General features: G+C 40.2%; 100 protein-coding genes (2 of these 100 cut by a window edge). 66 read left to right on the top strand and 34 right to left on the bottom strand.

Annotated elements, in window-relative coordinates:
• The 8 genes from MTN96_RS06210 to MTN96_RS06175 form a co-directional block, all read left to right on the top strand.
• Positions 1-159, top strand: partial view of a polysaccharide pyruvyl transferase family protein gene (locus MTN96_RS06210; protein ID WP_096739747.1) — the end only. It extends 723 nt beyond the left edge of the window; only the last 159 of its 882 coding nucleotides appear in the window; the start codon falls outside the window, past its left edge; the stop codon is at positions 157-159.
• Positions 160-210: 51 nt separating this feature from the next.
• Positions 211-1203, top strand: a complete 993-nt coding sequence (locus tag MTN96_RS06205) for a glycosyltransferase family A protein (RefSeq protein ID WP_157774079.1) — start codon at positions 211-213, stop codon at positions 1201-1203.
• A gap of 294 nt (positions 1204-1497) precedes the next feature.
• Positions 1498-2901 (top strand): undecaprenyl-phosphate glucose phosphotransferase, encoded by a 1404-nt coding sequence (locus MTN96_RS06200; RefSeq protein ID WP_096739745.1) that lies wholly within the window; start codon positions 1498-1500, stop codon positions 2899-2901.
• Entirely contained in the window at positions 2885-4102 is a 1218-nt protein-coding gene (locus tag MTN96_RS06195) for an outer membrane beta-barrel protein (protein WP_096739744.1), read from the top strand. The genes MTN96_RS06200 and MTN96_RS06195 overlap by 17 nt, the downstream gene beginning before the upstream one ends.
• Positions 4099-4617, top strand: coding sequence for a polysaccharide biosynthesis/export family protein (locus MTN96_RS06190; protein WP_096739743.1), 519 nt, complete (start codon positions 4099-4101; stop codon positions 4615-4617). Before MTN96_RS06195 ends, MTN96_RS06190 begins: the two co-directional genes overlap by 4 nt.
• A 23-nt stretch (positions 4618-4640) precedes the next feature.
• A complete protein-coding gene (locus MTN96_RS06185) occupies positions 4641-6854 on the top strand; it encodes a polysaccharide biosynthesis tyrosine autokinase (protein WP_096739742.1) in 2214 nt (737 codons plus the stop codon).
• A gap of 13 nt (positions 6855-6867) precedes the next feature.
• Positions 6868-7596: a tyrosine-protein phosphatase gene (locus MTN96_RS06180; RefSeq protein ID WP_096739741.1), complete on the top strand. Its 729-nt coding sequence runs from the start codon at positions 6868-6870 to the stop codon at positions 7594-7596.
• On the top strand, positions 7589-8284 hold the full coding sequence (locus tag MTN96_RS06175) for a VpsP family polysaccharide biosynthesis protein (RefSeq protein WP_096739740.1): 696 nt from the start codon (positions 7589-7591) through the stop codon (positions 8282-8284). The genes MTN96_RS06180 and MTN96_RS06175 overlap by 8 nt, the downstream gene beginning before the upstream one ends.
• 101 nt (positions 8285-8385) lie before the next feature.
• On the opposite strand, the gene MTN96_RS06170 is transcribed toward MTN96_RS06175, so the two are convergent.
• Positions 8386-9474 (bottom strand): acyltransferase, encoded by a 1089-nt coding sequence (locus tag MTN96_RS06170; RefSeq protein WP_096739739.1) that lies wholly within the window; start codon positions 9472-9474, stop codon positions 8386-8388.
• A gap of 463 nt (positions 9475-9937) precedes the next feature.
• A complete protein-coding gene (gene rsmF / locus MTN96_RS06165; RefSeq protein WP_248530975.1) occupies positions 9938-11389 on the bottom strand; it encodes a 16S rRNA (cytosine(1407)-C(5))-methyltransferase RsmF in 1452 nt (483 codons plus the stop codon).
• 265 nt (positions 11390-11654) lie between these two features.
• On the opposite strand from rsmF, the gene MTN96_RS06160 reads away from it, so the two are divergent.
• From MTN96_RS06160 to MTN96_RS06135, 6 genes are all read left to right on the top strand, one after another.
• Positions 11655-12341 (top strand): GntR family transcriptional regulator, encoded by a 687-nt coding sequence (locus tag MTN96_RS06160; RefSeq protein WP_024032638.1) that lies wholly within the window; start codon positions 11655-11657, stop codon positions 12339-12341.
• Positions 12342-12601: 260 nt separating this feature from the next.
• A complete protein-coding gene (gene prpB / locus MTN96_RS06155) occupies positions 12602-13480 on the top strand; it encodes a methylisocitrate lyase (RefSeq protein ID WP_055253209.1) in 879 nt (292 codons plus the stop codon).
• A 47-nt stretch (positions 13481-13527) separates the two neighbouring features.
• A complete protein-coding gene (prpC, locus tag MTN96_RS06150) occupies positions 13528-14655 on the top strand; it encodes a 2-methylcitrate synthase (RefSeq protein WP_248530974.1) in 1128 nt (375 codons plus the stop codon).
• A gap of 116 nt (positions 14656-14771) precedes the next feature.
• Positions 14772-17381: a Fe/S-dependent 2-methylisocitrate dehydratase AcnD gene (gene acnD, locus MTN96_RS06145; protein WP_248530972.1), complete on the top strand. Its 2610-nt coding sequence runs from the start codon at positions 14772-14774 to the stop codon at positions 17379-17381.
• Positions 17382-17393: 12 nt separating this feature from the next.
• Entirely contained in the window at positions 17394-18560 is a 1167-nt protein-coding gene (prpF, locus tag MTN96_RS06140; protein ID WP_096041877.1) for a 2-methylaconitate cis-trans isomerase PrpF, read from the top strand.
• Positions 18561-18838: 278 nt separating this feature from the next.
• Complete coding sequence (locus MTN96_RS06135) at positions 18839-19291, top strand: DUF1311 domain-containing protein (protein ID WP_096041876.1); 453 nt, start codon at positions 18839-18841, stop codon at positions 19289-19291.
• A gap of 54 nt (positions 19292-19345) precedes the next feature.
• Here the strand turns inward: MTN96_RS06135 and glp are convergent, their stop codons facing one another.
• Entirely contained in the window at positions 19346-20560 is a 1215-nt protein-coding gene (gene glp / locus MTN96_RS06130; protein WP_248530971.1) for a gephyrin-like molybdotransferase Glp, read from the bottom strand.
• 47 nt (positions 20561-20607) lie between these two features.
• Here glp and modA point away from each other — a divergent pair, with 47 nt between their 5' ends.
• From modA to MTN96_RS06115, 3 genes are read left to right on the top strand one after another with little or no spacing between them, the layout of a single operon-like run.
• The gene (gene modA, locus MTN96_RS06125) at positions 20608-21360 is read left to right on the top strand and encodes a molybdate ABC transporter substrate-binding protein (protein ID WP_248530969.1); all 753 of its coding nucleotides are present in this window, start codon (positions 20608-20610) and stop codon (positions 21358-21360) included.
• Entirely contained in the window at positions 21347-22033 is a 687-nt protein-coding gene (gene modB / locus MTN96_RS06120; protein ID WP_004587743.1) for a molybdate ABC transporter permease subunit, read from the top strand. The genes modA and modB overlap by 14 nt, the downstream gene beginning before the upstream one ends.
• A complete protein-coding gene (locus MTN96_RS06115; RefSeq protein WP_248530967.1) occupies positions 22026-23063 on the top strand; it encodes an ATP-binding cassette domain-containing protein in 1038 nt (345 codons plus the stop codon). The genes modB and MTN96_RS06115 overlap by 8 nt, the downstream gene beginning before the upstream one ends.
• 37 nt (positions 23064-23100) lie before the next feature.
• Here the strand turns inward: MTN96_RS06115 and MTN96_RS06110 are convergent, their stop codons facing one another.
• A complete protein-coding gene (locus MTN96_RS06110; protein WP_248530966.1) occupies positions 23101-23859 on the bottom strand; it encodes a molybdopterin-synthase adenylyltransferase MoeB in 759 nt (252 codons plus the stop codon).
• 286 nt (positions 23860-24145) lie between these two features.
• On the opposite strand from MTN96_RS06110, the gene MTN96_RS06105 reads away from it, so the two are divergent.
• From MTN96_RS06105 to MTN96_RS06045, 13 genes are all read left to right on the top strand, one after another.
• Positions 24146-25615 carry a NarK family nitrate/nitrite MFS transporter gene (locus MTN96_RS06105; protein WP_248530964.1) on the top strand — a complete coding sequence of 490 codons (1470 nt, stop codon included), beginning with the start codon at positions 24146-24148 and terminating at the stop codon, positions 25613-25615.
• A gap of 13 nt (positions 25616-25628) precedes the next feature.
• The gene (locus MTN96_RS06100) at positions 25629-27368 is read left to right on the top strand and encodes a bifunctional protein-serine/threonine kinase/phosphatase (protein WP_248530963.1); all 1740 of its coding nucleotides are present in this window, start codon (positions 25629-25631) and stop codon (positions 27366-27368) included.
• Between the two features lie 9 nt (positions 27369-27377).
• Complete coding sequence (locus MTN96_RS06095) at positions 27378-28571, top strand: alginate export family protein (protein WP_248530962.1); 1194 nt, start codon at positions 27378-27380, stop codon at positions 28569-28571.
• A 228-nt stretch (positions 28572-28799) separates the two neighbouring features.
• Positions 28800-30326: an FAD-dependent oxidoreductase gene (locus MTN96_RS06090; RefSeq protein WP_248530960.1), complete on the top strand. Its 1527-nt coding sequence runs from the start codon at positions 28800-28802 to the stop codon at positions 30324-30326.
• Between the two features lie 21 nt (positions 30327-30347).
• Positions 30348-33038, top strand: coding sequence for a nitrate reductase (locus MTN96_RS06085; protein WP_248530959.1), 2691 nt, complete (start codon positions 30348-30350; stop codon positions 33036-33038).
• Between the two features lie 16 nt (positions 33039-33054).
• Positions 33055-34026: a GTP 3',8-cyclase MoaA gene (gene moaA / locus MTN96_RS06080; RefSeq protein WP_121637369.1), complete on the top strand. Its 972-nt coding sequence runs from the start codon at positions 33055-33057 to the stop codon at positions 34024-34026.
• Position 34027: 1 nt separating this feature from the next.
• A complete protein-coding gene (locus MTN96_RS06075; RefSeq protein ID WP_121637370.1) occupies positions 34028-34654 on the top strand; it encodes a molybdenum cofactor guanylyltransferase in 627 nt (208 codons plus the stop codon).
• Positions 34651-35190 carry a molybdenum cofactor biosynthesis protein B gene (gene moaB / locus MTN96_RS06070; RefSeq protein WP_055253239.1) on the top strand — a complete coding sequence of 180 codons (540 nt, stop codon included), beginning with the start codon at positions 34651-34653 and terminating at the stop codon, positions 35188-35190. The genes MTN96_RS06075 and moaB overlap by 4 nt, the downstream gene beginning before the upstream one ends.
• A gap of 1 nt (position 35191) precedes the next feature.
• Positions 35192-35662, top strand: a complete 471-nt coding sequence (gene moaC / locus MTN96_RS06065; protein ID WP_248530958.1) for a cyclic pyranopterin monophosphate synthase MoaC — start codon at positions 35192-35194, stop codon at positions 35660-35662.
• On the top strand, positions 35640-35939 hold the full coding sequence (locus tag MTN96_RS06060) for a MoaD/ThiS family protein (protein WP_055253241.1): 300 nt from the start codon (positions 35640-35642) through the stop codon (positions 35937-35939). The genes moaC and MTN96_RS06060 overlap by 23 nt, the downstream gene beginning before the upstream one ends.
• Positions 35939-36397, top strand: coding sequence for a molybdopterin synthase catalytic subunit MoaE (gene moaE, locus MTN96_RS06055; protein WP_248530957.1), 459 nt, complete (start codon positions 35939-35941; stop codon positions 36395-36397). Before MTN96_RS06060 ends, moaE begins: the two co-directional genes overlap by 1 nt.
• A 39-nt stretch (positions 36398-36436) precedes the next feature.
• Entirely contained in the window at positions 36437-36802 is a 366-nt protein-coding gene (locus MTN96_RS06050) for a hypothetical protein (protein WP_055253245.1), read from the top strand.
• A gap of 76 nt (positions 36803-36878) precedes the next feature.
• Positions 36879-37523: an MOSC domain-containing protein gene (locus MTN96_RS06045; RefSeq protein ID WP_248530956.1), complete on the top strand. Its 645-nt coding sequence runs from the start codon at positions 36879-36881 to the stop codon at positions 37521-37523.
• A gap of 57 nt (positions 37524-37580) precedes the next feature.
• On the opposite strand, the gene MTN96_RS06040 is transcribed toward MTN96_RS06045, so the two are convergent.
• Entirely contained in the window at positions 37581-38237 is a 657-nt protein-coding gene (locus tag MTN96_RS06040) for a bifunctional 4-hydroxy-2-oxoglutarate aldolase/2-dehydro-3-deoxy-phosphogluconate aldolase (protein ID WP_248530955.1), read from the bottom strand.
• A gap of 256 nt (positions 38238-38493) precedes the next feature.
• The gene (metG, locus tag MTN96_RS06035; protein WP_064385641.1) at positions 38494-40515 is read right to left on the bottom strand and encodes a methionine--tRNA ligase; all 2022 of its coding nucleotides are present in this window, start codon (positions 40513-40515) and stop codon (positions 38494-38496) included.
• 187 nt (positions 40516-40702) lie between these two features.
• Here metG and apbC point away from each other — a divergent pair, with 187 nt between their 5' ends.
• Both apbC and dcd read left to right on the top strand, forming a co-directional pair.
• On the top strand, positions 40703-41779 hold the full coding sequence (gene apbC / locus MTN96_RS06030) for an iron-sulfur cluster carrier protein ApbC (protein ID WP_248530954.1): 1077 nt from the start codon (positions 40703-40705) through the stop codon (positions 41777-41779).
• Between the two features lie 6 nt (positions 41780-41785).
• Positions 41786-42373 (top strand): dCTP deaminase, encoded by a 588-nt coding sequence (gene dcd, locus MTN96_RS06025; RefSeq protein ID WP_004587761.1) that lies wholly within the window; start codon positions 41786-41788, stop codon positions 42371-42373.
• A 95-nt stretch (positions 42374-42468) separates the two neighbouring features.
• Here the strand turns inward: dcd and MTN96_RS06020 are convergent, their stop codons facing one another.
• The 3 genes from MTN96_RS06020 to MTN96_RS06010 all read right to left on the bottom strand — a co-directional run bounded on the left by MTN96_RS06020 (position 42469) and on the right by MTN96_RS06010 (position 44622).
• Positions 42469-43128: a type IV pili methyl-accepting chemotaxis transducer N-terminal domain-containing protein gene (locus MTN96_RS06020; RefSeq protein ID WP_248530953.1), complete on the bottom strand. Its 660-nt coding sequence runs from the start codon at positions 43126-43128 to the stop codon at positions 42469-42471.
• A gap of 98 nt (positions 43129-43226) precedes the next feature.
• On the bottom strand, positions 43227-44009 hold the full coding sequence (locus MTN96_RS06015) for a CLCA_X family protein (RefSeq protein ID WP_248530952.1): 783 nt from the start codon (positions 44007-44009) through the stop codon (positions 43227-43229).
• A 16-nt stretch (positions 44010-44025) separates the two neighbouring features.
• The gene (locus tag MTN96_RS06010; protein WP_248461377.1) at positions 44026-44622 is read right to left on the bottom strand and encodes a tRNA-uridine aminocarboxypropyltransferase; all 597 of its coding nucleotides are present in this window, start codon (positions 44620-44622) and stop codon (positions 44026-44028) included.
• A 137-nt stretch (positions 44623-44759) separates the two neighbouring features.
• Between MTN96_RS06010 and MTN96_RS06005 the strand changes: the two genes are divergently transcribed.
• Together MTN96_RS06005 and MTN96_RS06000 are read left to right on the top strand one after the other, a co-directional pair.
• Positions 44760-45104: an Hpt domain-containing protein gene (locus MTN96_RS06005; protein ID WP_004587765.1), complete on the top strand. Its 345-nt coding sequence runs from the start codon at positions 44760-44762 to the stop codon at positions 45102-45104.
• Positions 45105-45367: 263 nt separating this feature from the next.
• Positions 45368-46585 carry a pyridoxal phosphate-dependent aminotransferase gene (locus MTN96_RS06000; protein ID WP_004587766.1) on the top strand — a complete coding sequence of 406 codons (1218 nt, stop codon included), beginning with the start codon at positions 45368-45370 and terminating at the stop codon, positions 46583-46585.
• Positions 46586-46669: 84 nt separating this feature from the next.
• Here MTN96_RS06000 and MTN96_RS05995 read toward each other — a convergent pair whose 3' ends face one another.
• The 4 genes from MTN96_RS05995 to MTN96_RS05980 form a co-directional block, all read right to left on the bottom strand.
• On the bottom strand, positions 46670-47137 hold the full coding sequence (locus MTN96_RS05995) for a glycine zipper 2TM domain-containing protein (protein WP_004587767.1): 468 nt from the start codon (positions 47135-47137) through the stop codon (positions 46670-46672).
• A gap of 214 nt (positions 47138-47351) precedes the next feature.
• The gene (gene lpoB / locus MTN96_RS05990) at positions 47352-47969 is read right to left on the bottom strand and encodes a penicillin-binding protein activator LpoB (protein WP_024032666.1); all 618 of its coding nucleotides are present in this window, start codon (positions 47967-47969) and stop codon (positions 47352-47354) included.
• 11 nt (positions 47970-47980) lie between these two features.
• Positions 47981-48406 (bottom strand): YcfL family protein, encoded by a 426-nt coding sequence (locus MTN96_RS05985; RefSeq protein WP_024032667.1) that lies wholly within the window; start codon positions 48404-48406, stop codon positions 47981-47983.
• A gap of 8 nt (positions 48407-48414) precedes the next feature.
• Complete coding sequence (locus MTN96_RS05980) at positions 48415-49779, bottom strand: adenine DNA methylase (RefSeq protein ID WP_248442546.1); 1365 nt, start codon at positions 49777-49779, stop codon at positions 48415-48417.
• Between the two features lie 383 nt (positions 49780-50162).
• On the opposite strand from MTN96_RS05980, the gene MTN96_RS05975 reads away from it, so the two are divergent.
• Entirely contained in the window at positions 50163-51035 is an 873-nt protein-coding gene (locus tag MTN96_RS05975; protein WP_054982394.1) for a DMT family transporter, read from the top strand.
• A 64-nt stretch (positions 51036-51099) separates the two neighbouring features.
• On the opposite strand, the gene MTN96_RS05970 is transcribed toward MTN96_RS05975, so the two are convergent.
• The 7 genes from MTN96_RS05970 to MTN96_RS05940 form a co-directional block, all read right to left on the bottom strand.
• On the bottom strand, positions 51100-51786 hold the full coding sequence (locus tag MTN96_RS05970) for a M15 family metallopeptidase (protein ID WP_248442544.1): 687 nt from the start codon (positions 51784-51786) through the stop codon (positions 51100-51102).
• A complete protein-coding gene (gene dapE, locus MTN96_RS05965; protein ID WP_055253265.1) occupies positions 51786-52916 on the bottom strand; it encodes a succinyl-diaminopimelate desuccinylase in 1131 nt (376 codons plus the stop codon). Before dapE ends, MTN96_RS05970 begins: the two co-directional genes overlap by 1 nt.
• Positions 52916-53260: an ArsC family reductase gene (locus tag MTN96_RS05960; protein ID WP_248530951.1), complete on the bottom strand. Its 345-nt coding sequence runs from the start codon at positions 53258-53260 to the stop codon at positions 52916-52918. Before MTN96_RS05960 ends, dapE begins: the two co-directional genes overlap by 1 nt.
• A 4-nt stretch (positions 53261-53264) precedes the next feature.
• Positions 53265-53762 carry a PTS glucose transporter subunit IIA gene (locus tag MTN96_RS05955; protein ID WP_248442542.1) on the bottom strand — a complete coding sequence of 166 codons (498 nt, stop codon included), beginning with the start codon at positions 53760-53762 and terminating at the stop codon, positions 53265-53267.
• Positions 53763-54152: an ACT domain-containing protein gene (locus tag MTN96_RS05950; RefSeq protein WP_004587776.1), complete on the bottom strand. Its 390-nt coding sequence runs from the start codon at positions 54150-54152 to the stop codon at positions 53763-53765.
• 226 nt (positions 54153-54378) lie between these two features.
• Positions 54379-56538, bottom strand: coding sequence for a phosphate acetyltransferase (pta, locus tag MTN96_RS05945; protein ID WP_004587777.1), 2160 nt, complete (start codon positions 56536-56538; stop codon positions 54379-54381).
• Between the two features lie 2 nt (positions 56539-56540).
• Entirely contained in the window at positions 56541-57755 is a 1215-nt protein-coding gene (locus tag MTN96_RS05940) for an acetate kinase (RefSeq protein ID WP_126008737.1), read from the bottom strand.
• A 300-nt stretch (positions 57756-58055) separates the two neighbouring features.
• On the opposite strand from MTN96_RS05940, the gene yfbV reads away from it, so the two are divergent.
• Complete coding sequence (gene yfbV / locus MTN96_RS05935; protein WP_024034026.1) at positions 58056-58502, top strand: terminus macrodomain insulation protein YfbV; 447 nt, start codon at positions 58056-58058, stop codon at positions 58500-58502.
• 132 nt (positions 58503-58634) lie between these two features.
• Here yfbV and MTN96_RS05930 read toward each other — a convergent pair whose 3' ends face one another.
• Genes MTN96_RS05930 through xthA form a run of 3 tightly spaced genes read right to left on the bottom strand, consistent with a single transcriptional unit; the run spans position 58635 to position 60891 of the window.
• Positions 58635-59435: a putative RNA methyltransferase gene (locus MTN96_RS05930; RefSeq protein WP_248530950.1), complete on the bottom strand. Its 801-nt coding sequence runs from the start codon at positions 59433-59435 to the stop codon at positions 58635-58637.
• Positions 59432-60079 carry an energy-coupling factor ABC transporter permease gene (locus MTN96_RS05925; protein ID WP_248442539.1) on the bottom strand — a complete coding sequence of 216 codons (648 nt, stop codon included), beginning with the start codon at positions 60077-60079 and terminating at the stop codon, positions 59432-59434. Before MTN96_RS05925 ends, MTN96_RS05930 begins: the two co-directional genes overlap by 4 nt.
• A 5-nt stretch (positions 60080-60084) precedes the next feature.
• Entirely contained in the window at positions 60085-60891 is an 807-nt protein-coding gene (gene xthA / locus MTN96_RS05920; RefSeq protein WP_248530949.1) for an exodeoxyribonuclease III, read from the bottom strand.
• Positions 60892-61132: 241 nt separating this feature from the next.
• Here xthA and MTN96_RS05915 point away from each other — a divergent pair, with 241 nt between their 5' ends.
• The 4 genes from MTN96_RS05915 (at position 61133) to rluB (ending at position 63915) form a co-directional block, all read left to right on the top strand.
• Positions 61133-61564 (top strand): exonuclease III, encoded by a 432-nt coding sequence (locus MTN96_RS05915; RefSeq protein WP_126006751.1) that lies wholly within the window; start codon positions 61133-61135, stop codon positions 61562-61564.
• Between the two features lie 221 nt (positions 61565-61785).
• The gene (locus MTN96_RS05910; protein WP_004587784.1) at positions 61786-62307 is read left to right on the top strand and encodes an EF-hand domain-containing protein; all 522 of its coding nucleotides are present in this window, start codon (positions 61786-61788) and stop codon (positions 62305-62307) included.
• Between the two features lie 151 nt (positions 62308-62458).
• Entirely contained in the window at positions 62459-63049 is a 591-nt protein-coding gene (scpB, locus tag MTN96_RS05905) for an SMC-Scp complex subunit ScpB (RefSeq protein WP_248442535.1), read from the top strand.
• Positions 63046-63915, top strand: coding sequence for a 23S rRNA pseudouridine(2605) synthase RluB (rluB, locus tag MTN96_RS05900; RefSeq protein ID WP_004587786.1), 870 nt, complete (start codon positions 63046-63048; stop codon positions 63913-63915). The genes scpB and rluB overlap by 4 nt, the downstream gene beginning before the upstream one ends.
• Positions 63916-64143: 228 nt before the next feature.
• Here rluB and MTN96_RS05895 read toward each other — a convergent pair whose 3' ends face one another.
• Positions 64144-64890 (bottom strand): YciK family oxidoreductase, encoded by a 747-nt coding sequence (locus tag MTN96_RS05895; protein ID WP_004587787.1) that lies wholly within the window; start codon positions 64888-64890, stop codon positions 64144-64146.
• A gap of 227 nt (positions 64891-65117) precedes the next feature.
• On the opposite strand from MTN96_RS05895, the gene MTN96_RS05890 reads away from it, so the two are divergent.
• Both MTN96_RS05890 and sohB read left to right on the top strand, forming a co-directional pair.
• Positions 65118-67547 (top strand): VolA/Pla-1 family phospholipase, encoded by a 2430-nt coding sequence (locus tag MTN96_RS05890; RefSeq protein WP_248530948.1) that lies wholly within the window; start codon positions 65118-65120, stop codon positions 67545-67547.
• A 100-nt stretch (positions 67548-67647) separates the two neighbouring features.
• Entirely contained in the window at positions 67648-68664 is a 1017-nt protein-coding gene (gene sohB / locus MTN96_RS05885; protein ID WP_248530947.1) for a protease SohB, read from the top strand.
• A 62-nt stretch (positions 68665-68726) separates the two neighbouring features.
• On the opposite strand, the gene MTN96_RS05880 is transcribed toward sohB, so the two are convergent.
• The gene (locus tag MTN96_RS05880) at positions 68727-70058 is read right to left on the bottom strand and encodes a dicarboxylate/amino acid:cation symporter (RefSeq protein ID WP_004587790.1); all 1332 of its coding nucleotides are present in this window, start codon (positions 70056-70058) and stop codon (positions 68727-68729) included.
• Between the two features lie 188 nt (positions 70059-70246).
• On the opposite strand from MTN96_RS05880, the gene MTN96_RS05875 reads away from it, so the two are divergent.
• Together MTN96_RS05875 and topA are read left to right on the top strand one after the other, a co-directional pair.
• Entirely contained in the window at positions 70247-73552 is a 3306-nt protein-coding gene (locus MTN96_RS05875) for an Ig-like domain-containing protein (protein WP_248530946.1), read from the top strand.
• Positions 73553-73801: 249 nt separating this feature from the next.
• Entirely contained in the window at positions 73802-76498 is a 2697-nt protein-coding gene (gene topA, locus MTN96_RS05870) for a type I DNA topoisomerase (RefSeq protein ID WP_248451501.1), read from the top strand.
• Between the two features lie 118 nt (positions 76499-76616).
• Here topA and MTN96_RS05865 read toward each other — a convergent pair whose 3' ends face one another.
• On the bottom strand, positions 76617-76859 hold the full coding sequence (locus tag MTN96_RS05865; protein WP_004587793.1) for a hypothetical protein: 243 nt from the start codon (positions 76857-76859) through the stop codon (positions 76617-76619).
• Positions 76860-77094: 235 nt separating this feature from the next.
• Here MTN96_RS05865 and MTN96_RS05860 point away from each other — a divergent pair, with 235 nt between their 5' ends.
• Positions 77095-77646: a TIGR00645 family protein gene (locus MTN96_RS05860; protein WP_248451500.1), complete on the top strand. Its 552-nt coding sequence runs from the start codon at positions 77095-77097 to the stop codon at positions 77644-77646.
• Positions 77647-77772: 126 nt separating this feature from the next.
• Here the strand turns inward: MTN96_RS05860 and MTN96_RS05855 are convergent, their stop codons facing one another.
• A complete protein-coding gene (locus MTN96_RS05855; RefSeq protein WP_248451499.1) occupies positions 77773-79398 on the bottom strand; it encodes an alpha-glucosidase in 1626 nt (541 codons plus the stop codon).
• A 653-nt stretch (positions 79399-80051) separates the two neighbouring features.
• On the opposite strand from MTN96_RS05855, the gene MTN96_RS05850 reads away from it, so the two are divergent.
• The 6 genes from MTN96_RS05850 to MTN96_RS05825 all read left to right on the top strand — a co-directional run bounded on the left by MTN96_RS05850 (position 80052) and on the right by MTN96_RS05825 (position 92179).
• A complete protein-coding gene (locus MTN96_RS05850) occupies positions 80052-82853 on the top strand; it encodes a TonB-dependent receptor (RefSeq protein ID WP_248530945.1) in 2802 nt (933 codons plus the stop codon).
• A gap of 115 nt (positions 82854-82968) precedes the next feature.
• The gene (locus MTN96_RS05845; protein ID WP_248530944.1) at positions 82969-84462 is read left to right on the top strand and encodes a tryptophan halogenase family protein; all 1494 of its coding nucleotides are present in this window, start codon (positions 82969-82971) and stop codon (positions 84460-84462) included.
• Positions 84462-86318: a glycoside hydrolase family 13 protein gene (locus MTN96_RS05840; protein ID WP_248530943.1), complete on the top strand. Its 1857-nt coding sequence runs from the start codon at positions 84462-84464 to the stop codon at positions 86316-86318. The genes MTN96_RS05845 and MTN96_RS05840 overlap by 1 nt, the downstream gene beginning before the upstream one ends.
• An 88-nt stretch (positions 86319-86406) precedes the next feature.
• The gene (locus MTN96_RS05835) at positions 86407-88266 is read left to right on the top strand and encodes an alpha-amylase family protein (RefSeq protein ID WP_248442522.1); all 1860 of its coding nucleotides are present in this window, start codon (positions 86407-86409) and stop codon (positions 88264-88266) included.
• A complete protein-coding gene (locus tag MTN96_RS05830; protein WP_138685148.1) occupies positions 88259-89758 on the top strand; it encodes an MFS transporter in 1500 nt (499 codons plus the stop codon). The genes MTN96_RS05835 and MTN96_RS05830 overlap by 8 nt, the downstream gene beginning before the upstream one ends.
• Positions 89759-89767: 9 nt before the next feature.
• Entirely contained in the window at positions 89768-92179 is a 2412-nt protein-coding gene (locus MTN96_RS05825; RefSeq protein WP_248442519.1) for a glycoside hydrolase family 15 protein, read from the top strand.
• 108 nt (positions 92180-92287) lie between these two features.
• Here MTN96_RS05825 and MTN96_RS05820 read toward each other — a convergent pair whose 3' ends face one another.
• On the bottom strand, positions 92288-93304 hold the full coding sequence (locus tag MTN96_RS05820) for a LacI family DNA-binding transcriptional regulator (protein ID WP_248442517.1): 1017 nt from the start codon (positions 93302-93304) through the stop codon (positions 92288-92290).
• Positions 93305-93583: 279 nt separating this feature from the next.
• Here MTN96_RS05820 and glk point away from each other — a divergent pair, with 279 nt between their 5' ends.
• The 5 genes from glk to gap all read left to right on the top strand — a co-directional run bounded on the left by glk (position 93584) and on the right by gap (position 99470).
• Positions 93584-94576 carry a glucokinase gene (gene glk, locus MTN96_RS05815; protein ID WP_024034046.1) on the top strand — a complete coding sequence of 331 codons (993 nt, stop codon included), beginning with the start codon at positions 93584-93586 and terminating at the stop codon, positions 94574-94576.
• Positions 94577-94610: 34 nt separating this feature from the next.
• Positions 94611-95624 (top strand): LacI family DNA-binding transcriptional regulator, encoded by a 1014-nt coding sequence (locus MTN96_RS05810; protein WP_024034047.1) that lies wholly within the window; start codon positions 94611-94613, stop codon positions 95622-95624.
• 325 nt (positions 95625-95949) lie between these two features.
• Positions 95950-97800: a phosphogluconate dehydratase gene (gene edd, locus MTN96_RS05805; protein WP_029773525.1), complete on the top strand. Its 1851-nt coding sequence runs from the start codon at positions 95950-95952 to the stop codon at positions 97798-97800.
• Positions 97801-97834: 34 nt separating this feature from the next.
• Positions 97835-98455 carry a bifunctional 4-hydroxy-2-oxoglutarate aldolase/2-dehydro-3-deoxy-phosphogluconate aldolase gene (gene eda, locus MTN96_RS05800; protein ID WP_004587806.1) on the top strand — a complete coding sequence of 207 codons (621 nt, stop codon included), beginning with the start codon at positions 97835-97837 and terminating at the stop codon, positions 98453-98455.
• 10 nt (positions 98456-98465) lie between these two features.
• Complete coding sequence (gap, locus tag MTN96_RS05795) at positions 98466-99470, top strand: type I glyceraldehyde-3-phosphate dehydrogenase (protein ID WP_029773117.1); 1005 nt, start codon at positions 98466-98468, stop codon at positions 99468-99470.
• Between the two features lie 69 nt (positions 99471-99539).
• Here the strand turns inward: gap and MTN96_RS05790 are convergent, their stop codons facing one another.
• The 3 genes from MTN96_RS05790 to MTN96_RS05780 all read right to left on the bottom strand — a co-directional run bounded on the left by MTN96_RS05790 (position 99540) and on the right by MTN96_RS05780 (position 103498).
• Positions 99540-100835 carry a leucine-rich repeat-containing protein kinase family protein gene (locus MTN96_RS05790; RefSeq protein WP_248530942.1) on the bottom strand — a complete coding sequence of 432 codons (1296 nt, stop codon included), beginning with the start codon at positions 100833-100835 and terminating at the stop codon, positions 99540-99542.
• Between the two features lie 73 nt (positions 100836-100908).
• Positions 100909-101622 carry a YebC/PmpR family DNA-binding transcriptional regulator gene (locus MTN96_RS05785; RefSeq protein ID WP_004587809.1) on the bottom strand — a complete coding sequence of 238 codons (714 nt, stop codon included), beginning with the start codon at positions 101620-101622 and terminating at the stop codon, positions 100909-100911.
• A gap of 94 nt (positions 101623-101716) precedes the next feature.
• Positions 101717-103498 (bottom strand): ABC transporter ATP-binding protein/permease, encoded by a 1782-nt coding sequence (locus MTN96_RS05780; RefSeq protein ID WP_248530941.1) that lies wholly within the window; start codon positions 103496-103498, stop codon positions 101717-101719.
• A gap of 98 nt (positions 103499-103596) precedes the next feature.
• On the opposite strand from MTN96_RS05780, the gene MTN96_RS05775 reads away from it, so the two are divergent.
• The 7 genes from MTN96_RS05775 (at position 103597) to MTN96_RS05750 (ending at position 109506) form a co-directional block, all read left to right on the top strand.
• Positions 103597-104058: a hypothetical protein gene (locus MTN96_RS05775; protein WP_248530940.1), complete on the top strand. Its 462-nt coding sequence runs from the start codon at positions 103597-103599 to the stop codon at positions 104056-104058.
• A 105-nt stretch (positions 104059-104163) separates the two neighbouring features.
• Entirely contained in the window at positions 104164-106002 is a 1839-nt protein-coding gene (gene secD, locus MTN96_RS05770; protein ID WP_248530939.1) for a protein translocase subunit SecD, read from the top strand.
• Positions 105995-106927, top strand: a complete 933-nt coding sequence (gene secF, locus MTN96_RS05765; RefSeq protein ID WP_248530938.1) for a protein translocase subunit SecF — start codon at positions 105995-105997, stop codon at positions 106925-106927. Before secD ends, secF begins: the two co-directional genes overlap by 8 nt.
• Positions 106928-107044: 117 nt before the next feature.
• Positions 107045-107521, top strand: coding sequence for a GreA/GreB family elongation factor (locus tag MTN96_RS05760; protein WP_248530937.1), 477 nt, complete (start codon positions 107045-107047; stop codon positions 107519-107521).
• A gap of 245 nt (positions 107522-107766) precedes the next feature.
• A complete protein-coding gene (locus tag MTN96_RS05755; RefSeq protein WP_248530936.1) occupies positions 107767-108636 on the top strand; it encodes a DUF2971 domain-containing protein in 870 nt (289 codons plus the stop codon).
• Between the two features lie 117 nt (positions 108637-108753).
• Positions 108754-108960, top strand: a complete 207-nt coding sequence (locus MTN96_RS37270; RefSeq protein ID WP_369128000.1) for a KTSC domain-containing protein — start codon at positions 108754-108756, stop codon at positions 108958-108960.
• 102 nt (positions 108961-109062) lie between these two features.
• Complete coding sequence (locus tag MTN96_RS05750) at positions 109063-109506, top strand: HEPN domain-containing protein (RefSeq protein ID WP_248530935.1); 444 nt, start codon at positions 109063-109065, stop codon at positions 109504-109506.
• Between the two features lie 101 nt (positions 109507-109607).
• Here the strand turns inward: MTN96_RS05750 and MTN96_RS05745 are convergent, their stop codons facing one another.
• A complete protein-coding gene (locus tag MTN96_RS05745; RefSeq protein ID WP_248530934.1) occupies positions 109608-109949 on the bottom strand; it encodes a zinc ribbon domain-containing protein YjdM in 342 nt (113 codons plus the stop codon).
• Positions 109950-110254: 305 nt separating this feature from the next.
• Between MTN96_RS05745 and MTN96_RS05740 the strand changes: the two genes are divergently transcribed.
• From MTN96_RS05740 to MTN96_RS05730, 3 genes are read left to right on the top strand one after another with little or no spacing between them, the layout of a single operon-like run.
• A complete protein-coding gene (locus MTN96_RS05740) occupies positions 110255-111649 on the top strand; it encodes a RimK family protein (RefSeq protein ID WP_055253303.1) in 1395 nt (464 codons plus the stop codon).
• A gap of 4 nt (positions 111650-111653) precedes the next feature.
• Complete coding sequence (locus MTN96_RS05735; RefSeq protein WP_008131593.1) at positions 111654-112763, top strand: GNAT family N-acetyltransferase/peptidase C39 family protein; 1110 nt, start codon at positions 111654-111656, stop codon at positions 112761-112763.
• A gap of 17 nt (positions 112764-112780) precedes the next feature.
• Positions 112781-113293, top strand: coding sequence for an MgtC/SapB family protein (locus MTN96_RS05730; protein ID WP_248530933.1), 513 nt, complete (start codon positions 112781-112783; stop codon positions 113291-113293).
• 44 nt (positions 113294-113337) lie between these two features.
• Here the strand turns inward: MTN96_RS05730 and MTN96_RS05725 are convergent, their stop codons facing one another.
• Positions 113338-114564 (bottom strand): EAL domain-containing protein, encoded by a 1227-nt coding sequence (locus MTN96_RS05725; RefSeq protein WP_004587820.1) that lies wholly within the window; start codon positions 114562-114564, stop codon positions 113338-113340.
• 75 nt (positions 114565-114639) lie between these two features.
• Positions 114640-115343: the 3' portion of a GlxA family transcriptional regulator gene (locus MTN96_RS05720; protein WP_008131596.1), read on the bottom strand. Its footprint extends 307 nt past the window's final position; only the last 704 of its 1011 coding nucleotides appear in the window; its start codon lies off the right edge, out of view — the gene reads right to left on this strand; its stop codon occupies positions 114640-114642.

The following is a 115343-nucleotide window of genomic DNA, read 5'->3' as shown; positions in this document are numbered from 1 at the left end:
GTTTTGAGTTTTACAGACAAATATTACATTGATAATGCCAGCGATAAATTGTTGAAGTTAGCTAAAACGGGTGGCCAGTTGAGTGATGATAAAATATTTGAGTTAAAAGCTGATATGGCTTTGAGTAAGTTATCACAGTATTGTGATTTAATAATATAAAATTAGTATTAAAATAGAATTCATATGAGCTGTAATATAAAGGAATATATAATGGATATAGTAAATGTAGGAGTTGTTATTCCTTTTTATCAAAAAGAAAATGGACTTTTATTCAATGCGCTGAATTCAATTTTTAAGCAAAAAGTTGTCGGTGTAAAATTCATAATTACTATCGTAGATGATGGTTCACCTATTAAAGCACTAAGTGAAGTTAATGAGTTAATATTGCCTCAAAACTGTACTCTAAAGGTTATCGAGCAACATAACCAAGGTCCTGCTGCGGCTAGGAACCGAGCCCTTGATTATCTAAGTGAACAGAATATATCAGTGGTTTCATTTTTAGATTCAGATGATTGTTGGTTAGACTTTCATATAGAGACTGCAATCAAAGCATTGTGTGCAGACAATGCTGATTTTTATTTTTCAGATCATAGTCGCTTTGACTCTGAGCATTCTTTATTTAAAGAAGTTGGCTGTTTTAATGATTTTGATAGAGCTTGCAAAGAATACAATATCCATATAGAAAAAGAGCTTGCAATACTCAGTGGTGAGGATTGTTTTAGCTTGTTTCTAAAATATTATATAAGCCAAACTTCAAGTGTAGTGTATAAATTTGATAACCTCAAAGATCACCGTTTTGATGAGTCATTACTTAGTGCAGGAGAGGATTATTTTCTTTGGTTACAGCTGGTAAATAGCTCTAATAAGGTTGTATTTTCTTTTAAAAAAGGTGTTTATTGTGGTAGAGGAGTGAACATATTTTTTGATTCATTTGACTGGTCAAAGAAAGAAGCTGCAAGCAGGATCGGGTACGAAGCTTTATTTTATAGAAAAATCTATACGCACTTTAATTTAAATTGTAACCAGAAAAAAATTGTTAAATCTAATGTTTCTCGACTTGAAGAACAATATTCATATTTATTAGTAAAGCATGTAATTACTGGTAAAGGTTTAAATAAAGGGTTGTTGATTAAAATATTTAGGACGAGTCCAGCTACCTTAATTTTATTACCCCTAAGGTTATTTAACTTTATATTAAAATGAAAATGTGATTTTTAATATAATATGGTGGCAGGCTCTGGGTAAGGTGAAGAAGTTTTGTTTGTACAACGTTTATAAATATTAGTTTATTTCAAGCTAAATAGAATTTTGAATGAAAGATTTGTTTAACTTTGTTTAGCTTAGTTTATATTTATTTTTATTTTGTATGTTTGCTGATTTATTTTTTTAATTCACGTATAACTGGATTGTATTATTGAATCTTTGAATATACTCATATAACATAATTTACGCTTTTGTAAGCATTCTCACTTCAAGATATCTATAAGGATTAATAGTATGACATCTTCAAGGACATTTAAACCAACTGGCTCTTCAGATGCTAATTTTTATCGATTATTCGACATTTTTGCATTATTTATTGCTTTTCAATTCTCTGTTTTATTCTACGGAATTGACCTTACTCCTATATACATGGTTACTGCATTAACAGTAGCATTGAGTTTTTTATATTTCGCTGAAATTTTATCTGCATACAGGTCATGGCGTGCAGGGAAGTTTAGAACCATGGTAATGTGTGCTTGTGGGGCTTTATTTATCTCATTCTCATTTCTACTTTTAGTTTCTTTTATATTTAAATTCTCCGACTCGCTTTCTAGAATAGGCCTCGGGTTATGGTTTCTTCTAAGTGTAACATTTATGTATGGTTGGCGGCTGGCAGCATATTTATTTAAAAGAAATAGGAGAAAGTTAGGGATCAATTTACGTAACGTTGCAATTGTTGGGGCTACTGAGTCAGCCGTTCACCTATATAATGAGATCAACAAAAATGATGAATTAGGATTCAGGTTCTTAGGCTTTTACGACGACCGAAAACCAGAGCGTTTATTTGAGAACTCGATCAAATACGAAGTGTCAGGGAAAGTGCAAGATGCTGTAAGTGCTGCCCGCAATGGGGATATAGGTGTTTTATATATTGCACTACCAATGAAAGCAGATAAGCGAATTGCTGATATATTGTTACAGTTGGGCGACACTACGGTTGATGTACATATTATTCCAGATTTTTTAGTTTCTAACTTGATACACGCGCGAATTGAACATGTTGGAGAGCTTGATACACTAAGTGTGTTTGAATCTCCCTTTATAGGAGCACGAGAGTTTATCAAGCGCACTGAAGACATAGTAGTTGCGGTGTTGATTTTGATGCTTATTTCTCCTTTGCTAATTGCTCTAGCACTAGCAGTAAAACTAACATCTCAAGGACCTGTTATTTTTAAACAAGATCGCTATGGCCTCGATGGCAGAAAGATAAAGGTATGGAAGTTTCGCTCTATGAGTGTTACAGAAAACAGTGATGTGGTTACTCAAGCTAAAAGAAATGATGCTCGTATCACGCCACTGGGCAGCTTTTTACGTCGTACTAGTTTAGATGAGCTTCCCCAATTTATAAATGTATTAAAAGGCGATATGTCTATCGTAGGGCCTCGGCCTCACGCTGTTGCGCATAATGAGGAATATCGTAAAAAAGTAGAGTTTTATATGTTACGTCACAAAGCTAAGCCTGGTATTACAGGTTGGGCACAAATAAATGGCTGGCGAGGCGAAACTGATACCCTAAATAAAATGGAAAAACGTGTTGAATTTGACCTCCACTATATTAAACATTGGTCGCTTTGGTTAGATATAAAAATTATTTTTATGACAATTTTTAAAGGGTTCAAAAATGCAAATGCATATTAAAACACTTTTATTTGTAGTTACCTTTTTCAACCTGTTCTTAGCTTTGCCTGCAATTGCTAGCTTTTCACATGGTAGTATTATAACTGAAAGTGGAGTCAAAATAACACCGACCATTCAGACCGGCTTCAGCAGTGATAATAACTTTTTCAGTACGCCAGAAGATGAAAAGTCACGCTTAATTTGGACTTTTGAGCCAAATTTAAAAGCTGCAATTGAAGACGGGCCTGATAGCTATAAATTAGATATCGGCACGTATAGCGCATTACATAATAAAGATTCGCTCGATAATTATACCCAAGTAAATATTGGAACAGCTATTCATAAAGAGTTTACCAGTAAACAGCGTCTTGATATGAAAGGTAATATAGATTGGCTATATGAAAAGAGGGGTCGTGGTTTAACAGAAGGTCTTGGTGATGATATTGATGAGTTAGTTAAGTATCAATTGAAAAATGCTTCTGCTCGTTACGAATATGGTGCGCAAAGCGCCAAAGCGTTAATTGCATTTGAGGGGGGGTATTTTAGTAAAGAATATCAAAATTTTAGAGAGCTCTCACAATATCGCGACTACGATAAATATTTAGTTGGTATTACTGGTTATTATAATACTCAAGCAGCTACTCGAATGTTTATAGAGGCTAAACAAGAAAACTATCGTTATGACGTATTAGCCAGTAGTGGTGTAACGAGAGATAGCAACGACCTGAAAATTCTTGGAGGCATACAGTGGGACGCTTCAGCAATAACTTCAGGAACATTCAAGTTAGGCTATCAGAATAAAGACTTTGAAGCTAATGAGCGTGAGAGTTTTAGTGGTTTAAGCTGGGAGGCTTCTGTCAGTTGGAAACCGCTTAGTTATTCTACGCTGCAATTAAGAACCAGTCGTTCAGCAAAGGATCCTCTTGTGCAAGGGGATTATATTAAAGAAAGTCTATATGGTGTGGACTGGAGTCATGATTGGAGCAATAAACTAAGCTCACTTGCTAGAGTTAGTTATATGAATGAACAGTATACAGGAAACATTGGCCGAGAAGATAAAACTAAAAATCTTCGCTTGGGTATAAGTTATATGGCAAATAAATTTGGTATGGTTTCCACATACGTAGACTTTGTTGATAAAAACTCTAGTCAATATTTAATTGAATATGACAGAGTAACTGTAGGAATTAATTTTACATTTGCATTAAAGGCTAATAAATGAAGTTTGTTTTTTTTTTAGTACTATCTCTAGTTTGTAATGTTTGCTTTGCCCAAAGTGACAAAAATTATGTCTTAGGTGCTGGTGATAAAGTAGAAATTAAGGTATTCGGCGAACCTGACTTAACGGTGACAGCACTCCTTGGCAATAGCGGGGAGGTTAATTATCCGTTTTTAGGAAAAGTAACGCTTTCAGGACTTAATACCTCAGAGGTTGAACATGTAATTGCTAAAGGTTTACGCCCAGATTATCTAGTTAACCCCAATGTTTATGTACAAGTAATTCAGTACAGACCCTTCTATATTCATGGTGAAGTTAAAAATCCTGGTGCTTACCCTTATCAACCTGCTATGACTGTGAATCAAGCTATAGCGCTTGCTGGCGGCTTAACTGAGCGAGCATCTGTCGATAAAATTTTTATATTTAAAGAGCAAACAAAACAGCAGCAACAAAAGGGAAATTTAAACAGCCAAATTGCAGCGGGCGATACAATTAAAATAGAACAACGCTTGTTTTAAAGCAGTTTACAAGGCAGTAATGAATGAACGAAATAAATGAAAAAAATAATAATGAAGATATTATTGATTTAGGCTCCTATTTAAAAGTCGTTATGCGTGCAAAATGGCGCATTATGAGTTTTGCTAGTGTGATTACTTTGCTCACGATCATGATAACTTTCACTTTAGTACCAAAATATATTGCAACAGCTACGCTACTTATTGAGGCTGAACAAGCTAAGGCAGTTAGCTTTGAAGAAATATATGGACTCGACTCTAATCAAAAAGAATACTACCTCACACAATTTGAAGTAATAAAGTCAGATAGTATCGCTCGCGAAGTTATCCGCAAGCTTGAGTTAAAAAGCCATCCAGACTTTATAGCTAAGCCTAGCGCTTTCAATCAATTAAAGACACTAATAAAACAAGAGTTAAAACCATATTTACCCATTAATAAAAAAGAAGCCACTATTTACTCGTCTGATGAGCAAGCCGAACGTGAAATGCTAAGCTTATTAGGGGCTTTTAAATCACGCTTGTCAGTATCTCCAATTCGAAATACACAGTTGGTACGTGTCAGCTTTGAATCGAGCGACCCTAAGTTAGCAGCACTGGTGGCCAATACTGTTGGGCAAGTGTATATAGATAGTCAAATGCGAGCTAAAATGGGAATCACACAGCAGGCTTCCAGTTGGTTGAACACCCGATTATCTCAATTACGTATTCAGTTAGATGACTCTGAAGTACGTCTGCAAGCTTACCGTGAGCAGCAAGAGCTAGTGGATATTGAAGGTATAGCTGGGCTTGCAACACAAGAGCTAGAACAAATATCACAGCAATTAATAGTTGCTCGTAATGAAAAAAATAATTTACAAAGTATCAATCGAGTAATTAGTGAATATGGCAATAATAATTTAGAGTTATTAGGAAGTATGCCTGAAATTACTTCGCACCAAGTCATACAAAATGTAAAACGAGACGTTGTTATTGTTGAGAGAAAGCTAAGTGAATTAGGTGAAGTGTATGGGCCAAAGCACCCTAAAATAATCTCCGCAAAAGCAGAACTTGCTACCGTTAAGAGTAACCTCAATAAGCAAATTAAAGGGCTTGTTACTGGTATTGAAAAGGAACTCAATCGTATAACGCGTACAGTAAGCGCACTTGAGCGTGATTTGATAAAAATACGCGCTGAATACCAAGACATCACTCGTAAAGAAACAAAATATAATCAATTAAAACGTGAGGTAGAGACTAACCGCAATATATTTAACACGTTTTTATCTCGTTCGAAAGAAACTGAAGTTACAAGCGATTTTAGCTCGGCTGCCGCTCGCTTTACAGATAAAGCATACGCTCCGAACAGTCCATCAAAACCGAATAAAAAATTAATTATTATTTTATCTTTTGTTGGTAGCTTTTGTTTTGCTGCTGTAATGAGTTTTGTATTTGATGCGTTAAACGATACTGTAAAAACAAAAAGTGATGTAGAAGATAAAATTGCTCAGCGCATGTTAGGCTTACTACCTCATGTGAAAACACCTAGGAAAAGTACTTTTCCTATTCATGCATATTTAGATGAAAAATACAGACTTTTTGCTGAATCAGTTCGTACTTTTCGTACAAGCTTACTGTTAACTCAGCTTGATCGTGAACTTAAAGTAATTGCAATCACGTCAAGCACTCCCGGTGAAGGTAAAACCACGACCTCAGCTAATTTAGCAATGTCATTAGCGCAGATGGGTAAAGTGTTATTGATTGATGCGGATTTACGTAAACCAAGTATCGCGAAGCGCTTTGATATCCCTGTATTCCACCCCGGCTTGAGTAACTTAATAGTAGGTACAGAGCATTTTAGCGAGTGTGTACATGTAGATGGGCAGTCTGGTGTGGCTATTATGCCGAGCGGACAAATTCCAGCTAATCCGCTTGAGCTTTTATCTAGCCAACGTTTTAATGAAGTGCTTGAGGTATTAAAAACAAAATATGACCACATAATAATTGATACTCCACCAACACAAGCGGTAAGTGATGCTTTAGTAATTGCTAAAAGTTCTGACTCCGTTATTTACGTTGTTAAATCTGATGTTACACGCATCAAACCAATTAAGGCTGGGGTTGAGCGTTTATTTGAAGCTAAGGCCCATGTTGCTGGAATAGTATTAAACCAAGTTGATATTAGTAAAAGAAAAGATGAGCACAGCCATGGGTATTACGATTATTACGATTATTCGCAAAAGCCAGCTCAATCAAGTTCTTAGTAGGTGATCGCGTATGTTTGATATTCATTCACATATTTTGCCTGGTCTAGATGACGGCGCTAAAGATTTACAAGAGTCTTTAGCTCTTTTGAAAGTGGCTCAAGATGACGGCATAACGCACATGGTGGCCACACCGCATATTCATATTGGGCGTTTTGATAATTCGGTTTCCCACCTTTATACTGATATTGCAAAATTAAAGGCAGGGGCTTTGGCAGCAGGTATCAAAATGCAGCTGGCAGTTGCTGCAGAGGTTAGGCTTGATATTGAGCTAATGGCATTGGTTTTATCAAATAAGCTACCGTTTATTGGCTCTCTTGGTTCTGATAATTATATATTATTGGAACTACCTCATTCACATGTACCGCAAGGTTATGATAAGTTTATTAATTGGCTTGCAAAGCAAGGTATTAAAGTCATTATTCCTCACCCAGAGCGCAATAGAGAGATTCAAGCAAACCCATTTTATATTGAGCGATTAAATCAATTAGGATGCGACTTTCAATTAACCGCTTCAAGTTTAGAGGGGGCCTGGGGCGAAAGTGCAAAAGCGATTAGTATTAATATGCTCGAAAATAACTTAGTACGTTATATAGCATCCGATGCACACTCAATCAAAAGACGTCCACCCTTATTAAGCAATGCAAAAAAAATAGTGAAACACTTATTGAGTGAGGAGAAAGCGGAAGATTTATTCGTAAATAATCCAAAACACTTAACGAGCACGTTGTTTAATGGCTAAGACCAAGCAGTTAGTTAATATTTTTCTCCTTGGTATTATAATACTTGTTATTAGCATTGAGAGCGTAAATAGCATGCGTGCTAATGTGTGGTATTTTAAGGCTGTCAATACTCTAAAGCAGTCTAAAGCATTAATGACTCCTGCAGAGCTAAAGTTTGCTGATGATGCAATTACTTTAGCTTTAAAGCTTGAGCCTACTCAGGCACATTATTGGCACCTCAGCGCTTATGTAAAAATGCTTGGATTGACTTTAAAGGATATGAAAAGTGAGGATATGTCATATTCTTTCAATGATATTGAACACGCGCTTTTAACTTCACTTCAAAATAGACAAGCTTGGTCTGAAACGTGGATTGAACTTGCAAAAGTAGTCAGTAGTCAAGAAGGGCTTTCTCAGCGAGTATTAAGGTATATAGATCAAGCTAAAAAAACGGGCCCTTATAAGTTTGAAGTAAGATCAGGCATCATTCAAATAGCATTAATTAATTGGCCTCAACTTCCTCCTAATTTCAAAGCTCAATATATAAATGAGCTAAATTTAGCTGCGCAATATGATGAGAAGCTCGATAAAGTTTTTGATATTGCGAACCAAATTAATAAAGTAACATTATTGTGTATGTCACTACAGTTTGGAAGTGAATTGAAATCTGTGAGAAAAAGTTCCACATTTGAAATGTATTGTAAATGAGTACTAATAATTTCAAGATAAGTTTTTCAATTTTAACAATAGTTATTAATTTCTAAAATCATATAGAACTGTGTCTAAGATATTATTTTGTATTATAAAAATTACTTTTTATTTAAAGCTAGGCCTTTTTTTTCTATGGTATTGTAAGTTATTTTTGAAATATAAATAATTACAGTCAATGTAAGTAAAATAAATACATTGTTAATTTCAGCCCCTCCAAAATCTAAGTACCGTTGTGAGCTTATAGTTGGCGCTACATTTATCCCTGTTATTTTTTGAATAATTATACCTATCGAAGTCAAAATGAATAATATTGCCGCATGGGTCATATATATTGAGTAAGATAGCTTGCCTATAGTTTGAAAAGCATTAAGTTTTAAAAACTTTGATAGTAAGCCTGCTTCATATGCAAAAAATAATACAGTTAATAAGAATAGTATTGGAGCAATTAAGGATTTATATTTAAAGTTAACAATCACGACTTGGACTATCAGAAATAAGAGTAATAGTTCTATTACTGTAGCTAATGCAGGGGGGAATTTAAAATGTGAAGATTTTTTGAAAAGTAAATAAATTACAGTACCACCAAAAAAGCAAGATAACCCTTTCAAAACACTCTCTACTAATATATCCGATTTAAAATATATAAGGCTGAAAGCGATAGCTGATATACAGAACCAAACAATGGACTTACTGGTTTTAAAAAAGGCTATAGTAAAAAAGAGCAAAACATAACTATAGAATTCTATACTTATACTCCATGATGGGTAGTTAAAGCTTAGAGGGTCACTAAAAGGAGTCCAAGAGTGTATCAGTAGTAGGTTAGGGAGAATTTGTTCAACTGATGTGTCATTTGTAAAAGGTAAATTATTAAATGAAATTCCTCCTAGTTTATAGGCAAATAACTTCCCAAGCTCTAGAAGGATAAATATAGCTAACATAAATATATGTAGTGGATATATGCGAAAAAAACGGGCTTTAATGAATGCGTTAAAATTTAGATCTTTCTTTTCGCCGTACCCATGTGCCAAAACAAAGCCACTTAAAATAAAAAAGAACTCTACAAATATTGCACTACCTCTAAAAAAATCCAATTCAGTTATTGAGTTAACAAAGTGCATGTGAAAAATCACGACTGAGATTGCACAAATGCCCCTAAATGAATCAAGTGCTTCAAATCTTTTTTTCAAAACTTAGTCCTTTAAAGTGATCCGCCTACGGAATAAAACACTATTTAAAGTTACTATATAACTAATTTTAAAAAGATTATATAAAACTTATCTCTAAGCATATTGAAAATATTTCTAAATTATAAGTCAATACTTAACAATGATTAATTAAGGTCGGGTTAACTTCTTGAAGGGAGTAGGTTAGGTTGAATCAATCAAGAGGGCCTATGATTAATATTAAACTAAGTAAGCCACTCTTGAGAAAACGCCCAGAGCCATTGTCATCAGCTCTGGGCTACAAATGGCTCTTAGTTGAGCCTTGCGCTAACTAAATACACTTTCGCAATTCTTAGGGAGAAGAAGAAAGTACCTTTAAGTGTAGTTAACTAATTTTCAAAACTCTAAATTTTGTTTGTTTATTAACCATAAATGATAACAAAGACTTAATAATATTGTGCACAGGTTACCCTTTGTATTGAGTGCTTTATGCCCAGCTTATTAACTGGGTATTTTGCACAAGATCGCGTGGCAAAGAATTTTTGATCTTATTCTTTTGCCATTTACCTAGTCCTATCGGGCAGCCACATAAGGTTAGTACTACTTCGCCGCTGGCTTTTGTAACGTCTTCTAGGCGTATATCTTTACCATTAAAGTAGTCGTTTGCTTGCTCGTTTGTTAAAGCATACGTATTGCTTTTGCATTCATTACCAAATACGGTAGCAAACTCGTGAGTTAGTCTTACGCCGTTTTTATGAATAATTCCTAGTTGAATACCTAAACGTGCGTATTTTATTTTGTTTTGAACGGCTTCAAACCCATCAGGAAATAACCACAGTTCTTTATCGCGCTGCATTAACTTACCTGGCAGCGTTTTTAAGCCAAACTGTTTTTTAAGCTCGCTCATAAAAGAACTGGTTTGTTTTTTATCAAACTCGTTAAATGGAAACGCGCCTTTTTTTACTGTTTGGGTTGGGTTATTGCAGCTTGCGAGTTTTTTAAACTTAGCGATAAAAAAGCCTTCACTGTCGAATGTTTGCGGCCACACATGTAAATAGCCCTCGGCGGTTGTGGCTTTTTCTGCCCCTTTAAATAAATCACTTAGCGATTGCGGCTCAATGTAGTCGCCAAATTCATTCAGTAGGTAGTTGCATACTTGTTGGTTTTCGAGCGGGGTAAGCGTACAGGTTGAATACACCAGCGTACCGCCTGGTTTTAATGCGTAAAAAGCGCTTTTAATTAAATCTTTTTGAACTTGAGCAATTTCTATATTTGATTCTATTGACCAGTTTTTAAGTGCATCGGCGTCTTTACGCACTGTACCTTCGCCAGAGCAGGGTGCATCAAGCAAAATGCTATCAAAGCATTCAAACATATAGTTACCAAATATGACGCCATCAAAATGCGAAAGCGCACAGTTACCAATGCCCATACGTTTAAGCGTAGCGCTAAGGACTTTTAAGCGTGATGACGAAAGTTCGTTGGCAACAAGTACGCCTTGGTTATTCATTATTGCGGCAAGTTGCGAAGTTTTAGAGCCAGGCGCTGATGCCATATCAAGCACATAGTTATCTTGTAAATCTAAGTTTTCAATACTTTGTTTTAGTGCCATAGGCGGCAGCATTGAGCTTGCCTCTTGCACGTACATAGCGCCGCTTAAATGTAAGTCGGTATTGCCTAATGCTAAGTTTTGCTCTTCATCGCTTGGGCGTTCTAGCCAAAAACCCTCACTACACCAAGGTATGGGTGTAAGTTGCCAGTTTTTTTGCTCTGCACGGTGTTTAAATTCAGCAACGCTAATTTTTAATGTATTTACACGAATAGATTTTCTGAGAGGGCGACGGCACGCGTTTATAAAGTCGTCTAAATTGAGGTGCGCAGGTAAATAGGTTTTTACGTCGTCAATAAAATGCTCAGGAATAAAAGTGTTGGCGTTCACGCGTTGGCTCGTACATTAAAAAATAAAGCGCGATATTAGCACTTTTAACGCACTATTTCAGTGTTAAATAGCGGCTTTATAATTTATTAGTGTGTCGACACATTGTGTTTTTAGTTTAATCTTAAAGCAATTTTATACGACTTTAGATTAAAAGTGTCGACAATGAGTGTGTTTTTTACTCATTTTTACCTTAGGTGGGGTTGACATGTTTTTTTATTAAGCACATAGTTAACCCATCAATTGTCGACAATTTATTTATAAAGCCATGACGCAACCTTTTTTAAACGATACACCTATTACTACAGCATCTGATCAAGTGTTTGTTGATATGCGCCGTGAAATAGTAGAAGGCAGCATACAGCAGGGTAGCAAAATATCGGAGCCTGAGCTTGCAAAGCGCTACGGTGTAAGCCGTGCGACGCTTAGAGAAGCGCTTAATCGCTTAGAAAGCTGTTACTTAGTGGAGCGTAAAGCCAATGTAGGTTGCCGAGTAGTGGCGCTAACCGCAGAGCGTTTAATTGAAGTATACCAAGTACGCAGCTCGCTTGAAGGCTTAGCATGTAGGCTTGCTGCCGACAATATGGCAGCTGACGAAGTTAAAGGCTTAAAGCAATTACTTAATCAGCATTTGCAAACGCAGCGTGTTAAAGAGGGGGAGTCGTACTATCAAGAAGCGGGCGATTTAGACTTTCACTATCGCATTATTAAAGGCAGTAAAAACGCCCATTTAATCCATTTGTTATGTAACGAGCTTTACCAATTAATACGTATGTACCGTGTACAAATGGGCATGGTAGGTCCGCGCGTATCAAAAGCGTTTGACGAGCACTTAGCTATTATTAACGCGATAGAAAACCACGATGGTGAACTTGCCGAAATGCTGATGAAACGACACATCAGTGCATCGCAAGCAAATATTCAAACCAAATTTGATGTGTACCAATCAATATGAGTATTCGAAAAATTTAACTGATTAAATCGCTCTATAACGTCGTTAAGAATTTTTTATTTAGAACCACTAAACATAAAAATTATTGCCTAGTTACAGAACGATTTTCTTAGCGTTAAATAGACCTTATACACATACAGATTGGTATTTGTCATAAACAAAAACTTCTAAAAGCTAAAGCTAATAACAGTTAAACAGTCACAATGTAAGATTAAAAATATAAGTTACTCCATGTAGCAACCGTTCAAAGTGAGGAGAAAATAATGTCAGCAGGATTGAAATTTAAACAGGCCATTGCGAATAACCGCCCATTACAAGTGGTGGGTACTATTAATGCCTACACAGCCATGATGGCTGAAAAAATGGGCCACCAAGCTATTTATCTCTCAGGTGCAGGTGTTGCGAACGCCTCTTACGGTATGCCCGATTTAGGCATGACCAGCCTTGATAATGTACTTGAAGATATTCGGCGTATTACTGGTGCCAGCGATTTACCACTACTGGTAGATGCCGATACAGGCTGGGGCGGGGCGTTTAATATTGCGCGTACCGTTAAAGAAATGACCAAAGCAGGCGCGGCGGGTTTTCATATTGAAGACCAAGTAGCGCAAAAGCGTTGCGGTCATCGTCCTAATAAAGAAATTGTAAGCCAAGGTGAAATGGTTGACCGTATTAAAGCCGCGGTTGATGCAAAAACCGATAGTGATTTTTACATTATGGCGCGTACCGATGCGTTTCAAAAAGAAGGTTTAAGCGCCGCGATTGACCGCGCAGCTGCCTGTGTAGAAGCGGGCGCTGACGCTATTTTTGCAGAAGCCGTGCACGACCTTGCCGATTACCAAGCATTTGCAAAGGCGATTAATGTACCAATTTTAGCTAATATTACAGAGTTTGGCCAAACGCCTATTTACACCAAAGAGCAGTTAAGTGAAGTAGGTGTAGAAATGGTGCTTTATCCACTTAGTGCGTTTAGAGCAATGAATAAAGCCGCGCTTAATGTGTACTCTGCCATTTTAAATGAAGGTTCGCAGCAAAGCGAAATTGAGAACATGCAAACACGCGCTGAGCTTTACGAATTTTTAGATTACCACACATACGAAAACACACTCGATAACCTTTTTTCATCAAAATCTGACAAATAATAATTATTAAAATAGATAACACACACAAATTTAGATAGGAGAAAATCATGGTAGATAAAGCATTAGGCGGAGCAGGTTTACGCGGGCATGTTGCAGGGCAAACCGCATTATGTACAGTAGGGCAAACAGGCTCAGGTTTAACGTATTGTGGGTACGATATTAGCGAACTTGCCGAAAAAGCACAGTTTGAAGAAGTGTCTTTTTTACTTTCACGCGGCGAACTACCAACAGCCAATGAACTAGCCGAGTATAAAGCTAAATTAAAAAGCTTACGCGGCCTGCCAGATGCACTAAAAACCGTACTTGAAAATATTCCTAAAGACGCGCACCCAATGGATGTTATGCGTACCGGTTGCTCTATGCTGGGTAACCTAGAAATGGAACTTGATTTTAGCCAAGCAAACGATGCGATTGACCGCATGGTTGCGCTCTTCCCAAGCATTATTTGTTATTGGTACCGCTTTACACACGATGGCGTTCGCATTGAAACCCAAACTGATGACGACTCAGTAGGCGCGCACTTTTTAACCCTCTTACACGACAAAGCACCGAGCGAGCTTTTTGCGCAAGTAATGAATGTGTCGCTAATTTTGTACGCAGAGCATGAATTTAATGCCTCTACCTTTACGGGGCGTGTGTGTGCATCAACGCTTTCTGATATTCATTCTTGTGTAACGGGCGCTATTGGTACGCTACGTGGGCCACTGCATGGTGGTGCAAACGAAGCCGCTATGGATATGATTCAGGGCTTTACAAGTGCAGATCACGCCGAACAAGAAATCATGGGTATGCTAGAGCGCAAAGATAAAATAATGGGCTTTGGACACGCTATTTACCGTGAGTCAGACCCACGTAACGTTATCATTAAAAAGTTCTCTGAAAAACTAGCTAAAGAGGTGGGCGATGATGTGCTTTACCCTGTGTCGGTTAGGTGTGAAGAAGTTATGTGGCGCGAGAAAAAACTGTTTTGTAATGCTGATTTTTTCCATGCATCGGCGTACCACTTTATGGGGATCCCAACTAAGTTATTTACGCCAATATTTGTGATGAGCCGTGTTACAGGTTGGACGGCACATGTTAAAGAGCAGCGTGCTAATAACCGTATTATTCGCCCAAGTGCAGATTACACAGGACCAGAGGCGCGCAGCTACACGCCAATTGAATCAAGAGGCTAATTAGTTACACATAATACCAATCCGTAATAATACTTAATTAAGCGGATTGGTATAGGGTGAGCAATATGCTCACCTCTTGCCTTTTATTTCCCGTCACCTATTAGCGAATAGATATTATGACCATAATTAATAACACCCAATACCGAAAACCATTGCCCGGCTCAAATGTGGATTACTACGACACGCAAGAAGCCGTTGATGCAATAAAGCCTGGTGCTTATGCCACATTGCCTTACACATCACGCGTACTGGCCGAAAACTTAGTGCGCCGCTGTGAGCCAGATATGCTAACCGATGCGCTTAATCAGCTTATTGAGTGTAAGCAAGATTTAGACTTTCCGTGGTACCCGGCGCGCGTAGTGTGCCACGATATTTTAGGCCAAACTGCTTTAGTTGATTTAGCAGGCCTGCGCGACGCAATAGCCGCAAAAGGTGGTGATCCGGCAAAAGTAAACCCGGTTGTGCCTACCCAGCTAATTGTTGATCACTCTTTAGCGGTAGAGCATGCAGGCTTTGATCCTGACGCATTTGAAAAAAACCGTGCAATAGAAGATAGACGTAACGATGACCGTTTTCATTTTATAAACTGGACTAAAACCGCTTTTAAAAATATTGATGTTATTCCGCCTGGTAACGGCATTATGCATCAAATTAACCTTGAAAAAATGTCGCCTGTTATTCAAAACCGCGATGGCATTGCATTCCCCGATACCTTAGTTGGTACCGACAGCCACACCCCGCATGTGGATGCACTTGGCGTAATTGCTGTAGGTGTTGGTGGGCTTGAAGCCGAAAGCGTAATGCTTGGCCGCGCCTCGTACATGCGCCTGCCTGATATAGTAGGTGTTGAGCTTACAGGCACTCGCCAGCCTGGCATTACTGCAACCGACATAGTGCTGGCTATTACCGAATTTTTACGCGCTCAGCGTGTTGTATCGACCTATTTAGAATTTTACGGCGAAGGCGCTGATGCACTAACCCTTGGCGACAGAGCAACTATTTCAAACATGACGCCTGAATTTGGTGCCACTGCAGCTATGTTTTATATAGACGATAAAACAATCGATTATTTGCGTTTAACAGGGCGTGATGAAGAGCAAATAGCGCTTGTAGAAAACTACGCTAAAACGGCAGGCCTTTGGAGTGATAGTTTAAAAACCGCAAAATATGAGCGGGTGCTTAAATTTGATTTATCAAGCGTTGGACGCAATATTGCTGGGCCTTCAAACCCACATCGTCGTGTATCCACGAGCGATTTAGCAAAAGAAGGTATATCTGGCGTTGTTGAAAACGAAGAAGGCTTAATGCCAGATGGCGCGTGTATTATTGCTGCTATTACCAGTTGTACTAACACCAGTAATCCGCGCAACGTAATTGCTGCCGGCTTACTTGCGCGTAATGCAAATGCCAAAGGTTTAATGCGTAAACCCTGGGTTAAAACGTCATTAGCACCGGGTTCAAAAGCGGTGCAATCATACCTAGAAGAAGCAAAATTACTCCCTGAACTTGAAAAACTTGGCTTTGGTATTGTGGGTTTTGCTTGCACTACCTGTAACGGCATGAGTGGCGCGCTTGACCCTGTAATTCAACAAGAAGTGATAGATCGCGACTTATACGCAACAGCGGTACTTTCGGGCAACCGTAACTTTGATGGGCGTATACATCCGTATGCTAAGCAAGCGTTTTTAGCGTCACCGCCATTAGTGGTGGCTTACGCTATTGCCGGTACTATTCGATTTGATATTGAAAAAGGTGTACTAGGGAAAGATCAAAATGGTAACGACATAACGCTAAAAGACTTATGGCCAAGTGATGAAGAAATAGATGAAGTAATAAAACAAAGCGTAAAGCCAGAGCAATTTAAAAAAGTGTACGAACCTATGTTCGATTTAACCGTAGATTACGGTGAAGACAACGACCCGCTATACAATTGGCGCGAGCAAAGTACCTATATTCGCCGCCCGCCATACTGGGAAGGCGCCCTTGCAGGTGAGCGCACCATGACCGGCATGCGCGCCCTTGCTGTACTTGGCGATAACATTACAACGGATCATTTATCGCCTTCAAACGCTATTATGGCAAGCAGTGCCGCGGGTGAATACTTAACTAAAATGAATGTTCCTGAAGAGGATTTTAACTCGTACGCAACGCACCGAGGCGATCACTTAACAGCGCAGCGCGCTACATTTGCAAACCCTAAATTGTTAAACGAAATGGTGCGTGATGAAAACGGCGAAGTTAAACAAGGTTCATACGCACGATTAGAGCCACAAGGTACCAATACCCGTATGTGGGAAGCAATCGAAGCTTATATGCAGCGTAAACAACCACTCATTATTGTAGCCGGTGCCGATTATGGGCAAGGCTCATCGCGTGATTGGGCTGCAAAAGGGGTAAGGCTTGCAGGCGTTGAGGTTATAGCTGCAGAGGGCTTTGAGCGTATTCACCGTACTAACTTAATTGGCATGGGTGTATTACCGCTTGAGTTTAAACCAGGCACTACCCGCAAAACGCTTAACATTGATGGCAGCGAAAGCTTTGATGTAAAAGGCGAGCCAACACCAGGTGCAACGCTTGATTTAGTGATTACACGTAAAAACGGTGAGATACTAACAGTACCTATGAAATGCAGATTGGATACCCAAGAAGAACTTTCTATTTATGCCGCTGGTGGTGTATTACAGCGCTTTGCGCAAGACTTTTTAGAAGCTACGCAATCAGCATAAGGGGCGTGCATTATGTTTAAACCACAAATTAAAGTGCCAGCAACTTATATGCGCGGCGGCACCAGTAAAGGTGTATTTTTTAAGTTAACCGACTTACCCAAACCTGCCCAAGTGGCAGGTGAGGCGCGCGACAATTTACTGTTACGCATAATTGGTAGCCCCGACCCATATGGCAAACAAACCGATGGTATGGGCGGAGCAACATCAAGTACTAGTAAAACGGTTATTTTAAGTAAAAGCGAGCAACCTAACCACGATGTGGATTATTTATTTGGCCAAGTGGCAATAGATAAACCTTTTATAGATTGGAGCGGCAATTGCGGTAATTTAACCAGCGCAGTAGGTGCGTTTGCTATAACGAACGGCTTAGTTGATAAAAGCACAGTACCCGATAACGGTGTAGCCGTGGTGCGTGTATGGCAGGCTAATATTAAAAAAAGCATTTTAGTTCATGTGCCTATCACCAATGGCGAAGTGCAAGAAACTGGCGATTTTGAACTTGATGGCGTGACCTTTGCTGCTGCCGAGGTAAAGCTAGAGTTTTTAAGCCCCGCCGATGGTGAAGGGGCGTTATTCCCTACAGGCAATGTAGTAGATGACTTAGAAGTACCAGGTGTTGGTACTTTAAAAGCCACCATGATAAACGCGGGTATTCCTACTGTATTTATTAATGCTGCGGAGATTGGCTATAGTGGCACTGAGCTGCAAAGCGATATTAATAACGATACTGACGCACTTAAAAAGCTTGAAACTATTCGTGCCTATGGCGCAGTCAAAATGGGGTTAATAGCTAATATTAACGAGGCGCAAACACGCCAACATACACCTAAAGTAGCCTTTGTGGCAGCGCCATTAGATTATAACGCGTCAAGTGGTAAGTTTATTGAAGCTACAACAATTGATTTATTAGTACGTGCTATGTCTATGGGCAAGCTTCATCACGCTATGATGGGCACAGCCGCAGTCGCTATTGGCGCAGCCGCCGCTATTGAAGGTACGCTTGTTAATGTGGCCGCAGGTGGCGGGACATTGAACGAAGTTAACTTTGGCCACCCCTCTGGCACGCTAAAGGTAGGCGCAGAAGCTAAAAAAATAGCTGGAGATTGGCAAGTTACCAAAGCAAGTATGAGCCGCAGTGCTCGTGTGCTTATGGAGGGCGTTGTAAGAGTACCTCAATAGTATTTAACAAAATTAACCTGAATTCTGGATAATAAACCTATCTCTATCAGCCATTTTAAGCGCTAACTGCGTTGGATTTACTTAAAATTTCTGGTTAGAGAAAATAAATTTAAATATCACCATGATTCAATATGTTAGTAAATATCTTAGCCAGAGTTCAAATTAATTAGCAAAGCTAAAACATAATGTTTTTAATCTATTTATTATTTTTGTAAAATATGAATAAGCTCTTATTTTTAATTTAAGGACTTAGTTTCAAAAAAATAAAGGGATTTAAAATGAATAAAATGGTTATTGGGTTAGCTTTTACAGTTTCATCGTTTGGTGCACTTGGAGAAAGCGCAGATGGCTGGCCAGAAGGCGGTGCAATGCACACAGGCAATATTTATAATTTAGAGGGCAACAGATACAAAATTAAAATCAGTAAAATGATGAATGAAATCTACCCGCAACTAAATGACGACTACCAAGTAGATGCAGTTAAAGCGCAAATAAAAGCATGGGAGCACTATATAGATGCAACATGTAATGTTGTTGGCATAGCAACTGGTGCCGGTGGGAGTTGGCCTTCAACGTATAGCGTAAAATGCGAGCGAAGCCTCAGTTATGATAGATACTTTGCGACTAAAAATGCGCTAAAGTGTGTTAAAAAACTTAGCGAAGCAGATTTTGTAGGACGTAGCGAAAAGCTAAATTGTTTAATTCAAACACTCAATATTAAAATATTTTAAGAGTAACAGCAGTGCTACAGCTATATTATAAAGTTAGCTGTAGCATTTTTAGCTTTACAAAAACTCTATTTCTACGGTTTCGTCTTTTGCAATATTGCCACTTTCGGCGGGCACCACAATAAGGCAGTTAGCGTGGCTAAGCGATGAGAGTACCCCCGAACCTTGCTTATTTATAGGCGTTACCAGTAGGTTATTGTTTTCGTCGGTACTGGCAATACCACGTTGAAAGTCGGTACGGCCGGGGCGCTTTTTAATCAGCGCTGTGGTGGTTGCTTTTAAACGTAACTTAGCAGTATGTTCATTTCCTGAAAGCTTTGTAAGGGCTGGCTTTACAAGTCGCTCAAGCGTAACGGCTGCCGATACGGGGTTACCTGGTAAACCAAAAAAGTAGCTGTTAGGTAATTTACCAAAAGCAAAGGGTTTGCCCGGCTTCATGGCAATTTTCCAAAAATGAATATCGCCAATTTCATTTAATACTTCTTTAGTAAAATCGGCTTCGCCAACCGATACACCACCAGAGCTTATTACGGCATCGGCTTGCTCGTTTGCTTTTAAAAACGTGTTTTTAATGAGCGTTTTATCATCGGGAATTATTCCAAAATCAATCACTTCTATATTGTTATCATTAAGCTCGCTTAATATAACAGCGCGATTACTTTCATAAATAGTACCTGCAGGAAGTGCATTGCCAGGCTCTATAAGTTCATCCCCTGTAGAAAATACCGCGACCTTAAGTGTTTCATATACACTTACTTGGTTAATACCAATAGAGGCAAGTAAGCCTACATCTACCGCTTTTAGTTTTCTGCCCGCTTTAAAAACAACACTATTTTTTGCAATGTCTTCACCTGCAAAGCGCACATTATTATTGAGCTCAATATGACCTGTAAATGTTATTTTATCGTTATCTACGCTGGCGTTTTCTTGCATAACTACCGCATTAGCGCCAGGGGGCAGGGCAGCGCCGGTCATAATTCTAACGCATTGCCCAGGTGTTAAGATATTTTTAAAGGTTTGCCCAGCAAATACACTGCCTACTTGCTGATAAGTTGTTAGCCCTTCGCTTAGGCAAAGTGCATAGCCATCCATTGCCGAATTATCGTGAGTAGGCACATTTATATTGGATTTAATATCGTTTGCTAAAACACGGCCAACACTGTGCATTATTGAAATAGTTTCTGCTGCTTTATTAAAGTTAATAGCGCTTAGCATGTTACTAATTGCGGTTTCTACTGGTAATAAACCAGGTGCATTGCATACATCGTTCATATATATTGTTTTTTATAATGTGTCTGATTTTTAAAACAATACTTATAATGTTAAAGCTTTACAATACATGGTGTGGTTATTTGTTATTACTGTTAGTGGTATTTAGCAATCCTCTTAACGCAAAAGAAACGCTGCACATAGCCGTTGCGAGCAATTTTAAACCTGTGCTGCAAACGCTGGTAACTAACCCAGCCTTGAAAAATATTAATATTAAAATATCAGCTGCTTCTAGCGGCGTATTACACTCACAAATTATGCACGGTGCACCGTACGATATTTTTTTATCAGCCGACGCTGCACGCCCACACGCACTGATCAAAGACGGCTTTGCCCTTAAAAATAGCTTAACCACCTATGCGATAGGTTTATTAGCGCTGTGGCAGCCAAGCAACTCAGTTATTAATAATAAATTAGCCATTGCTAATCCAAGGTTTTCGCCATATGGGCAATCATCGGCGCATTATGCTAAAAATTATATAAAAACACCGTATGAATTTGTGTATGCAAATAATATTACCCATGCGTTTCAATTTGTAGAAACAGGCAATGCCTCTAAAGGCTTGGTCGCGCTATCTACGTTAAAGTCGGCGTATCGCAAAACTAAAAATAAAAAATATTTAAATTACACGCTTATCGAACCTGAAAAATACCCTGAAATAACGCAGCAAGGCGTTATCTTAAGCGCTACTAAGCATTTAACGGCAGCTAAAAAGTTTATGGTTTTTTTAAATGACCCCTCAACCGCAAAAACATTATTAGAGCTTGGCTATAAAGCAAAGGAAAGTGATGTTAGCAAGTGATGTAACAGCGCTGTGGCTTACAATTAAACTTGCCTTTATAACGGCTGCTATTTTGTTGATTATATGCATTCCGCTTGCATGGCAGCTAGCCAGTTATAAAGGTAAGTTAAAGCCTATATTAGAAGCACTTATAGCAATGCCTTTGGTGCTGCCGCCTACGCTAATGGGCTTTTATTTATTGGTATTGTTTTCACCTACTCATGCATTTGGCCAGTTTTGGTTTTGGCTCACGGGTACGCAGCTCGCGTTTAGTTTTCAAGGGGTGGTTATTGGTTCGTTATTTTACTCTCTCCCTTTTGTGATGCAGCCGTTACTAGCGGGCTTTAAACAAATAAATACTACTTATAATCAAGCTGCTATTGCCTTAGGAATAAGTCCATTTAAGCGTTTTATGTATTTAACGTTACCGCTATTAAAGCCAAGCATAGGCAGTGCCTTTGCACTGGGCTTTGCCCATACATTGGGAGAATTTGGTTTAGTGCTAATGATTGGTGGCAATATACAAGGCGAAACTCAAGTGGTGTCTATTGCGTTGTACGACCATGTAGAGTCGCTTAATTATGGGGCAGCGCACCAATTGTCGTTGGTATTACTAGCAATCTCGTTTGCGTGTTTAGTGTTGTTGTTTAAATTTAATAAAACCGTGATAAACGGAGCTGCTAATCGTGCTTAAAATACAATGCCATCAACGTTTGGACGATTTTGAATTACATGTTGATTTAGCTATAAATCAATTTAATATTTTAGGGGTGTTTGGCCCTTCGGGCTCGGGTAAATCGAGCTTATTACAGGCGATAGCAGGGCTTACTACGGCGCAAAATGTGTGTATAAATAATCATAATATTACCCATTTAAAGCCCGATAAACGCCTACTTACCTTACAGCTGCAGTCGTGCCCGTTATTTCCACATTTAAATGTGATGGGTAATTTACTGTTTACTCACAAGCATTGTAAAAATAAAAGTAATAACCTAACGCCTGATCAGGTAATTGATTTATTAGCACTAAACCCATTACTAAATCGTGATGTGTCGGGGCTTTCGGGTGGGGAGAGCCAGCGCGTAATTTTTGCAAGAACACTACTAAGTGGGCAATCTGTTGTTTTACTTGATGAGCCATTTAGCGCCTTAGATTGGTCAACGCGTTTTACTATGTTGGGGGCTGTTCAACAACTTAATAAATCCCATGGCATTAAATTTATTATTGTTAGCCACTCTTTAAAAGAGCTACTTTATTGCAGCGATACATTACTTCATATAGCGAAAGGCAACGTGCTCCAGTGCGGTGCAACACAAGAAGTGGTGCAAAGTATTTATACAAATAAGAGCCAAACGCCACTCAGTATACTTAGTTATAGTAAGCCTGAATTTAATGATGCTTTTGGTCTTTACCAGCTTACTCTTAGTAATAGCCAACAGCATTTATATGCAGTGCCTTCGTTGGTAAAGCAAAACCATAAGTTAATTATAGAAAGCAGCCAAATAACCTACAACAAAGTAAAACCAATTAACGAGAGCAGTGCAAACGTGCTAAAAGGTATGCTTGAAAATGCCCAGCAGCTTGATGAGCAATGGCTGCTAACTGTTAACGTAGATACGCAATTACTGTATTGCGTGGTGTCTAAAAGGCAATGGCAGCAAAGTGCTGTAAGCCTAGGCGAGCAGATTTACTTGACAATAAATAACCTAGAAACGCTAAATTAGGCTTTTAAAAGCAGTCATGTATTTACAGTGTACTAAATTAAGCACTGCAAACAGGGCAGTGCTTATTTTTAACAATGTTAAAACGGTTAAACTCCATACTCAAACCATCTACAAGTAATAGCTGCTCGGTGAGTTTACTAGGCAGTCCTGCAATAATTTTAAGTGCTTCAGTCGCTTGAATACTGCCAATAAGCCCTACAATAGGAGAGAGCACGCCTGACTCTGAACAGCTTTGAGTTTGTTCGCCAAAGAGCTGTGACACACACCCGTAGCAATGGCTATTAGGCGCCATTGTAAAGCAGGCTACTTGTCCCTCTAACCTTATGGCAGAGCCCGAAACCAAGGGCGTACGGGTGTTATAGCAGGCGCTGTTGAGCAAATTACGTGTTGCTAAGTTATCAGTGCAGTCAATAACTACATCTACTTTGCTAAGTAATTGTTCAAGGCGCGAATTTTCATTTAAAAATTCATCAATAGTGTGGATCTCTATTTCATCATTTAACTGAGTTAACTGTTTTTTTGCACTGTGGGTTTTTAAGCACCCAACATCACTTTGTTTATAGAGCACCTGCCTTTGCAAGTTAGTTGCATCAACCACATCGCTATCTACAAGCGTTAAAGTACCTACGCCCGATGCCGCTAAGTACTGCGCAACTGGGCAACCTAATCCACCTAACCCCACAATAAGAGCATGACTTTGCCATATTTTTTCTTGTCCATCTATATCTAGCTGAGGAAGCATAATATGGCGAGAATAGCGTAATTGCTGCTGATACGTTAAAGGGGGTTTTTGCATTAATGAGTTCTCATAATTTTTTTTAACAATACCAATTAGTTAAAACCTAGAGCAAGTAAAGCTTAAAAATTCTTTGCACTGTTTACGCCCAACAAAGCTGCTTAAATAGTGCAAAGCGAAATAAATATTAATTCCCAAAAATATAAGTAACTGAAAAACCTACCTATTAATTGTTGGCTTAGTAATTGCTGAAAGCGGTTAACGTTAATTTAACAATCATCGCAGTGTTATTACTACCAAAGTCGTACTCACTGCTTAAAATAATAATCGTTACAAGGAAAAAAACATGCAACCGAGTTCTGGGTTTAATCTCATATCGTTTAGCGGAAAAATGAAAATACTACATTTAAGCTGGATGGTGTTTTTTATCTCTTTTTTTGTATGGTTTAACCATGCTCCATTATTAGGGGCAATAGCGGGCTCGCTAGGTATAACTATGGCACAGGTAAAAACGCTTCTCATTTTAAATGTGGCCTTAACCATTCCCGCGCGTGTTGTTGTTGGCATGCTGACAGATAAGTTTGGCCCGCGTATTGTTTATGCCGCTTTACTTATTTTATGTAGCATACCGTGTTTTATGTTTGCTATGGCCACCACGTTTGAGCAAGCCGCTATCGCGCGTTTTGCACTAGGCTTTATTGGTGCAGGCTTTGTAGTGGGCATTCGTATGGTGAGCGAGTGGTTCCCAGCTAATGAGCTTGGTACAGCAGAAGGTATTTATGGTGGCTGGGGTAATTTTGGCTCGGCTGCCGCTGCCATGTTACTACCTGTATTAGCGCTTATGTTTGGCGGTGACGATGGCTGGCGCTATGCCGTTGGTTTAACGGGCGTACTTAGCGTTATTTTTGGTGTTATTTGGTACATAAACGTAACCGATACACCAAAAGGGGGGACGTACTTTAAGCCTAAAAAAGTAGGCGCAATGGAAGTAACCAGCAAAAGTGACTTTGTATTATTGCTTATTATGAAATTACCTATGTATGGCGCACTGGCTTTACTTACGTGGAAGTTGTCTCCTACAGGCGCTAATTTAATTTCTGCCAATTTTGTTTTAGCCGTTTATGCATTTTTAGTGCTGTTATACGCCTACGAGGTATATAAAACCTTTGATATAAACGGACATATCTTTAAACAACCCGTGCCAGAATCACACCGCTACGAATTTAAACAAGTAGCTGTACTTAATATTTTATATTTTACCACCTTTGGCTCAGAGCTGGCCGTTGTATCTATGCTGCCATTATTTTTCATGGAAGTATTTGGCCTCGATATGGTGTACGCAGGTTTACTGGCCTCTGCTTATGCGTTTATGAATTTAGCCTCGCGCCCAGGTGGTGGTTGGATCTCAGATAGAATGGGTCGTCGTAAAACACTTATTGTCCTTACCTCAGGGTTAGCTGTTGGCTACTTTGTTATGGGCTTAGTTGACGCTAGCTGGCCACTTTGGCTTGCTGTAGCAGCTGCCATGGCGTGTTCGTTCTTTGTGCAAGCTGGTGAGGGAGCGGTTTTTGCTGCTGTGCCACTTATTAAACGCCGCTTAACAGGGCAAATTGCAGGTATGACAGGCGCTTACGGTAACGTTGGCGCGGTGGTGTATTTAACGGCGCTCTCATTAGTGGATTACCAAACTTTCTTTATGATCATTGCTGCCAGTGCATTGTTAGGTTTAGGGGCGTTATTTTTCATGAAAGAGCCAGATGGGCACATGACAGAAGTAAACGAAGATGGCTCTGTTGAACTTATTTCAGTGACTTAAGGCAGCGTTAACCATGTTTGATGAAACCCAACACGCTCAAGTTCGTAATAATACGCTAGATGTTTCTTTTGGTGGGCACAGTGCCGCGGGCATAAAAGATGAAAATCAAGATGCGTTTGCTGCTTTAAATACTGAGCACGAACAACAAGAAACAAAAGGCGCTATTGCGTGCTTAGCAGATGGGTGTTCATCGGCTAAAAATGCCAAACAAGCATCGCAGCTCAGTGTTACTCATTTTATAAATGAGTATTTAAATACACCCGACAGCTGGGCGGTCAAAAAATCGGTTTCTAAGGTTTTAGCTAGCTTAAATCAGTGGTTATATTCGCAATCAGTCAACTATAACCACTTAGGGCAACGCCAAGCAGATTGGATGACCACCTTTACGGCGCTTATATTAAAATCAGCTACGGGGTATATATTTCATTTAGGCGATACTCGCATTACGCGTTTACGCGATAATCAAATGGAAGCGATAACGCGGGATCATAAAGTAAATGATACGCTCACTCGTGCTTTAGGCGCGCAGTCACATCAAGAAATTGATGTTTACGAAGTTGACCTAAAAGCCGGTGATATTTACATACTGACTTGCGATGGTGTGCATGATGTATTGCCCTATAGTGAAATTGCCAACGAAATAAACGCCCATAACAACTTAGAGCAGGCAGCAAAGGCCATTACCTCACGCGCTATAGCACAAGGCAGTGATGATAATGTGAGTTGTTTATTAGTGAAGGTAAATAGCATTGCGCAGCAAAATCTAGATGAGCTTTATCAATCGTTAACGCAGCGCAAAATACCACCCGCATTAGAAGTTGGCCAAATAATTGATGGTTATACGGTTATTCGTAAAATCAACGAAAGCAGCCGATCGCACATTTATTTGGTACAGCAAGCACCTGATGCACCTCCCGTTGTTTTAAAGGCACCTTCGGTTAATTTTGAAGACGATATACACTACCTTCAAGGCTTTATACGCGAAGGGTGGGTAGGGCAACGTATTAATCATCCTAATGTAATGAAGGTTTTAAATACACAATCGCAAAGCCGTTTTTTATATCATATTTGCGAGTACATGGACGGACAAACCCTCAGTGACTATAAGCACGACGTCCCTTATTTAGAAATAGCTCAAGTGCGCAGTATTGTAGAGCAAATAGTGCATGCGCTAAGGGCATTTCAGCGATTAGATATGGTACATCGTGATTTAAAGCTCGATAACGTGATGATAGATGCTCACGGTAAAGTTACGTTAATTGATTACGGTACTGTAAGTGTTGCGGCTATGGATGAGTCGGTTAAGCAAATAGCCGATGACTGCCCACAAGGGACTATAGATTATACGGCTCCTGAAACACTTATTTCGCTGCACGCCGATTTTAAAAGCGATATGTTTTCGCTTGGGGTGATTGCTTATGAGTTATTGTGCTCGAAGCTGCCTTATAAAACATTACCGGCAAGTCATACCCCTATTGATTACAGCCACTGGCAATACACAAGTATTCGCAAGTACCGAGCCGATATACCCTTTTGGTTAGATCAGGCTTTAATGAAAGCACTTGCGCCAAAACCAGCGCTCAGATACCACGCATTTTCTGAGTTTTTAACAGATATTAGTAAACCTAATCCACATTTACAGAGCTCAGCCAACAAAATTTCAATAATGAAACGCGATCCAGTATTACTCTGGAAGAGCATTTCGCTGTGTTTATTTATCATTTTATTGTGCGTGCTCATAATTAAAAACTAAGAGACCAACATGTTAAATTATAAAAATAACTTACCTATTATTTTAATGATAGGGAGCATTGCTGCGCCTTCAATTAGTGTTGCAGCGCAAACCGACCTTAATTTTAGGCTGCGTTATGAAAGTGCAGAGCAAGATAACGCACTAAAAGATGCCAGTAGCTTAACGCTGCGTACACGCCTTACTCATAAAACCGATGAAGTGAATGGCTTTTCTGCTTTATTAGAGGTCGAAGATAGCCGAAGCCTATTAGGTGTAGACGATTACAACAATACGCTGGGTAAAAATACAAATTACTCAGTAATAGCCGACCCTGAAACCACAGAGGTAGATCAGGCTTTTGTTAAATACGCAAAAGATGCTTTATCAATTAAAGTAGGTAGGCAAGTAATAGCGCTTGATGGACAGCGTTTTGTAGGCCACGTTGGATTTAGGCAAGACAGGCAAACCTTTGATGCTGCAACAGTAAATTACACCTTTAATGATATTAACTTGGACTATAGCTACATAAGTAAGCGCAACCGTATATTTGCCGATAGCAAAGATATTGATGCATCCGATCATCTTATCAATGCAAGCTTTAAAACAAGCCTAGGTAAGGTGGTTTTATACAGCTATTTATTAAGTGACGATGCAATAGATAATGACAGCTTAGATACTTATGGTGTTTCTTTTAATGGTAATAAAACGCTCAGCGAGATTAAATTTTACTATAAAGCACAGTACGCCATGCAATCAGCATCAACGAGCATGAGTGATTTTAACGCTGATTACTATGCATTTGAAGGGGGGATAGATTTAGGCGGTTTAGGTATTGAAGCCGTTACATTAAAAGCTGGTATTGAGTCACTGGGTTCTGATAACGGCGATTATGGTTTTGCCACGCCGCTTGCCACAATGCATAAATTTAATGGCTGGGCCGATACGTTTTTAGCAACCCCAGCACAAGGGCTTGATGACACTTATGTAAATTTAAATGGTAAAGCTTACGGCGGTAAATGGCTGTTGGCGTATCACAGCTTTGATGCCAACGATAGCGCCAATGGCGTTGATGATTTAGGCACAGAGCTAAACGTACAATACGTAAAGCCTATTAATAAAACCTATGCTGTAGGCGCAAAATATGCCGATTATTCAGCAGGCGATAGCGCTGCAGGCAAAGTTGATACCCAAAAACTGTGGGTATGGGTAAGCGCTAAATTTTAAGTATTTAACCTAAACCCTCGTTATTTAATTTAAAGCGTTACAAGTTGGTGCAATAGCGCCAGCTTGTGGTGCTTTCACTTCTTTTTTACTGTATTAAATTAGTTAAGCTGTTGAAATATATTGTTTATATATCTGGCTTGCATATTGCTATAACCAACACATAATAAATTATACATTTAAAGTACCCATCTAAAGTTAAGTGTATTTTAAATCAAACAGGTGATTTTAATGCCAAGCAAGCAGCGTGTTGTAGTTGTCGGAAATGGAATGGTTGGCCATCATTTTGTACAACAGCTAGTATCACAACAAGGTGATACTCAAAATATGGAGATTACCGTACTCAGCGGTGAAGACCGACTCGCTTATGACCGCGTACAGCTTTCGTCTTTTTTTAAAGGTAAAACCGAAGACGATTTAGCACTTACCTGCAGTAAAACCTATCAAGATTGGCAAGTGTGCTTTCATACTCATTCTAAAGTGGTTGATATAAACCGCGATGCAAAAACAGTCACTACTGCAAAAGGCAAAACATTTGAATACGACAAGTTAATATTGGCTACCGGTTCATTTGCATTTGTACCACCCATTCCAGGTAAAGACCGTGAGCATTGCCTAGTTTACAGAACCATTAACGATTTACACGCCATAAAAAAATCTGCACATGCCAGCAAAGTTGGCGTAGTAATTGGCGGCGGTTTATTAGGGCTTGAAGCAGCCAACGCATTAAAGCAGCTTGGCTTGCAAACCCATGTAATAGAATTTGCACCACAACTTATGGGCGTACAAATAGATAGTGCTGGTGGTCGATTACTTAAAAATAAAATTACTGAACTTGGCGTTAAAGTGCATACCTCAGTGGCTACAGAGCAAATTATAGAAGGTGAAAACAGCCGTTATAAAATGTGCTTTAAGGGTGGTCAAACCCTAGAAACCGACATGATAGTATTTTCGGCCGGTATTCGCCCATACGATAACCTAGCTCGCGAGTTTAATTTAGAATTAGGTGAGCGCGGCGGCATTGTAATAAACAACCATTGCCAAACGAGTGATAAAAACATATACGCAATAGGCGAATGCGCCCTTTGGAATAACTTTATTTTTGGCCTTGTAGCACCGGGCTACGCGATGGCAAAAGTAGCGGCGGGGCATGTTTTACAACAGCTTTCTTCAAGTACAGCTTCAAACACACCTTTAAGCAACTATTCAAACAAAACTGATGAATTTAGCGGCGCCGATATGAGCACCAAGCTTAAATTAATGGGCGTTGAAGTGGGCTCAATTGGTGATGCCCATGCACGCAGTGAAGGCGCAATTAGCTATTACTTTGAAGATCAACTAAACGGTATTTACAAAAAAGTAGTCACTAATGAGCAAGGCAATAAGCTCATAGGTGCTGTACTGGTTGGCGATACCAGTGATTACGATAATTTATTGCAGTATCACTTAAATGGCATTGAGCTTAGTGTGCCCGCAGAGTCATTAATAATGCCGCTTGCAGGTGACGCGGGCGAGCTAAACGCTGATGATTTGCCACAAGATGCCATTATTTGTGCGTGCCACAAAGTGACAAAACACACTATTGAACAAGCGGTTATACAAGGTTGTAGCGATTTAAATAAAGTGCAGCAAGCTACTAAAGCAAGTACGGGTTGTGGAGGCTGTGAAAAACTAGTGCAAAGCGTTATTAGCAGTGCACTTAATAATAAAATAGCCACGCTAATCCCAGTAGATGAGCCTGTATCACAGAGCGCTTAACGCAAATAATAAGAGAGCAGTATGGAAACATTAAACACATGTTCAAACACACCTTTGCTTAAACAAACCACCTGCGCTTATTGTGGTGTAGGCTGTGGGGTTGATATTTCATTATTAAATAATACCCCAACAAAACTTGAAGGCACGCGCGAGCACCCCGCTAATTTTGGCCGCTTGTGTGTTAAAGGCACGCATTTGCTTGACACCACAGGCACTGATAATCGCTTAACATCGCCTCTTATTGACAACGAACCCGCCAGCTGGGATACGGCAACTGATTACGTTGCCAACAAATTTAACGCCATTATTAAAGAGCATGGACCGGAGTCGGTTGCGTTTTATGTATCGGGGCAGTTACTGACCGAAGATTACTACGTTGCCAATAAATTAATGAAAGGCTACATAGGCTCAGGCAATATAGATACAAACTCAAGGCTGTGTATGTCATCGGCGGTTGCCGGTTATAAACGTGCGTTTGGTGAGGACGTAGTACCATGTAGCTACGACGATTTAGAGCAAACGGAGCTACTTATTTTAATTGGCTCAAATGCAGCTTGGACTCACCCGGTACTATACCAGCGTATGGAGCGCGCAAAAAAGCTTAATCCAAACATGAAAGTAGTGGTTATCGACCCGCGAAAAACAGATACAGCCGAACTTGCCGATACCTTTTTAAATATAAAACCAGGCAGCGACGGGGCTCTTTATAACGGCTTGCTTACTTATTTAAGTGAACATAACTATTTAGATACGCAATTTATAAACGCGCATACAAACGGCTTTGAAACAGCGCTTGCAGAGGCTAAAAAGTGGAGTATTAAAGCGGTCAGTGATTTTTGTGATATTGACGCGCAGCTAGTCAGTGACTTTTACGCCTTATTTGCACAAAGCCCAACCGCTATTAGTTTTTATTCAATGGGTATTAACCAATCAAGCTCAGGGGTTGATAAGTGTAATGCCATTATAAATGCGCATTTAGCGTCGGGCAAATTGTTAAAACCTGGATGTGGCCCGTTTTCAATAACGGGGCAGCCTAATGCTATGGGTGGGCGTGAAGTAGGGGGTTTGGCAAATCAATTAGCAGCACATTTAGACATTGAAAACGACGCGCATCAACAGTTAGTGCAGCGTTTTTGGCAATCGCCAACAATAGCTAAAAAAGCAGGGTGTAATGCGATTGATATGTTTGATGAAATCGCCAAAGGGAAAATAAAAGCTATTTGGGTAATGGCAACCAACCCGATGGTGAGCCTTCCTAATAACGCAGCCATACAACATGCACTTGAGCAATGTGAGCTGGTGGTTGTGTCTGACTGTATTGCTAAAAGTGATACGCTAAAATTTGCTAATGTGGCGTTCCCATCAACCGGATGGGGCGAAAAAAACGGCACAGTGACTAATTCAGAGCGAAGAATATCGAGGCAGCGCCCGCTAGTTGAGCCATTTTCGGGGGCTAAAAACGATTGGCAAATAATGTGTTTAGTTGCCCAAAAAATGGGTTTTGAAGGATTTGATTTTACAGACCCAAGTGGCATTTTTGAAGAATGGGCACAGCTGACAGATTTTGAAAATAACGGAGATAGGCTATTAAATTTATCAGCCTTAGTGGGGCTTTCGCAGGAGCAGTACGATAACTTAAAACCCGTTATGTGGCCGGTACTAAAAAATGAGCAATATAAAAACGGGCAGGTTTTTGTTAATAATCAATTTAGCACCGCAGATAAAAAAGCCCGCTTTATTCCTATAACGCCCAAACTTCCTGTGCAACAAACCTCAAGCGATTACCCGTTTGTAATGAATTCAGGGCGAATACGCGACCAATGGCATACAATGAGTCGCACCGGAAAAAGTACAGCACTTTCTACTCATATAACGCGCCCATATATTGAAATAAACCCCATAGATGCCAGCAAATTAAACATAAAAGCAAACGATTTAATAACAGCCAATGCTAAAACAGGGCAAGTGACGGCTCATGCAAAAGTGACGAAGGCTGTGCGTAAAGGCGAATGTTTTATGCCTATTCACTGGAACAAGCAATTTGCCTCATCCGCTACGGTAAGTGGGCTCTATCAATCGGTTGTTGACCCTATTTCGGGCCAGGCTGAGTGTAAGCATGGTGCTGTTAATTTAGTTAAAGCGCAATTTGCTCAATACATGCAAATTTTTAGCAAAACAGAGCTTAAAATAACCAGTGATTTTTGGCTTAAAGTTAACGCAAGCAAATGTATTAACTACCAGTTAGCGCTCAATGAGCCGCAAAATGATTTGCTTTATTATTGCCAAACACTGACAGGGTTACAAGGGCAGTGGTCGGCAATGGGCAGTGCAAAAGCAATGCATATTCAATGTATTCAAAACGAGCAGTTAGTGTTTGTTGCAGTTATTTCGCCAGCTCAAAAAGACATATCACTTGAGTGGATAAATCATTTATTTGCAGAGCCTTTAATAACCTTTAGCCAATTACAGTCATTGTTGTATGCCACGCCTGATGAAGAATTTACTCAAGGCGCACAAGTATGTAGTTGCTTTAAAGTACGTGAACAACCCATTATAAACGCCATTAAAAGTGGTGAAAATACAGTAGAACAATTGGGGTCTAAACTAAAATGCGGCACTAACTGTGGGTCGTGTAAAACCCAGTTAAGCCAATTAATAAAGCAGCATACTACGCAAAACGCTAACAGTATTAATGTTGCAGTTGAAATGTAAATAAACAAGGAAGCATATGCTTAATGATCAATTTGGTCGGCAGTTTAACTATTTGCGCCTCTCAATTACCGATGTGTGTAATTTTAGTTGCACCTATTGTTTACCAAACGGGTATCAGTGCGATACCCCGCGTAACTTTTTAAATAAAAACGAAATAAACACCTTAGTAAATGCTTTTGCTTCACTTGGCACAAAAAAAGTGCGTATTACGGGCGGTGAGCCGTGTTTACGCAGTGACGTAACCGAGATTATAAAGCAGTGTAAAAACACCCCAGGCATAGAAAAAGTCGCCATAACAACGAATGGTTTTAACTTATTTAATAAAATTGATGAGTTTTACAGCGCTGGCCTAGATGCCCTAAACATTAGTATAGATAGCTTAAACCCGAGTATGTTTAAATTAATTACAGGACACGACAAGCTAACCCATATTTTAAAAGGGATAGACCGGGCAATTGAGCTGGGTATAAAAGATATAAAAATAAATGCAGTGCTGGCTAAGCAGTTTAATAAAAACCAATTAAATGATTTTTTAGACTGGGTAAAACATAAAAAAGTAACGGTACGCTTTATCGAATTAATGGAAACAGGTAATGGTGCCACCTTTTTTGAACAAAATCATTTAAGCGGGCAAAGTGTTAAAACGCAGCTTTTAGCACAAGGTTGGTTACAGGTAGTAAGAGGTAAATTAAACGGCCCTGCAGAAGAGTTTTGTCATCACGATTTTAAGGGGCGCATTGGCTTAATTATGCCCTACAGTAAAGACTTTTGTAAAAGCTGTAACCGATTAAGAGTATCGTCATTAGGCAAACTACATTTGTGCCTGTTTGCCGAGCAGGGAATAGACTTACGCCCGCATTTAAATGAGCAAGATACACCAGCCGCTGTAAACGCGATTCAAGCGGCAATGGGCAATAAAACCATTAGCCATGAGCTTGATAATCGCTTAACGGGCGCCACAACCCATTTAGCTATGTTGGGCGGCTAAAATGAGCAATAAAGCCGTGTTCACAGGAGTTGTACTCGCTGGTGGGCAATCATCCAGAATGGGCAGCGATAAAGCCAATCTCATTTTAAAAAATAAAACCTTACTGCAAAATGCATGTGAGTTATTAACAGCAGCAGGGGCAAGTGATGTACTTATAAGCCGTAATGTACAAAGTACTACTGCGCAATACATAGCTGATATATACCCAGGTTCTGGCCCGCTTGGCGGGATTTATTCAACCTTAATGGCGACAGAGCAAGATATACTTGTAACCGCTGTTGATATGCCATTGCTTACTTGCACTTTATTATCGCAAATTGTATCTGCAGCAAGCGATAATTCCCACTTTCAAACAAATCAGCCACAAATACATGCGTGGCACTTTGAAAATGAACCGTTACCCCTGTATATTCGTAACACCCAAAGCGTTAAACGTCATTTAAAACAATTACTCATAAACGCAAATAGTCATAAATCAGTTAAACAGTTTACCCGTAGTATTGGTGTGCAAACGCTAAAATGTAATAAAGCTCATGCACTTGTTAATACCAATACACCGGCGCAATTTAAAGCTGTTAACGAGCAATTTGACCAACACAAACCTAATTTATTGAGAAGAACCCTATGAGCCATACCACAGAGTCACAAATTGCATTAAACATTGCCGTAATGACAGTAAGCGATACACGCGATGAAATTACAGATACTTCAGGCCATTATTTAATTAAAGCCCTTACTGAAGCAGGCCATCACTTAGCGGATAAAGACATAGTTAAAGATGATGTTTACCAAATGCGAGCAGTTGCATCGCAGTGGATTGCCGATGACACCATTCACGCCATTTTAGTAACCGGTGGTACGGGCTTTACCGAGCGCGACTCAACACCAGAGGCATTTACACCGCTGTTTGATAAAAGCGTAGATGGATTTGGAGAGCTATTTAGACATATTTCGTACGGCGAAATTGGTAACTCAACTATTCAATCACGTGCGTTGGCGGGCCTTGCCAATAACACCGTTATTTTTTGTATGCCTGGCTCTACAGGCGCATGTAAAACAGCCTGGACAGGTATTATAAAAGATCAGTTAGACTCAATGCACAAGCCATGTAACTTTGCCCCGCATATTACTATTGGTAAAAAATGCGAATCGCGAGAGCAATAATATGCTGAGCCACGTAGATGAAAACGGCCAAGCAAACATGGTTGATGTATCGCTAAAAGAGGTCACTCTGCGCGATGCATCTGCCGAGGCCTACATTAAAATGAGCAAACAGGCTTTTGAGCAAGTGTTGCTTAATCAAAATAAAAAAGGTGACGTGTTAGGCGTAGCCCGTATTGCGGGTATTCAGGGCGCTAAAAAGTGCGCTGATTTAATTCCGCTTTGTCACCCGCTGGCACTGAGTAAAATAGCCGTTGATTTTGAACTTGATGAAGCAAATAGCCAAATTAAAGTTACTAGCTACTGTAAATTAGCAGGTAAAACGGGCGTTGAAATGGAAGCACTCACCGCTGTATCTGTGGCGACCCTTACATTATTTGATATGTGTAAAGCCGCCGACCCGCTTATGGAAATACACGGTATGCGTGTAACGCAAAAAGCAGGAGGCAAGCATGGTAGCTGGCAGCGAGACTAATTTAAATGATACTGATGCAGCTGCAGGGCATGTAAACGTACTGTTTTTTGGCCAACTAAAAGAGCGCCTAAAGTGCGATAAGTTAACCGTTGATATAGCGCATACCCTTAGCATTAAAGCGTTTAAACACATGCTGGTTGAGCAAAACCCACATTGGCAGGCATGGCTTGAAGAGCGTGATGTATTGTGTGCGCTTAATCAAACTATGTCATCAAGCGATGAGCTTGTAAAAGCAGGGGATGAACTTGCTTTTTTCCCACCCGTTACAGGTGGCTAATGAGTATAAGCATTAAAGTACAAACGCAGGATTTTTCAGTAGGCGAGCAACATGACGCACTTTGCAGTAATAACAAAAGTGATGGTGCCGTAGTGACGTTTACAGGGCTGGTGCGAGAATTTAGTAGCGGCGATAACGTAATCGCGCTTGAGCTTGAACACTACCCAGGTATGACTGAGCAACTACTGCAATCGATAGCCGATCAAGCGCAAACACGCTGGCAACTTGCCCGTATAAGCATTATTCATCGAGTCGGCTATTTAGCCCTTGGTGAGCAAATTGTATTTGTAGGGGTCACCTCCCGCCACCGCCAAGCCGCGTTTGAAGGCGCACAATTTATAATGGATTACTTAAAAAACCACGCCACGTTTTGGAAAAAAGAGCATTTTAAAGACTCCTCAAACTGGGTTGAGTTTAAACAAAGCGACAAGCAAGCGTTAAACAAGTGGGAAAAGTAGGTCTGTGTAAGCCTATATAAATGCGTTTATATAATATTAATGAAAAAATTTATCTCAAAAAGAGAATCAATAGAGTCAGCTTACCTTTGGATAGCGGCTCTACTTATTTTTATAATTATGTTAGAGCTATTAACTGGCTGGTCAATTGGGTCCAAAAGCTCTCCGAGTCAATCTTTAAATATTAATCCAGAGCAGTTTTGGCTGGAAATAAAACTTCAATGCGGTTTTGTTTCATGGGCAATTTTTAGAGCTTTTATTACATTCCCACTTTTTAGAGCGACTTACAATGGTATGCTTCGCTTTAGAGAAAAACACAAAACCATAGCAAATATCCTTTTCTATGTACTTACCCCTGTATTTGTAGTGTTTCTTATTTTAACTTTGTTATATATTTTTGACTTATAATCTTACTTTGTTGATCATCAAGGATGAATGATGAAACTTACGCACTCTTACTTTTAGCTATAATCAAAGGTTTAAGATGAAAATAATCTCTACCAACATCTCTAAAATAAAAACGGTTGTTCATAACGGCAAAGAGATCAAAACCGGTATTTTTAAAACGCCAACCAATGAGCCGGTTGTTATTGAAAAGCTAAATATAATAGGTGATGAACAAGCCGATTTAGTCAATCATGGCGGGGTGGATAAAGCGGTTTATGCGTTTTCGCACAATCATTACGATTATTGGAAGCGGACCCTTAAAAATGATGATTTAGCAGTCGGTGCCTTTGGCGAAAACTTCACAATTTCAGACCTTGATGAGCAAAATATTCATATAGGCGATCGTATTCGTATAGGTACTGCACTACTTGAAGTAAGCCAGCCCCGTGTGCCGTGCTTTAAATTGGCTATTGCACTTAATAATAAACAAAGCCTAAAACTGTTTACTCAGTATTACCACACGGGTGTTTATTTTAGAGTGCTTGAGCAAGGTGTTGCTAAAACGGGCGATGCTGTGACTTTTGAACATAAAGCTGAGCATAACATTTCGGTTAAAACGTTGTTTCAAGCCTTTTTTGATAAACACTACCCAGATTATGAAAGCGTATTATTAGCAGCACTTGAACTACCCGAGCTTGCACTTGAGTGGCAGACTAAAATCAAAAAGAAATTGGGGAGTTAAAAGAGCGTTATTAAAGCTATATTACCCTTAATAAAAGCTCACTTTTAGCTGTATTATTTAGTTTGTTAAGTGAGCGACCGCTGATATGTATTTGCACACCAATTGGCTTAATGTGTCGTATTGCTGTTTGTTATTTATCGGCTTACTAAAATCACTACTTACCGCCACTGCGCATGCCCCCGCTGTAAACCAATGTGTTAGGTTGTCTAAATTAATGCCGCCTACGGGCATTAATGGCACATCAGAAAAAGGCCCCGTTAGCGCTTTAAAGTAATTAATCCCCATACTGCCTGCCGGAAAAACTTTAATAATATCGGCGTTATACTCTATGGCATTGGCAATATCGGTAGGGGTGAGTGCGCCCATTAACACAGGTAAACCATGGCGGTGAGCAAGCTCTACCACGGCTTGATTAGTATTTGGTGTAACTATAAATTGCGCACCGGCATCAATCGCTTGTTGCGCAAGGGCGGTGTTAATTATTGTGCCTGCGCCAATGAGTGTATTTTTATAAGCAGCGCGTGCTTTTGCTATTTCTTGCTCAAAGCCAGGTGTATTTGAGGTGATTTCTAGCGCGTTAATGCCTGTATTAACTAAGCAATTAATTAAAGGGGCTACATCGCTTTGTTGCTTTAAGCGAAGTATAGCAACTAACTTATGTTGCTTAATTTGGTTGCTTATTTTTATTCTGTTGGCATTTAAAATTTGGCTCATAATGTCACTTCACTTTATTTAATACAGAGTCACACGTGTAACAGCAATCGGCAATAATACTTAATCATTTTGGGGCTAAACGCGTTAAAAAGCACTCACTTTGATCATTTTGAATAACTAAATAGCGAGTTTTTGTCTAGTTATCAACACGCTTTTGCACCCTCAAAATAGCACACTTAATTAAATGGATTGGTATAAACGTTTTTTTCTCATAAAAAAACCGCTGAAATATCAGCGGTTTTTTATAAGTAATAAATTACATTACACGCATGCCTGGCTCTGAGCCATCGTCTGGGTTAAGAATGTAAATTTCTTTACCGCCAGGGCCTGCAGCTAATACCATACCCTCTGACATACCAAAGCGCATTTTACGAGGTTTAAGGTTTGCAACCATTACAGTCAGTTTGCCTTCAATGTCTTCTGGTGCGTAAGCCGATTTAATACCAGCAAACACTTGGCGTGTTTCGCCGCCTAAATCCAGCGTAAGTTTAAGTAGCTTATCGGCGCCTTCAACATGCTCTGCTTTTGCAATTTTAGCAACGCGTAAGTCAACTTTTGCAAAGTCATCAAATTCAATTTCATCCGCAATTGGCTCTTTTGCAAGTGGGCTATTAGGGTCAATTGTTACTTTTGATTCTAGGCTTTCTTTTGATTCTTCAACCATTTTGTTCACTTTATCCATTTCTACACGTTGCATGAGCGGCTTAAATTTATTGATAGGATGTGCAACAAGTGCATTTTGAACGCCATCCCATGCTAAGTCGTCATTTAAAAAGGCTTCTACGTTTGCAGCCATACCTGGTAATACAGGTTTTAAATAGGTAATTAAAACACGGAACAAGTTAAGGCCAAGCGAGCACACTTCGTGCGCTTCTTGCTGTTTTGCTTCATCTTTAATGAGTACCCATGGCGCTGCGGCATCAATAAATTGGTTTGCTTTGTCGGCTAGGGCCATAATTTCACGAATTGCGCGGCTGTATTCACGGTTTTCATAGTGGGCAGTAATGCTTGGTGCAGCAGCTTGAAATTCTTCAAGTAGTTCTGGCTGCATAATTGTGCTACTTAATTTACCGTCAAACTTTTTAGTAATAAAGCCTGCACAGCGGCTTGCTATGTTTACTACTTTACCTACTAGGTCTGAATTTACACGTTGTGCAAAGTCTTCTAGGTTTAAATCAAGGTCAATAATACCGCTGTTTAATTTAGCTGCGTAGTAATAACGTAAGTACTCTGGGTCTAGGTTATCAAGGTAAGTACGTGCTTTTATAAACGTACCCTTTGATTTAGACATTTTCTCGCCATTGACGGTTACAAAGCCATGTGCAAACACGTTAGTTGGCTTTCTAAAATTAGCGCCCTCTAGCATGGCTGGCCAAAATAAGCTGTGGAAGTAAATAATGTCTTTACCAATAAAGTGATAAAGCTCAGCATCAGAACCTTCAGCCCAAAATGCATCAAAGTCGAGGCCTTTTTCGTCACATAGATTTTTAAAGCTTGCCATGTAGCCAATTGGCGCATCTAGCCATACGTAAAAGTATTTGCCCGGTGCATTTGGAATTTCAAAACCAAAGTAAGGCGCATCGCGGCTAATATCCCACTGTTGCAGGCCATCGGTAAACCACTCATCTAACTTATTCGCCATTTCTTGCTGAATAGAGCCAGAGTGTAGCCACTCTTTAAGCATGCCTTCAAATGCTGGCAGGTCAAAAAAGTAATGCTCTGAATCTTTTAAAATTGGCTCTGCACCTGACATTACCGAGCGCGGGTTTATTAATTCGGTTGGGCTGTAAGTTGCGCCACACGAGTCACAGCTATCGCCATTTTGGTTTTCAGACTTACACGTTGGGCAAGTGCCTGTTACAAAGCGATCTGGTAAAAATATGCCTTTTTCAGGGTCGAATAACTGTGAAATAGTGTGCTTTTTAATATGACCCGCATCATTAAGGCGGTTATAAATAAGCTCACTCAGCTCTTTATTTTCTGAGCTGTGGGTGCTGTGGTATTTATCAAACTTAATGTTAAAGTCGGCAAAGTCGCGCTGGCGTTCAATGCTTACATTTTTAACCATTTCTTCAGGCGTGATCCCTTGCTTTTGCGCATTAAGCATAATTGGCGTGCCGTGAGCATCGTCGGCGCAAACATAATAAGCTTCGTGGCCTTGTAGCTTTTGAAAACGTGACCAAATATCAGTTTGAATATATTCCAATAAATGGCCTAAGTGAGTAGGGCCATTTGCATAAGGTAATGCGCTGGTAATGAGGATCTTTCGCTGCGTCATAATCATTCCGAATTGAGGATAAATCACCATTTTTACTACAAAAAAGGCGGTTATCATTAATTTATCCATAAGCTTTGGACTAACGGTACGCGCAGCTTATGGATTTTTGTTAATTGACTGGTGTTAATGCCCTGAATGTTACATAATTCTGTGGCACTTTTCATCAAAGAAACGCTATTTAATTGCTATGTTTGGACTGTCGAAACTATTCTCCTCTAAATCGGTGCAAAAACAACCGATTATTACTGCCTTAGCGGCGTATCGAAGCGCGGCATTTGCCGTAGGTATTGATGAAAGTTTTATTGATACCATTTCGCAAAATGACGATAAATCAATACACATTAAAATAACGCTGCCATTTGCGGCTCAATCAGAAATGCCGTTAGTTGAGCAGCACGTAAGTGAAAGTATAAATACACCGGTTATCATAGACTCTGCGGTGACTATAAAAGAGCCTGCGAAATTTAAAGCCATTAAACACATTGTGCTGATTGCCTCAGGTAAAGGGGGGGTAGGAAAATCAACTACTGCTGTAAATTTAGCCGGGGCGCTTAAAAGCGAAGGCGCAAAAGTAGGGATTTTAGATGCTGATATTTATGGGCCATCTATTCCTATGTTATTGGGGCTTGTAGGTGCAGAGCCACAAACCAAAGATAACAAACTACTACAGCCATTTGATGCCAACGGCATTAAAGCGCAATCAATCGGCTTTTTAGTGCCAAGTGATGACGCAACGGTATGGCGAGGGCCAATGGCATCGGGAGCGCTCAACCAATTATTAAACGAGACAGATTGGGGCGAACTTGACTACTTAATTGTTGATATGCCACCGGGTACGGGCGATATACAGCTAACAATGAGCCAAAAAGTGCCTGCCAGCGGCACTGTTATTGTGACGACACCGCAAGATTTAGCCCTTGCCGATGCGCAAAAAGGCATTGCAATGTTTAATAAAGTAAACGTACCTGTGCTTGGGCTTATAGAAAATATGAGTCACTACATTTGTAGCCACTGCGGAGAAGCCAACCATGTGTTTGGCAAAGATGGCGCAGAAAAACTTGCTCATAAACACGGCGTACCGGTGTTAAGCCATATTCCACTTGCCATAGATATTCGTGAATACTCAGAGCAAGGTAAATTAATCGCCAGCGATATCAGCGCGGCTATTAGCAACACATACAGCGCAGCGGCAAGACTGATTGCCAGCACGCTTTTTTATCAGCAGCACCAACACAGTGTTGAGATAGTGATAACGCAGGACTAAGAAAAAATGAGACTCTCAGATACCCATATTAAAGAATATTTAAGCGATGGCCGCATAGTGATTGAGCCTGCGCCGACTAACGAAATGATTTCGGGTGTGACAGCCGATTTGCGTTTAGGGAACAAATTTAGAACCTTTAACGCACATAACGCAGCGTACGTAGATTTAAGTGGCCCTAAAGATCAGTTAAATAAGGCTATGGAATCAATAATGAGTGAAGAGATTGAGCTTGCCGACGGCGAAGCTTTCTTTTTACACCCAGGTGAACTGGCATTAGCCATTACCCATGAAAAAGTAACACTTCCTGCCGACATAGTAGGCTGGTTAGATGGTCGTTCGTCACTTGCCCGCTTAGGTTTAATGGTGCATGTAACAGCTCACAGAATCGACCCAGGTTGGAGTGGTAATATTGTTTTAGAATTTTACAATTCAGGTAAGTTGCCACTAGCGCTGCGCCCAATGATGAAAATTGGTGCAATGAGCTTTGAAATGCTTTCAGGACCCTGCGAAAACCCTTACAACATTCGTAAAGATGCAAAATATAAAGATCAAAGTAGTGCGGTAGCAAGCCGCATTAGCGACGATAACCTATAACAATATAAAACTATTAAGCGTTTAAATAGCAGATTTGTTTGCTAGCTTAAACGCTTAATAACATATATCAATGTGCATTATTGCTTACACTGATATTAAATGTGTTTTTTATTTCTGGCTTTATAAACGAGTAAAAACTCGACTAATATAGATAATAAAATAACTATAATTACAATGCCTTGAATAGTGTGCAGCCTTTTAACCCTGTCAACACTCTCTTTTTCGTACTGCATAACTACCGTATTAAACGCTTTTAAAAGCGGCTCTTTTGCTAAAGAAAAAAAACTTTCTTGCGCTGTATCTAAATTAAGTGTTTGTGTTTTTAACTTGAGTACTTCTTCAACTCTATCCGAAAACATACTTAATTTTTTATCGACATTAATAGGCTCTTTAAAATACATTGCTAACAATTCCTTAGATAGCGGGCTTTCATCGCCTAATACTTGCGCCCCATAATGCTCACTTAATAAGTATTTATGATTATTTTTTAAAGAGTTTAAAGCATTAATGGCCAGTAATTTAGAATCCTGCGAGCCATACATTAAGTACTCTAAAGTAAACATACTCACTCGTTGCGAAAGCATTCTTTGTTGACCACTTACATTTACGAGTTTTCCAGTATCGGTTTGCGCTTCAATGACTTCATCAAGCATAAAGTGAATACAGATAGATAAAATTGCAATTACAGTTAAGGGAACAATATAAACAAAAGAGATAGCGCCATGCTTTTTATTTGTAAAATCAGTATTTACCATTTAATTGCTACTTAATTTAAAATTATTAATGCTTTAGGATAGGATAGATTAAATATAAGATTTTTCACGTAATTAAAGTTTACAAGGTAGTTTGTGGCTTATTGAGATTTATGAAGTGCATAACCTAGTAGTTCAAAATACTTATTAAGGGCTTTATTTGCTTTATTAATATGCTCATTATCAGGGTAAATTAAATTACTGCTTTTTAAGCCACTAACCAAAAAGCTATTTTGAATAGTGCTGTGAGCTTCTATACAGGCTTCAAAGCAGCGCGCTGCTAATTCCTCAGGCATACTCATGTAATTCATGTTGTGCGCTTGGTCGTGTTTTATGCACGTTTGTACAAATTCATTCGCATCTTCCCCATCAAAATCTAAAAACACGTTTTTGTAAAAATCGTTTAGCGCACTATTAAGTGGGTGAGATAAATTTGGCGTATTTGAAAGCCATAAATTTGATGCAAAACCAAAGCGAGGTTTTGCATTAAATAAATGCTCGCTTATATGGTGATCGAACGCATGAAACCATTCGTGAGCCAATGCGCCACCGCCGGCGTTTTTTGCTAAAGCAAGGGTTTGTGAAGCTGCGTTATAATGCGCTTGGACGCCTTTTTGACCGCCATGCCCAAAGGCAAAATTTAGTTTGCCGCGCAGGCCAATAGCTTTGGGCGGTAAATGTAATATTTGAGCAAGGTCGGCGAGGGCATCGTAAATTAAGTTTGCACTAATAAAATGCTCTTCTTTGGTCACCCATTTTCCTACAACCATAGATCTAAAGCCAAAGGTGTCTCTAATATCGCTAAAGTCAACTTGGTCGTCAAAGCGGTAGTCTGGCCCTTTACGAGTGAATCCGCGTTTTAATCTGTTTGGGTAATTACGCATTTACATTTAATGGTGGCTAATTTAAGTAACGTGCTTTTACGTGTTCGGGCATGTGTTGGGTTTGTTTTTGTATTAGTTCGTCTAATAAATTGTAAAGCGGGGCAGGGTTTAGCTGCTCTATTAACAACAAACTATGTGCAACGGCCTCAAGCGTAGAAAGACTGTCGGCTCTGGGGGCTTTTCTAATAGCGTAACGGTTTTGCGGTAACTGCTTAAAGCTCACTGTTTTAAATTTAGTGAGTAGCGGGGTCAGCTGCAAAATTTTATAGGCTTTTTTCCAGGTGCCATCAATCACGATTAAGTGCGTAATTTTACTTAAGGCTGGCTTTGGGTTTGTATCATCTAAGTTGGTGGCGTGCTCATTAGGGTAGAGCAGTACCGTGGACTCCACAGGTAAAGAGTTGAGCATGGCAAAGTCTGTGTTATTTTCCCCTTTGATTATTTTGCAGTCAGTTAGGCTCAAATTAAGCAATTTTGCCGTGTTTTTCGCTATTTTTTCTTCACTGGGGTGTTGTAGAATAACCACGCTAACTTTATTTGTTAAACGTTTAATGGCCCCGCATATACAGGTAGAGGGCGTAAACAAACAGCGTTCACAAACTTGGCGAGTCATTAATTAAACTTTTTATTGCGAGTGTATTTTGATAATTATACATTTATAAAGTAATAAAGTTGGATTTTTTTACGCATAGATATACAGTAATACTATTAATTATAAAATGACACGGAATGTTTAAAAGGGCTTAAAATATGACAGAAGTACAAATAGATGAGGCTGCTCTAGAAAGTATGCAGTCGTTACTTGGTGAGCAGTTTAAAGATACACTTGAATTTTGCTGCAGTGAATTTGAGCGCCTTGGTAATGAAGTAATTGCAACCATTGGTAACGATAAAGAAGCGGCGATTCGTCATGCCCATAGTTTAAAATCGAACGCGGCTCAGTTTGGTGCCACGAGTTTATCTGATGTAGCCCGTGATATTGAACTTAATCTAAATCAAGATAACTTAGCGCAAGCTGTTACGGCATCTACAGATTTATTGGCGCAAGTAAGTGGTTCGCAGGCCCAATTAAGAGCGTGGGTAGAGTCTAATTAACTTTATTTGTTAACGTGAATTTATTTCAGTATTAAGCAACTAATTACGCTGGCATTTTACGCCTTTACTAGGGTAGTCTTAGACTTTACTAGGGCGTGTTTGGCCTCTCGATAATAAATTTGATCACGCATTGCCCAAGGGCCACCCTTGGGCTAGTAACACAATTTTACCGAGCCCATTAGGTTATAACCCTCGCATTGAACAAACCCACTCCTAGTTCATTATTTTTTTCCATAAAGCCAGTTCGCCCCAAAGAGGTAAAAATGTCAGATATTAAAAAGAGTCACAAATTAGAAGGTGTATGTTATGACATTCGTGGACCGGTTTTAGCGCAAGCCAAAAAAATGGAAGACGAAGGTCAAAAGGTACTAAAGCTTAATATTGGCAACCCTGCGGCGTTTGGTTTTGATATGCCAGAGGACATGCATCGCGATATTATTCGTAATTTGTATTCGGCCCAAGGCTACTGCGACTCTAAGGGGTTATATTCAGCCCGTGTAGCGGTTTATCAGCATTACCAGCAACGAGGTTTACATAACCTAGATGTAGATAATATTTATATTGGTAATGGGGTGAGCGAGCTTATCCAAATGATCACTCAAGCGTTATTAAATAACGATGATGAAGTGCTTATTCCTGCGCCTGATTACCCACTGTGGACCGCGTCAGTTAAATTAGCAGGCGGCAACCCTGTTCATTATTTATGTGATGAAGAGCAAGACTGGTTTCCAGATATTGCTGATATAAAAAGTAAAATTACGTCTAAAACAAAAGCGCTTGTACTAATTAACCCTAATAACCCAACCGGGGCGGTTTATAGTGACGATTTACTTTTAGAGTTAATTAATGTGGCGCGCGAGCATAAGCTGTTACTGCTTAGCGATGAAATTTACGAAAAGATTTTATACGATGGCATCACTCACACCTCAATTGGTGCGCTATGCGACGATGTGCCCATTATTACCTTTAATGGCTTAGCTAAAACTTACCGTGCAGCGGGTATTCGTATGGGCTGGATGGTACTAAGCGGGCGTACTTCTGCAATGGAAGATTTACGTAAAGGGCTAGATATTTTATCGTCTATGCGTTTGTGTGCCAATGTACCCGCGCAATATGCGATACAACAAGCGCTAGGGGGTGTGCAATCAATAGATAGCTTAATCGACCCAGGCGGGCGATTATATGTTCAGCGCGATATTGCTTGGCGTGGGCTTAATGCTATTGAAGGGATAAGCTGTAAAAAGCCAAAAGGGGCGCTTTACGCCTTTGCTAAAGTAGACACGGCTCATTTTAATGTCACTGATGATGAAAAAATGATGTTTGATTTACTAAAAGCAGAAAAAATATTATTAGTGCATGGGCGTGCATTTAATTGGCCAGAGCCAGATCACTTTAGGTTAGTGTTTTTACCTAACAAAGACGATTTATCGAGTGCGATGCTTAAAATGCAGCGCTTTTTTAAAGACTATCGCCAAGTTTAGTTAATTCCAACTAATGCGCTGTAAAATAAAAAACGAGCTTAAATAGCTCGTTTTTTATTTACGCGATAATGCTGATAGGGCTTATTAGTACGCGCGGTCAACTCTTACGGTATTATCACTTAAATAGACCAACCGTACGTTATCACCTTTACTAAAGCGCATTGACTGGTCTTGGTCTTGTACCACCATGTATTGATCGCCGTTTTCTACCTGAATCAATAACTCTACGAGGTGTGTTTGCTTATAATAGCTTTTTTGCTGATTATTATGCGCCACGCTTCCGCCAATGACTGAGCCTAAAATAGTGGCGACGGTACGACCGCTCCCACCACCAAATTGATTACCGACAACACCCCCGAGTAGGGCGCCGCCAAAGGTTTTCCAGCCATTATTTTTGTCTTGCACAAGCTCTTGTTCGGTAATTTTACGTACAGATTTTACATCGCCAAATAAAACCTGTTGTACAGGCACGGCTTTGTTTCGCTCATAGTTAGCAAAACTTGGTGCACTGAGTGTAAGCAATGCACACATTGCTATGGTTAAGGCTTTCATAGATGTCTCCTGTTGGTGTTACGCAAAGGCGATATTTTGCCTTTGCGTGGATATGTATACCAATGCGCAAAAATACTTAATCATTTTGCGGCTAATCGTGTCGCTAACTAAGTTAAAAATTCTCATTTAAAACAAATAAATAGCAATTTTTCCTAGCTATCAACGCGTTTATCCAGCCTCAAAATAGATCAGTTAATTAAGCTAATTGGTACTATTACCAACCAAATGTCGATTTTTCTTTCGTTTTACGAATTTCAGTTTCGTCTGCCCATTCTACTAGGCCGCTTTGCATATCCATTAAGCGCATTGTAAATTTGTAATACACATCTGATTTATCAGCATTTGATTTAACAATGCTCGATAAGTTGCCGTACAACATGTATTGCGCACCAATTTGTTTACCAAAGGCAACTGCGGTGGCTGGATTTACAAGGGCATCTTCGTTTTGAAAGTTAAGCTGCTCACGTACTGATTCAACACGGGTCATGTCAACAAAACGAAACTTACCGCTGCGCAACAGTTGCGTAGAGATTGAGTCGGTAATAGATTCAGTGTCTATGTGTTCACTGGTTTTATTTTTAATGCGCTCAACAAATACCACAGGGCGTTTGTTTTGGGTCATTGTACCAATAACCGGCGAGCTGAGTAGTGAGTCGGTCATTTGGCTGGCTACTTTTTGTAAATCGGTAGAGCCAAAGTTTATATCGGTGGTTTCTACTGCTTGCGCGTCGCCATAACTAACTACGGCTTTATTGGCACAACCGCTTAAAATGAGTGCGCTAAGGCCAATAACTGCATAACTCGATAACGTTTTAAATTGTGTAGTGATCATCTTTATAACCCTTATTCTTTAAATTCTTGTGCGTCGGTAGACACTTCTCTTACAGCGAGCGAAAATGTAACCGCATCCGGTGTTGGCGCTAAGCCGGGTAATTGTGTTTTAGAAAAACCAAACAGTGTTAAGGCTTGCCAAGGTGAGTGGTTTCCTTTAATTACAAACCCGTCTTTGTCGTACCAATTAAACTGATACTGTAAATATTGCGACTTTTTATATTGGCTGCTTAGTGTTACTACCACGTCGGTTAACTGGTTTGTTTGGCGTGTTTTAACATCGGTAATGGCAAGCTTTTCACCTAGAGCAGGATTATCAACATGTAACTGCTCGTTAAATGTATTTTTGCTTTGCTCAACCGAAATGCCTGATGTATCAGGTTGGCTTGCACATGCCCCAAGCATTAATGCAGCCACTAATGGCAAAGTATATTTCATGATGACTCCTAGAGTTGAACCACATGGTAGTTAAAATAGTTATTAATAGAGGTTAGGTAAATTAAGGTTAACCCTTGCTTACTAACGGTAAAATTAATAGGCGCATGGTTGCCTATTAAAAGTGTATGCGACCCTGCATTTAAACTGCTACGTGCCATGCTTATTTGATTAGGTAAAGTAAGCCAGCTGCGTGTATCGGCCTGCTCAGACGCCAAATTATAAATATTAGCAATGATATTGCCTACATCACCTGTGCTACGTGCAAGCTCTGCGCGCACTTTTTCTTTGGCTACTAAGCGTAATACTTGCCTAGATACGCGAGCCGGTATTTGTTGCTCTAATGTTTTAGCCGCTAATGCTTCTATATGCACTAATGGGTTGAGCTCTAAATTTTGCGAACCTATATTTACGCCATTAATGTTAGCTATAAACGCATTATCTTTATAAACCGGCATTGCTAAACTGTAAAAACGCGCATCGCCACCTGAGGTATAAATAGGCAAGCGTAATTTAAATTCATCTTGTTTAGGCACTAAGCCTTGTTCAACCAATATAACCACTTCACCGTGATTAGCACGAAGGGGCTTTAATGGGCTAAAGCGGCGCTCAAACTCTTCTAAATCTTGGTTAAAACCTTGCTTTTTAGCTAATCGCATTACATCTTGCTGTAAGTAGTGATTGTCAGGTTGAATCTCTAATGCTTTTTTATAATCAATGTAGGCATCATCGTATTGTTTATCACTTTGGTACAACAGCGCAGACAAATAAAACGTAAAGGCATTTTGAAAACCATTTTTAATACCGCGTGTCACATTACTCATACTTGGGTAATGCTGTTGTGCTTGCTCAATTGTGTCGTTTATTTGTGTTTTATTATCTGCAAGTGCATCGACTTGTACTTTGTTAGCGCGACGTATTTCAACCAAGGCGCCTTCTAAATCACTGTTGTATACATAATTAAGTGCTTTGTAGCTATGTAGCATGCTCATTTCATATGCCGGTGGTACATAGGTAATGGCAGAGTCGTTAGTAAATAAGGCGTTACTTTGTTCAAGCCCTGCACTTAATTGAATTTTTGCTGCTTCTCGTTTTGTTTGTACCTGGGCGTATACATTTTCAAATTGTTGCTGTGAAAGACTTTGCTCGTTAGCAAGGTCTTTTAAACGGGCTTGCTCTAATTGGTTAAGTAAATAGCTACTGTGTAACTTACTATTGTTGGCAATAAGTGATTGAGCCTGTTCAATATTGTTATTTTTAATTGCGTTTCTTACAGGCGTCATTTGGCTTGCATAGTCGTTAAATAAATCATTAAAGCCTATGGTGCTGCATCCACTTAATATAAAACAAACACTTAAAATTATACTTTGGCGCACTGAGCACTCCTATATAGTTAGGTTTTAAAGATTAACATACTCTGGTTTTGGATTTGTGTGAAATAGTGTAAAAAAGCGTAGCCTAATTTAGGGCATATAGACCTGTGAGGATTTAAAAATTATTCTCCCTAAGGTCAGCGCGAGTTAGTTAAATTACGTGTATTTAAGGTAGGCATATCATCATGAATAGCTTGTGAATACCAGAGGATAGACGCTTAATTACAGCAATTTAGCAGTATATAAAGTTATAATGCTGCGAATAAGATTAGAGTAATTACAACAATGCCGCTTTACAGCTAAATGGCTCAGCTGTTTAAATACAGAGCTGGCTGAGCAAGCCAATTTAAAGCATCTCATTATAAGGTTTTAGTTAAGGAGCGATTTTGAAAGCCACTTTATACACCCTCGTTGCATTAATAGCCTTTGCGGCAAATTCTTTACTTTGCCGTATGGCGTTAGCGCAAGGTTATATTGATGCGTGGAATTTTACAATTATCAGGCTCGTAAGTGGTGCCGTGTGTTTAGGCTTAATTATGGCTGTATATACGTATAACCTTAAGCGTAAGGGGGCGCTTAATGACGCTATTTTAAGTGATACCGGAAGTTGGCGAAGCAGTATTAGTTTATTGGTATATGCACTTTGTTTTTCTATTGCTTATATAGAGCTAGATACAGGCACCGGTGCGCTTATTTTATTTTCAGCGGTGCAACTTACCATGATTGGTTGGGGCATATATAAAAAAGAGCAGCTAAGTAAATTGCAGTGGGGGGCTTTTTTTGTCGCGTTAGCTGGGTTTGTGTATTTAATGTTGCCCTCTGCCGCTGTGCCTTCTTTGTTAGGGGCATCGCTTATGGCGTTAAGTGGCGTTGCATGGGGCGTTTACAGTATACGCGGTAAAGCGTGTGTATCGCCGCTGCGGACCACCGCCTTTAACTTTATTAGAAGCTTAGTGGCTATTCCTGTTTTATTACTTGTAGCAATAGGCTATTTAAAAACAGTAAGTATGCAAGGGGTGTTACTAGCGTGCGCCTCGGGCGCCATTGCATCAGGCATTGGTTACAGTATTTGGTATGTGGCCATGCCGCTACTAAAAAGCACGCAAGCGGCGGTCGTACAGTTATGTGTGCCTGTACTGGCTGCTATCGCTGGTATGTTGTTTTTATCTGAGCAGGTAACAGTGGAGTTTATTATTGCAAGCTCACTAATACTTGGCTCGGTATTGGTGTTTATATTAAATAAGCATACAGCGCGGTAATGCCAATAAAAGTTGCCACGTTTTATCAGTACTGATGGCTTTTTAAATGACTAAAAGCCCGTTATTAAGGCGGGCTTACATTTGTTATAAAACGTTTATATAGCGCGGGTAAATTATCTAAAATAGCTGACTTACCCTCTAAATCGCTGTTGCTTATACATTCGTAAAGCATCGCTTCACTCAATGTGTTTACTAACCGCTGAGATTGCTTAATATGGCTAATATGCCAAAGTTCAGGTGCTACGCCGCCTAAATCCAGTTTGTAGGGGCGATAAAAACCATATTTAGCTAGATTTTTATCAAGCCACTGGCTGAGTGGCGCAAATGGCCCCCCATGTTGGTATTCATCAGGGGTAAGTTGCAGCTTATAGTCATCGCTAATTGCAGCGGTATCATACACATCAAGGTCGGTTCCTAAATGATGCCGACTAGCTCCTGGCAAGGCAGAGTAGAGCATAATAGCCGTGCATTTTTCCAGCTCATTTAGCTTGCTTAAATCCACTATCTGTTGCTGTTTATTAAAAACAGGGCGTATACCTAAAAACTTGTTATTCCAAATCATAGCTTGGCGATTAAAATCGCGAAAACTTGAGGCAATAGTCAACTCAAAGCCAGCATTTTTAGCGCCATTTTGCAGGGCTAAAAAGTCATCAATAATATCAGTATGTAACCGATGCGATTGAATCTCAGTGAGGTGTGTATCACTTTGTCCAGTGATACACATTGCTAATGTATTGGTATCGAGTGCCATTAGGTTAACAGTTGCTCTAAAATTTGCTCGTAAATATCAGCTAAAGCGATTAAATCATCGGTGCTTACACATTCATCTACTTTATGAATAGTGGCGTTGCGCGGGCCTAGTTCAATCACTTTTGCGCCTGTTTGCGCTATAAAGCGCCCATCTGACGTACCCCCGGTGGTTTCGAGGTTAGTGGTTAAGCCCGTGACAGATTTAATCGCATTTACGGTGGCATCAACTAACGGGCCATGCTCGGTTATAAACGGCAAGCCGTTTACTATCCAGCTTAATTCGTAGTTTAAGTCATGCGTTTGTAAAATAGCATTAACCCGTTCTTGCAGTTGCTGATGAGTTACTTCGGTACTAAATCTAAAATTAAATTGCACCTCAAGCTCGCCTGGTATGACATTACCGGCTCCCGTGCCACCATTTATATTTGATACCTGGAAGCTGGTTGCGGGGAAAAATTCATTGCCGTTGTCCCACACGGTTTGGCTAAGTTCAGTAATGGCGGGGGCAGCCAAATGAATTGGGTTTTGTGCTAAGTGGGGGTAGGCTACATGGCCTTGCACACCTTTTACTTTTAAAAAGCCAGTAAGGGAGCCACGACGGCCATTTTTTACTACATCACCGAGTACATCTCGCGATGAAGGCTCACCCACTAAGCACATATCAATTTTTTCGCCGCGTGCTTCAAGCGTATCTATTACTTTGGTTGTACCGTTGATAAAGGGGCCTTCTTCATCAGAGGTAATTAAAAATGAGATAGAGCCTTTATGATCAGGATTTTTAGCCACAAAGCGCTCAGTAGCAACAAGCATTGCCGCCAGAGAGCCCTTCATATCAGCTGCGCCTCGGCCATGCAGCAAACCATCTTCAATTAAGCCTGAAAATGGCGGGTGCTGCCAGTTTTGTGCAGGTCCTGTAGGGACTACATCGGTATGGCCTGCAAAACAAAAGTGTGGCGACTGGTTTCCTTTTCGGGCCCATGTGTTGAGTGTATCGGTAAAAAATAACGACTCAATATTAAAGCCTAGGGCTTTTAAACGCTCGTTCATCATTGATTGGCAACCCGCATCTTCAGGGGTTACCGACTCGCGCTGAATAAGCGCTTGTGCAAGTGCAATTACTTCATGTGTCATTATTTAAATATCTCATCGTATTGCGCAGCTTTAAAGCCTAAGTGGTAGCTGTTGTTATTTACAAGCACTGGGCGCTTGATCATAGCTGGTTGCTCTACAAGTAATGTTATAGCAGTGTCTTTGCTTAGGTTTTGCTTTTGCTCATCACAGAGTGCGCGATAGGTTATGCCACGCTTATTAACTAATTGCTCCCAGTCAATATGCTCAGCAAATTCATTTACAAGCTGCTCGTTTACACCGTCTTTTCGGTAATCGTGAAAGGTAAAATCTATGTTGTTGTCGGCGAGGTATTTTTTGGCTTTTTTAATGGTGTCGCAATTACTAATGCCGTAAAGAGTGATCATAGGTTTAGTTCTTCTTAATAATAGTTAAAAGGGGGTCTACACCCGCATTTACGTGCGTGTGTGAATAATGAAAAGTGCCTAAGTTATGGCCATTTAATAGCACCAAGCTGGCCAGTAAGGGCGATTTAAGTTCGCGTAAATCAAAGTAGGCTAAGCGCTGCCCTTTGCTTATTTTGCTGCCATTTAGCTGTGCAATATGTGTGTGTGTAATAGGCTGCAGCGCCGGTAGTGACAAGTTAATGAGAACCTTTAGACCGTTATTTGCTTGGAGAATAAATTCACATCCTGCATTTTTAACCTGCACTAAAGTGCCATCAAAGGGCGCTAAAATTTTATGATTACTTAATGCAACCAACATAGTTGGCCCAAGGGTAGAAAATTTAAAAAAGGGCTCAGGGTGTTGGTTTAAATCAATGACTTTGCCGCTAAAGGGGCTGGTAATTTTTAATGCGCTGGCGGGGAGCTTATTTTGCGCTAAAAACTCGATAGAGGCTGCTCTCATTTATTGATCTACTACTAAATTGTAGCCGTCGTTTTTAAGTGCAGTGATGGCTTGCTGCGCAGTGTGTTTTTTTACCAAAATATAATCTGTGTCGTAGGTTGAGATAGAAAAAATAGAAATATTAGCCTTTGCAAGCACGCCAGATATATTGGCCATAATCCCCGTTAAAGAAAACCCCAACGGGCCAACCACTTCAAGTGCTTGCCAATCAGGCTCTGTATCTAAACACTCAATAGCAAAATGACTAGGGCAAACAATAGAAAGCTCATCGTGAGTTTTAGAAATAAAAAATAGGGGTAATTTTAATAGCGCTACAGGAATGTCTGCATCCACTTCTAAACTATGAATTGACAACAGTGTGCTGTGTAATTGTAATGTTTGTTTTGACATTAATAACCTGCAAACAGCGTATAGAGTCAGTTAATAGTATAGATTATTGGCTTTAAATTAAAGGTGTAACAGCCACTAAAATAAAGGCTGTGTGGCTGTGGGAAATAAGGATTTAAAACTTACCCACAATTTCTGTGGATAAGTATGGGAATTGGTAGGTATAAATAGCCTAACTAATTAATTAATAAGAAAATATTAGCTAGGCTATAAAAAGCACTAGTTTGATTTAGGCGTTTTCGAGCGCTTCAACTTGAGCTGCTTGAATAGCCGTAAGTGCAATGGTGTACACTATGTCATCGACTAATGCGCCACGGCTTAAATCGTTAACGGGCTTTCGCATACCTTGTAGCATAGGCCCTATGCTGATTAGATCGGCACTACGCTGTACGGCTTTGTAGGTAGTGTTACCGGTATTAAGGTCTGGGAAAATAAATACCGTAGCTTTACCGGCTACTGGGCTATTTGGTGCTTTTTTAAGAGCAACATTTTCCATAATCGCAGCGTCGTATTGCAATGGCCCATCAATAATTAAATCTGGACGTTTTTGTTGAGCAATTTGCGTGGCTTCACGCACTTTTTCAACATCGGCGCCAGAGCCAGAAGTACCTGTGCTGTAGCTTATCATGGCAACACGTGGCTCTATGCCAAACGCAGCTGCAGAATCGGCTGACTGAATAGCGATATCTGCTAATTGTTCTGCATTAGGGTCAGGGTTAATTGCACAGTCGCCGTATACCAGTACTTGGTCAGGCAGCAGCATAAAAAACACAGACGATACAAGTGATGACCCTGGAGCGGTTTTAATTAACTGCAGCGGTGGGCGAATTGTATTAGCTGTTGTGTTAACAGCGCCAGATACTAAGCCATCGACTTTACCTTGCTCAAGCATCATAGTGCCCAGTACAACATTATCTTGTAATTGCTCTTGTGCTACGACTTCTGTTAAGCCTTTGCTTTTACGAATTTCGACCATAGGTGCAACATAGTCGTTAATCACCGATTTTGGCTCAACAATACTTACATGTTCGTTAAGCTCAATACCTTGTTGCTCGGCAATACGCATTATTTCATCGCGATCGCCAAGTAATACTGTTTTTGCAATACCACGTTGTCCACAAATAGCCGCGGCTTTAATAGTACGCGGCTCATTTCCTTCAGGAAGTACCACTGTTTTAGCCGCTTTACGGGCTTTATCTGTAAGTAAGTAACGAAACGCAGGAGGAGAGAGCTTACGTGTTTTGCCAACATTTTTTGCAAGCGTATCAAGCCAATCAGAATCGATATATTCTGCGTTGTGATCTTTTACTTTTTCAATACGTTGGTCATCATCGCTTGGTACTTCCATATTAAAATTATGCAGTAGTAATGATGTACGCCAAGTATCGGCCTCTGTGGCTAAAATAGGCAAGCCTGTTTGCATTGCTTGTTCACACAGCGCCATTATACGCGGCTCTGGTTCAAAACCACCGGTAAGTAAAATAGCACCAATTTTAGTGCCGTTCATGGCCGACAAACACGCAGCGACTAAAATATCTGAACGATCGCCTGGGGTGACTAATAATGCGCCCGGTGTAAAGTGGTTCAATATGTTTGATACAGTACGCGCACAAAATGTAATACGGCGTAAGCGACGGTGTAGCATGTCGCCTTCGTTAATAATGGTGGCTTTTAAATACGCGCTTAAATCTTTAACGCGCGGCGCAACTAAATCAAAGTCCCACGGGATGGCGCCTAACAGCATAAATGGGTTTTTTCTAAAAATAGGTAAAGAGGCTAAACGGTTTAATTCGTTATCGAGCTCTTCTGCTTTGTATGAATCGACCAAATCAGCGCGGGCGCGGCCTTCTTCATCAAGCGGGGCATTCACTTTGTTAAAAATACAGCCTAAAACACGCGGGTGATCAATGCCACCATAATACCCAGCAGCAATTTCTAAACGGTCTTCAATTTGCGTAATGGTGTAATTACCAGGGGTTAATACAAATACAATATCGGCACCCAGAGTTTGGGCTATTTCGCGGTTTACACGCCCTGCATAAGGTTGGCGGCGAGTAGGCACCATACCTTCAATGATAGCCACTTCGTCATCGTTAATTTTACTTTCAAAGCGCTCTACTATTTCTTCAAGTAAATCATCGCCTTTACCATCGCCAATCATTTGCTCTGCATAGCTTAATGCAAAAGGAGTTGGTGGGGTAATTGATGAGCCTTGCATAATAATTTGAGTTGATTTTTCAGGGCCTGTTTCACCCGTACGTGGCTGGGCAATTGGCTTGAAAAAGTTAACTTTCACGGTTTTTTGCTCAAGCGCACGCACTAACCCGACAGAAACAGATGTTAAACCAACACCCGTAGAAACCGGAATTAACATAATACGACGTGCCATAATTAAAGCTCCTTCACAATGTTAGCGGCATCAAGGGCAATTACCCATTCTTCATTAGTTGGCATTACAACCGCTTTCGTGGTCGCGTTGTCAGAGCTAATAATGCCTTCATTACCAAATCGCGCATCTAAGTTGGCTTGTTTATCGCAATCTAAGCCTAAAAACGCCAGTTGTGTGATTACTTTTTCGCGGATAATATCTGAGTTTTCGCCTATACCACCGGTAAAAATAAGCGCATCTAACTGCTGTAATGGCACCATGTAGGCGGCAATTTGTTTAGCAAGGCGGTAGCAAAAAATGTCAAGTGCAAGGGCGGCTTTTTCATGGCCAGCTACAGCGGCTTCTTCTATGGTTCTGCAGTCGTTAGACAGTTCACTAATACCTAACAAACCACTTTCTTTATTAAGTAAGTTGTCGATTTGTTTTGCATCGTAATTTAGTTGTGTTGTTAAAAAGTTAAATAAACCAGGGTCGATATCACCACTGCGGGTGCCCATTACTAACCCAGCAAGCGGGGTTAAGCCCATGCTAGTATCTACACTTTTACCGCCTTTAATTGCACACACAGAACAACCATTACCTAAATGCGCACTAATAAAATTGCTTTGCTCAACAGGCTTATTAATTAATTTAGCGGTTTGGCCTGCTACATAATAGTGGCTTGTGCCGTGCATACCGTAACGGCGAACACCGTGCTCTGTGTATAGCTTGTAAGGGAGTGCATATAAGTAGGCTACTTTATCCATGGTTTGATGAAATGCAGTGTCAAAAACAGCAACCTGTGGCAAACCAGCAAACGAAGCCTGCGCTGATGAAATACCCAGTAAATTTGCATGACCATGTAAAGGGGCAAGGCTTGAAGCATCTGAAATACCCGCAATGACTTTTTCATCTACTAATGCAGATTGAGTAAAGTGCTCACCACCGTGTACAACACGATGGCCTACGGCAATTAAATGCTCATCTAAGTGGTGATCTTTAATTAGGCTTACAAGCGTATTAATGGCTTCACCATGCGCTTGATTAGCAGCTAAGGTGATAACGGTTTTATCACCTTGGTATTTATATTTAATAGATGGATTTTCTGAACCTAGGCGTTCAGCTAAGCCCGAAATAATTTCATGCCCGTTATCAGCATCAATAATGGCAAATTTTAAACTCGAACTACCACAGTTTAATACTAAAACGTGTTGTGATTTAGAGGGCGTAGTTGGCATAGATACAGTTTCCATAAACAATAAATTTAGTAAGTGTAAGTTAAGATATGAACAATACACTTAAGGTGCAAATTAAAGGTAAACTTAGCCACCATATAGGTGATAAAAAAGCGACTAAAGTCTAATTTATAAGATGAGTATTTTAACCCAGTTAATAAATTTAGTTTAGTGTTTAGTTGCTTATATATACAAAAACAATAACTTTTACTGCTAAAGTGTGAAGCTATTTATTTGTGTTACACTTACAGGCAGTGGCAAGTAGGCGCTACGGGTTTAAAAGTTTAGATGTGAGGAGTCATGATGCAAAAAAGTGTGATGTCACAATTACAAACGGGTAGGGCATATGCAAAAAAATGGCCTATGCGTAAAGAGTTAGCACCGTTGTTTAACGAATTTAAAGTAATTAAGGCAACCGAGCTGGCAATTACTGTAATGCCAATATTAGCCATGCTTACGTTATTTTTTCAGCTTAACTATTTAGGCCCCGATTTTTTACCGCAAGCGATTGCCAGTGCATTGTTTTTTTTATCGTTGCCGTTACAAGGCTTGTTTTGGTTAGGTAAGCGAGCCGAAACACCATTAGAACCGAGCATGCAAAAATGGTACAACGAGTTATATACCAAAATGGTGGCAAATGGCTATCAAGCCCAAATAAGCGAAAACAAGCCCCGTTATATGGAGCTTGCACACTTATTAAAAGACATGTTTGATAAAATGGATAAAGCGTTTACTAAAGAGCAATTTTAGAGCGCGTTTATCTGTAAGTGTATGAGCAGAGCGCACGCTTTGCTCTATTTATTTATAACACTCCCTCTGGCATATGAGCTGACTCAATATAGCCGGGCAGTAACTTCCTCACTAACACTCGTTATTAAAACATCAATCGGCTTTACTAAACTCGGTAATGTAAAACGATAGGGTGACGCTTTGGGCGCCTTTTTCTTCAAGAGTTTGCCAATGTTCAGGTCTAAATTTCCACGCAAATGGTGTCATCATTATTAAATTTTTAATATCTGAAAAATTAAGCGTAACCTGCTCTGTAATGAGCTTTTGATCTGCTTTTATAAAGCCGCTTGGCGTGTCAATTTCAGTGTGTTTTGCTACATCTGCATAAATATATTCTTTAAGCTCTTTTAAATGCCACGGCCCTGGGCTTGCAACTACTAATGTGGCATTTGGCGCTGCTAAACGCGCCAGCTCTTGCTCAAACAAAGGCGCAAAAACACTCAGTAATACGTCAGCAGTGCCTGACTTAAAAGGCGCCTGGCTAATTGATGCAACGCTAAAATGACATTGTGGGTATCGCTTTGCTGCATATTTTACGGCTGATTTAGAAATATCGACGCCGTATACCTGCGCCTCTATTTTATCGGCAATGGCATGAGTATAAAATCCTTCGCCGCAGCCTAAATCTATTAGCACGTTTGGTTTGCGCTCACTAATTATATTACTTAATGCGCGCTGTAAAAATGCGTAAAAGCCTTGCTCTAAAAAAGCACGTCTTGCTTGTACCATTTCAAGCGAATCACCCGGTTGTTTTGAGTTTTTGTTTTGCACCGGTAATAAATTTACATAGCCTTCTTTGGCAAAGTCGAAGGTGTGATTATTGTCACATCTAAGTGATGAATTATGTTTTAAAAGTGCGTGGTTACATAAAGGGCATTGGTATTGCAGACTCATGAGTCTAGGTAGTCCTTATCATAAAAAGTTTTGACCCAGTGTGGCCGATAAGTGATCAAAAGCGTAATGGCCATACCGTTGAGCATTGCCTCAGGAAACCAAATGATAGCACTTAGGTATACGTAATTATCTGCCAATTCCTGCCAATTATATTGCCCTATAAGCAAATAAAACAAAGCCCCTAAGCTTATTTTTAGACATGCAATAAAGCCTGCTAATATAAAAGAGCATACAAAAATATAAACAAAAAAGTGACGCGGTAAATACTGATAACTCATTATAAAGCCAAGGTAGCTTAATAATGTAGGAATAAATGCACCAAACAGTATTTGCATGGGCAAAAGATTAAGATCAATGTTTGCAAAAGCTGCCAATAGGGCACTGGCCAGCAGGCTACTTAAAATAGCAAGGCGCCACCCTAAAATTAGCGTTGCGGCAGTTACACCTAAAATGTGTAAATCAAGACCGCTTAAAATACCCGCTTTAATTTGCCATAACATGGCAAACACTAAAGCACACGCAAGTACCCCTATTTGCCGTGCAGGCGTTTTATAAAGTGCTTTATAGGTATTTTTTTCTACGCTTATAAAGGTAATAATTAAAACAAAGGCCCAAAGTAGCCCTTGCATTTTAAGCGTTAACATAGCAATTATTTAAAGGTTGACCAAATTGGCGCATGGTCAGAGGGCTTTTCTATGCCGCGTAATTCGTAATCTATGCCGGTATCAATACATCGCTCGGCAAGGGCATGGGTAGCAAGTACAACATCAATGCGTAGGCCACGATTATCTACAAACCCTTTAGAGCGATAATCAAACCACGAGTATTTGTCGCTTGTTTCAGGGTTTTGCTCTCTGAAGGTATCTTTAAAGCCCCAATTTAATAATTTAGCAAGCCATTCGCGCTCCTCTGGTTGAAACGAGCACTTACCTGTTTTAAGCCAGCGTTTAGCGTTTACTTCACCAATACCAATATCTAAATCGGTAGGCGAAATATTGATATCGCCCATAACTATAACATCTTCATCTGGCGTGTGGTTTGTTTCTAAATGGGTCATTAAATCTTTGTAAAACTGGCGCTTATAAGGGAATTTTGTTTCGTGATTTATATTATCGCCTTGTGGGAAATAACCATTCATTACCGTTAGGTCGCGGCCATTTTCTTGCTCAACTGTCACACTTATCATGCGTTTTTGTGCTTCTTCAGTGTCGCTGGCAAAACCTTTTAAGACCGATTTAGGCTCATTTTTGCATAACATTGCCACACCGTAGTGCGCTTTTTGACCATGAAAATAAACGTGGTAACCCATTTTTTGTACGTCCTCGAGAGGGAACGCCTCATCATGAACTTTAATTTCTTGCAAACCAATAATGTCTGGCTGGTGTTTATCTATAATTGCTTGTAACTGGTGTAAGCGAGCTCGCAGACCATTGATATTGAAAGAAATAACCTTCATAAAATTTACCTTTAATTAGACTCTGTTTTTATAACTAAATTGTATCAGCAAATAAGCCTACATAACATGCTCGAAATGAGAAAATAGCTGCGCAAATGTTGATCAATTGGTGCGTAAAGTTTAAACATTGTAAATGCTTTATTAATTATTTAAATAAATAAAAAATTCAATTGATCTCGTGATTATTGAATATATAATGCGCAAAAATTACTTGTTTAGTCGTTCAAATAGGATCTCTCTCATGAAAACACAATTACTTTTAGCTACTGCTTTATTAGCCTCTGCGTCTGTATCAGCAAAAAGCAACACTTACTTTAGCCAAGATAATAAACTTGAATCTAAATTATGTGTATTAAGTGCAAATGAAGGCTTTAGCGCAGCGCGTAAAGAAGCAGCACAACACGGTGTATACTTATCGCGTTTTTCTAAAAGTGTTTTATGTAATGGTCAAGATATTCGCGACATTGCTAAAAAAGTAACGTCTAACCAAGCTGCTGAATTAAAAGTTGAAGTGTTTGCAAAAGATGCACACCAAGAAACACAGTTATGTATCACAGCGTTAAAGCAAGGCCTTGCGCCTGTTCGCCAAAAAATTGGTAACTTAAACTCATTAAAGTGTAACGGACAAAACGTAACTGAATTTGTAAAGCGTTACCAAAACGCAGCAATCTAATTGCGCGGTAACATGTAGATTAAAATAATGCCCAGTTTGTACTGGGTATTTTTTTGCAAAAATTACAAGGTATGCAGCAATCATTGCAAAGCTAAGTAATTGATAAATGTATATAAAATAAGCTAAATACACGTAACTTATTGATTGTTGGCGGCTTGTGCACTTTGGCATTGGACTTGTATTAGTTAAAGTGACATTTACTAACTACAAGGATACGTCTTATGAAAAAGTTAACACTCGCAACAACTATATTAGCTTCGTTAAGTTTAGCCGCTTGTGCCTCAAACCAAGGCCTTGAAAAAATCGATAGCGATTTTGCAAGTTTAGATAACGACAGTGATGGTTATATTTCAAAAGTAGAAGCAGATGACGATAGCATCTGGGGCCACTTTTCAAATATTGATACCAATATGGATAACGAGATCAGTCGTAAAGAATTTAACACTTACATGCAGTTAAATACCGGTAAGGTAGCGACTGACAGCGAAGTAAGTGAGTCGGCGTTTAAAGCTAAAATAGCTAAATTTGATAAAATCGAAAATGATTTTAGAAGTTTAGATAACGACAAAAATGGTTACATCTCAGTAGAAGAAGCTGACGATGATGATATTTCAAACCATTTTGGTTACATGGATGGCAACAATGATAAACGCATCAGTAAAGGTGAGTTTAAAGGCTACATTAGCAAATACGGTAAAGCCGTTGCTGAAGATGATGCACTAAAGCATTATAAAAACAGCTAATATTAGCTAAATACGCTACACATAAGAGCCAGCATTAATTGCTGGCTTTTTTGTGCATTTAATTTGTTTTAAAAGCAGATATATTTTCCCCCTTTTGCGATGTTCTGTCATAATAGATGGCTACGTATTTTAAAGGGCAAAGCAAAATATTATGGCGGGTCGTCGAATTAGTGATGAACAATTAATTGAGATCATTGAAGCGGCTATATTTGTCGCAGACAAACCTGTTAGCAAACGCCACTTAAAAGATACTGTATTGGCTGATTTAGCTATTTCTATGTCACGAATTAACACTGCAATAGACGCTATACATACCCACTACCAAACACGTGGCATCAAGCTAGTTGAAGTAGGCAGTGGCTATCGCTTTCAAGCGTGTAGTAGTTTAAGCCCTTGGCTTAGTAATTTATGGCAAGAACGGGCACCTAAGTACTCTCGCGCACTACTAGAAACTTTGTCGTTAATTGCCTATAGGCAACCAATAACGCGTGGTGAAATAGAGCAAGTACGAGGCGTAACAACCGGAACAGCAATTATTAAAACCCTCCTTGAGCGAGAGTGGGTTAAAGTAGTAGGGCATAAAGAAGTACCTGGTAAACCAGCGCTTTATGCAACAACAAAATTATTTTTAGATTATTTTTCGTTAACCGGTTTAGATGAACTCCCTGCATTGCCAGCGCAACAGGAAAGTAAAATAAACCAGTTATTAAGTGATCCTTCTGTGAGAGAACCATCCGAATGAGTATTCAAGGTGAAAAGTTACAAAAAGTCCTAGCCCGTGCAGGGGTAGGCTCACGACGTGAAATGGAAAAATACATTGATGCAAACCGCGTAAGTGTTAATGGTAAAGTGGCTAAATTAGGTGACCGTGTTGAGGAAACAGACTTAATACGTGTTGATGGCCACAGCGTAAAAATTGAAGAAAAAGCCGACCGTATTTGTCGTGTAATTATGTACAACAAGCCAGAAGGGGAGTTAAGTACACGTAAAGACCCAGAAGGACGTCGTACTGTTTTTGACCGTTTACCACGCATAGACGGTGAGCGTTGGATTGCTGTTGGTCGACTAGATATTAACACAGCTGGTTTAATGTTATTTACCAATGATGGTGAGTTAGCGAACCGCTTAATGCACCCAAGTTATGAAGTTGAGCGTGAATATTCAGCCCGTGTATTTGGTGAAGTGACCAATGAAACCATTAAAAACCTAACGCGTGGCGTAGAGCTTGAAGATGGTCCTGCTAAATTTTTAACGGTTAAATCTTTGGGTGGTGAAGGCATTAACCGCTGGTACAATGTAACGCTAAACGAAGGACGTAACCGCGAAGTTCGCCGCTTATGGCAATCTCAGGATGTAGAAGTATCGCGCCTTATTCGTATTCGTTACGGAAAATTAGAGCTAGATAAGCGCCTTCCTCAAGGTGGTTGGGCTGAACTTGATTTAGAAACCGTTAACTATTTACGCAAAACCGTTAAATTAGGCCGCGAAACACAAACTAAACTGTCGGTTATGCCTGAAAAACGCAAAGACAAGCGTGCTAAAATTAACCAAATTCGTAAAGCGGTTAAAAAGCATAACCAACGTGTTAAGCAAACTAAGCGTAAGTAATACCAATCCGTAGTAATACTTAATCATTTTGCGGGGCTAAACGTGTCGCTACCTAGGTAAAAAAATGCTTATTTAGCACAGCTAAATAGCGAATTTTTTGCCAAGCGAACAACACGTTTTTCTAGCCTTAAAATAGATAATTTAATTAAGCGAATTGGTATAATTACCAAAAATTACCGACAAAAAAGCCGCAATGTATGCGGCTTTTTTTATAATTAAAAATGTAGTTTACTTTTTTTGTTGCGCATCGAGAGATTCACCGTTTACATCGCTCGAGTCATCACTCATTAAATATAAATACGTTGGCATTAAATCTTCTGGGGTAGCAAGCTTATCGCGATCCTCCCCTGGATACGCTGATGCGCGCATAGAGGTACGCGTTGCGCCAGGGTTTATACAATTTACACGGATATTGGTTTTACCTACTTCGCAGGCCCATGTTTGCATCATGCCTTCAACTGCAAATTTAGATATTGCATAAGGCCCCCAAAATTCGCGCCCTTTACGGCCAACGCTTGATGAAGTGAAAACAATAGAGGCATTTTCTGATTTACGCAGCACAGGGAATAGCGCTTTGGTGATCATTGCTTGCGCAGTAACATTCACTTTCATGATGTTTTCAAACGTAGAAGAGCAAAAGTGCTCAAGTGGCCCTAGCGAACCTAAAATACCGGCATTATTCAATAAGCCGTCTAATCGGCCAAATTGACTTTCGATTGTAGCTGCTAAATCGCGGTAGTTTTGTTTTGTCGCGCCTTTTAAGTCCATTGGCACAATAGCAGGCTGAGGGTAACCAGCATTGACAATCTCATCGTAAACGCATTCGAGCTTATTAGTTGTTTTACCAAGTAAAATAACTGTCGCGCCATGCTTTGCGTAGGTAATTGCTGCTACGCGGCCAATACCATCGCCGGCACCTGTAATTAAAATTACTTTATTTTGAAGTGCATTTGGAGTTGCTTGATAAGTTTGCATATAAATACCAATTTATAAAATTTTTTTGATTTTAACATAGCAAATCGTCAAGTAATCGAATTTATTGAAAATTTAGGTGGCGGAATTATAAACTTTACGTTAAGTTTAACTGGTCTAATGTCTCATTAATAAACTGATTACATTGTTTTAACTTTACTACACTGATTAAACACACTTACTTTGAACGAACACACTATAAAAATAAAGATATGTGCGGAGCCAACAATATGAAAAAAATGCTACTCTCACTCTCGGTTACAGCTGCGTTAGCAGGTTGTGGCGGCGGAGAAACATTAGAAGATGTTAAAAACGATACTGCAACCATAATACCTAATGCCACGGTGACCTTTGACCCTGCGAATGGGGTTTTATCTGTCCCTAACGATTTATTAATGAGCGGCACTCAAGACGGCACAATTAATATTCCAGGTGAATTAGACGATGATAACGTCTCTGTGCCTCGCACTGCTTATGCAGATCCGCAATTAGCGCTAGGTGCGTTAGATGGCTGGTCATCGCAAGTGCCTTACAAAATTGATTTAACTTTCCCTACAGGTGTATCGCTTGATGAAACCTCTGCAGCGTCGCCTGGTACAGTAAGAATTTTTGAAGTGGTTATGGGCGCAAGCTTAACTGATGCAGAATGTGCTGTTGTTACAGCTGGTTCAGCGTGTAAATTGGTAGGTGAATTAACCTACGGCGTAGACTTCATTTCTCAAGCCTCTGGCGATGCAGTTGCTATTATCCCATTAAAACCTTTCACACCAGGAAGTTCTTACATAAATGTATTAACCACTGGATTAAAAGACTCTCAAGGGCGTTCTATTCAGCCTTCTTCTACTTACGCTTCTGTAAGTGAAGAAGCGCCATTGATTACTGATGCTCAGCTTGGTCTTCAAGCGGCAGTAAATAGCTATGAGAATGTGGTTGTAAGCTCAGGTGATATTACAAAAGATGATATTATATTTTCTGCTGCTATGACCATTCAATCAGCAGGTCCTGTGCTTGGCACAATTAAAAACTTACTGGCAGCTAGCTTACAAAATGATGCTTTGCCAACACCAATGGTAAGTGTACCTGAACAAGCAATGGTAAATGTGCAGCAAGTATTTGCAGCTGCGGGTGTTAGCGTATCGGATGCGTTCTCTGGTGTGCAATATTTAAAAGGTAGCGTTATGTTACCTATGTATTTAGGCACCCCAACAGGCACTGAAATAAGTGATTTAAATGATACATATTGGCAAGGTATGTGTGACAACGCGGTAGCTGTTTTAGGTTACAAAGCTGCAGCAGGCGAAGCTTTCCCTGCAGAGCCAATTAGCGATAATGATGGGCTTTGTGCTGCGTTAAGTGACGGACAGTTGCGTGATTTAGGTTTAGACACTACGCGCCATTTAACTAAGTATAACTCTATTCCTAAAGTGCAAAGCATGGCGAATGTGCCAGTGCAAATAACCAAACCTATTTTACCGGTTATTAATTTTATTCGTGATTCACAAGGTCTTGAGCCAATTGAAATGCCAGAAACTGGCTGGCCTGTTGTTATTATGCAACACGGTATAACAACCGACAAAGAAAGCATGTTGGCATTAACTGCACAACTTTCAATTCAAGGTTTTGCCACAGCGGCGATTGACCATCCTCGCCATGGTGAGCGTGGTGTAGATGTTGATGCTGATGGGACAGATGACTTTAATGCAACGACGGGTTCAGTACTAAGTTACATGAACTTAAACTCATTATTAGTGGCTCGTGATAGCTTGCGTCAATCATCAGCAGATTTATTAGGCTTACGCTTAGGTTTAAACTTTATTAATGATGAGACAATTAATGCACAAGATGTAACCTATGTAGGGCATTCTTTAGGCTCTATTGTTGCACCTGCATTTATAGCTCAGGCTAATACTCCGCTTGCAGATACAGTTGACCCATTATTTAAGGTAAACACGGTAGCACTTGCCAGTGGCGGTGGCGGTATAGCAAGCTTTTTACTTGAATCGGCTGCGTTTGGGCCATTTATTCAAGGTTCTGTATTATCGCAAGCTGGTACAGCAGAATCACAAGAGTTTAACGAGTTTCTACAAGCAGATGCTATTTCAAACTGTGGTACATTATTACCAGATATGGAAGCGTTTTTAACTTGTGGCTATCAGGCGTATGTAACCTCACTTACTACGGCAGGGGAAACTACAAAACTTGCTAACATTCAAGCGGTAATGACCGAGTTTGCTTTTGCAGCGCAAACCGCACTTGATAGCGGAGACCCAACAAATTACGCAGCAGCGGTAAATGCATTAGGTACCCCTGTATACACTAATGTAGTTGTAGGCGATGGCGCAGATAACAAACCAGACCAAGTAATTCCGCCAGCGGCAGCAAATAACCCTATATCGGGCACAATTCCGTTAGCAACATTAATGGGGCTTGAAACAGTAAGCACTTCACAAGCACTAAGTGAAACCCCGGCGAGTTATTTGGTGAAATTTACAAAAGGGCACCATGGCTCAATTTTAACGCCAGCACAAGACGATGCCCAAGCGGCAACTGTTGAGGGCAGTGCAGCAGCAAACGCTGAAATGCAGCTCCAAGTAGCTACTTATTTAGCTGCACGCGGGCGTATGTTATTAGTCAGTAACCCAGAGGTTGTGACTGATTAATCAGCAAATACCTTATTAACCTTGAAAAGCCACTGTTTAGTGGCTTTTTTTTGTTATAAAGCATGATAAATTAGCTTAAATTTATAAATGGAGAGACCAGTTGGAATTTTTATACGAATACGGTTTGTTTTTTGCTAAAACGGTTACCTTTGTTATTGCTATTGCAATTATTTTAACCCTTATTGTGGGTTCAGCAGTAAAGCCTAAAGCTAAAAAAGGAGCCATAGAAATAGACGATTTGTCTGAGCAACTAGATGACTTAAAACACGGCTTTTTAGAAAATACTTTAACTAAAAAAGAGTTAAAAGCGCATCATAAAGCGCAAAAAGTCGAGTCTAAAAAAGCGGCAAATGATGAGCCGAAGCCACGCCTATATGTTATTGACTTTATAGGTAGTATGGACGCTCATGAAGTTGAAAGCCTACGCGAAGAAGTGACCGCAATTATTGCCATTGCTAATCCTGAGAAAGATAAAGTATTAGTTCGCTTAGAAAGTGGGGGCGGCGTGGTGCATGGCTATGGTTTAGCTGCATCGCAATTACAGCGTTTTAAAACTGCAGGTATTAAGCTTTCGGTTTCTATTGATAAAGTAGCAGCGAGTGGCGGTTACATGATGGCCTGTGTGGCCGATGAAATATTAGCGGCTCCTTTTGCTATTGTTGGCTCTATTGGTGTTATTGCACAAATACCTAACTTTAATAAAATTTTAAAGAAAAACGATGTAGAGTTTGAGCAAATTACAGCAGGCGAATTTAAACGTACGTTAACCTTGTTCGGCGAAAACACAGATAAAGCCCGCGAAAAGTTTCGTGATGAAATAGAGCAAACACATGGTTTGTTTAAAGAGTTTGTAAGCAGCCAACGGCCAACACTTAATATTGATAATGTGGCAACGGGTGAGCATTGGTTTGCAACACAAGCAATTGAAAAGGGCTTAGTTGATGTCATTAAAACCAGTGATGATGCGTTATTAGAGCAACAAGCTGAGCGTCAAATATACAAAGTAAAATACAAAATTAAGAAAGGGTTAAGTGATAAGTTAGCAATTGGCCTAAGTACCTCTGTAAATAAAGCAGGCGTTAATTTAATGTCGCGTTTTAAAGCAATGAACCCATAAAACGTTATTAAAGGTAATAAAAAACCCTTGCATAGCAAGGGTTTTTTGATGGGCTTTAATAATTACTCAGTAGATTTGTGGTAATCTTCTAAGTCTTTAGCTGCGTTCGGGTCGTTAAATATTGTTTCATCTAATTGACCTTCTGATTTAGCAACCACACAAGTTACCATACAGTCACCCGTTATATTAACGGCTGTGCGCGTCATATCGAGTAACCTGTCAACACCAATAATAATTGCAATCCCTTCTACCGGTAAACCTACTTGGTTAAGTACCATTGCAAGCATAATTAAACCCACACCAGGCACACCCGCCGTGCCTACCGAGGCAAGCGTTGCGGTTAGAATAACCATTAAGTAATCAGAAATCGTTAAATCAACAGCAAACACTTGTGCAATAAATACTGTTGCCACGCCCTGCATAATGGCTGTGCCATCCATGTTAATGGTAGCGCCTAGCGGAATAGTAAAAGAGGCAACCGAGTTATTAGCGCCGAGTTTTTTGGTCGCAGTTTCAAGTGTAATAGGCATAGTCGCGCTTGAGCTTGAAGTGCTAAAACCAAATAAACACGCGTGTTTCATTTTAGCTAAAAAGGTAAGCGGGTTAAGACCTGTTAATACTTTTAAAATAATACTGTAATTAATAAATGCGTGAATTAATAACGCCGCCACTACAACAAGGAAGTACTTAGCCAGGCTGAGTATTAACCCCATTTCGATAGTGGTAAAAAGTTTAGCCATTAAAAAGAACACACCGTAAGGTGCAATGTTCATTAGTAGCGTTACTAGTTTTAAAATAACCGTGTTTAAATCTTCAAATACTGCGGCTACACGTTTACCTGCTTTGCCACTTAGCGCCATTGAAACACCAAATAAAAGCGCAAACACAATAACTTGCAGCATGTTCCCTTTAGCCATTGCTTCGAATGGGTTAGTAGGGAACATATCGATAATCACTCGCGCTAAGGTAGGGGCTTCTTTAGCATTGAAGCTTGCATCTGATGGCAGTGCAATGCCTTGACCTGGATTAAATAATAACGCCAGTGAAATAGCTACGGTAATTGCCACGGCAGTTGTAACTAAATATAAGCCAATCGATTTACCACCTAAACGGCCTAATTTTTTAGGATCGCTCAAGCTACAAGTACCACATACAAGCGATACAAATACCAGCGGCACAACCAACATTTTTAAGCTGGCAATAAAAATTTGTCCGCCAACATGGAAAAGGCCATCTACAAAAAAAGCTTTAATTGGCAAAGAGAATAACCCAAGAGGAATTAGATAATCGTCTTCACCAGCTAATATAGCCTGAAATAAAAAGCCTACTGCAATACCCAGTGCCATGCCAATCATGATACGGGTAGTTAAACTCATTGAACGTATTTTAGACATATTCCCTAATCTATTTTTTCAAATTTGCCATAGACTACCAGCAAGGAAATATTTACTACAGAAAAAAATAGCCTTTGCGGAATTATTTACATAAAAAAGTGACAAAAAACTGTGATATTAGACTAAGTTATAGGTTAATATTAGGTAAACAATTATTAGTAAATAACAACAACGCTAGGGAGAGGTCCATGCCTTTAACGCGACTACTCAGCATTACACTATTTAGCATTTTGCTTTGCGCTTGTGGTGGTGGTGGAACAATCGAAAAAGACGGCACCATCGGAGATGATGACGATTCTACTACAGAAACATCCACTTACACGGTAACTTTAAAAGGTTACTTACAATCTAGTGACACTGAGTCAAACACGGTCACAGCGGCTGCTCCTTTAGAGCTTAGAGCTACTTTAGAAGATGAAGATGGCGATGCAGTATCAGGTGAGCGTATTACTTTTACCCTTGCTGACTCAATCGGTGAACTAAACCCTACAGCAGGTACAGCGTTAACCCAATCAGATGGTATAGCGATACTGGAACTTACCGCGGGTGAAAATGCAGGAGCTGGTGAAGTAACAGCAACCTATACAGTAGATGGCGAAAGTTACACCGATACGTTTGCGTTTGAGTCGGATGGCGCACAATCAACAGATCCACAATTGAGTGTAACGCTTGTTGATTCATCTGGGGCTACGACTCGAAGTGTTGATTATTTAAACCCTGTTACCGCGCAGGTTGAACTATTAATAGATAATGAACCCGCCGCTTACCAATTAATTGAGTTTGTACTTACTGGTTTAGGTAGTATAAATCCTACAAATGGTACAGCTTTAACAAACGAACAAGGCATTGCAACAATTAGCTTGCTTGCAGGGACTGAAGCTGGTGCTGGCTCTATTGTGGCCACCTACACCGATAATGAAAATACTGTTTATAGCTCTGAAGGTTATACATTTACAACTGAAGGGGATGCGCCCATTCAAGGTGAATCATTAGACTTTTCTATTGGTTTAAGCCTTACCTCTTCAACGACGTTATCAGAAATTAGCACAATCAGCGCCGCAGATAGCGCAGTTGTTAAAGCAACTATTCTTGACGGAGATGGCGTTGAAGTTGAAGGGGCAGTTGTAAACTTCTCATCAACTTTAGGTAACTTAATCCCAAGTATTGGTACTGCACTAACGAATGAGAGTGGTGTTGCATCAATTAACTTAACTTCGGGTACTGTAGAAGGTGCAGGCGTTATAACAGCCCAGTACGAAGGTGTTGAGCAAACGCTGGGTTTTTATACAAAAGGTGATGCTGTAAATCCAGACCAAAGTACTGCAGATATTAGTTTTTCAATCCTAGAAAATTGTCCAGCAGACTTTAAATCTCAAAGAGATGCAAGCCAGTGTGATCTTGTAACTAGTATCTCAGGTGATTCAACGGCGATTCTTTATATCGAAGTGACTAACGAGAATTCGACAACTCCTCTTACGCAGACCCTAGTAACAGCGAGTACAACAATTGGCTCAATTACACCTTCAACTGGCACGGCTATTACCGATGCAAATGGTATCGCACTTTTAGATATAGTTCCTGGTCAAGATGTAGGCGCCGGTGAAATTACTGTGTCAGTGCTCGATAGCGATTTAACTAAGGCATTTCAAATTGCTGCTGTAGATGTTGAAATTGCTATTAGCAGCTCGGTTGCAGGCGATGAGCTATTAGCTGCAGGTGCAACAGCACTTATCTCAATTGAAATTTCAAAAGATGGTGAGCTATATACCACACCACTTACTGTTGAATTTTCATCTGGTTGTGTTGGCTCTGGCCAAGCACTTATAGATGAAACAGTAACCAGTATTGGCGGCTTTGCACGCTCTACATACCGTCCGCTTACTTGTGTGGGTGGGGATATAATTACGGCTACCGTGATCACCGGTGGCGATACGGTTTCTGCTAGTACTACTATAAATGTATCACCTGCCAATATTGGCTTTTTACAATTTGTAGAAGTGACTGAGCCAGTAATTGCATTAAAAGGTACGGGTGGTGCTGACAGAACTGAAATCTCTGAAGTAACATTTAAACTTGTGGATTCAAATGGCAATGATTTAGCTTCAAGAACGGTTAACTTTGAGCTGTCAACGGCAGTCGGTGGTATAACGTTAGGCACAGCCAGTGCAATTACTAATGCCAGCGGTGAAGTTACTACCTCAGTTCAATCGGGCTCAATTGCTACGCCTGTGCGTGTTATCGCATCTAGCGAAGAAGACGTAGATGGCGATACGGTTATTGTAACCGCCCCTTCAGATATTCTTGTAATTAGTACAGGTATTGTTGATCAAAATAGCTTTTCGCTATCGCGTTCTATATTTAACCCTCATGCGTTAAATGTTGATGGTAATACCGTATCGGTTAATGCTCGCCTAGCTGATCACTTTAACAACCCTGTGCCAGATGGAACAGCTGTTAGCTTTATCACAGAAGGGGGCGTAATAGAGCCAAGTTGTACAACAACCAATGGTACGTGTAGCGTAACGTGGACCAGCAGTAACCCACGCCCGTTTACTGACTCTATGTATGAAAATACCATTACGCAAAAGTGTGATGGTGGCTTACCATGCCCATTAGGAATTTTAAATAATGACTTAACGGTAGATTTACCGTTAGGTGGACGTGCCACTGTACATGCCTATGCAATTGGTGAAGAAACGTTCTCTGATTTAAATGGCAACGGCTACTTTGACAGTGAAGATTTTTTTGATGATTTATTTGATATTCCAGAAGCCTTTATCGATAACAATGAAGATGGCACCTATGGCGGTAAAGACTGTAATGATGGAACCGACCCATGTTCACGCGCTAACTCAACCGGTGATGAGTTTGAAGAATTTGTCGATTTTGATGGCAATGGTACATGGACCACAGAAAACGGCCTATACAACGGCTTACTGTGTCGTGAAGAAGACGAAGCCGCAGGTATTTGTAGTCGTCAAATGGTTAATGTATTTCAAAACCAAGAAATCGTAATGTCGGGTGATACTGCATTCTTTAGGCTAGTTACATACGCGGATGATTGTTCTGCTATCGCGGGTGCAACCGCTTCAGAGGTACGTGTAAACAGCGACCCTGCAAGTCCACTTGTTCGCCGTGTGCAAAACGACCCCACTAGCGCAATAATGTGTCAGGTTGATGCAATAGATTTAACACAAACTGCATCAGGCACTGCTAGCCTAGGGCTTACGGTATTTATAGCAGATATATATAACAACCCAATGCCTGCTGAAACAACCATCTCTATTGACACAGACAACGGTATTTTAACAGGTAGTGATAATTACACTTACCCTAATACAACAAGTATTGTGCCTGTTGGTTTATCGTTTGGTATTACGCGTGAAGACTTAGATGGAGGAAATGAGCAGTTTAGTGGTATTTTAACCGTTACTGCCGAAGCGCCTTCAGGGTTAGAAAGTACGCTTTCTGTTAGCGTAACCGACGATTTATAATCGGTAGAATGTAAAAAAAGCCAACCTTAAGGTTGGCTTTTTTATTTGTGTTCTATATATTCCACAGCAATTATTTTAAAAACACCGGTTTGTATAATTTAACAACAAAAATTGTTTGTTTATTCAGTAAATACTGAAAAGTTTGTATTAAAAGCTTGTAACAATAGGTGTTTGTAGATATACCTATAAATATTCGCGCCGTTTATGTCGGCAAAACACATTTAAATATTTGGTTAGAAATAGGCAACTATGGGCAAATCGCTAGTAATTGTAGAGTCACCTGCTAAGGCTAAAACAATTAATAAATACTTAGGTAAAGACTTCATCGTAAAGTCCAGTATTGGACATGTGCGTGATTTACCTACTTCAGGTTCGAACAAAGCTAAAGTACCGGCGACTAAAACGCCAGCTGAAGTTCGTAAAATGGAGCCTGAAGAAAAGGCAGCGTATAAACAGCAACGAGATTACACTAACTTAGTTGCACGTATGGGTATTGATCCTGAAAAAGGGTGGGAGCCACATTACGAAATTTTGCCAGGTAAAGAGAAAGTAGTTCAAGAGTTAAAAAAGCTGGCCGAAAATGCAGACCAAGTTTATCTCGCAACGGATTTGGATAGAGAAGGGGAAGCAATTGCTTGGCACCTTCAAGAAATTATTGGTGGTGAGCCTGAAAAATATAAACGCGTTGTATTTAACGAAATTACAAAAAATGCGATTCAACAAGCGTTTGAAACACCTGGTGAACTAAATACCGACATGGTATATGCACAACAAACACGCCGCTTTTTAGACCGTGTAGTTGGCTTTATGGTATCGCCGTTATTATGGGCTAAAGTAGCGCGCGGGCTTTCTGCTGGGCGTGTGCAATCGGTTGCGGTACGTTTATTAGTAGAGCGCGAACGTGAAATTAAAGCGTTTATACCTGAAGAGTTTTGGGATATACACGCCGATGTTAAAAATACTGAGTCACAATTACGCTTAGAAGTCACCAAACAAGCAGATAAGCCATTTAAGCCGGTAAATGAGGCTCAGGCTACAGCCGCAGTTAAAAGCCTTGAGACAGCCGAATATAAAGTAATAAGTGTTGAAGAAAAACCCAGCAAAAGCCGCCCAAGTGCGCCTTTTATTACTTCAACCATGCAACAAGCCGCCAGTACACGTTTAGGCTATGGCGTTAAAAAAACAATGATGCTTGCACAGCGCCTCTACGAAGGCGGTTACATTACTTATATGCGTACCGATTCAACTAATCTGTCAAAAGATGCAGTTGAAATGTGTCGTGATTATGTAACGCAAGAGTTTGGCGCAAAGTACTTACCTAAAGACCCAATTAGCTACAGCTCTAAAGGCAATGCACAAGAAGCGCACGAAGCGATCCGTCCTTCAAGTGTCACTGTACTTTCTGGGCATGTTGAAGGTGTTGATGCCGATGCCAAAAAACTGTACGAATTAATTTGGCGTCAGTTTGTTGCCTGTCAAATGGTGCCTGCAGAGTACGACTTAACAACACTTACTGTGGCCGCTGATGAGTTTCAATTAAAAGCAAAAGGGCGAGTACTTCGCTTTGATGGTTGGACAAAAGTGCAACCTGCGGTACGCAAAAAGAATGAAGAAGATCAATCTCTGCCAGCAGTAAAAGAAGGCGAAGTACTTAGTTTAATTGAGCTTGACCCTAAGCAGCACTTTACTAAACCGCCAGCGCGCTTTAGTGAAGCAAGTTTAGTAAAAGAGCTTGAGAAACGTGGTATTGGTCGTCCATCTACGTACGCATCAATTATTTCAACAATTCAAGACCGTGGTTATGTACGGGTAGAAAACCGTCGTTTCTTCGCTGAAAAAATGGGCGAAATTGTTACCGACCGTTTGGTTGAAAACTTCACTGATTTAATGAACTTTGATTTTACCGCAAAAATGGAAGGTCGTTTAGATGATATCGCCGAAGGCGAGCGTGAATGGACCCAAGTGCTTGATAAGTTTTATGCTGATTTTTCTACGCAATTAAACATAGCCAAAGATGAGCCAGAGCAAGGCGGAATGCGCCTTAATCAAATGGTCGAAACCGACATTGACTGCCCTACGTGTGGCAGAAAAATGGGTATTCGCACGGCATCTACAGGGGTGTTTTTAGGGTGTACAGGTTATAACTTACCGCCTAAAGAGCGTTGTACAACCACTATGAACCTAGTATCAGGGGATGAAGCGGTTGCGGCAGATGTTGAAGACATTGAAACTGAAACATTAATGCAAATGAAGCGCTGTCCAATCTGTGAAACGGCTATGGACTCTTACCTAATAGACGAAACCCGTAAATTACATGTTTGTGGTAATAACCCTGCATGTGAAGGGTATATCGTTGAGCAAGGTACCTTTAAAATTAAAGGATACGATGGGCCTATTATCGAATGTGATAAATGTGGCTCAGACATGGAGCTTAAATCGGGCCGTTTTGGTAAGTATTTTGGCTGTAACAACGAAGAGTGTAAAAATACGCGTAAGTTACTTAAAAACGGCGAAGCTGCGCCACCAAAAGAAGATCCTGTGCACATACCTGAACTTGAATGTGAAAAGTCAGAAGCTTATTTTGTTTTACGTGACGGGGCTGCAGGTATTTTCTTGGCGGCTAACACCTTCCCTAAGTCACGCGAGACGCGAGCGCCTAAAGTGGCTGAGCTAAAGCGTTTTAGAGAGCGTATTTCACCTAAGTTTTATTACTTAGCTGATGCGCCAGAAAAAGATCCTGATGGCAATTTAGCCGTAGTACGTTATAGCCGTAAAAATAAAGCGCAATACGTGATGACTGAAGTTGACGGAAAAGCCACAGGCTGGACTGCTCACTACGAAGCGGGTAAATGGGTAGAAGAAGCGAAGAAAAAAGCAGCGCCTAAAAAGAAAGCGGCTGCAAAAAAATCGCCAGCTAAACCTAAAGCAAAAAAAGAAGCTGAATAAACGTTAAAATTTATTTAGCCTAAGACAAACAAAAACCGGAATACACAGCCTGTGTCATTCCGGTTTTTTATGATTATATGCGTCGCAATGGCTTTATTAGCCGCATATTTTTTATTGTTTAGATTTGTACAGTAGATACTTTTTTGTAGCCTTCAGACTCTAATTCATCATTAACGCATTGAAGAACATAGCCAAATAGATCGTCGTTACTTACATCATCATCTTTAGCCCAATTTACACACATATCTGTGTATTCTTTAATTGTTTGTGCAGAAGCTACTGGTGCATCGTCTGCGATTGCAACCGTTGCAGATACAGCAAAAAGTGGTGCAACTATTAATGCTAGCAATGCTTTATTCATTTGTTGATTCCTAAATAAATGGTTTTACGATTTAAATACATTTTAAAGCTGTATTTAAATAGTGCCCAATGCAGAACAACTCTGTTGGTGTAGTGATTTTTAATCGAAATTAAAATAAAAGATAACGAAAAATTTTTATCGTCAAGATGAGTAAATTACGCTTAAATAATTATATAAGTAATTGTGTTGTAATAAATTATAAGCTAAGGTCGCTTTTTTATAAAAAGATAAGTTAATGTCAGAACACCAATCAATACCAACCAGTACGCCTCGTAAAATACACAAAGTAGAGCAGGGCTTAGAGTCGTTTATATTTAAAGGGCGCTGGTTATTAGCCCCGTTTTTTGTAGGCCTACTATTTGCTGTAATATTGCTATTAATAAAGTTTTTTAAGCAACTTTATTTAATGGGTATTGCCACTTTTAGTGCAACAAACCAAGAGTTATTAGTGGGCATACTTACCCTCGTTGATACCGCTTTACTGGCTGGTTTATTACTTATTATTATTTTTAGTGGTTATGAGAACTTTGTTTCAAAGCTTAATATTGAGGGCCACGAAGATAGGCCGTCATGGATGGGAAAAGTAGGTTTCTCAGGCTTAAAAATGAAGCTTATTAGCGCAATTGTTGCTATATCTGCGGTTGAGCTTTTAAAGGTATTTATTAATTCTAATATTCATTCAAGTGAGGAGCTATTTTGGAAAGTGATTATCCATGTCACCTTTGTAAGCTCTGGCGTGTTATTTGCGCTCACTGATTATTTAAATAGTAAAACACAATCACATTAGAAAGGTTAAGTTAGTGGTTTGGTGGCCTGTATTTCGTCTTAAAACCGGCTATAGCAGTCCCACTATTTGAGCGCACAAAAAAGCCCGATAAAATCGGGCTTTTGAGCATCATACGTCAGGGCATTCTCATTTTACAAAAGCAAAGTAACAGCCAAAACCACTCATGTTTAGCTTGTTACCATCTAAACTAGCATTACAATGAGATAGTGAGTCATGCGCCTCAGTCACTGTTTTAGTCAACTCAAATGTTTGATTGGTATCAGCTAAGTTAAACACACATAACATAGTTTGCTCGTTTAGCGTTCTGTAAAAAGCGAGGATAGGCTCAGCAGTATCAATAAAATTAATATCGCCTGCTAATAACACAGTATGCTGTTTACGCCATGCCATAAACTCACGGTAGGCATTAAGTATAGAGTTTGCATCTTTATCTTGTACAGACACAGCCTGCTGCGTATGCGCGCTATCAACCGGTAACCAGGGTTTAGCAGCACTAAATCCTGCGTTTTGTGTGTTGTTACCTTCCCATGGCATTGGCGTTCTACAGCCGTCGCGACCTTTAAAGTTTGGCCAAAAGGTAATGCCGTATGGGTCTTGTAGGTCTTCAAATGCTACAGAGGCTTCACCTAGCCCCAGCTCTTCACCTTGGTACATACATACGCTACCACGTAATGAAGCAAGTAGGGCTGTAAGCATTTTGCATTGTGCTGGGTTTATTTCACCATTTTGGCTCCAGCGGCTCGCAACACGCTCTACATCGTGGTTGCTAAACGCCCAGCACGGCCAACCTTCAGTCATGCGTTGCTCAAGAGTCTGTACGGTTTCTCTTATGTATTCACTTGAATAATCATCAGTGAGTAGCTCAAAACTATAGCCCATATGCAGCTTATCACCGCCTTGGGTATATTCTGCCATTGTTGCCAATGAATCTTCCGATGAAATTTCGCCAAGTGATACAGTACCCGGGTATTTATTAAGTAATGCACGTATGTCTTGCATAAACTCAATGTTTTCTGGCTGGGTATTATTATAATAATGGTACTGAAAAGCATATGGGTTATCTTCACTAAAGCCACGGCCTTGGCGTTTATCTTTAGGCTTTGCTGGGTTGTCACGTAATTGTGCATCGTGGTAGCAAAAGTTAATAGCGTCTAATCTAAAACCATCTACACCTTTTTTAAGCCAAAACTCTACGTTTTCTAAAACAGCTTTTCTTACATCTGGGTTATGAAAGTTTAAATCAGGCTGTTCGGTTAAAAAGTTATGTAAATAGTATTGACCGCGACGAGGCTCCCATTGCCAAGCACCGCCACCAAAAATAGATAACCAGTTATTAGGCGCTGTGCCATCTTCTTTAGCATCTGCCCATACGTACCAGTCAGCTTTATCATTGTTTTGGTTTTCGCGGCTATCTAAAAACCATTGATGTTGATCTGATGTATGGCTTAACACTTGGTCAATAATAATTTTAATGTCGCGTTTATGTGCTTGATCTATTAACTCATCAAAGTCGTTTAGGTCACCAAATATGGGGTCTATATCGCGATAGTCACTTATGTCGTAGCCAAAATCTTTCATTGGAGATTTGAAAAAAGGAGAAATCCAAATAGCGTCAACGCCTAAGCTTTTAATGTAATCAATGCGATTAATTATCCCTTTAAGATCACCAATACCATCGTTATTGCTGTCTTGAAAGCTTCGCGGGTAAACCTGATAAATAACCGCACCTTTATACCACTGCTGTTGGGCCATGCTTTTCTCCGTCGTTCCACACAGTATTTATATTGTTATTAGTTTGATTGAAACAATCACTAAATTTTCAAAAAGCATACGTGAAGGGTGCTGCTCTGTAAAAAGTCTGCATACGTATGCAGCTAATTTACTTACATAAAAGCGGTTTTAGCTAAGCGGAAAGTTACGCATAAAAACCGCTGCAGCACTTTTACCAATCATGTTTATTTATGTGTAACTAAAACAACTGGCTATTTTGGTGCTTATTTTTAAAGGGCTGCACAGGTTTGGTGATTCCACTCTTTGGTCAGACCAATTTAATCTGATAATCTTTACAAAAGATAAGCGTGTAAATTTATAAAAAACCTTTAATTAACGCTATTTACAAACGATGACACAGGAATTTCAGTTAAATAATTGATGTATTTTTATAATGATAATAAATCACTAGGTTGCACCAAAATAAAACTACTTAAAACAGTAGGTTAAAGTCTTATTTGTGAACTCGTTGTTAACTTTTAGCGTTTTGCATAGTACTGAATACGTATGCATAAAGTTGTTAATAAAATAATTCGAGCGTTAATATTGATGCTGACAACAAAATTAGCTCGCCTGTTTGACTATCACTCAAATAAAGAAGCGGGTATCACAATATGGGTAACGGGAAAAACATCATGTCTATGTTCAAACCAAGTATATTAACTTTGGCATTAGCAACTGCAGGTTTAGCAAGCTTTACCTCTGTAGCAGCGCAAGAAGATACAGTTAAAAATGATGACGTTGAGGTTATCGAAGTAAAAGGCTTTCGTGGCAGTGTTGTTGAATCTATCAACACAAAACGCTTTTCTACACAGGTTGTAGAATCTATCTCTGCAGAAGATATAGGTAAACTACCTGACTCATCAATTGCTGAGTCTATTGCACGCTTACCTGGTTTAACAGCGCAGCGTTTAGATGGTCGCGCAAGCAGAGTATCAATTCGTGGTTTTGGTGAAAACGAAAGTGGTACTACATTTAACGGCCGTGAACAGGTATCTATTGGTGATAACCGCGGCGTAGAGTTTGACCTTTACCCATCAGAAATTATGAGCGGTGTAACCGTATATAAAACACCAAACGCAAGTATCGAAGCAGAAGGTATTGCCGGTGTTATTAACATGCAAACCGTGCGTTCTTTAAGTAAAGGCGAGCGTGTATTTCAAGTTAATGGCCAATACGAGCAAACCAGCTTTGATAAACTAAACCCAGACGGTAACGACGATGGTTACCGCGGTACTATTTCATACATCGATCAGTTTGCTGATGACACCATAGGTGTTGCATTTGCCTTAACTTCAATGAGCTCACCAAACCAAGAAAAACGTTGGAACGCTTGGGGCTACCCCGAAAGAGAAGTAGGTGGCCAAACATATTCAATTTTAGGTGGTGCAAAACCATTTGTACGTTCATCGACACTTGAACGTGATTCAGCCATGCTCGTACTAGAAGCTGCACCGACTGACAAACTAAATATGACGTTTGATGCATTATATGTAGATTTTACAGATGAAAAAATCTTACGTGGTATCGAAATTCCATTTGCATGGGGGCAAGGTGCACGGGACGAAGACTCATTCGTAATAGATCAGGAATCTGGTTTTATTACGAGTGCCGTTACCGAAGGTCAACGAGTTGTTGTTCGTAATGACTACGAAGAGCGTGAAGCAGAATTAACCGCGTTTGGTTTTAATACTAAATACGATATTGACGATTCATGGTCAGTTGAATTTGATGCAAGTTACTCGCATGTAGATCGTAAAGTGTGGAGCCTTGAAAGTTACTCAGGTACAGGGCGCGGTGATTCACGTGGTGTTGCAGATAATTTAGGTTACACCTTTAATGGTAGTAATACAGGTGCTACGTTTACTCATGACTTAGATTATAGTGATTACAGCCTTATTCAATTAGGTGGTCCTTTATCGTGGGGCGCAAGTAAGGCCTTAAATAATCAATATGGTTTAATTGATGCTGATGGAAATGACATTTCCGGTTATAAAGATCAGGCACAGGATGGATTCATAAATGCACCAACGATTGAAGATGAGCTGTCTACGTTAAAGCTAGCTGCATCAAAAGTATTAGAAAACGAATACTTCAGCTCAATTGAGTTTGGTATGTCTTATAAAGAGCGTGAAAAAACAAAAGATTCGCAAGGTTTCTTTATGACGTTATCTGGCTTTTCGCTTGATAATCCTGGCATGCTAGCTGTGCCAGAGCAATATCGCATGGGTAGCGTTGATCTAGGCTTTATTGGCATGGGTGACATGATTGCTTACGATGTTAATGGGTTAGTAAATGACGGTTACTACAGCTTGTTAGATGAAAGCTTAACGAATACGAGCCATTTAACAAAATCGTGGACGGTAAAAGAAGAAATTACCTCAGTATTTGCACAGGCTAATATTAATGCCGAAGTAAGCGGCTTAGCACTTACAGGTAATGTGGGTGTACGTTATGTTCATACCGACCAGTCATCGCAGGGTAATGCATTTAACACTGTTGATGATATTGTGGTGGCATCACCTACCAATATTAGCCACGATTACTCACACGTATTACCAAGCTTAAACTTATCACTTGCGATTGATGAGCAACAAACAGTTCGCTTTGGTGCGGCTAAAACAATCTCTCGTGCACGTTTAGACGAAATGAATGCATCTATTGACGCATCTTACAATACTACACAGGATGAAAATGGTAACTACTGGTCTGTATCCGGTGGTAATCCTAATTTAGAGCCAAAAGAAGCAACTGGTTACGATTTAACGTACGAAAACTACTTTAGTGATGAAGGTTACTTCTCTGCTGCATTTTTCTATAAAGACTTAACGCAGTGGATTTTTGATGGTAAATACGAAATTGATATGTCGGGCGTTGCTGACCCATCAACAGGTGAAATTCCTGCAACATCAGAGGGCACAGGTAGTGGTAAAGTAAATGGCGGCGGCGGTGACCTATACGGTTACGAGCTATCTCTAGCGTTACCATTTAAAATTTTCCACCCGTCACTTGAAGGCTTTGGTTTAATTGCAAGCCATACCGGTATTGAATCAGACATTGAAGATCAAAACGGTAATGAGTACGAGCTACCGGGTCTTTCAGATAAAATTCAAAGCTTAACGGTTTACTACGAGATGAATGGTGTGCAATTACGTACTAGTATGCGTAAGCGTAGTGCCTTTAAAGGTGATGTATACGGTTTAGGTTTTAACACCGAGCAAGTAGATATCCTAGGTGAAACAATTTGGGATGTTCAAGCGGGTTATGACTTTTCTGAAGCCGGTATTGAAAGCCTTGAAGGTTTATCAATTCAGTTCCAAGTACAAAACTTAACAGAAGAGCCGTTTACATCGCTTTCTGGCGATAACGCGCTACAAGTTCGTGACTACCAAGATTACGGTCGTACTTACTTGTTAGGCTTTAGCTACAAGCTATAATAAAGGTTGTGTGTAGGAGCCCTTGTAATTTGTTTTACAAGGGCTTTTTTATAGCTACTTTATCTAAATTTTATCAAACTTAACAAAGCTTTAAACTGTAAACGTGGACAATAATATGAAACCAATAAAACACGTCGTAATCGCAGGCGGGGGCACGGCAGGGTGGATAACAGCCGCCTTGCTTAATAAAGTGTTAGGTAAAGTAATTAAAATAACCCTTATTGAGTCAAGTACTATTGGCACTATAGGCGTGGGTGAAGCAACAATTCCGCCTATTATTCAACTTAACAATGCACTGGGTATAAACGAGCAAGACTTTATAAACGCTACAAATGCATCTATAAAATTAGGAATTGAGTTCGAAAATTGGAAAACCCCCTCTCATAGCTATATGCATGCTTTTGGCTCATTTGGGAAAGACTTCCCCTTTTGCGATTTTTACAATTTTTGGGTAAAAGGACATATTAGCGGTGCAGAAGAAAGCTTATGGGACTTTTCTCTAAACTACCAAGCGGCTAAACAGCATAAATTTGCACCCTTAAATACCCTACCTAATACACAATTGCCTGGCTTGAGTTATGCGTATCACTTTGACGCAACGTTATATGCTGAGTTTTTAAAAAAACTCGCAACATCACGCGGTGTTGAGCATATTGATGCCAAAATAGAGCAGGTTGAACAATGCCCTCTATCAGGAAATATAAAATCATTAACCCTTGATAACACACAACAGATAAATGGTGACCTTTTTATAGACGCTACTGGGCAGCGCGCCTTACTCATAGAGCAAACCCTTAACACCGGTTTTGTCGATTGGTCTCATTATTTACCGTGTGATAGCGCCGTTGCGGTGCAGTCTCAAGGTACTAGCGAGCTAAAACCTTATACGCGTTCAATTGCACACAGCGCAGGCTGGCAGTGGCAAATACCGCTGCAAAGCCGAATAGGTAATGGCTTGGTGTACTGTAGTCGTTATTTATCTGACGATGCGGCAACGCAGTTATTATTAAATAATTTACCCACTGAGCCAATGACTGAGCCGAGGGTGATTAAATTTAAAACAGGGCGGCGGTTAAAACAATGGCATAAAAATGTGGTATCGGTTGGCCTTGCCAGTGGCTTTTTAGAGCCGCTAGAGTCTACCAGTATTCATTTAATACAAAGTGCCGTAACCCGTTTAATAAAGCTGTTTCCACACAATGGCATAAGCGAAGCTTTAGTTACTGAATTTAATAAGCAAAGCGTGATAGAAATTGAGCACATTCGTGATTTTATAATATTGCATTACACACTAACAGCACGAGAAGACTCTCCATTTTGGCGACAATGTAAGCAAATGGACATTCCTGACTCATTGGCCCATAAGCTCAAATTATTCAAGCAAACCGGCAAAGTAGTGCGCGAAAACGACGAATTATTTGCCGAAGTTGCCTGGCAACAGGTGTTTATTGGCCAAGGTCTTATCCCCGAAGATTACAACAGCATTGTTGACTCACTCAGTAGTGAACAACTAAACGATTTATTCTCAACACTAAAAACGCTTATTACCTCAACGGTAGATCAATTACCCACTCATAAAGATTTTTTAGCAAAAATTAAAAAGGCCTGATGATGCAACTTTTAAAAAAACTTTTACTTGTAAGTGCCTGTACTTTACCAACCATTAGCTACGCACTTGACGTCGAGCCAGCTAATTGGTGGGTTGGCATGAACAAAAACACGATTACCATCATGGTTCATGAGCAAAACATTGCAAACGAGCAAATTAAATTAGCGAAATACAACGGCGTTAAGTTAAATAAAGTAACCCGTACCGACAATCCAAATTATGTATTTTTAAATATTACCATTACCGACGCCGCTAAAGCCGGAACGCTTGAATTTAATAGCAGCGAAACAAGCAATAACTTTGAGTTTCCACTTCTTGAGCGAGATAAAAACAGCGCTCAGCGTCAAGGGTTTACATCAGCTGATACGCTTTATTTAATTAACCCAGATCGCTTTGCTAATGGTGATAAACAAAACGATACTGTCGCAAGCATGTTAGAAGCGGCAAACCCGAGTATAAAAGGTGGGCGCCACGGTGGTGATATTCAAGGCGTTATAAACGCGCTACCCTATTTAAACGATTTAGGCGTAACACAGCTTTGGTTAACCCCAGTGCTTGAAAACAACATGCCTAATTATTCTTATCATGGTTATGCAATTACAGACTTTTATAAGGTTGACCCACGAATGGGCTCAAACCAGCTATACAAAACGTTATCAGTAAAAGCAAAAGAGCAGGGTATAGGCCTTGTAATGGATATGGTTCTTAACCATTTTGGCTCTGAGCATACTTGGGTTAACGATAAGCCAACTAAAGATTGGATTAACTTTAATGGTGAGTTTAATAAAGGCAAAAATGCCACCAGCCATGCGCGCCAAACCATACAAGACCCACACGCCAGTGAATACGACAAGCGCCAGTTTAACGATGGCTGGTTTGTAGAAACCATGCCTGATTTAAATCAGCGCCAACCACTGTTAAGTGAATACTTAATTCAAAATGCGATTTGGTGGATAGAATACGCCGATTTAAGCGGCATACGTGTTGATACCTACTCGTATTCAGATAAAGCATTTTTGAGTGATTGGACAAAAGCCATAATGCAAGAGTACCCAGACTTTAATATTGTTGGAGAAGAGTGGACGTCTAACCCTGCTATTGCCTCTTACTGGCAACGTGGAAAGCATAACCAAGATGGCTATACATCAAGCTTACCAAGCGTGATGGACTTTTCGTTGCAAGAGTCGGTAATTCAAGCGCTAAATGAAGATGAAAGCTGGAACACGGGTTGGGTTAAAGTATATGAATCGTTAGCTAATGACTTTTTATACCCTGATACCAATAACATTATGGTATTTGCCGATAACCACGATATGAGCCGTGTTTACACAGAGCTTGGCCAAGATGTAGCCAAAACAAAAATGGCGATGACCTTGTTTTTAACCACACGTGGCATAGCGCAAATGTATTACGGTACGGAAGTACTATTAGATAACACCCCAAGTAAAGACCATGGTGATATTAGAATCGACTTCCCCGGCGGGTTTGAAGGCCAAACTCGTAATGCCTTTACCAAAGAGGGCTTAACAAAACAGCAAAAAGAGATGCATAACACCATCAGTACGCTGCTTAACTTTAGAAAAAACAGCTCAGCATTAGATAAAGGAAAGCTTGTACACTTTACGCCTCAACAAGGGGTTTATAGTTATGCGCGTATTAGCGATGAGCAAACAGTGTTGGTATTTATGAATAAAAACACACAAACGCTACAAAAAAATATTGAGTATATGCAAGAGGTAATGCCTAACAGCACAACAGCATTTAATTTATTTACTCAAAAAACACAAAAGCTTGGCAAAACCATTGAATTACCAGCGATGAGCGCAACGGTACTCGTTATAAATACGCCACAATAGTGACCTGAATACGTATGCAGCAACTGTATGGTTGCTGCAGTAATCTTTAGTATAAAGTTAATAACAATACTGACAAAAAAGACACACAATGAAAAAATCAGTTTATGTACCCGCAGTACTGTGTAGTGCACTTATTGCTACAGGGTGTTCAGAAAATAACAAACCTGAACAACAGCAAGCACCTGCCCACACGCAAAATGAGCTTACCAAGCCGGTTGTATATCAAGTATTTACCCGTTTGTTTGGTAATACCGAAACAGCCAATGTGCCATGGGGCACTAAAGAGCAAAACGGCGTAGGTAAATTTGCCGACTTTAACGATGCAGCCCTCAAAGGTATTAAAGAGCTAGGTACCACGCACGTTTGGTATACCGGTGTATTACACCACGCGCTAGTGGGCGATTATACCGACTACGGCATTTCACAAGATGACCCCGATGTAGTAAAAGGTCGCGCAGGGTCACCGTACGCAATTAAAGATTACTACGATGTTAACCCCGATTTAGCCGTTAATGTAACAAACCGCATGGGAGAGTTTAGCCAGCTTATTGAACGTACACATAGCCACGGTATGAAAGTCATTATTGATATAGTGCCTAACCATGTTGCCCGAAATTATCAATCACTTGGAAAGCCTAAAGGCGTAGAGGATTTCGGCGCACAAGACGACACCAGTAAAACGTACGATAAAAATAACAACTTTTATTATGTGCCTGGGCAGTCATTTCAAGTGCCTACTTCTACAACTTATACCGTGTTAGGTGGAAAGGATCACCCACTTGCGGATGGCTTTTTTGATGAAACACCTGCTAAATGGACAGGTAACGGTGCCCGTGCACCAAAACCCGATATTAACGATTGGTACGAAACAGTAAAAGTAAATTATGGCGTAAAGCCAGATGGTAGCTACGATTTTGCTCAGCTGCCAAACGACTATAAAGACAAAGATTACCGTGATCATTATGCGTTTTGGCAAGATAAAGAGCTACCAGATAGCTGGTACAAATTTAGAGACATTGCGCTTTTTTGGTTAGACAAAGGCGTTGATGGCTTTAGATACGACATGGCCGAAATGGTACCGGTTGAATTTTGGAGCTTTTTAAATTCGTCAATAAAAATGAAAAAAAGCGATGCCTTTTTATTGGCCGAAGTATATAACCCGTTAATGTACCGTGCCTATATTCAGCAAGGTAAAATGGATTACCTTTACGATAAAGTCGGCTTTTACGATACCTTAAAAGCGATAATGCAACTTAAACAACCTGCCAATAGTATTTTTGATGCGCATCAAAGTGTGCTCGATATAGAGCAACACATGCTGCATTTTTTAGAAAATCACGACGAGCAACGAATCGCAAGCCCGGATTTTGCGGGTAATGCCCAGTGGGGTAAACCTGCTTTAGTTGTTTCTAATTTAATTAGCCGCGCGCCAACACTTTTATATTTTGCTCAAGATGTGGGAGAAGATGGCTCTGAAAACGCGGGGTTTGGAGCGCCGACACGTACCAGTATTTTTGACTACATTGGCGTTCCAGCGCACCAAGCATGGATGAATAACGGAAAATTTGATGGCGCTAATTTAACCGCAGAGCAAGTAGCACTTCGTGATTACTACAAAGCGGTTATGTCACTGAATAGTTTACCTGCTGTAGTAGGCGGAGAAATGTCGGCACTTAACCTTGTAGGAAGTGAACGTGTTGTTGGTTTTACCCGCTCTTTAGGCCAGCAAAGTGTGTATGTGTTAAGTAACTTTAGCGAGCAGCCACAAACAGTTACGGTTAATTTATCAAAGGCACAATTAGGTGCAATGAGTGAAAATACGCTATTAAATGATTTACTTGAAAATCACACCACCGAGCTTAAAGCTCACCCGCAATGCGCTACATTTAACCTCACACTTGATGCATTTAGCAGCGCAGTATTAACAAATAAGGCTAATAATGAATAATCAAAATAATAATACCGATAAGCCAAATTTAAGTTTTTGGCAAATATGGAACATGTGCTTTGGCTTTTTAGGCATACAATTTGGTTTTGCCCTGCAAAACGGCAATGTGAGCCGAATATTTCAAACATTAGGCGCACAAGTTGATGATATTCCCATTTTATGGGTTGCAGCCCCACTTACAGGCTTAATTGTTCAGCCTATTATAGGCTATTGGAGCGATAAAACGTGGGGGCGCTTTGGCCGTCGTCGTCCGTTCTTTTTTATAGGTGCAGTGTTAACAACGCTTTCACTATTTATTATGCCGCATTCACCAACGCTTTGGATTGCCGCGGGTATGTTATGGATCATGGATGCGTCAATCAACGTAACCATGGAACCGTTTAGAGCACTTGTTGGTGATAACTTGCCAGAAAAACAACGCGCTACCGGTTACGGTTTACAAAGCTTTTTTATTGGTATTGGTGCGGTACTAGCCTCAGCATTACCATGGATGATGACTAATTGGTTTGATGTAAGCAATACCGCAGCGCCAGGGCAAATTCCTGAGTCTGTTAAATACTCATTTTATTGGGGTGGGGTTGTGTTACTCGTTGCTGTGCTTTGGACCGTAGCACGTACTAAAGAATACAGCCCTGAGCAATTAGCGGCTTTTGAAAAGCAAAGCGCTCAACCTACTACAAGCAAAGTGGTTGATATTAACTTTAATAAAGGTGCCATTATTTTTGTGGTACTGGGTTTAGCAACTCTTGCATTAGTCATGGGCTTATCCCTTGAAAAAGAATTATACCTACTTGCTGGTGGTTTATTAGCGTTTGGTATTGTGCAGTGGATTGCAGCGGCGCTTAAAAGTGCGAATAAAACCCAAGGTGGTTTTTACCAAGTAGTACAAGATGTATTTACTATGCCGGAGGCTATGAAGCAGCTTGCTTGGGTGCAGTTTTTTAGCTGGTTTACTTTATTTGCTATGTGGATTTATACCACCGCTGCAGTAACAAGCTTTCATTATGGTAGTAGTGATGCAACTTCTAAAGCATTTAACGATGGCGCAGACTGGGTGGGTATTTTATTTGCCGCTTACAATGGATTTGCCGCAATTGCCGCTATGTGTATTCCGTTTTTAGTTAAAAAAATGGGATTAAAAGGCGCGCATTGCTTTAATTTATTGCTGGGCGCGTTAGGTCTTGCAAGCTTTATGTTTATTCAAGACCCTAAAATGTTACTTATACCTATGATTGGAGTAGGGTTTGCTTGGGCGTCTATTTTATCACTCCCGTATGCCATGTTAAGTAACGCACTACCGAGTAACAAAATGGGCGTTTATATGGGGATTTTTAACTTTTTTATAGTTATACCTCAGTTACTTGCCGCCAGTGTTTTAGGGCTTATTTTACGCCACGTATTTTCTAATCAGCCTATTTACGCATTATTAATTGGTGCAGCTTCGTTTGTTGTTGCTGCTGTTGCAGTAATGCGCGTTAAAAATTCTCATTAAGGACACACAATGAAAAAATATAACCTTATAACCGCCTCTCTTTTAACGTTAGGTTTAACGGCTTGCGGCGCTCAAAACACAAGCACGACTAACGAAAGTACCACAGCACAGGTTACATCAGCACCAGGCGCCCCAGGCGCAGAGCCTTTTTGGGCTTATGCGGGTAAAACAGGTATTGGTACATCATACGAGCAATACCAAAACGGCCAATACACTGATGCAGCTGCAACGGGGGATGTGTCTAAAGTATGGTTTTCAATAGCTAAAGGTATGATCACCGAAACCATGTTTGGGCTTATTCACCAAGCACAAATAAAAGACATGCAATTTATAGTAACAGGTAAAGATTTTACCGTTAGTGAAGCGGATGATTTAAATGTCACCATTGATTACTTACATAAAGATGCACAAGGTCGCCCGTTATCGCTGGCTTATAAAGTAACAAGCACTGATAAACAAGGCCGTTTTAGCCTAGAAAAACACATCTTTACTGACCCAGATGGGCAAACCCTATTTGTACGCAGCGTATTTAATACTGAGCTTGAAGGGCTAAAAGCGTATGTGTCTGTTAATCCGTACATTAATAATAACGGCTTAGGTGACTTTGCTAAAACAACAGAGCAAGGCCTAGTAGCATGGGAAAACGATAACTATCTATCACTTCAATCCGCGTCACCATTTAAAGCAAAAACGGTAGGGTTTACAGGAAAAAGTGACGGTATTAACACCCTTAAAACTACGCAATCTATAACTACCCAATACACAAATACCGGCGAAACTGCTGGTAATGTAAGCATGCTTGCAGAGCTTGGCGAGATAAGTGCAAATACCACTTTTGATTTAGCCCTGAGCTTTGGTAAAACGCAGCAGCAAAGTATAAAGCAAGGCGAAAAAAGCTTAGCTAAAGGGTACCAAACGGTGCTCGATCACTACAACGGCAAAGGTGAAGCGCTAGGCTGGGAAGATTACCTACAAAGCCTAAAACCGCTTAATACCATGGTTGAACAAACAGCCGATAACGGTAAGCTTTTATACACCAGCGCCATGGTATTAAAAGCACAAGAAGATAAAACACACGCAGGGGCATTAATTGCTTCTTTATCTAACCCATGGGGCGAAACGGTTTCAGCCAAAGAGGGTTCTACGGGTTATAAAGCGGTATGGGTGCGCGATTTTTATCAAGTAGCCATGGCATTTATGGCGCTTGGTGATACTGCCACAGCAAAAACAGCGTTTGAATACCTTGAAAAAGTGCAAGTAAATAGCAAAACACCAGGTAATAAAGGCGATACAGGCTGGTTTTTACAAAAAACACACGTAGATGGTGAATTAGAATGGGTAGGCGTACAGCTTGACCAAACCGCTATGCCTATCATGCTGGCATGGAAGTTACATAAAGCCAACGTACTTAGCGATGAAGAGCTAAAAAACTGGTACGGCAAAATGTTAAAACCAGCGGCAGATTTTTTAGTAGAGGGCGGACTTGCTAAAATTTTGTGGAACGACACACAAATTACACCACCGGCAACACAACAAGAGCGCTGGGAAGAGCAAAGCGGTTATTCGCCATCTACAACTGCGGCAATAGTGGCAGGCCTTATTACCGCAAGCGATATCGCAACGCTTAGTGGTGATGATAAAAACGCGCAGCGCTACCTTGCCACGGCTAAAAAATACAGCAGCGATATTGAATCGCAAATGTTTACTACCGAAGGTAACTTAAAAGGCGAGAATAGCGATGGCGAATACTTTATTCGTATAGGCCAAGATACCGATGCAAACTCAAACACTAAAATTAACGCTAATAATGGCCGCGAAGGGTTTAATAAAAAGCAAATTTTAGATGGCGGCTTTTTAGAGCTAGTACGCTATGGCGTACGCGGTGCAAATGATGAAAGCATCGTTAAAACACTACCTGAGTATGACGACGAAACGCTTGAAGATAACCTACAAGTTAAATACAGCTTTAGCTTTGACGATGGCAGCGGCACTTTTGCAGGCTACCGCCGCTATGGCAATGATGGCTACGGTGAAGATGAAGTTAAAGGCACAAACTATGCTGAGGGTGGCAGTAATACACCAGGCCAACGTGGGCGTGTATGGCCATTTTTCACCGGTGAGCGCGGGCATTACGAAATCGCAGCGGCTAATGCAAACAACGCTCTGGATGATGCTAAACAAGCGCAAATTAAAAACAGCTATGTGAAAGGCTTAGAGCAATTTGCTAATAACGGCCTTATGTTACCAGAGCAAGTATGGGATGGTGTAGGGGTTAACAAAGCAGGTTATGAGCTAGGCGAGGGAACTAATTCAGCAACACCATTGGCATGGACTCATGCCGAGTATATTAAATTAGTCCGTTCACTGAGCGACAAACAAGTTTGGGATCATTATCCCGTTGTTGAGAAAGCTTTAAAATAAGGCTAGTACAAAATGTAAAATTAAAGCCACGGTTAACAGCCGTGGCTTTTTTGTATCTAAGTGGGGGTTTAATGTTTAATAAGCACAATGAAGTTGAGTGATAAATTCTTAACTAGACCCTCTGGCAATTAATACCGGCGGTAAAAGGGTGCTTTGTACTTTTTCTTCACGTATTAATTTAAGCAGGTTCTCTACTAACATTTGCCCTGCGACGGTGGTGTCTTGCGCTATGGTGGTGAGCGGTGGGTTTATGTAGCTTGCAATGGCTATGTTATCAAAACCGACCACGGCCACTTCGTTAGGGACATTAATATTGGCTTCTTTTAAAGCGCGAATTGCACCAATGGCAATTAAATCACTAGCGGCAAATAAGGCGTTAAATTTAATGTTATTAGCAATAAGTGAGCGCGTAGCATGATAACCAGACTCTTCAGTAGAAATAGCATTGGCCATTTTTCGCTCATTAATGGTTATACCATTATTAAGTAGCTCATCTTTAAACCCCTGAAAGCGGGCAAAAAATTCTGGGCTGTGATCAGATGCATCACCGATAAACGCGCAATCGGTGCGGCTATGGGCAATTAAATGGCCAGCGGCTAGTTTGCCCCCGCCGTAGTTGTCGCAGCATACAGTAAGGTCTGGGCGGTTATCTACTGTGGCGCCCCAGCATACAAACTTAGTGTTTTGGTCAAGCAAGGTTTTAAATTTTGGCTGAAAGTCTATGTAATCACCATAGCCGAGCAAAATAATACCATCGGCTCTGTGGCTGTCTTCGTAGTCGGCTTGCCAATCGGCGCTAGCTGATTGAAACGACACCAATAAGTCGTAACCTTCTTTTGCACACGCACGGGTAATACTGCCCAGCATTGATAAAAAGAATGGGTTTATTTGTGATTCATCTGATGTTGGGTCTTCAAACAACAATAGCGCAAGGGTACTACTTTGCTGAGTACGTAAGTTGCTGGCATTTTTATCAACTTTATAGTTAAGTTGTTTTGCTATGTCGTGGACGCGTTTGCGTGTTTCTTCATTAACAAGGGGGCTGTTACGTAAAGCGCGAGATACAGTTGATTGTGAAACCCCTGCATAATGGGCAATGTCAAATGAGGTGGCTTTACCTTTCATTGTTACAACTTAATTAAATGCTAAATAATTGTGTCATTTTCGACTATTAGTGAATTATTTCAAGCTTTTTGCGATTTATTATTGATCTAATCCTGACACCGGTGTCATAATGTCAATGTTTTATCATTTTGTTGTCAAAACGTATTAGCTGCTATTTTATATAGCAGCCTTTTTTACTGTGATAGCTACTTTGAGGTGATAGCTCAAAGTGTATAAATAACAACGCATAGTCGTTGTAAAATAATAAGCATAAGCCGCTTACACAAAAGAGATAATACCATGAGCCAAAATTCTTCTGCCCAGTTTAACCCTATCTTAGTTGCCGATATTGGTGGCACCAATGCGCGCTTTGCATTAATTACCGACTTTAATGAGCAAACTAACCAATTTGTTATTGAGCATATTAACATATTTCCCAGTGCTAATTTTGGCTCTTTAGAAAGCGCACTTGAACAATACCTAACAACGATTCCTCATGTTACGCCAACTCAGGCATGTTTAGCTGTTGCAGGCCCTATAAAAGCAGGCCAAGTGCATTTAACCAATTTAGGTTGGCACTTTAGTGTTAGTGAATTTAAAGCACATTTTAATTTAACACAATTAGAAGTAATTAATGACTTTGCTGCATTTGCTTATGCAGCGCCTTATTTAGACTCAACGCAAAATATTACTATTAAGCCTGGTCAAGCCGATGCAAATGCAAATATTGGTGTTATGGGACCAGGTACTGGCTTTGGTGCTGCGTGTTTAGTGCGTACAGCGCAGTCAACTGCAGTATTAAGCTCTGAGGGCGGGCATATGTCGCTTGCTCCTGTAAACGAGCTAGACGCTTTATTAATTAACGAGCTTCGAAAAGAGCACCCTCATGTATCTATAGAGACTGTTTTTTCAGGCCCTGGTATTGCCCATTTATACAAAGCAATGGCAGCCGTGAAAGGGGTTACAGCTAAAAATTTAGATGCGGCACAAATTAGTAGCCTTGCAAACAGTGGCGAGTGTGAAGTGTGCGATGCAACGCTTAATCAGTTTTGTGACTGGATAGGCAGTGTGGCAGGCGATTTAGCGGTAGTATACGGCGCATTAGGTGGCCTATTTATAGGCGGCGGTATTTTACCGCGTATGCAAACGCGATTACTTGAAAGCCGTTTTGTAGAGCGTTTTTCGCAAAAAGGTGTTATGTCGCAATATGCAGGGCAAATTCCAGTTACTTTAGTAACACAAGATAACATACCGCTAATTGGGGCGGGTGCGTGTTTATATAACAGCAAGTAAATTTGCTTAATGGTTGTATTTGGATAATGAACAAATGAAAAAAGTAACCATAAATAGCGTAGCAAGCCATGCAGGCGTTTCTAAAAAAACCGTGTCGCGGGTTTTAAATAATGAGCCTAACGTGAGTGCAGCTACGCGCGAAAAAGTACTTAAAGTATTTAAAGAGCTTGATTACACGCCTAACCCAATAGCACGCGGGCTTGCGCAAAATCGCAGCTTTATTATTGGCTGCTTATATGACAACCCCAGTAAAAGTTATATAACTCGCGTACAAACGGGTGCGCTTGCTGCCTGTAAAGAAAATAACTACAACTTACTAATACACCCGTGCGAATTACGTGGCGATGATTTAATTAACGATATAGAGCAGTTATTACAAACCTCGCGTTTAGATGGCGTAGTACTTACCCCGCCATTTGGTGATTTTGAAAAGCTCGCTAATTTTTTAAAAGCTAAAAAAATACCCTATGCACGGGTTGCATCGGCCCTGCTAGAAGATGATTCAATTTCAGTGCGCAGCAACGACGAGCAGGGCGCTTATGAAATAACCGAGCACTTAATTTCGCTTGGTCATAAGTCGATTGCTTTTATTAAAGGCCACCCTGATCACAGTGCTACACAACAGCGCTTTAAAGGTTACAGACGAGCGTTGGCAAGCCACGGTATAGAATTTGACGAGCGCCTAGTAGAAGAGGGTAACTTTAGTTATCACTCAGGTGTAGACAGTGCGCGCAGCATTTTAGATTTATCGCCACGCCCTACCGCGGTATTTGCATCAAACGATTACATGGCGGCGGCGGTATTAAAGCTTGCTACACAGCGCCAATTACGCGTACCCGATGATATTTCTATTGCAGGGTTTGATAATGCACCAATTGCACGCCATATATGGCCGGGCTTAACGACTATTGCACAACCTGTAGAAGAAATGACTAAACAAGCTGTTACGCAGCTTATATCGCATATTTCGCAGCCACAAGAGCAGCCGTATCAGGTAACGCTAGAATCACGCTTAATTACCCGCGAGTCTACTGCTGCAATAAAATAACCCCCTTTTTTGTTTTTCACAGTAACCCGAATTTGAGTGACGCTTATTCGGGTTTTTTTTGTGCGGATTTTAGCAAATAAACTAAAATTAGCATGGTCATTAATTGGTCACGTTAAAATTTTACACTATTTTTGTTACTCAGGGTTGACACCGGTGTCAATGCTATGCGTTAATACAGTGACACCGGTGTCAGGGTTGTTGTGAGAGGCTCCCTGGTAGCGTACCTTTGAACGGGTAAATCAAAGATGCTCAGTGCAGTTATTTACGTGGAGTCTGTAATTGCTACTGAGCCTTTTTCCTCTAACTAATAGAGATGAGCTAAATTATGTTGCACCCTCGCATTGAAGAAGTCACCCAACGCGTTATTGAACGCAGTAAACAAACCCGTCAAGATTATTTAGATCGTATTTCGCACGCAAAAAAACAAACAAGAGTCCGTGCCGGGCTAGGCTGCGGAAACATCGCTCACGTTATGGCTGCGTGTAGCAGCGACGACAAAGCGCGCTTAAAGGCTGATGAGCAGCCAAATCTTGCTATTATCAACTCATATAATGATATGCTTTCGGCCCATGTGCCATACAAAGATTTCCCTGATTTAATTAAAGACCTTGCTACTAAGTACGACGCCACTGCCCAAGTTGCAGGCGGTGTACCAGCAATGTGTGATGGCGTTACGCAAGGGCGTGACGGCATGGAATTATCGCTTTTTTCTCGCGACGTAATTGCTATGTCTACTGCGGTATCACTATCGCATGACGTATTTGACGGCGTTTTTTGTTTAGGCGTATGTGACAAAATTGTCCCAGGTCTATTAATTGGTGCCTTATCTTTTGGTCACTTACCGGTATTCTTTTTACCTGCTGGGCCAATGCAATCTGGTATTCCTAACAAAGAAAAAGCACGTATTCGCCAAAAATTTGCACAAGGCTTAGTAAGCCGTGAAGACTTACTTGAAGCTGAAAGCGCCTCGTACCACAGTGCAGGTACATGTACGTTTTACGGTACCGCTAACTCAAACCAAATGTTAATGGAAATAATGGGCTTACACCTTCCAGGTAGCTCGTTTATTAACCCTTACACTGAGCTTCGTGATGGTTTAACAGGTAATGCTGTAGAAACCATGCTTAAGCAGCTTACAGATGATAAAGAAAGCCCGTGTTTAGCAGATGTAATCAGCGAAAAAACCATTATTAATGGTTTAGTTGGCTTGCTATCTACAGGTGGCTCTACTAACCACGCTATTCATATTGTTGCTATCGCAAAAGCGGCGGGTATTCAAGTAACGTGGAAAGACATGTCTGACTTATCAGAAGTTGTACCACTACTCACGCGTATTTACCCTAACGGCTCAGCAGATGTAAACCATTTTCAAGCCGCAGGCGGTATGGGCTTCTTAATGCGTGAATTAGCCGGCGCAGGTTACTTGCATACTGATGTTAAAACAATGCTTGGTGAAGGCTTAGCGCCTTACATGATGGAGCCGCGTTTAGATAAAGACGACAGCTTAATTATGAGCAACTCAACAGGCCCTTCAAAAGTTAAATGGGTAGATTGCCCAGAAAACTCACTCGATGAAGAAGTACTGCGTCCAATTAGCAATCCATTTAGCAAGCAAGGCGGCCTACAACTACTTACGGGTAACCTAGGTAAAGCAGTCATTAAAGTCTCTGCTGTAGCCACTGAGCACCAAGTAGTAACAGCCCCAGCTAAAGTATTTAGCTCACAAGGCGAACTGCAAGAGGCATACAGCCGTGGCGAGTTAAACCAGGACTTTATTGCCGTGCTTAAAGAGCAAGGCCCTAAAGCGAAAGGTATGCCAGAGCTGCATAAATTAACGCCAGTAATGGCAACACTTCAAGACGAAGGCTTTAAAGTAGCCATTGTGACTGATGGCCGTATGTCGGGCGCATCAGGTAAAGTGCCTGCTGCTATTCACTTAGCGCCAGAAGCTGTTGAAGGTGGCATTATTGCAAAAATTCTTGAGGGCGATTTAGTAACACTGGATGCGCCAAACGGAATATTAAAAGTACATGTTAGCGACGAAGAGCTTGCTAAGCGTGAACTACAACTTAGCCAACCAAGCTTAACCTTTGGTACCGGCCGAGAGTTATTTACTGGATTTAGAAATATTGTAAGCAGCGCCGATTTAGGTGCGAGTGCTTTTGGACTTGAATAATAATTGCCACACACTGGGTAATGAGGAACAAGTAATGAGTATTGAAAAAATCTTAGCGTCGGCACCTGTGGTGCCAGTGGTTGTAATCGAAAAACTAGAAGATGCAGCACCACTCGCTAGAGCGTTATACAACGGTGGCTTAAAAGCCCTTGAAATTACGCTACGCACGCCTGTTGCAGTGGAAGCTGTAAAACTAATGAAAGCAGAAGTTCCAGAAGCTTACGTTGGTACAGGTACAGTGGTTGATAAAGCAAGCTTTGATGCTTCAGTAGAAGCAGGCGCTGATTTTATGGTAAGCCCAGGTGTAAGTGATGAATTATTAGCATTAGCTAAAGATTCAGACATCCCTTTTTTACCGGGTGCAGCAACTGCAAGCGAAGTAATGCAGTTAGCAAGCCATGGCTTTAAGTACTTAAAATTCTTCCCTGCAGAGGCTGCAGGCGGAACGGCAATGCTTAAGTCGATTGGCGGGCCATTGCCGCACATTACTTTTTGCCCAACCGGTGGTATTAGCCTAGCAACAGCCCCTAATTACTTAGCGCTTAATAACGTTATTTGTGTTGGTGGTACGTGGATGCTAGATAAGCAACTAATTGAAAACAAAGACTGGCAAGCCATTGAAGCGCTTGCTCGACAAGCAAGTGAAGTTAAATAGGAGTCTAAAAATGATTAATGTAGCAATTAATGGCTATGGCCGTATCGGTCGCAACGTATTACGTGCACTTTACGAGTCAGCACAAAACAGTGAAATTAAAATTGTAGCAATTAACGATTTAGCACCGGCTAACGTAAATGCGCATTTAACACAATTTGACTCAGTTCACGGTCAATTTTCTCAAAAAGTAACGTTATCAGATAACACTATGCTGATTGGTGATGACGTAATTACTTTGACTCAAGAGCGTGACCCTGCAAACTTACCGTGGAAAGAGTTAAACGTAGATATCGTTTTAGAATGTACTGGTTTTTTCACTAAGCGTGAAGACGCAGCTAAGCACATTACAGCAGGTGCTAAAAAAGTAATTGTGTCTGCTCCTGGTAAAGATTTAGATGCAACGGTAGTACACGGTGTTAACAGCGATGTAATTAACGCTGATAGCAACATTATCTCTAACGCATCATGTACGACTAACTGTTTAGCGCCAATTGCAAAAGCAATTAACGACACAGTAGGTATTGAGCAAGGTAGCATGACTACAATTCATGCATATACAAACGATCAAAACTTATCTGACGTTTATCACCCAGATCTATACCGTGCACGTAGTGCAACACAGTCTATGATCCCAACTAAAACAGGTGCTGCTGCAGCTGTTGGCTTAGTACTTCCTGAGCTTGCGGGTAAATTAGACGGTATGTCGGTACGTGTACCTACTATCAATGTTTCTTTAGTTGATTTTACGTTTATCACTAAGCGCGAAACAACTGCTGAAGAAATCAACGAAGTAATGAAAGCCGCAGCAACAGGTTCAATGAAAGAAATTTTAGAGTACAACGAGCTTCCGCTTGTTTCTATTGATTTTAATCACAACCCTGCGTCATCAATTTTTGATGCAACGCAAACTAAAGCTGATGGCAAACTAGTTAAAGTAATGGCTTGGTACGACAACGAGTGGGGTTTCTCAAACCGCATGTTAGACCAAGTTAAAGCATTAGGTCAGTACTTATAATTGACCCTGTAAAAGTTTAGCTTTATCCAACCAAGCCTGCATTATGCAGGCTTTTTTATTTTGATTAATTTATACCCGCTCGTTTAATAAAACGCTTAGCTCTTTAAAATTAGGCCGCGATGCAATATCCGTATTTATAGCACGCGCTGCTATATCGGACATTTTATTAAACAGTTCGTTTTGCTTATCTGCAGCGCTAACAGTGCTTAGCAAGTCCTCAATTAAACAACCAAAAGCGCGGACTTCTATAAGTTCTATGCGTTTTTTTTCTTCTTGAGTAAGCATGGCTAAATTTGTTGCAGCACCAAAATCACCAAATAAAACGTCATATTGTTCATTTATCATGGTGTTGTGTGCGTAAATATCGCCATGACTTACGTTGTTAGCATGTAAGTGGGCAAGGGTGCTTATCATTTGCTGGGCAACTTTATAAATTGCCTCAGGCGAATAGTGACAGTGTGTATTAAAGGTATCGCGCGTACAGGTTTCTAAACTTGGCGGCAAACCTAAATTAGCAAAGCGTGTATCTATTAGCTCCATTACTAAACCAAGCTGTGTGCTTTGCTCTATGTAGCTTAATACGTTAATTAAGTTTCTATGATAGCCTGCTTGTAAACAGCAGTTTACTTCATCAAGTGGGTAGCCATCGCTTGTTATTGCCCCTTTAAATAATTTTACCGCCACATCGTGCTGTGCTGTTTTAGCTAAATGAATAACGCCCGATGCACCTTGGCCAATTACTTTTTTAAGCTCAAAATTTTCAAGTGGCGTGTTTTGTAAACGACTGTTAGTTAAGCACTGAGCTTTATTAAATGCATTACCCGCAAAGGCAAGCCAAGCAAGTTTGGGGAGTTCTAATAGCCAATTATCAAGTTTTGTTAGGTTATTAGCAGAGAGCCTAACTAGCTCTAAATTAGTACAAGAGGCCATACTCGCGGGTAGTTGTTTTAGGTTATTTCCTGCAAGGGCGAGCTTTTTAAGCTGTGTGTAATTACCAAAGTCACTTGGCAATGCGCTTAATTTGTTATCGGTCAGTATTAACCATTCAATATTTTTAGGTAAGCTGTTTAGTGCAAACTCTGTTATTTGATTGCCTTTAAATGCAACCATAATTAAAGCAGGGCACTTAGCGAGTACTTTAGGTATATGTTCAAATTGGTTAAACGATAAAAACACCCGCTTAAGCTTTGTTAAGCACGCAAATTCATCTGGCAGTGTAGTGAGATTATTGTTTGATAAATCGAGTACTTCTAGGGTATCTGCAAGGGTTAAAATTTCTAAAGGAAACTGTGTTAAGCCTTCTACGAGTTGTAAGCGAGTAACACCATTCAACCTACCAGACTTAAGCTCTGCAAGGGTATTCATAAATTTTCACAAGCCTTTTAAAATAAAAAAGCCAACATCGCTGTTGGCTTAAAGTAAATACGTTTAGTAAAGTTTAAAATTGCGCGTTATGGTAAACGTTTTGCACGTCGTCACAATCTTCAAGCATGGCTAAAAAGCGCTCCATTACTTCTACGTCTTCACCTTCAATAGGGGCTTCAACTTGTGGTACAAACGAAATTAAATCTACGTCAAAATCTGTAATACCCATTTCTTCAAGCGCTGTACGGGTGTTGTTGTATTCTGTATGTGGTGCAAAAACCGTCACTTTACCGTTTTCTACTTCTACATCTGTTACATCAACATCGGCCATCATAAGGGCTTCTAGTACAGCTTCATCGTCATCGCCATCAAAAACAAAAATAGCGAGGTGATCAAATAAATGTGATACCGAATTTTGTGCGCCTATTTTAGCGTTTGCTTTGGTAAAACAAATACGCACATCAGCAAACGTACGTTTGTTGTTGTCGGTTAAACAGTCAACAATAATCATACAGTTACCAGGCCCGTATCCCTCATAACGTGTGGCTGCGTAATCTTCACCGCCGCCGCCTTTGGCTTTGTCTATTGCACGCTCAATAACGTGTGCGGGTACCTGGTCTTTTTTAGCGCGCTCGATTAAACGGCGCAGCGCAAGGTTACCATCTGGATCTACGCCACCATTTTTAGCGCAAATGTATATTTCTTTACCGTACTTAGAATAAACTTTAGTTTTAGCACCCGCAGTTTTAGCCATTGAATCTTTTTTGTTTTGGTAAGCTCTTCCCATCTGCGTTTCGCCTTAATATATGTAAATTATTGAATAAAATTGCAAGGCCGTATTCTAAAGGTAAAGCCGCAGTATCGCCAGTAAATGGCGTTAATTAATCATCTTGCTGTTGTAATTGCCACATTTGAGCGTATTGACCATTTTGTAATAAAAGCGCTGAATGTGTGCCTTGCTCAACCAGTTCGCCCTTTTTAAATACTAATATGTTATCGGCATCAACTATAGTTGATAGCCGGTGTGCAATCACAATACTGGTGTGGTTTTGAGTTACATCGCGCATTGCCTTTAAAATGGCTTGCTCCGCGTGCGAGTCGAGCGCCGAGGTCGCCTCATCAAAAATTAAAATAGGAGATTGCTTTAAAATTGCACGTGCAATTGCAATACGTTGTTTTTCGCCGCCAGATACTTTTAAACCGCGCTCGCCCACTAACGTTTTATCGCCTTGCGCTAAAGTTGAAATAAAGTCCTTTAAATGGGCCATTTTTATTGCTTTATCTATTTCACTATCGCTTGCTGTGGGTCTGCCATAGGCGATGTTTTCGCGTATGCTGGTGTTAAATAGCACGGTGTCTTGTGGCACTATAGCAATGGCTTTACGCAGGCTATCGAGGGTGACGGCGTCTATAGCTTGGTTATCTATGGTTATACTGCCCGCGCTAATATCGTAAAAGCGGTAAAGTAACCGCGCCAAAGAGCTCTTACCTGCACCACTTGCACCTACAACGGCAACCTTACTGCCTGCTTTAACTTTAAAGCTAATATTACTAAGAATAGGGCGGCTGGCATCGTAACTAAAACTCACATTATTGAAGGCTATATTGCCTTTGCTAACACAAAGGTGTTGAGCATGGGGTCGCTGCGTTACCTGTGGTTTTTTATTAAGTAAGCCCAGCATGTTTTCTAAATCGGTTAGGGCGCGTCTTATTTCTCGATAAACAAATCCTAAAAAGTTAAGCGGTAAAAATAATTGGATCATGTAGGCGTTTATCATTACAAGTTCGCCAATTGTTAGAGCGCCCGTTACCACTTCTTTGGCACCTAACCACATTAGCGCTGTAATAGCGCTTGCAATTATTAACGCTTGGCCTGAATTAAGCGCAAGCAATGACATTCTATTTTTTAAACGGGCGGTTTCCCAATTTGCTAAAAAAGAGTCGTATGTTTTAGCTTCAAATTCTTCGTTATTAAAATATTTTACAGTTTCGTAGTTAAGCAGGCTGTCTATGGCGCGCGTATTACTAAGGTTATCGGCGGCGTTTGCCTCACGTATAAAACGGTTTCGCCACTGCGTTACTGTTACAGTAAAGGTAATATAAATAGCAACCGCTAATAAAGTTATTAACGCAAACCAAATAGAAAATAGCGAGCCAAAAATAATAGCAACGGTCAGTATTTCAAAAAGGGTGGGGACAATATTAAACATTAAAAAACGCATTAAAAAGCTCAGCCCACTAGTACCACGCTCTATATCACGGCTTATTCCACCTGTTTGCCTATCGAGATGAAAAGCAAGCTCTAGCGAGTGTAAATGTTTAAATACTTTTAACCCAATATCACGCATCGCGTGCTCTGTCACACGAGAGAACACCGCATCTCTTACTTCGCCTAAAAACACGCTGGCAAACCTAAGCCCACCATACATAAGCAATAGTAATGCAGGGATAACTAAAACTGAATTAATTGATTTATCAACCGAGTCGATAATTTCTTTTAATGCCCAAGGCATTAAAAGAGTTGCGCCTTTAGCTCCTATAAGGGCTAAAAGCGCTAAAAGTACGCGCCCTTTAAATTTAGTAATGTATGGCCACAGCGTTTTAATACTTTGTTTTAAGGTCATTGCATCGGCGCGTTTTATAGTACTGTGTTTAGAGCGCATTACGGATCTCAGTCAAATAAATACTTAATTAATATGCATTGTATTTTAAATACTTGCCCATATATACTACGCATCCCTTATTTTAGTTTGACGCAACCATGTTTAACGTTCGTGTGTTTATAACTGCTTTTTTACTGTTTTGTGCGCTTTTTAGTGTTCAAAGTAGTGCGCAGTGCGCGACACATAAATTAAACACTGCAACCACCTCATTGAGTGTGTTTGCTGATAGCGTTGAGTTAGTTAAAACGCTGCCTATATCAAAATCGGTAAAGGGGAGTGAGCACAAAAAAACACAGCAAACAGGGTTTCACGCTCATCAACCTAGGTTAACGGCTAGTAATTCTTCGTTATTTTTACATGTCGCGCAAAGTGAGCCTGAATACGACGTTGTATTTGAATTTTTTGCACACACCCTTTTTAGAGAAATATACCTAAGCCCCAACGCTTTTATTGCCCAACGGCCATGGTATACACTTGTAACGCATAGCAAAAAGTCGCGACTCAGTGGCTGGAAAGACGCTAATTTACTTTATACCGCTGCAAGCACCTATCACGCTTAATTTTCTTATTTAATTTTTATTAGGTTTTAACGTTTTACGTTTAGGCCTTGAGATTAATTGTGCTTTTAAAAAGTACGTTACCGGTTCTGGTAATAAGGAAACACCATGTTAAGTGTAAAAAAAGATCACAAGCCGTTTATGGCTAAATTTAAATTAAGCTATATAGCCATGCTTATTGTGCTGGTTTTATTAGCCATTAGCGCATTACCCAACTTATACCCTAATAAATCGTGGTTACATGTAAGCAATGCACCTCATAGCGAAACACAAGCTGTGCCAAGTACTAATGCATTAGTTACTTTTTTAAATAACCAAGGCTTAAAAGTTGAGCAAGGGCTAAATAATCAAACATCTATAAATATTTTGTTAAACGAGCCAACTAAAAGCGCACAAGCGCAAGCGGTTATAAAGGCGCAGTATCCAAACACGCAAGTTAAAATTGTAGAACATGCAACGAGCCCACTTTGGCTGCAAGAGCTTGGTTTATCGCCAATAAAATTGGGACTAGATTTAAACGGCGGTGTGTTATTTGTACTCGACGTAGATTTAGATAAAGCAATTGATGAGCAATTAGTCAGTGCGTACCAGCAAGCAAAATCAATTATCATTAAGCAAAAAGCGCACGGCCTTAAAGTGCTGCAAACAGGGCACGGCTTTGAAATAAATGCACACCCAAATGGAGCGAAAAAGCTTACCCCGGTAATCAATGAGCTACAAAGTCGCTTTGCTAATTTAGCAGTTTCAACAACCAGTAATGGTGATATTAAAAATGCAAAATTCACCTATTCAGAGCAAGGGCGAAGCAACTTTGATAAAGAAGTTATGAGCCAAACGCTCACAACGCTTCGCTCACGTATAGAAGAATTAGGCATTACCGAAGCCGTCACTCAGCGCCAAGGTAAAAACCGTATACGCATAGAGCTACCTGGCGTGCAAGACCCAACAGAGGCAAAGCGCATTATAGGCGCAACTGCATCACTTGGGTTTTATCAGTTAAAAGAAATTGGTGGGCAAACATTTGATATGCAATCGGGCGGGACCATCAAACTTGACCCAGTGCCAATTTTTACCGGTGAGCATATTAATAACGCCACCATAGGGCGCGATGACTGGGGTAAACCCCTTGTGCAACTTAGCCTTGATGGACAAGGCGGCGATGCCATGTCAGCGTTTTCAAAAGCAAATATTGGTAAACCTATGGCCACGGTTTACTCTGAGTACTCTCAAAATGCTAAAGGTGAAACGGTAAAAAAAAGCGAAGTTATAAATGTGGCGAATATTGCGCAGCATTTAAGTTCACGTTTTAGTATTACCAATATGAAAAGCCAACAAGCAGCGGCCGACCTAGCACTATTATTACGCGCAGGCTCGTTAACTGCACCGGTTACTATTGTGCACGAGCAAACAATTGGCCCAAGCCTAGGTCAAGAAAATATAACTAACGGCTTGGCCGCATTGATGCTGGGCATGGGTATTACACTTGCCTTTATGGCAATGTGGTATCGCCGCTTAGGACTTATTGCAAACGTAGCGCTGTTATTAAATTTAACGTCGCTTGTGGGGCTAATGTCGTTATTACCAGGGGTTGTGTTAACACTTCCGGGTATTGCCGGGCTGGTACTTACCATTGGTATGGCGGTAGATACAAACGTTATTATATTTGAGCGAATAAAAGAAGAGCGTAGAAAAGGCCGCTCTGCTTATCAAGCTATTCAAGAAGGTTACAAGCAAGCCGCTAACACCATATTTGATGCCAATATAACCACCATGATCACCGCGCTTATTTTATATGGAATAGGTTACGGACCGGTTAAAGGCTTTGCTATAACATTGGCACTTGGCTTAATAACCTCGGTATTTACTGGCGTGTACGTATCAAAAGTACTAAGCCAAACGGTATATTTAAAAATGGCTAAAAAAGCAGGAGTAAATGCACATGCTTAACACTTTTTTAAAGGGCGAGGCGGGTACACGTCTGCGTTTTTCGGGCATGCTTTTGAGCGCTATACTTGTACTGCTATCGGTATTTACGCTTAGTCAAAAAGGGCTTAATTTTGGGCTCGACTTTACCGGTGGTTACCTAACAGAATTTACCACCAGCCAAGGTGTTGAGCTAAAACAACTTGAGCAATTTATTACTAAAAATCACAATGGCGAGTTTGAACTAACCGCACAAGGGAATAATCACTTTCAACTACGCGAAGCGCCCAGCGGTTCAACAGCAAATAGTAGTGATTGGCAAAGCGCCATTACACAAAATGCAGATATTAACGCCGAGGTTTTATCATCAGCGTATATTGGCTCGCAAGTGGGTGATGAACTGTTTGAACAAGGTTGTTTAGCCCTGTTTTCAGCCATGGTTGCAGTAATGCTTTATTTAGCTGTACGGTTTGAATGGCGTTTAGCTGTTGGCTCTGTGGTTGCGCTAGTGCATGATTTATTACTGGTACTGGGGCTATTTTCGCTATTAAATATTGAGTTTAATTTAACCGTACTTGCCAGTTTGCTGGCCATTATAGGCTATTCACTTAACGACTCTATAATAGTGGGCGATAGAGTACGCGAGCTTTTACGTGTTAAATCTAATAATGCGCTTAGCCCCGCAAGTATTATTAACAACGCCATAAAAAGTACTTTAACGCGCACACTTATTACATCGGGTACCACACTTGCTACAGTTGCAAGTGTTTGGCTCCTCGCTGGTGCGCCATTACAAGGCTTTGCTATCGCGCTATTTACCGGCATTGTAGTAGGCACGTTCTCATCTATTTGTATTGCCGCCACGTTGCCCGAGCTTTTAGGGTTAAGTGCTAAAAATTACGAAGAAAAACAAGATGCAGAAACGCAAGCGTTGCTCGATATGCCCTAGCAATAAATGCTTTTAAAAATCTGCATTAAAATACAGGCGCTTAAAATAATGGTTTTAAGCGCCTTATAACGTTAAAATTAACCACATAGTTTACCGTATTGGTTATTAGCGCCTTTCATGAATAAATCCCACGTAATAGAACACCTTAAATTTGCACTCGAAGCACAATTAAACAGTGCAAAACAAGCAGCAAAAGCCGCGCACGACGCCGCCACTCACGAAGAAAGCGTTGCAGAAACGCAGTACGATACCCTAGGACTCGAGGCCGCTTATTTAGCACAAGGGCAAGCCGAGCGTGTAAACGATTGCTACAAAAGCATTAAACAATTTGAAGCCATTTTTAAAGAGCCCACTCACAATAAAGTGATTATAAGTTCTCTCGTTTGCCTAGAAGATGAAAACGCCCTACAAAAATGGTTTTATTTAGGCCCAGCCGCAGGCGGGTTAATGGTTGAAGTAAAAGGACAAACTATTCAAGTTGTTACAGCCGAAGCACCACTAGGTAAACAACTTTTAGGCAAACAACGTGATGATGAAGTAAGCCTAACCATTGCAGGCAAAAACCACGAATACGAGGTAGTAGAAATTTTATAAAACACTAGTTTTATATGTAGGTCGGATAAGCGAAGCGCCATCCGACAAAGGTAATTTTGTTTAATAACACTATTAAAAGTCGTTTTGGTGCAAAACCTCAGAACCAATTCTAATACACAAGCTAATTACCTGCTTACATTAAAGTTATTAAGTGGAATTATTGAGGTAAGTAATATACGCCGTTTTGGGGTGCTATAAATCATTAAAATGGTGTTCAATAAGCGGTTAACTTTACAGGAGGTTCAATGCTGTATCACTACACTAGCCTTGAAGGATTGCTTGGAGTTATTAATAGTAAAAGTATTTGGGCTAGTCACTGTAAGTACTTAAACGACTCATTAGAGTATATACATGCTCTTGAATTTCCGATTAATGTATCAACTAACATTTATATGGAAGATGACTATTTATCTCCATTCGGATTCTCTATTCGTAAAGCCTTAGATGAAATGACACATAATGATGTTTATGTGTCATCTTTTAGTGAAAAGTCTGATTTATTAAGCCAGTGGCGTGGCTATTGCCCACCAGGCCGAGGGGGTTGTATTGGCTTCAAGCGTGACATTTTAGAAGATTTTTGCCGTACCAAGAATCTATATTTAAGTAAGTGTATTTACAGCGAAGAAGAGCAAAAGAAAGAGGTATTACAACTATTAAACCGATGCAAAAATGAATTTCCTATGCCATCGGTCACTCGAAGTGATTATGATAAATTTGAAACTAAATCTAGAGTAAATCATGAGTTGAATTATCATCAGTACGTGACAAAAGGTGAAGGAAAGGTACAAGCAGACTTAGCCTTAAAGAACCTTTGTGATGGGCTTACCAAACTAGCACCTAGATTTAAAAATAATGGATTTCATGAGGAATCTGAGTGGAGAATTATTTCCGAAAATCCAGACGATGGGGTTTTATTTAGGGTAGGCGGGAGCCATCTGATCCCTTACCTAAGTTTACCCATTTTAACATTCTCTAAGGATGCTATTGCAGAGGTGATTATTGGTCCAAATCCAAGCGCACACAGTTGTGTTAGCTCGATTTCGATGCTTCTGGAGTCCAATGGATTTAAGGGGGTGAACATTAAGCATTCAAAAATTCCTTTTAAGAGTTGGTAAAGTTAACCAAGTCGTAAACTCGGACAGATAACCGTTGGCTTTTTGTTCGTGCTTCACTTATTTTAGCCAACTGCAATTTGCCGCTTAAAACGGCGTTAAAAGTCCAAAGGAGTGAACATGATCAATTGGATAAATGTAAGGTCATCAGCCATAAGAAAGATTGGCTATGACGCATCCATAAGTCGAATGTACATCGATTTTGAAGATAGTGATCCGTATTACAATTACTGTCGTGTGCCTGAGCATGTATTTCAAGAATTCATAAATGCAAATTCAGTAGGCCGTTATTATCATGCTTATATCAAAGACAAATATGATTGCTAGCATAATTCAACTCTTAACAAATCTAAGGCGCAACACCATTTCGTAGCACGACGTGCTAACGAGTGTTTGCTGCTTGAAGCGATAGGCATACATGGAGTCTAGGTGAAATCTATAGAGTGGTTAGAACGTGGGTTAAATCAAAACGACCCTATCGATTGCTTAAGTAATTGCTGGATGGGATTCAATAGCCTTTATAGTAATTCGAGTTCAAAAACAGAAGTTGATTCTATTAAGAGTTTTATTGATACGAATGTAGATCTCAAAGTAGCTCAAGAGTTACTTGACAATCATCAAATAGAAATAACATATTTTATGACTCGCCCTGTAATAGATATGCGGGGTAACGGCAAAAGTAGCCAAACAGACATTGATATTTTTAATTCTACTGATTGCGCTGTCTCTAAATTAAAATCAATTTTAATGGTTATCTATCAAGTTCGATGCAACTTAATGCATGGTCAAAAATCACCATCCAGAGATCGAGATGTCGATTTGTGTAAACACTCATGGCCATTTGTTGCAGAGTTAGTCGATAGGTATTCCTAGCAACACGCCCTGAGGTGGACTGCAGGGGAGGTAATAGCAGTTATGATGATACCTATCTATAAATTAATTGTCGGATGGCATGGCTTCGCCATTTATCCGACCTACGAATTAGCCTTTTTCACAAACTTTGCTGTTACCATCATTTCGCCAATACCATCTACTTTGCAATCTAGCTCGTGATCTTTTTTATCAAGCACACGCCTTACGACTGCTTTTGTGCCAATTTTAATGACTTGTGAGCTGCCTTTAATTTTTAAATCTTTGGCTACGGTTACTTTATCGCCATCACTTAGCATAGTGCCATTGGCATCTTTAACTAAAATTGCGTCTTCATTGTTTGTACTGTTTGGGTTCCATTCGTAGGCGCATTCAGGGCATATAAGCAGTTGCTGGTCTTCGTAAACATATTCAGATTTGCACTGTGGGCAGGCAGGATGTGACATTTATAACGCTCATAAAGTAGTAATTTTGCGTATTTTAATCTGCATTAATAGGAAAATATAGTTAATCAATATTTTTTATCTTCACGCTAAAAATATCTCGTTTGTGTGGTTTTTAAAAAGGGCATATAAAGCAGATGTCGCTTAAGCAATTTAAGCGCTAACACTTACAGTAGGTATTTGTTAAAGCACCCATCGTATTAAGTGATACGCGCAATGCCCACTTAGTACGATGGGTGTTTCTATTTATAGTGCTGAGTATTTTATTAGGCATGCTTTTTATATTTCTGACTTAACTAGGAAAAGTCGTGTTTAAAACCTTAATAGTGGTTGATAACAACGAGCAAACACTTGCTCAATCGTTCGACAATGTGATTTCGTTTAATAGTTACTTACGTGATTACCCAAAACATAATGAACCTAAAACCCGCATTATTAATTTATGCGACTCAAGCCAATACTTGAGTAAGGGTTACTATTGCTCTTTGCTTGCAGAGGCCCGCAAACACCAGGTGTTACCCAGTGTTAAAACAATAAACGCGCTTCGAAGCGGTCAAGCTCCTATGTTAAATATTGGCTCGATTGATGGCGAAATTTACTTTGGTAATGCCTTAAACGAGCTACAAAGCAAAGCGGCTAAATCGGTATTTAAGCAATACCCAGCGCCTATTTTATATGTAGATGAACAAGGCTTGTTACAGCAAGGTTCGCTTAGCACTTTAAACGATGAGCAATACAGCAATTTTGTAGCAAAACTAAATACGTTTACTCAAACCCAATGGCGCATTGGTACTGTGCAGCGCCGTTTTAGATGGGATATGGCAATCCTTGTTGATCATAACGAAAAAGTACCACCGAGCGATAAAGATGCCATAGCCCGTTTTATAAAAGCAGCGGCTAAGCATGGTATTAATGCTCAAGCATTAAGCTTTGAAGAAATAGACAACATTGCCCAGTTTGATGCGTTATTTATTCGCCAAACTACAGCGATTGACCACCCAACGTACCGCCTTGCAAGTAAAGCGCAAAGCCTAGGTTTAGTGGTTATTGACGATGCTGAATCTATTTTACGCTGTTGTAATAAAGTGTATTTACACGATGCGTTTAATTATCAAAAAGTGCCCAGTTTAAAAACGGTGGTAGTGGCTGATCAATCAGCGCAAACGCTTGAGCAATTAGAAGAGGCGTTTACCTATCCGCTGGTTTTAAAAATGCCTGAAGGGTCGTTTTCTAAAGGGGTGTTTAAAGTTGCAAACCGCAGTGAGCTTGAAGCTAAACTAACCGAGCTGTTTGAATATAGCGCATTGGTACTTGCACAAGAATACATGTACACAGAATACGATTGGCGAGTAGGTGTATTAAATGGCCGCGCTATTTATGCGTGTCGCTACTTAATGGCGCGTAATCATTGGCAAATTTATAATCACGATGCTAAACGGTTTTTCTCTGGTGGCTTTGAAACGCTACCTACCTTTGAGTTACCAAAAGTTGTTTTAGATGCCGCTTTAAAAGCATGTAAAACTGTGGGCAAAGGCTTATATGGCGTAGATGTTAAAGAACATCAAGGCAAAGCATATGTGCTTGAAGTAAATGACAATCCAAGTATTGATCACAAAGTAGAAGATGGCTATTTAGGCGACGAGCTATACATGATCATTATGGACGAATTTAAACAACGTTTAGAAGCGCGAGGCCGTGGGTAATAACATGCGTAACCTTGTTATTCGACAGGCACTTAGCAGTGATTTAAACGCATTGATTGACGTTGAAAATACTTGCTTTAATAACGATAAATTGAGCCCGCGTAGCTTAAAGCGCTGGTTAAATGCTAAGCACGGTATTTTGCTCGTTGCCAATAATGGCGAGCAAGTATGCGGCTATGGGCTGGTGTGGTGCCATAAAGGCACACGTTTAGCACGTTTATATTCGCTTGCTGTACTACCCACAATGCAAGGTAAAGGCATTGCCAAAATGCTATTAGCTGCGCTTGAAAAACAAACCAGCGAGCGTGGGCGACTTTACTTACGATTAGAAGTGGCGGTAAATAACGAAAGTGCGATAGGGCTTTATAAAAGTTTGGGTTACAGAGTGTTTGGTCAATATAGTGATTATTATGACGATCACAGTGATGCACTGCGAATGCAAAAAAATATTCGCCAAACGAGTGAGCTAAAAGTAGCGCGGTTAACGCCGTGGTACCAACAAACTACCGAGTTTACCTGTGGGCCTGCGGCGTTATTAATGGCAATGGGGGCACTTAAGCCAACAACTAAGCTTAGCCAATCACATGAGCTGGCTCTTTGGCGCGAAAGCACCACCATTTTTATGACATCGGGCCACGGTGGTTGCCATCCGTTTGGTTTAGCACTTGCGGCTAATAAACGCGGCTTTAAAAGCGAGGTAATGGTAAATACCACAGAGCCTTTGTTTTTAGATGGTGTACGCAGTGAAAATAAAAAAGTGGTGCTTTCAACAGTACACCAACAATTTGTAGAGGGTATAGCGCAGGCAAATATACCACTTAGCTATAAAGATGTAGAGCTTGAGCATATTGAACAGTGGTTAAGTCAAGGCTTTAGTGTGCTGTTACTAATTAGCACATACCGGTTTGATGGTAAAAAATCACCTCATTGGGTGTGCGTTACCCACCTTGATGAGCACTGCGTGTATGTTCATGACCCGTTTTGCGAGCCAGGAAGCGACAAACAACTCGCTATAGATTGCCAGTACGTACCTATAGCGCGCAGTGATTTTAGTAAAATGTCAGCATTTGGTAGCCAACGTTTAAGAACCGCAGTGGCCATTGCTAATAATTAATAGGTTTTAAGTAAAGAGTGACTTTTTTAAATTTAATTGATGTAGCGCCTTATTCGTGGGCAGCCATTGGCACCGCCGCTTTTTGCGGTGCAATAATTGGCTTAGAACGGCAATTGCGCGGTAAACCTGTGGGTATCCGTACATCTGCGCTCATAACGCTGGGCACGTATTTGTTTTTATCAACCGCGTTTAACTTACAAGGCGATGTGATTGATCATTCGCGTGTAGTGGGGCAAATAATTACAGGCATTGGCTTTTTAGGTGCAGGGGTCATGCTTGCAAAAGACGGCGCTGTAGTAGGGGTGACATCTGCTGCAACCATTTGGGTGCTTGCCTCAATTGGCGTAATGATAGCCACCGACAATTTAGGTGCTGCCATTAAACTTTCGGTGCTGGTGGTTGGTATTTTATACGGTGTAGATGTACTGGAGGCAAAATTTAAAAGCCTAAGCAAAGGCGTGCACACTAAAGTAAAAAATTATCAAAAACGTTACTACCGAAAAGACTTTAACGACCCAGAAAGCCACTGATTTAACGCCACTAATTTAGTGGCGTTATTATATGAGTGTATTAGCTAAAGCGTGACTGCTTGGTACTCGATTGCCTCGTTAATAGGCGCAGGGCGACCAATAAAGTAGCCTTGGACGTTATCTACTTTTAGCTGCCTCAATGTGAGAAGCTCTTCTTTATTTTCGATACCTTCAGCTACAATCGTACAATTAATTGCTTTTGCAAAACCACATAATGCTTTTGCGAGTAAAAACTTTCTTTGGTCGTTATTTATATTTTCAGTCAGGCTTATATCAAGTTTTATAATATCGGCTTCTAACTCCAATATGTGCTGAAAAGACGAAAACCCAGCGCCTACATCGTCAATAGCTAATTTTACGCCTTTATTTCTCAATGGCTCAAGTGCCGCGCGCATAGCTTGGTAATCTAAAATAGGCGAGTGCTCTGTGACTTCTAATATAATGCGGGTGCAATCAACATTTTGTAATACATTATTAATTGAGCCCGATAATATATGTGCAGGGGATGTATTTATAGTCACGTAGGCATGTGGAGCAAGTTCATCCATACAATGCAGGGTGTTTTGTATAGCAAGAATTTCTAGGGCTTCACCTAGCCCTAAGTTGTCGGCATCTTTAAACCATACATCGGGGGTTTTGTAAGGTTGAGTAAAAAAGCGTGAAAGCGATTCATAACCCGATAGCCGATTCGTCGCTAGGTTAAAAATGGGCTGAAAATAAATAGTGATGGCATTTGTTTTTATAATATTTTCAATCAGTATTTTTGTCTCATTACTTATGATCTCTGATTGTGATCTTTGTTCAATGAGCTCGGTAGCAAGCTCTGAAATTAGTTTTAAAAAAGCCAGATCTCTATCATTTAAGTTGTCATCAAATGTGGTTTTATAACAGCAAAAGGTACCGTACGTTTTGCCTGATGCTAAAACAATCGGCACACCTATGTAAGCGCCTATATTTAATTTTTTGGTGACCGGCATAGTCTTAGTAATAGGGTGTTTATGTGTGTTAGGAATTATTGGTTCAAGGTCGTTGTCTGAAATTTTTTTACAGTAAGTCTCACAAATAGGATCTGAATTACCTACTGATACGCAGTGGTTATCGGTATGATTATCGACCACCTTAAAAACCCGATCTGTTTGTGTAAATTCTGATATAAACGCCACATCCATTTTAAGATGTTTGCGCACAAGCGAAAGTAACCTTAATAACTTTTCGTCCACTGAGCCATTATTTTGTTGTTCAAAAAGGTGCTGTTTTATTTCATCGCTCATACAATAACCTAGCTAGGATTTTAGCTAATAGTGTAATTTATATAAGGAAAAAAGCCACTTAAATGCAGCTTTGTATTAGCCAAATAGTTTTCTTCGTACTACTTTTCTGTACTCGCTTGGCGTTTGGCTAAGCACTTTTTTAAACACGCGGGTTAAATGACCTTGGTCGTTATAGCCGACCTCAAGTGCTACTTCTTGAATCGTTAAATTAGATGAAGCTAATAGCTCTTTAGCGCCTTCTACCCGTAATTGTTGCCAATATTCTATAGGGCTTTGATTAGTTGCAAGCTTAAAACGGCGGGTAAATGTACGATAACTCAAACTAAATTGGGCGGCTACTTCTTGTAAGTTTAACTCGCTGGCTAAATTAGTTTTAAGCCAAAACTGAATTTGGGCAATGAGTTCATCTGGATGGCGGTCAACCGCGCCTTCAAGGTAGCGCTGATCTTCGTATGGTTTACGTACTTCGTGCGAAAAGTTACGCTCTACATGTTGCGCAGCTGCTTTGCCATAGTATTGGCTAATAATATGAACGATCACATCGGCAAGGGCATTTAAGCTTGCCACCGTATACATGCGCTCAGATTGGGTGATAAAAAAGTCGGGCTTTAGGCGCACTAACGGGTAGTCGTTGCTAAATTGTTTGGCGTAATGCCAATGGGTTGTTGCAGGATGCCCATCAAGTAAGCCCGCTTCTGCAACTAGGCAATTACCCGTGCCTACACCAATTATATGACTGCCGGTTTCAAAGCTTTCTTGTAGCCATTCAACCACTTCTT

The sequence above is a fragment of the Pseudoalteromonas sp. 2CM28B genome, assembly GCF_023161935.1.
This window is presented reverse-complemented; position numbering and strand designations above follow the sequence as displayed.

Bases quoted from the DNA above. Each gene is read 5' to 3' on its own strand.
- MTN96_RS06205 (WP_157774079.1), top strand. From the start codon at position 211: ATGGATATAGTAAATGTAGGAGTTGTTATTCCTTTTTATCAAAAAGAA.
- MTN96_RS06200 (WP_096739745.1), top strand. From the start codon at position 1,498: ATGACATCTTCAAGGACATTTAAACCAACTGGCTCTTCAGATGCTAAT.
- MTN96_RS06195 (WP_096739744.1), top strand. From the start codon at position 2,885: ATGCAAATGCATATTAAAACACTTTTATTTGTAGTTACCTTTTTCAAC.
- MTN96_RS06190 (WP_096739743.1), top strand. From the start codon at position 4,099: ATGAAGTTTGTTTTTTTTTTAGTACTATCTCTAGTTTGTAATGTTTGC.
- MTN96_RS06185 (WP_096739742.1), top strand. From the start codon at position 4,641: ATGAACGAAATAAATGAAAAAAATAATAATGAAGATATTATTGATTTA.
- MTN96_RS06180 (WP_096739741.1), top strand. From the start codon at position 6,868: ATGTTTGATATTCATTCACATATTTTGCCTGGTCTAGATGACGGCGCT.
- MTN96_RS06175 (WP_096739740.1), top strand. From the start codon at position 7,589: ATGGCTAAGACCAAGCAGTTAGTTAATATTTTTCTCCTTGGTATTATA.
- MTN96_RS06160 (WP_024032638.1), top strand. From the start codon at position 11,655: ATGACGCAACCTTTTTTAAACGATACACCTATTACTACAGCATCTGAT.
- prpB (WP_055253209.1), top strand. From the start codon at position 12,602: ATGTCAGCAGGATTGAAATTTAAACAGGCCATTGCGAATAACCGCCCA.
- prpC (WP_248530974.1), top strand. From the start codon at position 13,528: ATGGTAGATAAAGCATTAGGCGGAGCAGGTTTACGCGGGCATGTTGCA.
- acnD (WP_248530972.1), top strand. From the start codon at position 14,772: ATGACCATAATTAATAACACCCAATACCGAAAACCATTGCCCGGCTCA.
- prpF (WP_096041877.1), top strand. From the start codon at position 17,394: ATGTTTAAACCACAAATTAAAGTGCCAGCAACTTATATGCGCGGCGGC.
- MTN96_RS06135 (WP_096041876.1), top strand. From the start codon at position 18,839: ATGAATAAAATGGTTATTGGGTTAGCTTTTACAGTTTCATCGTTTGGT.
- glp (WP_248530971.1), bottom strand. From the start codon at position 20,560: ATGAACGATGTATGCAATGCACCTGGTTTATTACCAGTAGAAACCGCA.
- modA (WP_248530969.1), top strand. From the start codon at position 20,608: ATGTTAAAGCTTTACAATACATGGTGTGGTTATTTGTTATTACTGTTA.
- modB (WP_004587743.1), top strand. From the start codon at position 21,347: ATGTTAGCAAGTGATGTAACAGCGCTGTGGCTTACAATTAAACTTGCC.
- MTN96_RS06110 (WP_248530966.1), bottom strand. From the start codon at position 23,859: ATGCAAAAACCCCCTTTAACGTATCAGCAGCAATTACGCTATTCTCGC.
- MTN96_RS06105 (WP_248530964.1), top strand. From the start codon at position 24,146: ATGCAACCGAGTTCTGGGTTTAATCTCATATCGTTTAGCGGAAAAATG.
- MTN96_RS06100 (WP_248530963.1), top strand. From the start codon at position 25,629: ATGTTTGATGAAACCCAACACGCTCAAGTTCGTAATAATACGCTAGAT.
- MTN96_RS06095 (WP_248530962.1), top strand. From the start codon at position 27,378: ATGTTAAATTATAAAAATAACTTACCTATTATTTTAATGATAGGGAGC.
- MTN96_RS06090 (WP_248530960.1), top strand. From the start codon at position 28,800: ATGCCAAGCAAGCAGCGTGTTGTAGTTGTCGGAAATGGAATGGTTGGC.
- MTN96_RS06085 (WP_248530959.1), top strand. From the start codon at position 30,348: ATGGAAACATTAAACACATGTTCAAACACACCTTTGCTTAAACAAACC.
- moaA (WP_121637369.1), top strand. From the start codon at position 33,055: ATGCTTAATGATCAATTTGGTCGGCAGTTTAACTATTTGCGCCTCTCA.
- MTN96_RS06075 (WP_121637370.1), top strand. From the start codon at position 34,028: ATGAGCAATAAAGCCGTGTTCACAGGAGTTGTACTCGCTGGTGGGCAA.
- moaB (WP_055253239.1), top strand. From the start codon at position 34,651: ATGAGCCATACCACAGAGTCACAAATTGCATTAAACATTGCCGTAATG.
- moaC (WP_248530958.1), top strand. From the start codon at position 35,192: ATGCTGAGCCACGTAGATGAAAACGGCCAAGCAAACATGGTTGATGTA.
- MTN96_RS06060 (WP_055253241.1), top strand. From the start codon at position 35,640: ATGGTAGCTGGCAGCGAGACTAATTTAAATGATACTGATGCAGCTGCA.
- moaE (WP_248530957.1), top strand. From the start codon at position 35,939: ATGAGTATAAGCATTAAAGTACAAACGCAGGATTTTTCAGTAGGCGAG.
- MTN96_RS06050 (WP_055253245.1), top strand. From the start codon at position 36,437: ATGAAAAAATTTATCTCAAAAAGAGAATCAATAGAGTCAGCTTACCTT.
- MTN96_RS06045 (WP_248530956.1), top strand. From the start codon at position 36,879: ATGAAAATAATCTCTACCAACATCTCTAAAATAAAAACGGTTGTTCAT.
- MTN96_RS06040 (WP_248530955.1), bottom strand. From the start codon at position 38,237: ATGAGCCAAATTTTAAATGCCAACAGAATAAAAATAAGCAACCAAATT.
- metG (WP_064385641.1), bottom strand. From the start codon at position 40,515: ATGACGCAGCGAAAGATCCTCATTACCAGCGCATTACCTTATGCAAAT.
- apbC (WP_248530954.1), top strand. From the start codon at position 40,703: ATGTTTGGACTGTCGAAACTATTCTCCTCTAAATCGGTGCAAAAACAA.
- dcd (WP_004587761.1), top strand. From the start codon at position 41,786: ATGAGACTCTCAGATACCCATATTAAAGAATATTTAAGCGATGGCCGC.
- MTN96_RS06020 (WP_248530953.1), bottom strand. From the start codon at position 43,128: ATGGTAAATACTGATTTTACAAATAAAAAGCATGGCGCTATCTCTTTT.
- MTN96_RS06015 (WP_248530952.1), bottom strand. From the start codon at position 44,009: ATGCGTAATTACCCAAACAGATTAAAACGCGGATTCACTCGTAAAGGG.
- MTN96_RS06010 (WP_248461377.1), bottom strand. From the start codon at position 44,622: ATGACTCGCCAAGTTTGTGAACGCTGTTTGTTTACGCCCTCTACCTGT.
- MTN96_RS06005 (WP_004587765.1), top strand. From the start codon at position 44,760: ATGACAGAAGTACAAATAGATGAGGCTGCTCTAGAAAGTATGCAGTCG.
- MTN96_RS06000 (WP_004587766.1), top strand. From the start codon at position 45,368: ATGTCAGATATTAAAAAGAGTCACAAATTAGAAGGTGTATGTTATGAC.
- MTN96_RS05995 (WP_004587767.1), bottom strand. From the start codon at position 47,137: ATGAAAGCCTTAACCATAGCAATGTGTGCATTGCTTACACTCAGTGCA.
- lpoB (WP_024032666.1), bottom strand. From the start codon at position 47,969: ATGATCACTACACAATTTAAAACGTTATCGAGTTATGCAGTTATTGGC.
- MTN96_RS05985 (WP_024032667.1), bottom strand. From the start codon at position 48,406: ATGAAATATACTTTGCCATTAGTGGCTGCATTAATGCTTGGGGCATGT.
- MTN96_RS05970 (WP_248442544.1), bottom strand. From the start codon at position 51,786: ATGGCACTCGATACCAATACATTAGCAATGTGTATCACTGGACAAAGT.
- dapE (WP_055253265.1), bottom strand. From the start codon at position 52,916: ATGACACATGAAGTAATTGCACTTGCACAAGCGCTTATTCAGCGCGAG.
- MTN96_RS05960 (WP_248530951.1), bottom strand. From the start codon at position 53,260: ATGATCACTCTTTACGGCATTAGTAATTGCGACACCATTAAAAAAGCC.
- MTN96_RS05955 (WP_248442542.1), bottom strand. From the start codon at position 53,762: ATGAGAGCAGCCTCTATCGAGTTTTTAGCGCAAAATAAGCTCCCCGCC.
- MTN96_RS05950 (WP_004587776.1), bottom strand. From the start codon at position 54,152: ATGTCAAAACAAACATTACAATTACACAGCACACTGTTGTCAATTCAT.
- pta (WP_004587777.1), bottom strand. From the start codon at position 56,538: ATGGCACGTCGTATTATGTTAATTCCGGTTTCTACGGGTGTTGGTTTA.
- MTN96_RS05940 (WP_126008737.1), bottom strand. From the start codon at position 57,755: ATGCCAACTACGCCCTCTAAATCACAACACGTTTTAGTATTAAACTGT.
- yfbV (WP_024034026.1), top strand. From the start codon at position 58,056: ATGCAAAAAAGTGTGATGTCACAATTACAAACGGGTAGGGCATATGCA.
- MTN96_RS05930 (WP_248530950.1), bottom strand. From the start codon at position 59,435: ATGAGTCTGCAATACCAATGCCCTTTATGTAACCACGCACTTTTAAAA.
- MTN96_RS05925 (WP_248442539.1), bottom strand. From the start codon at position 60,079: ATGTTAACGCTTAAAATGCAAGGGCTACTTTGGGCCTTTGTTTTAATT.
- xthA (WP_248530949.1), bottom strand. From the start codon at position 60,891: ATGAAGGTTATTTCTTTCAATATCAATGGTCTGCGAGCTCGCTTACAC.
- MTN96_RS05915 (WP_126006751.1), top strand. From the start codon at position 61,133: ATGAAAACACAATTACTTTTAGCTACTGCTTTATTAGCCTCTGCGTCT.
- MTN96_RS05910 (WP_004587784.1), top strand. From the start codon at position 61,786: ATGAAAAAGTTAACACTCGCAACAACTATATTAGCTTCGTTAAGTTTA.
- scpB (WP_248442535.1), top strand. From the start codon at position 62,459: ATGGCGGGTCGTCGAATTAGTGATGAACAATTAATTGAGATCATTGAA.
- rluB (WP_004587786.1), top strand. From the start codon at position 63,046: ATGAGTATTCAAGGTGAAAAGTTACAAAAAGTCCTAGCCCGTGCAGGG.
- MTN96_RS05895 (WP_004587787.1), bottom strand. From the start codon at position 64,890: ATGCAAACTTATCAAGCAACTCCAAATGCACTTCAAAATAAAGTAATT.
- MTN96_RS05890 (WP_248530948.1), top strand. From the start codon at position 65,118: ATGAAAAAAATGCTACTCTCACTCTCGGTTACAGCTGCGTTAGCAGGT.
- MTN96_RS05880 (WP_004587790.1), bottom strand. From the start codon at position 70,058: ATGTCTAAAATACGTTCAATGAGTTTAACTACCCGTATCATGATTGGC.
- MTN96_RS05875 (WP_248530946.1), top strand. From the start codon at position 70,247: ATGCCTTTAACGCGACTACTCAGCATTACACTATTTAGCATTTTGCTT.
- topA (WP_248451501.1), top strand. From the start codon at position 73,802: ATGGGCAAATCGCTAGTAATTGTAGAGTCACCTGCTAAGGCTAAAACA.
- MTN96_RS05865 (WP_004587793.1), bottom strand. From the start codon at position 76,859: ATGAATAAAGCATTGCTAGCATTAATAGTTGCACCACTTTTTGCTGTA.
- MTN96_RS05860 (WP_248451500.1), top strand. From the start codon at position 77,095: ATGTCAGAACACCAATCAATACCAACCAGTACGCCTCGTAAAATACAC.
- MTN96_RS05855 (WP_248451499.1), bottom strand. From the start codon at position 79,398: ATGGCCCAACAGCAGTGGTATAAAGGTGCGGTTATTTATCAGGTTTAC.
- MTN96_RS05850 (WP_248530945.1), top strand. From the start codon at position 80,052: ATGTCTATGTTCAAACCAAGTATATTAACTTTGGCATTAGCAACTGCA.
- MTN96_RS05845 (WP_248530944.1), top strand. From the start codon at position 82,969: ATGAAACCAATAAAACACGTCGTAATCGCAGGCGGGGGCACGGCAGGG.
- MTN96_RS05840 (WP_248530943.1), top strand. From the start codon at position 84,462: ATGATGCAACTTTTAAAAAAACTTTTACTTGTAAGTGCCTGTACTTTA.
- MTN96_RS05835 (WP_248442522.1), top strand. From the start codon at position 86,407: ATGAAAAAATCAGTTTATGTACCCGCAGTACTGTGTAGTGCACTTATT.
- MTN96_RS05830 (WP_138685148.1), top strand. From the start codon at position 88,259: ATGAATAATCAAAATAATAATACCGATAAGCCAAATTTAAGTTTTTGG.
- MTN96_RS05825 (WP_248442519.1), top strand. From the start codon at position 89,768: ATGAAAAAATATAACCTTATAACCGCCTCTCTTTTAACGTTAGGTTTA.
- MTN96_RS05820 (WP_248442517.1), bottom strand. From the start codon at position 93,304: ATGAAAGGTAAAGCCACCTCATTTGACATTGCCCATTATGCAGGGGTT.
- glk (WP_024034046.1), top strand. From the start codon at position 93,584: ATGAGCCAAAATTCTTCTGCCCAGTTTAACCCTATCTTAGTTGCCGAT.
- MTN96_RS05810 (WP_024034047.1), top strand. From the start codon at position 94,611: ATGAAAAAAGTAACCATAAATAGCGTAGCAAGCCATGCAGGCGTTTCT.
- edd (WP_029773525.1), top strand. From the start codon at position 95,950: ATGTTGCACCCTCGCATTGAAGAAGTCACCCAACGCGTTATTGAACGC.
- eda (WP_004587806.1), top strand. From the start codon at position 97,835: ATGAGTATTGAAAAAATCTTAGCGTCGGCACCTGTGGTGCCAGTGGTT.
- gap (WP_029773117.1), top strand. From the start codon at position 98,466: ATGATTAATGTAGCAATTAATGGCTATGGCCGTATCGGTCGCAACGTA.
- MTN96_RS05790 (WP_248530942.1), bottom strand. From the start codon at position 100,835: ATGAATACCCTTGCAGAGCTTAAGTCTGGTAGGTTGAATGGTGTTACT.
- MTN96_RS05785 (WP_004587809.1), bottom strand. From the start codon at position 101,622: ATGGGAAGAGCTTACCAAAACAAAAAAGATTCAATGGCTAAAACTGCG.
- MTN96_RS05780 (WP_248530941.1), bottom strand. From the start codon at position 103,498: ATGCGCTCTAAACACAGTACTATAAAACGCGCCGATGCAATGACCTTA.
- MTN96_RS05775 (WP_248530940.1), top strand. From the start codon at position 103,597: ATGTTTAACGTTCGTGTGTTTATAACTGCTTTTTTACTGTTTTGTGCG.
- secD (WP_248530939.1), top strand. From the start codon at position 104,164: ATGTTAAGTGTAAAAAAAGATCACAAGCCGTTTATGGCTAAATTTAAA.
- secF (WP_248530938.1), top strand. From the start codon at position 105,995: ATGCTTAACACTTTTTTAAAGGGCGAGGCGGGTACACGTCTGCGTTTT.
- MTN96_RS05760 (WP_248530937.1), top strand. From the start codon at position 107,045: ATGAATAAATCCCACGTAATAGAACACCTTAAATTTGCACTCGAAGCA.
- MTN96_RS05755 (WP_248530936.1), top strand. From the start codon at position 107,767: ATGCTGTATCACTACACTAGCCTTGAAGGATTGCTTGGAGTTATTAAT.
- MTN96_RS37270 (WP_369128000.1), top strand. From the start codon at position 108,754: ATGATCAATTGGATAAATGTAAGGTCATCAGCCATAAGAAAGATTGGC.
- MTN96_RS05745 (WP_248530934.1), bottom strand. From the start codon at position 109,949: ATGTCACATCCTGCCTGCCCACAGTGCAAATCTGAATATGTTTACGAA.
- MTN96_RS05735 (WP_008131593.1), top strand. From the start codon at position 111,654: ATGCGTAACCTTGTTATTCGACAGGCACTTAGCAGTGATTTAAACGCA.
- MTN96_RS05725 (WP_004587820.1), bottom strand. From the start codon at position 114,564: ATGAGCGATGAAATAAAACAGCACCTTTTTGAACAACAAAATAATGGC.